At 40.0% G+C, this 115,343-nt stretch carries 98 protein-coding genes (2 of these 98 only partly in view); 35 read left to right on the top strand and 63 right to left on the bottom strand.

Annotated elements, in window-relative coordinates:
- The 10 genes from PTRA_RS07635 to thrS all read right to left on the bottom strand — a co-directional run.
- Positions 1–44, bottom strand: partial view of a LytR/AlgR family response regulator transcription factor gene (locus PTRA_RS07635; protein ID WP_058373312.1) — the 5' portion only. Its footprint begins 781 nt before the window's first position; only the first 44 of its 825 coding nucleotides appear in the window; the start codon lies at positions 42–44; its stop codon lies beyond the left edge, outside the window.
- Positions 44–1,114 (bottom strand): sensor histidine kinase, encoded by a 1,071-nt coding sequence (locus PTRA_RS07630; RefSeq protein ID WP_058373311.1) that lies wholly within the window; start codon positions 1,112–1,114, stop codon positions 44–46. Before PTRA_RS07630 ends, PTRA_RS07635 begins: the two co-directional genes overlap by 1 nt.
- A gap of 195 nt (positions 1,115–1,309) precedes the next feature.
- Positions 1,310–2,866 (bottom strand): SulP family inorganic anion transporter, encoded by a 1,557-nt coding sequence (locus tag PTRA_RS07625; RefSeq protein ID WP_058373310.1) that lies wholly within the window; start codon positions 2,864–2,866, stop codon positions 1,310–1,312.
- A gap of 131 nt (positions 2,867–2,997) precedes the next feature.
- The gene (locus PTRA_RS07620; RefSeq protein WP_011328082.1) at positions 2,998–3,456 is read right to left on the bottom strand and encodes an Lrp/AsnC family transcriptional regulator; all 459 of its coding nucleotides are present in this window, start codon (positions 3,454–3,456) and stop codon (positions 2,998–3,000) included.
- A 94-nt stretch (positions 3,457–3,550) separates the two neighbouring features.
- Complete coding sequence (locus tag PTRA_RS07615) at positions 3,551–4,192, bottom strand: MBL fold metallo-hydrolase (protein ID WP_058373309.1); 642 nt, start codon at positions 4,190–4,192, stop codon at positions 3,551–3,553.
- A 1-nt stretch (position 4,193) separates the two neighbouring features.
- Positions 4,194–6,011 carry a M14 family metallopeptidase gene (locus tag PTRA_RS07610; protein WP_058373308.1) on the bottom strand — a complete coding sequence of 606 codons (1,818 nt, stop codon included), beginning with the start codon at positions 6,009–6,011 and terminating at the stop codon, positions 4,194–4,196.
- A 272-nt stretch (positions 6,012–6,283) separates the two neighbouring features.
- Positions 6,284–6,646 carry a 50S ribosomal protein L20 gene (rplT, locus tag PTRA_RS07605; RefSeq protein WP_011328079.1) on the bottom strand — a complete coding sequence of 121 codons (363 nt, stop codon included), beginning with the start codon at positions 6,644–6,646 and terminating at the stop codon, positions 6,284–6,286.
- Between the two features lie 15 nt (positions 6,647–6,661).
- Positions 6,662–6,862 (bottom strand): 50S ribosomal protein L35, encoded by a 201-nt coding sequence (gene rpmI, locus PTRA_RS07600; RefSeq protein ID WP_004587840.1) that lies wholly within the window; start codon positions 6,860–6,862, stop codon positions 6,662–6,664.
- Positions 6,863–7,074: 212 nt separating this feature from the next.
- Positions 7,075–7,635, bottom strand: coding sequence for a translation initiation factor IF-3 (infC, locus tag PTRA_RS07595; protein ID WP_080516827.1), 561 nt, complete (start codon positions 7,633–7,635; stop codon positions 7,075–7,077).
- Positions 7,636–7,696: 61 nt separating this feature from the next.
- On the bottom strand, positions 7,697–9,607 hold the full coding sequence (thrS, locus tag PTRA_RS07590) for a threonine--tRNA ligase (RefSeq protein WP_058373307.1): 1,911 nt from the start codon (positions 9,605–9,607) through the stop codon (positions 7,697–7,699).
- 382 nt (positions 9,608–9,989) lie between these two features.
- Between thrS and PTRA_RS07585 the strand changes: the two genes are divergently transcribed.
- On the top strand, positions 9,990–10,436 hold the full coding sequence (locus PTRA_RS07585; protein WP_011328076.1) for a DUF3010 family protein: 447 nt from the start codon (positions 9,990–9,992) through the stop codon (positions 10,434–10,436).
- A gap of 183 nt (positions 10,437–10,619) precedes the next feature.
- Positions 10,620–12,353 carry an AMP-binding protein gene (locus PTRA_RS07580; protein WP_058373306.1) on the top strand — a complete coding sequence of 578 codons (1,734 nt, stop codon included), beginning with the start codon at positions 10,620–10,622 and terminating at the stop codon, positions 12,351–12,353.
- A 65-nt stretch (positions 12,354–12,418) separates the two neighbouring features.
- Here PTRA_RS07580 and hflX read toward each other — a convergent pair whose 3' ends face one another.
- The 7 genes from hflX to PTRA_RS07545 form a co-directional block, all read right to left on the bottom strand.
- The gene (gene hflX / locus PTRA_RS07575; protein WP_058373305.1) at positions 12,419–13,765 is read right to left on the bottom strand and encodes a GTPase HflX; all 1,347 of its coding nucleotides are present in this window, start codon (positions 13,763–13,765) and stop codon (positions 12,419–12,421) included.
- Positions 13,766–13,973: 208 nt separating this feature from the next.
- Positions 13,974–15,326, bottom strand: a complete 1,353-nt coding sequence (gene gdhA / locus PTRA_RS07570) for an NADP-specific glutamate dehydrogenase (protein ID WP_058373304.1) — start codon at positions 15,324–15,326, stop codon at positions 13,974–13,976.
- Positions 15,327–15,759: 433 nt separating this feature from the next.
- On the bottom strand, positions 15,760–16,233 hold the full coding sequence (locus tag PTRA_RS07565) for a YehS family protein (protein ID WP_058373303.1): 474 nt from the start codon (positions 16,231–16,233) through the stop codon (positions 15,760–15,762).
- 134 nt (positions 16,234–16,367) lie between these two features.
- Complete coding sequence (locus PTRA_RS07560) at positions 16,368–17,612, bottom strand: lipoprotein-releasing ABC transporter permease subunit (RefSeq protein ID WP_058374560.1); 1,245 nt, start codon at positions 17,610–17,612, stop codon at positions 16,368–16,370.
- Complete coding sequence (gene lolD / locus PTRA_RS07555; RefSeq protein ID WP_058373302.1) at positions 17,602–18,300, bottom strand: lipoprotein-releasing ABC transporter ATP-binding protein LolD; 699 nt, start codon at positions 18,298–18,300, stop codon at positions 17,602–17,604. Before lolD ends, PTRA_RS07560 begins: the two co-directional genes overlap by 11 nt.
- Positions 18,293–19,510, bottom strand: a complete 1,218-nt coding sequence (locus PTRA_RS07550) for a lipoprotein-releasing ABC transporter permease subunit (RefSeq protein WP_058374559.1) — start codon at positions 19,508–19,510, stop codon at positions 18,293–18,295. The genes lolD and PTRA_RS07550 overlap by 8 nt, the downstream gene beginning before the upstream one ends.
- A 138-nt stretch (positions 19,511–19,648) precedes the next feature.
- Positions 19,649–20,521 carry a LysR family transcriptional regulator gene (locus PTRA_RS07545; protein ID WP_197182014.1) on the bottom strand — a complete coding sequence of 291 codons (873 nt, stop codon included), beginning with the start codon at positions 20,519–20,521 and terminating at the stop codon, positions 19,649–19,651.
- 129 nt (positions 20,522–20,650) lie between these two features.
- Here PTRA_RS07545 and PTRA_RS07540 point away from each other — a divergent pair, with 129 nt between their 5' ends.
- Complete coding sequence (locus tag PTRA_RS07540; protein ID WP_058373300.1) at positions 20,651–21,772, top strand: S-(hydroxymethyl)glutathione dehydrogenase/class III alcohol dehydrogenase; 1,122 nt, start codon at positions 20,651–20,653, stop codon at positions 21,770–21,772.
- A 58-nt stretch (positions 21,773–21,830) separates the two neighbouring features.
- Complete coding sequence (gene fghA, locus PTRA_RS07535; protein ID WP_058373299.1) at positions 21,831–22,673, top strand: S-formylglutathione hydrolase; 843 nt, start codon at positions 21,831–21,833, stop codon at positions 22,671–22,673.
- A 216-nt stretch (positions 22,674–22,889) separates the two neighbouring features.
- Here the strand turns inward: fghA and PTRA_RS07530 are convergent, their stop codons facing one another.
- Positions 22,890–24,410 (bottom strand): BCCT family transporter, encoded by a 1,521-nt coding sequence (locus tag PTRA_RS07530; RefSeq protein WP_237113481.1) that lies wholly within the window; start codon positions 24,408–24,410, stop codon positions 22,890–22,892.
- Between the two features lie 211 nt (positions 24,411–24,621).
- Between PTRA_RS07530 and PTRA_RS07525 the strand changes: the two genes are divergently transcribed.
- Entirely contained in the window at positions 24,622–25,038 is a 417-nt protein-coding gene (locus PTRA_RS07525) for an MgtC/SapB family protein (protein WP_011328064.1), read from the top strand.
- Positions 25,039–25,110: 72 nt separating this feature from the next.
- On the opposite strand, the gene PTRA_RS07520 is transcribed toward PTRA_RS07525, so the two are convergent.
- Positions 25,111–27,018 carry a beta-ketoacyl synthase gene (locus tag PTRA_RS07520; protein WP_058373298.1) on the bottom strand — a complete coding sequence of 636 codons (1,908 nt, stop codon included), beginning with the start codon at positions 27,016–27,018 and terminating at the stop codon, positions 25,111–25,113.
- Between the two features lie 128 nt (positions 27,019–27,146).
- Between PTRA_RS07520 and PTRA_RS07515 the strand changes: the two genes are divergently transcribed.
- Positions 27,147–28,157, top strand: coding sequence for a GlxA family transcriptional regulator (locus PTRA_RS07515; protein WP_058373297.1), 1,011 nt, complete (start codon positions 27,147–27,149; stop codon positions 28,155–28,157).
- 69 nt (positions 28,158–28,226) lie between these two features.
- The gene (locus tag PTRA_RS07510) at positions 28,227–29,462 is read left to right on the top strand and encodes a sensor domain-containing phosphodiesterase (RefSeq protein ID WP_058373296.1); all 1,236 of its coding nucleotides are present in this window, start codon (positions 28,227–28,229) and stop codon (positions 29,460–29,462) included.
- Between the two features lie 28 nt (positions 29,463–29,490).
- Here PTRA_RS07510 and PTRA_RS07505 read toward each other — a convergent pair whose 3' ends face one another.
- The 8 genes from PTRA_RS07505 to PTRA_RS07465 all read right to left on the bottom strand — a co-directional run bounded on the left by PTRA_RS07505 (position 29,491) and on the right by PTRA_RS07465 (position 39,457).
- On the bottom strand, positions 29,491–30,006 hold the full coding sequence (locus PTRA_RS07505; protein WP_011328060.1) for an MgtC/SapB family protein: 516 nt from the start codon (positions 30,004–30,006) through the stop codon (positions 29,491–29,493).
- Between the two features lie 42 nt (positions 30,007–30,048).
- Positions 30,049–31,206 carry a GNAT family N-acetyltransferase/peptidase C39 family protein gene (locus PTRA_RS07500; RefSeq protein ID WP_058373295.1) on the bottom strand — a complete coding sequence of 386 codons (1,158 nt, stop codon included), beginning with the start codon at positions 31,204–31,206 and terminating at the stop codon, positions 30,049–30,051.
- On the bottom strand, positions 31,206–32,600 hold the full coding sequence (locus tag PTRA_RS07495) for a RimK family protein (RefSeq protein ID WP_058373294.1): 1,395 nt from the start codon (positions 32,598–32,600) through the stop codon (positions 31,206–31,208). Before PTRA_RS07495 ends, PTRA_RS07500 begins: the two co-directional genes overlap by 1 nt.
- Positions 32,601–34,467: 1,867 nt before the next feature.
- Entirely contained in the window at positions 34,468–34,908 is a 441-nt protein-coding gene (locus PTRA_RS07485) for a GFA family protein (protein ID WP_058373293.1), read from the bottom strand.
- A gap of 576 nt (positions 34,909–35,484) precedes the next feature.
- A complete protein-coding gene (locus PTRA_RS07480; RefSeq protein WP_058373292.1) occupies positions 35,485–35,961 on the bottom strand; it encodes a transcription elongation factor GreAB in 477 nt (158 codons plus the stop codon).
- 107 nt (positions 35,962–36,068) lie between these two features.
- Positions 36,069–37,010: a protein translocase subunit SecF gene (gene secF / locus PTRA_RS07475; protein ID WP_058373291.1), complete on the bottom strand. Its 942-nt coding sequence runs from the start codon at positions 37,008–37,010 to the stop codon at positions 36,069–36,071.
- Positions 37,003–38,841 (bottom strand): protein translocase subunit SecD, encoded by a 1,839-nt coding sequence (gene secD, locus PTRA_RS07470; RefSeq protein WP_058373290.1) that lies wholly within the window; start codon positions 38,839–38,841, stop codon positions 37,003–37,005. The genes secF and secD overlap by 8 nt, the downstream gene beginning before the upstream one ends.
- 109 nt (positions 38,842–38,950) lie before the next feature.
- On the bottom strand, positions 38,951–39,457 hold the full coding sequence (locus PTRA_RS07465) for a hypothetical protein (protein ID WP_058373289.1): 507 nt from the start codon (positions 39,455–39,457) through the stop codon (positions 38,951–38,953).
- Between the two features lie 137 nt (positions 39,458–39,594).
- On the opposite strand from PTRA_RS07465, the gene PTRA_RS07460 reads away from it, so the two are divergent.
- The 4 genes from PTRA_RS07460 to PTRA_RS07445 all read left to right on the top strand — a co-directional run bounded on the left by PTRA_RS07460 (position 39,595) and on the right by PTRA_RS07445 (position 45,917).
- Positions 39,595–41,385, top strand: coding sequence for an ABCB family ABC transporter ATP-binding protein/permease (locus tag PTRA_RS07460; protein ID WP_058373288.1), 1,791 nt, complete (start codon positions 39,595–39,597; stop codon positions 41,383–41,385).
- 188 nt (positions 41,386–41,573) lie between these two features.
- Positions 41,574–43,652 carry a M13 family metallopeptidase gene (locus PTRA_RS07455; RefSeq protein ID WP_058373287.1) on the top strand — a complete coding sequence of 693 codons (2,079 nt, stop codon included), beginning with the start codon at positions 41,574–41,576 and terminating at the stop codon, positions 43,650–43,652.
- 190 nt (positions 43,653–43,842) lie between these two features.
- Positions 43,843–44,556 (top strand): YebC/PmpR family DNA-binding transcriptional regulator, encoded by a 714-nt coding sequence (locus PTRA_RS07450; RefSeq protein ID WP_011328051.1) that lies wholly within the window; start codon positions 43,843–43,845, stop codon positions 44,554–44,556.
- A gap of 74 nt (positions 44,557–44,630) precedes the next feature.
- Positions 44,631–45,917: a leucine-rich repeat-containing protein kinase family protein gene (locus PTRA_RS07445; RefSeq protein ID WP_058373286.1), complete on the top strand. Its 1,287-nt coding sequence runs from the start codon at positions 44,631–44,633 to the stop codon at positions 45,915–45,917.
- A gap of 80 nt (positions 45,918–45,997) precedes the next feature.
- On the opposite strand, the gene gap is transcribed toward PTRA_RS07445, so the two are convergent.
- From gap to glk, 5 genes are all read right to left on the bottom strand, one after another.
- On the bottom strand, positions 45,998–47,002 hold the full coding sequence (gap, locus tag PTRA_RS07440) for a type I glyceraldehyde-3-phosphate dehydrogenase (protein WP_058373285.1): 1,005 nt from the start codon (positions 47,000–47,002) through the stop codon (positions 45,998–46,000).
- Positions 46,999–47,631, bottom strand: coding sequence for a bifunctional 4-hydroxy-2-oxoglutarate aldolase/2-dehydro-3-deoxy-phosphogluconate aldolase (gene eda, locus PTRA_RS07435; protein WP_058373284.1), 633 nt, complete (start codon positions 47,629–47,631; stop codon positions 46,999–47,001). The genes gap and eda overlap by 4 nt, the downstream gene beginning before the upstream one ends.
- 30 nt (positions 47,632–47,661) lie before the next feature.
- A complete protein-coding gene (gene edd, locus PTRA_RS07430) occupies positions 47,662–49,515 on the bottom strand; it encodes a phosphogluconate dehydratase (protein WP_058373283.1) in 1,854 nt (617 codons plus the stop codon).
- 348 nt (positions 49,516–49,863) lie between these two features.
- Positions 49,864–50,877 carry a LacI family DNA-binding transcriptional regulator gene (locus tag PTRA_RS07425; protein WP_058373282.1) on the bottom strand — a complete coding sequence of 338 codons (1,014 nt, stop codon included), beginning with the start codon at positions 50,875–50,877 and terminating at the stop codon, positions 49,864–49,866.
- A 26-nt stretch (positions 50,878–50,903) separates the two neighbouring features.
- Positions 50,904–51,902: a glucokinase gene (gene glk, locus PTRA_RS07420; protein ID WP_058373281.1), complete on the bottom strand. Its 999-nt coding sequence runs from the start codon at positions 51,900–51,902 to the stop codon at positions 50,904–50,906.
- Between the two features lie 468 nt (positions 51,903–52,370).
- Here glk and PTRA_RS07415 point away from each other — a divergent pair, with 468 nt between their 5' ends.
- Together PTRA_RS07415 and PTRA_RS07410 are read left to right on the top strand one after the other, a co-directional pair.
- Positions 52,371–53,387 carry a LacI family DNA-binding transcriptional regulator gene (locus PTRA_RS07415; protein ID WP_058373280.1) on the top strand — a complete coding sequence of 339 codons (1,017 nt, stop codon included), beginning with the start codon at positions 52,371–52,373 and terminating at the stop codon, positions 53,385–53,387.
- A gap of 293 nt (positions 53,388–53,680) precedes the next feature.
- Entirely contained in the window at positions 53,681–54,298 is a 618-nt protein-coding gene (locus PTRA_RS07410; protein WP_058373279.1) for a trimeric intracellular cation channel family protein, read from the top strand.
- Between the two features lie 16 nt (positions 54,299–54,314).
- On the opposite strand, the gene PTRA_RS07405 is transcribed toward PTRA_RS07410, so the two are convergent.
- On the bottom strand, positions 54,315–54,611 hold the full coding sequence (locus tag PTRA_RS07405; protein WP_058373278.1) for a hypothetical protein: 297 nt from the start codon (positions 54,609–54,611) through the stop codon (positions 54,315–54,317).
- Positions 54,612–55,277: 666 nt separating this feature from the next.
- On the opposite strand from PTRA_RS07405, the gene PTRA_RS07395 reads away from it, so the two are divergent.
- Positions 55,278–56,458 (top strand): IS3 family transposase gene (locus PTRA_RS07395; protein ID WP_470381981.1). Its coding sequence is split into 2 segments (ribosomal slippage): positions 55,278–55,545 and positions 55,545–56,458, totalling 1,182 coding nucleotides; the frame shifts between segments, so codons are not numbered across the junction.
- A gap of 3 nt (positions 56,459–56,461) precedes the next feature.
- Here PTRA_RS07395 and PTRA_RS07390 read toward each other — a convergent pair.
- The 7 genes from PTRA_RS07390 to PTRA_RS07360 all read right to left on the bottom strand — a co-directional run bounded on the left by PTRA_RS07390 (position 56,462) and on the right by PTRA_RS07360 (position 68,796).
- Positions 56,462–56,839, bottom strand: coding sequence for a hypothetical protein (locus tag PTRA_RS07390; protein ID WP_058373276.1), 378 nt, complete (start codon positions 56,837–56,839; stop codon positions 56,462–56,464).
- A 375-nt stretch (positions 56,840–57,214) separates the two neighbouring features.
- Positions 57,215–58,930: an alpha-amylase family glycosyl hydrolase gene (locus PTRA_RS07385; RefSeq protein WP_058373275.1), complete on the bottom strand. Its 1,716-nt coding sequence runs from the start codon at positions 58,928–58,930 to the stop codon at positions 57,215–57,217.
- 170 nt (positions 58,931–59,100) lie between these two features.
- Positions 59,101–60,591, bottom strand: coding sequence for an MFS transporter (locus PTRA_RS07380; RefSeq protein ID WP_058373274.1), 1,491 nt, complete (start codon positions 60,589–60,591; stop codon positions 59,101–59,103).
- Complete coding sequence (locus tag PTRA_RS07375) at positions 60,581–62,461, bottom strand: alpha-amylase family glycosyl hydrolase (protein ID WP_418055003.1); 1,881 nt, start codon at positions 62,459–62,461, stop codon at positions 60,581–60,583. The genes PTRA_RS07380 and PTRA_RS07375 overlap by 11 nt, the downstream gene beginning before the upstream one ends.
- A gap of 98 nt (positions 62,462–62,559) precedes the next feature.
- Entirely contained in the window at positions 62,560–64,416 is a 1,857-nt protein-coding gene (locus PTRA_RS07370) for a glycoside hydrolase family 13 protein (RefSeq protein ID WP_099046589.1), read from the bottom strand.
- Positions 64,417–65,913, bottom strand: a complete 1,497-nt coding sequence (locus PTRA_RS07365; protein WP_058373273.1) for a tryptophan halogenase family protein — start codon at positions 65,911–65,913, stop codon at positions 64,417–64,419.
- 96 nt (positions 65,914–66,009) lie between these two features.
- A complete protein-coding gene (locus PTRA_RS07360; protein WP_058374554.1) occupies positions 66,010–68,796 on the bottom strand; it encodes a TonB-dependent receptor in 2,787 nt (928 codons plus the stop codon).
- 662 nt (positions 68,797–69,458) lie between these two features.
- Between PTRA_RS07360 and PTRA_RS07355 the strand changes: the two genes are divergently transcribed.
- Together PTRA_RS07355 and PTRA_RS07350 are read left to right on the top strand one after the other, a co-directional pair.
- A complete protein-coding gene (locus PTRA_RS07355) occupies positions 69,459–71,084 on the top strand; it encodes an alpha-glucosidase family protein (RefSeq protein WP_058373272.1) in 1,626 nt (541 codons plus the stop codon).
- 306 nt (positions 71,085–71,390) lie between these two features.
- A complete protein-coding gene (locus tag PTRA_RS07350; RefSeq protein WP_011328030.1) occupies positions 71,391–71,633 on the top strand; it encodes a hypothetical protein in 243 nt (80 codons plus the stop codon).
- Between the two features lie 152 nt (positions 71,634–71,785).
- On the opposite strand, the gene topA is transcribed toward PTRA_RS07350, so the two are convergent.
- Positions 71,786–74,503, bottom strand: coding sequence for a type I DNA topoisomerase (gene topA, locus PTRA_RS07345; RefSeq protein ID WP_058373271.1), 2,718 nt, complete (start codon positions 74,501–74,503; stop codon positions 71,786–71,788).
- Between the two features lie 255 nt (positions 74,504–74,758).
- Positions 74,759–79,747: a beta strand repeat-containing protein gene (locus PTRA_RS19240; RefSeq protein ID WP_237113480.1), complete on the bottom strand. Its 4,989-nt coding sequence runs from the start codon at positions 79,745–79,747 to the stop codon at positions 74,759–74,761.
- A gap of 188 nt (positions 79,748–79,935) precedes the next feature.
- Here PTRA_RS19240 and PTRA_RS07335 point away from each other — a divergent pair, with 188 nt between their 5' ends.
- The gene (locus PTRA_RS07335) at positions 79,936–81,267 is read left to right on the top strand and encodes a dicarboxylate/amino acid:cation symporter (RefSeq protein ID WP_058373270.1); all 1,332 of its coding nucleotides are present in this window, start codon (positions 79,936–79,938) and stop codon (positions 81,265–81,267) included.
- 86 nt (positions 81,268–81,353) lie between these two features.
- Here PTRA_RS07335 and sohB read toward each other — a convergent pair whose 3' ends face one another.
- Positions 81,354–82,370, bottom strand: a complete 1,017-nt coding sequence (sohB, locus tag PTRA_RS07330; protein WP_058374553.1) for a protease SohB — start codon at positions 82,368–82,370, stop codon at positions 81,354–81,356.
- Between the two features lie 100 nt (positions 82,371–82,470).
- Entirely contained in the window at positions 82,471–84,900 is a 2,430-nt protein-coding gene (locus PTRA_RS07325) for a VolA/Pla-1 family phospholipase (protein ID WP_058373269.1), read from the bottom strand.
- 206 nt (positions 84,901–85,106) lie between these two features.
- On the opposite strand from PTRA_RS07325, the gene PTRA_RS07320 reads away from it, so the two are divergent.
- Positions 85,107–85,853, top strand: coding sequence for a YciK family oxidoreductase (locus tag PTRA_RS07320; protein ID WP_058373268.1), 747 nt, complete (start codon positions 85,107–85,109; stop codon positions 85,851–85,853).
- A gap of 90 nt (positions 85,854–85,943) precedes the next feature.
- Here the strand turns inward: PTRA_RS07320 and rluB are convergent, their stop codons facing one another.
- The 3 genes from rluB to PTRA_RS07305 form a co-directional block, all read right to left on the bottom strand.
- A complete protein-coding gene (gene rluB / locus PTRA_RS07315; RefSeq protein ID WP_011328023.1) occupies positions 85,944–86,816 on the bottom strand; it encodes a 23S rRNA pseudouridine(2605) synthase RluB in 873 nt (290 codons plus the stop codon).
- Entirely contained in the window at positions 86,813–87,403 is a 591-nt protein-coding gene (gene scpB, locus PTRA_RS07310) for an SMC-Scp complex subunit ScpB (RefSeq protein ID WP_058373267.1), read from the bottom strand. The genes rluB and scpB overlap by 4 nt, the downstream gene beginning before the upstream one ends.
- Before the next feature lie 152 nt (positions 87,404–87,555).
- Entirely contained in the window at positions 87,556–88,077 is a 522-nt protein-coding gene (locus PTRA_RS07305; RefSeq protein ID WP_058373266.1) for an EF-hand domain-containing protein, read from the bottom strand.
- A gap of 315 nt (positions 88,078–88,392) precedes the next feature.
- On the opposite strand from PTRA_RS07305, the gene xthA reads away from it, so the two are divergent.
- The 3 genes from xthA to PTRA_RS07290 are packed head-to-tail and all read left to right on the top strand — an operon-like array spanning position 88,393 to position 90,669.
- Complete coding sequence (gene xthA / locus PTRA_RS07300) at positions 88,393–89,199, top strand: exodeoxyribonuclease III (RefSeq protein ID WP_058373265.1); 807 nt, start codon at positions 88,393–88,395, stop codon at positions 89,197–89,199.
- A gap of 4 nt (positions 89,200–89,203) precedes the next feature.
- On the top strand, positions 89,204–89,851 hold the full coding sequence (locus tag PTRA_RS07295; protein ID WP_058373264.1) for an energy-coupling factor ABC transporter permease: 648 nt from the start codon (positions 89,204–89,206) through the stop codon (positions 89,849–89,851).
- Entirely contained in the window at positions 89,848–90,669 is an 822-nt protein-coding gene (locus PTRA_RS07290; protein WP_058373263.1) for a putative RNA methyltransferase, read from the top strand. The genes PTRA_RS07295 and PTRA_RS07290 overlap by 4 nt, the downstream gene beginning before the upstream one ends.
- Positions 90,670–90,682: 13 nt before the next feature.
- Here the strand turns inward: PTRA_RS07290 and yfbV are convergent, their stop codons facing one another.
- On the bottom strand, positions 90,683–91,129 hold the full coding sequence (yfbV, locus tag PTRA_RS07285; protein ID WP_011328017.1) for a terminus macrodomain insulation protein YfbV: 447 nt from the start codon (positions 91,127–91,129) through the stop codon (positions 90,683–90,685).
- Between the two features lie 410 nt (positions 91,130–91,539).
- Here yfbV and PTRA_RS07280 point away from each other — a divergent pair, with 410 nt between their 5' ends.
- From PTRA_RS07280 to PTRA_RS07260, 5 genes are read left to right on the top strand one after another with little or no spacing between them, the layout of a single operon-like run.
- On the top strand, positions 91,540–91,926 hold the full coding sequence (locus tag PTRA_RS07280) for an ACT domain-containing protein (protein WP_058373262.1): 387 nt from the start codon (positions 91,540–91,542) through the stop codon (positions 91,924–91,926).
- Positions 91,927–91,929: 3 nt separating this feature from the next.
- Positions 91,930–92,427: a PTS glucose transporter subunit IIA gene (locus tag PTRA_RS07275; protein WP_058373261.1), complete on the top strand. Its 498-nt coding sequence runs from the start codon at positions 91,930–91,932 to the stop codon at positions 92,425–92,427.
- A 4-nt stretch (positions 92,428–92,431) separates the two neighbouring features.
- Positions 92,432–92,776: an ArsC family reductase gene (locus PTRA_RS07270; RefSeq protein WP_058373260.1), complete on the top strand. Its 345-nt coding sequence runs from the start codon at positions 92,432–92,434 to the stop codon at positions 92,774–92,776.
- Positions 92,776–93,906, top strand: coding sequence for a succinyl-diaminopimelate desuccinylase (gene dapE, locus PTRA_RS07265; protein ID WP_058373259.1), 1,131 nt, complete (start codon positions 92,776–92,778; stop codon positions 93,904–93,906). The genes PTRA_RS07270 and dapE overlap by 1 nt, the downstream gene beginning before the upstream one ends.
- Positions 93,906–94,589: a M15 family metallopeptidase gene (locus PTRA_RS07260; RefSeq protein WP_058373258.1), complete on the top strand. Its 684-nt coding sequence runs from the start codon at positions 93,906–93,908 to the stop codon at positions 94,587–94,589. The genes dapE and PTRA_RS07260 overlap by 1 nt, the downstream gene beginning before the upstream one ends.
- Here PTRA_RS07260 and PTRA_RS07255 read toward each other — a convergent pair.
- Positions 94,576–95,457 (bottom strand): DMT family transporter, encoded by an 882-nt coding sequence (locus PTRA_RS07255; protein WP_058373257.1) that lies wholly within the window; start codon positions 95,455–95,457, stop codon positions 94,576–94,578. The genes PTRA_RS07260 and PTRA_RS07255 overlap by 14 nt on opposite strands.
- Positions 95,458–95,662: 205 nt before the next feature.
- On the opposite strand from PTRA_RS07255, the gene PTRA_RS07250 reads away from it, so the two are divergent.
- The 4 genes from PTRA_RS07250 to PTRA_RS07235 are packed head-to-tail and all read left to right on the top strand — an operon-like array spanning position 95,663 to position 98,577.
- Positions 95,663–97,027 (top strand): COG3014 family protein, encoded by a 1,365-nt coding sequence (locus PTRA_RS07250; protein ID WP_058373256.1) that lies wholly within the window; start codon positions 95,663–95,665, stop codon positions 97,025–97,027.
- Between the two features lie 8 nt (positions 97,028–97,035).
- Positions 97,036–97,461 (top strand): YcfL family putative periplasmic lipoprotein, encoded by a 426-nt coding sequence (locus PTRA_RS07245; protein ID WP_058373255.1) that lies wholly within the window; start codon positions 97,036–97,038, stop codon positions 97,459–97,461.
- Positions 97,462–97,472: 11 nt separating this feature from the next.
- Complete coding sequence (gene lpoB, locus PTRA_RS07240; protein WP_058373254.1) at positions 97,473–98,093, top strand: penicillin-binding protein activator LpoB; 621 nt, start codon at positions 97,473–97,475, stop codon at positions 98,091–98,093.
- Between the two features lie 16 nt (positions 98,094–98,109).
- The gene (locus PTRA_RS07235) at positions 98,110–98,577 is read left to right on the top strand and encodes an outer membrane lipoprotein (protein ID WP_058373253.1); all 468 of its coding nucleotides are present in this window, start codon (positions 98,110–98,112) and stop codon (positions 98,575–98,577) included.
- 73 nt (positions 98,578–98,650) lie between these two features.
- Here the strand turns inward: PTRA_RS07235 and PTRA_RS07230 are convergent, their stop codons facing one another.
- Together PTRA_RS07230 and PTRA_RS07225 are read right to left on the bottom strand one after the other, a co-directional pair.
- Entirely contained in the window at positions 98,651–99,868 is a 1,218-nt protein-coding gene (locus PTRA_RS07230) for a pyridoxal phosphate-dependent aminotransferase (protein ID WP_058373252.1), read from the bottom strand.
- 129 nt (positions 99,869–99,997) lie between these two features.
- Positions 99,998–100,342: an Hpt domain-containing protein gene (locus PTRA_RS07225; RefSeq protein ID WP_058373251.1), complete on the bottom strand. Its 345-nt coding sequence runs from the start codon at positions 100,340–100,342 to the stop codon at positions 99,998–100,000.
- Positions 100,343–100,479: 137 nt separating this feature from the next.
- Here PTRA_RS07225 and PTRA_RS07220 point away from each other — a divergent pair, with 137 nt between their 5' ends.
- Both PTRA_RS07220 and PTRA_RS07215 read left to right on the top strand, forming a co-directional pair.
- Complete coding sequence (locus PTRA_RS07220) at positions 100,480–101,073, top strand: tRNA-uridine aminocarboxypropyltransferase (RefSeq protein WP_058373250.1); 594 nt, start codon at positions 100,480–100,482, stop codon at positions 101,071–101,073.
- 33 nt (positions 101,074–101,106) lie between these two features.
- Positions 101,107–101,892, top strand: coding sequence for a CLCA_X family protein (locus tag PTRA_RS07215; RefSeq protein WP_058374552.1), 786 nt, complete (start codon positions 101,107–101,109; stop codon positions 101,890–101,892).
- 17 nt (positions 101,893–101,909) lie between these two features.
- Here the strand turns inward: PTRA_RS07215 and dcd are convergent, their stop codons facing one another.
- Both dcd and apbC read right to left on the bottom strand, forming a co-directional pair.
- The gene (gene dcd / locus PTRA_RS07210) at positions 101,910–102,494 is read right to left on the bottom strand and encodes a dCTP deaminase (RefSeq protein ID WP_011328000.1); all 585 of its coding nucleotides are present in this window, start codon (positions 102,492–102,494) and stop codon (positions 101,910–101,912) included.
- A gap of 6 nt (positions 102,495–102,500) precedes the next feature.
- Complete coding sequence (apbC, locus tag PTRA_RS07205; protein WP_058373249.1) at positions 102,501–103,577, bottom strand: iron-sulfur cluster carrier protein ApbC; 1,077 nt, start codon at positions 103,575–103,577, stop codon at positions 102,501–102,503.
- A 176-nt stretch (positions 103,578–103,753) separates the two neighbouring features.
- Here apbC and metG point away from each other — a divergent pair, with 176 nt between their 5' ends.
- On the top strand, positions 103,754–105,775 hold the full coding sequence (gene metG, locus PTRA_RS07200) for a methionine--tRNA ligase (protein WP_058374551.1): 2,022 nt from the start codon (positions 103,754–103,756) through the stop codon (positions 105,773–105,775).
- A gap of 65 nt (positions 105,776–105,840) precedes the next feature.
- Here the strand turns inward: metG and PTRA_RS07195 are convergent, their stop codons facing one another.
- Both PTRA_RS07195 and PTRA_RS07190 read right to left on the bottom strand, forming a co-directional pair.
- The gene (locus PTRA_RS07195) at positions 105,841–106,629 is read right to left on the bottom strand and encodes a hypothetical protein (RefSeq protein ID WP_069188188.1); all 789 of its coding nucleotides are present in this window, start codon (positions 106,627–106,629) and stop codon (positions 105,841–105,843) included.
- 28 nt (positions 106,630–106,657) lie between these two features.
- Entirely contained in the window at positions 106,658–106,840 is a 183-nt protein-coding gene (locus tag PTRA_RS07190) for a hypothetical protein (RefSeq protein WP_058373248.1), read from the bottom strand.
- Between the two features lie 180 nt (positions 106,841–107,020).
- Here PTRA_RS07190 and PTRA_RS07185 point away from each other — a divergent pair, with 180 nt between their 5' ends.
- The gene (locus PTRA_RS07185) at positions 107,021–107,557 is read left to right on the top strand and encodes a Tll0287-like domain-containing protein (RefSeq protein WP_058373247.1); all 537 of its coding nucleotides are present in this window, start codon (positions 107,021–107,023) and stop codon (positions 107,555–107,557) included.
- An 89-nt stretch (positions 107,558–107,646) separates the two neighbouring features.
- Here the strand turns inward: PTRA_RS07185 and PTRA_RS07180 are convergent, their stop codons facing one another.
- The 8 genes from PTRA_RS07180 to aceK form a co-directional block, all read right to left on the bottom strand.
- Positions 107,647–109,197, bottom strand: a complete 1,551-nt coding sequence (locus tag PTRA_RS07180; protein WP_058373246.1) for a phospholipase D family protein — start codon at positions 109,195–109,197, stop codon at positions 107,647–107,649.
- A 111-nt stretch (positions 109,198–109,308) separates the two neighbouring features.
- Positions 109,309–109,833 carry a DUF2937 family protein gene (locus PTRA_RS07175; protein WP_058373245.1) on the bottom strand — a complete coding sequence of 175 codons (525 nt, stop codon included), beginning with the start codon at positions 109,831–109,833 and terminating at the stop codon, positions 109,309–109,311.
- A gap of 52 nt (positions 109,834–109,885) precedes the next feature.
- Positions 109,886–110,302 (bottom strand): thiol-disulfide oxidoreductase DCC family protein, encoded by a 417-nt coding sequence (locus PTRA_RS07170; protein WP_058373244.1) that lies wholly within the window; start codon positions 110,300–110,302, stop codon positions 109,886–109,888.
- A gap of 91 nt (positions 110,303–110,393) precedes the next feature.
- Positions 110,394–110,891, bottom strand: coding sequence for a nucleoside deaminase (locus PTRA_RS07165; RefSeq protein WP_058373243.1), 498 nt, complete (start codon positions 110,889–110,891; stop codon positions 110,394–110,396).
- A gap of 27 nt (positions 110,892–110,918) precedes the next feature.
- Positions 110,919–111,569: a signal peptidase I gene (gene lepB / locus PTRA_RS07160; RefSeq protein ID WP_083497507.1), complete on the bottom strand. Its 651-nt coding sequence runs from the start codon at positions 111,567–111,569 to the stop codon at positions 110,919–110,921.
- Between the two features lie 141 nt (positions 111,570–111,710).
- Positions 111,711–111,962, bottom strand: coding sequence for a DUF2999 domain-containing protein (locus PTRA_RS07155; RefSeq protein ID WP_058373242.1), 252 nt, complete (start codon positions 111,960–111,962; stop codon positions 111,711–111,713).
- 83 nt (positions 111,963–112,045) lie between these two features.
- The gene (locus PTRA_RS07150) at positions 112,046–113,008 is read right to left on the bottom strand and encodes a zinc-binding dehydrogenase (RefSeq protein WP_058373241.1); all 963 of its coding nucleotides are present in this window, start codon (positions 113,006–113,008) and stop codon (positions 112,046–112,048) included.
- Positions 113,009–113,097: 89 nt separating this feature from the next.
- Positions 113,098–114,876: a bifunctional isocitrate dehydrogenase kinase/phosphatase gene (aceK, locus tag PTRA_RS07145; protein WP_058373240.1), complete on the bottom strand. Its 1,779-nt coding sequence runs from the start codon at positions 114,874–114,876 to the stop codon at positions 113,098–113,100.
- Positions 114,877–114,978: 102 nt separating this feature from the next.
- Between aceK and PTRA_RS07140 the strand changes: the two genes are divergently transcribed.
- A protein-coding gene (locus tag PTRA_RS07140) for a LysR family transcriptional regulator (RefSeq protein ID WP_058373239.1) crosses the window boundary here: on the top strand, positions 114,979–115,343 show its start. Its footprint extends 583 nt past the window's final position; only the first 365 of its 948 coding nucleotides appear in the window; its start codon is at positions 114,979–114,981; its stop codon lies off the right edge, out of view.

Genomic DNA, 115,343 nt, shown 5'->3' with positions numbered 1-115,343 from the left:
GCTAACGGCTCATCATCAACTATAAGTGTTTTTATTTTTATCATTACTTTACTGCCTTCTCAAACGGTACTCGCAGATTAACTTTTAATCCACTTGGCGTATTATGCGATAATACAAACGAATAATTATTTTCGTAGAGCGTTTTTAATCTATCCTTGGTATTTGCAACGCCTACACCTTGAGCATTTACCAACTGACCATTAACTAGTTCTGTTCCTGGTCCATTATCACCTACTTCAAGTAATAATTCATTAGCAAACACTTGCGCCTTAATATCTATTACACCGCCCTCTACTAAGTGTGCAATTGCATACTTAATCGCATTTTCTATAATAGGTTGTAAAATCAAGCTCGGCACTAATGCCTGCTTTGCTTGCTCACTAATTTCTACATTTACTTTTAAGCGTTCATCAAACCGCACTCGCTCTATTTCTAAGTAAAGCATTAAGGCATGTAACTCTTGCTCTAGCGGCACTTTTTTAATTGGATCTGTGTTAAGTGTATAACGTAAAAAGTCACTTAATTTTGACACCATTAAATTAGCATCTTTGTTCTCTTTTACCAAAATTAATGTAGAAATAGCATTGAGGGTATTAAATAAAAAGTGGGGATTTAACTGATACCTAAGCATTTTCAATTGTGCTTCGTGCGCCATAGTAGTGGCTTTTAGTGCTTTTTGACGCTCACTTTGTAATAGCTGGTAATACTTAACGCCAAAGTATAAACCACTCCAACATAAAATTATGTATACCGAATCTAAGCCTTGCTGCAGGTAGTAAAACCACTCTTCTGGCCGATAGCCATGGCGGTATATTTCCCATAAATTAAATTTTTGTACCACAGCCCATAAGGTGCCCGTAATATACGACGCACTAAATACAACCAGCATTAACACCCAGGGTGAGGCATGCCAAATTTTTCGGTAAATATAGCGCAGTGGCACTGTCATTAAACAGCCTGCGTAGGCATTTAATAAAATAACAAATACGTAAATATCGCGCATCTCAAATACTTTAGAGCCGATATAATTTACCAAGGCGTAACCAATCCAGCCTGCTACTTGCAAGAGCCAAAAAAAACGCTGTCTGTTATCAATCAAAGATTGCCAATTCAAAATAAATTATTACCCTGTGTATTTGTCACTATTATATCGAGTTATATAAACGCTTAGCACTACCAACTGTCTTGCTTTTTAAGAGCCTTACCGCAAACAGGTATTGATCGCATCGATTGGTACGCATAAAAAAGCGAAAGGAATAAACCTTTCGCTTTTAACGTATTTATTTACTAAATTATTGTTTAATTTAAATTAAGCAAGCTTATCAGATACTACTTTATAGGTTGGATCTTCAATTACATTAACTTGAACTAAATCGCGTGCTTTATGTAGCAATTGCGTACAGTCTTTACTTAAGTGTCGTAGGTGTAATTTTTTGCCTGCTTTTTTATATTTATCAGCTAAGCTATCAATTGCCTCAATGGCACTGTGATCGGCCACACGACTATATTTAAATTCGATAATAATATCGTCAGGGTCGCTTTTTACATCGAATAATTCAACAAAGTTTTTAACCGAACCAAAAAACAGCGGCCCATGTAACTCATATACTTTAGCACCTTGTTCATCAATATAGTTGGTTGTGTATATATGCTTTGCATGCTGCCAAGCAAATACCAATGCCGATACAATCACACCCACACACACTGCAATGGCTAAGTCGGTAATAACGGTAACACCCGACACTAATACAATTACAAATGCATCAGACAGTGGTACACGCTTCATCATTTTAAAGCTTGCCCATTCAAAAGTACCCAACACCACCATAAACATCACACCAACCAAAGCAGCCAGTGGGATCATTTCAATTAAACCTGAGGCAAAAATAATAAACGCGAGTAATATTAGCGCAGCACTAATGCCCGATAAACGCGAACGCCCACCTGAGTTAATATTGATCATTGACTGACCTATCATGGCACAACCACCCATAGCACCAAACATGCCACAAGTAATATTTGCAGCGCCTTGGCCTATACACTCTTTGTTACTATGCCCACGCGTTTCTGTAATTTCGTCAATTAGGCTAAGCGTTAATAAAGATTCAATTAAACCAATCGCTGCTAAAATAAGTGCATAAGGGAAAATAATAATAAAAGTATCTAAGGTAAATGGCACCATAGGAATATGAAATTCTGGTAAACCGCCAGCAATCGTTACCGCTTCATCGCCTGTCATCCCTTTTAGGAAATCAAGTACGGTGTGCGCTTGCAAATCAAAGCCAATTACAATGGCTGTAACCGTTACTATCGCAACTAATGACGATGGAATTGCTGTAGTTAATTTAGGTAAAAAGTGAATAATAGCCATGGTTAGTGCTACTAACCCCAACATAATAAACAATGGATTACCTGTCATCCATTGTTGACCACCCATGCCATCGGGAACTTTAAATTGCCCCAGCTGAGCTAAAAATATCACTATGGCTAAGCCGTTAACAAAGCCGAGCATTACTGGGTGCGGCACCATACGAATAAACTTTCCGAGCTTAAAAACTCCAGCAAGTATTTGCAGTATGCCCATTAGCAGCACAGTGGCAAATAAATATTCAACCCCATGATCAAACACTAAACTTACCATAACAACAGCTAAGGCACCGGTTGCGCCAGAAATCATACCAGGGCGACCACCGAAAATAGCCGTAATTAAACCAACGATAAACGCGGCATAGAGTCCAACTAAAGGTTCTACATTTGCAACAAAGGCAAACGCAACAGCTTCTGGGACCAAGGCTAATGCCACGGTTAATCCAGATAGGATATCGTTTTTAGCAGAGCTTGGCGCTTTGCTGAGTAAGTTAAACATTGAGTTCCTCAAGTGTTTTCATAGACGGGTAACAAAAAAGCGCTGAATTCTATCAAAAAAGCACCCAGTTAACAATTGTCAATACTGCATTAACGCTAAGCAATAAGTACCTAGCGTTAATAGATATTTGGTTACAGAGGTAGAGCAGTACTGCGTTTAACGCAAGTCATGGTCACATTAGAATGTACTTCTTGAACGTACTCTAAGCTAAGCAAGTTATCACGTACAAAGTGCTCGTAGCCCTCAATACCTTGTGAAATAATACGCAGCATAAAGTCCATGGTGCCGGCCATAGTGTAACATTCCGTTACTTGATCGTAACTCAATATTAGTTTTTCAAATTCAGCAAGGTTCTTTTTACCGTGGTTCGATAAACGCACATGAGCATAAACCAGCATATCAAAGCCCAGTTTTTTCTCATCTAAGAGTGCAACTTTACTTTTTATGTAACCATCTTGCTCTAGCTTAGCAATACGGCGCCAACAAGGAGATTGCGACAAACCTACTTTATCTGCTATTTCAGCGGTTGATAAACTAGCATCTTGCTGCAAAAGTGCCAAAATTTGGCGATCTACGTGATTTAGAGACATTTTATTTCTTATTTATCAGATAAACTGGCTAAATTATACATGCGTTTTAAAAAACAGTCTGCTTGTTTTTGGCAAAAAAATTATTTACTCAGCATTAACCAAACTGCCCACTTATAAAAGGATTGTTTTGTTTTTCGTAGCCTACGTTCGTGTCGCTGCCATGCCCTGCAAGTATGTGGGTATTATCGGGGAGCGTCATTATTTGCGTTTTAATTGAGGTAATTAACTGCTGAGCATCCCCTTTGGGGAAATCCGTGCGCCCTACTGAGCCTTTAAATATTACATCACCCACAATAACACACTGCTGTTGCGGATGATAAAACACCACATGACCTGGAGTATGCCCAGGACAATGCTTTACGGTAAAGCTCAACTCCCCAACGCGTATTATATCGTCGTGTACTAGCCACTCATCTGGATAAAAAGCAGTAACCGCTGCAAAACCAAACATGTGTGCTTGCATTGGTAAGTTTTCAAACCAAAAGTGCTCATCTTTATGTGGCCCAATTATTTTCACATTATAGGTACTACGCAAGGCATCAGCGGCGCCAACATGATCTAAATGGCCATGCGTTAACCAAATTGCTGTTAACGTTAAATCGTGCTGTTTTAATGCCGCCACAATTTTGTTGCAATCGCCACCTGGGTCTACTACCACAGCTTGTTTGCTTTGCGAGCATGCAATAATGCGACAGTTTTGTGAAAAAGCAGTAACGGGTATTGTAATTATATGCATCTTAAATTTCTTTATCTTTTTGCTCAGCAAGTACAATGTCTTCTTCAAAAGACATTAATATTGGATATTTTAAATAAGCTTGATCGTAAAATGGGCTCTGCTCATACAACCAATTTAAACGCGCATCGGCATCTTTGGCAAATACCTTATCTTCATTAATCTTCTTATCGAATGCGAGCGCTAATTTAGGATTATTTTTGAGCATTTGGCGAGCATAAGGAATTAATGCATAGTTTTCCATGTACTCAGTACGCTGAAAAATAGTATTAAATTCGCCCCACGCAAAAAATGAGTCAGGCGCTTCGGGGTGTAATAAATGCACCGCCAGCTCGCCTGCTTTTTGCTGCGTGTTCACTTGATACCAGCCATTTAAATCAACATTAATTGCGGCAACATAATCAAAGTTTGCCGAGACTCTAAATCGCCCTTCAAAGGGGGCTTTATCAAAAGTGTAATCTTTTACTTTGGCAACTTTTAATGGTTGAGTATTTACCCCTTCAAGCTGAGTAAGCTCCACACCATGCAATTTAAGTTTTGCTACAAGGTCGCTATACACTGGCGGAATAAAGAATGCTTTAGGTACTTCAACTGTATGCAACACCTCTTTTTGCCAATAAATAGGAAGGTTAGTGTAGTCTTGCTTGCTACCTAAATATTTAACTTCTACTTGCCCAGAAAGTGCATTTTGTTCTCGCGCGTAACTTATGCCTTTAAATTCTATTTCGTTTGCTTGTTCAGCATAACCGCGCCTAACACTAAGTTGTTTAGGAATAAATGCTTGCTCTTTTTTTACCGCAGCTACTAATTCATTACTATGCTCTGCAAGCGCATTTATTGCGCCATCTAAAAACACATACGTCCCCAAAACACGTTGTTTATAAGGTTTTAATGAATGGTTTTCAACGAGAATCGTCGGTAATGACTTTAAATCTCCCCAGCCGTTAGAGTATCTGGGCGTAGCTACCCAACCCGCTAGGCCACTTTTAAATTCGCGCTTGTCCATAACAAATACCAGTGGTCCTGGTATATGCCCTTGCGATACCAGCTTTTCATCTATTAAAGGTTTAAAAAGCTGATTGAGTGTATCTGATACCGCCGGCGACTCGCTAGCAAACACCGGATTGTAGCCATAGGTTACATCGTATTGATAATCTGCACCGTCGGTTACATGTACATCAATATACAAATTAGGGTTGTAGTCGTTAATTACTTTTAAAACACTTTTAATTTCTGGTGTATCGAGTTTAGTAAAATCACGATTTAAATTTAGATTATTGCCATTGGTTCTAAAACCCATTTTTACCGGGCCGCGCTGATTAATACGATTAAATGCACTGCTACGCTCGTGGCCATCTACGTTTAAAATAGGAATAAATAAAATATTAACGTTTTTTAAAATATCGCGGCGCTTACCTGTTGCTATATCTCTGAGCAACATAAACATGGCATCTTTACCGTCAATTTCTCCGCCATGAATACCCGCTTGAACAAAAATGGTCGGTTTAGTATCGTTTGCTATTTGACTGGCTTGAAAATACCCTTGCTCGCTGGCGATCAACATTTTTATAGCCCGTTTGCTATTGCTGTAACCAATTGTTTGAGCTTTAAATTGCGTTGGGTTCGCAGCAACCAGTCTGTCTACAAAGGCCATCGTATCGGCATAACTTGGTGAGGCTTCACCAGAGGATAGTTCAAAGTCAGTGGTCAGCGGACCTGCTTTTTGCATTAGGGATATGCTTTGCCCTTGCCATGGCAACAAAGGAGGTAAATGGCTGTCATACGCCACACTAGCTGATAAAACTAATAAACTTACAAACATAATATTCTCTAACAAACGCCTTAATTAAGTAAATTATATCAATTAAACATTTTTATATGATGAAAGTGCGGTGATTCAACAAAAAAAAGCAGCCAATAACATTTAGCACTTTGTTTGTGTTTGCTAATTCTTAAGGGGAACAATAAATTTACTAAAATTCAATCTACTATGCAGTTTATACTAATGATAAAAGCAAGTTGCATAATAATGACTATATGCCAGACACAAAAAAAGGAGCCATAGGCTCCTTTTTAATACTTATATAAAAAAGCTTAAGCGGCCGCTAGGCCTTCTTTTGCTTTTTCAACAAGCGCTGCGAATGCAACTTGGTCGTAAACAGCGATATCTGCAAGGATCTTACGATCGATTTCTACAGATGTCTTTTTAAGACCACTGATAAAACGGCTGTAAGACAGACCATTTTGACGTGAAGCAGCATTGATACGTGCAATCCATAATTGACGGAAAGTACGTTTCTTCGCACGACGGTCACGGTAAGCGTATTGACCCGCTTTAGTAACAGCCTGGAAAGCTACACGGTAAACACGTGAACGTGCTCCGTAATAACCTTTTGCTTGTTTTAAAACTTTTTTGTGACGTGCACGTGCGACAACGCCGCGTTTAACTCTTGCCATTTCTAAAAACCCCTATTAAGCGAACGGTAACATACGTGAAACTAGACCATGGTCATTTTTATGAACCATCATCTTAGGACGTAGGTGTAACTTACGCTTAGAAGTTTTCTTAGTCAGAATGTGACGAAGATGCGCTTGTTTACGCTTGAAACCGCCAGAAGCAGTCTTTTTGAAACGCTTAGCTGCGCCTCTGTGACTTTTTAGCTTATAAGCCATTGCAATAACTCCAAATTGTATTGCATTTAAATTAGTAAGCAGGCGTGAGATATATTGCTATAGCTCCACTTTCAGGCCTAACTTACTGCCATGTTCCGGTGAAAACCCAGCATAAATGCTGCAATCTTACTTTAAAACCGGTTAACTCAGGTGAATATTTACATATTACTTGCAGACCTGAGCTATTTTCGGTGCGTATTATCGCTTAAAAATTATTTTTTAGCAACAGGCGCCATCATCATAACCATTTGGCGACCTTCAACGCGATTAGGGAAAGACTCAACAACTGCAAGCTCCTCCAAATCGCCTTTGATACGGTTTAATAATTCTATACCAATTTCTTGGTGAGCCATTTCACGACCACGGAAGCGAATCGTAATTTTAGCTTTATCGCCAGCTTCTAAGAACTTACGTAAGTTGCGCAGCTTAACCTGATAATCGCCTTCATCCGTACCAGGACGGAATTTGATTTCTTTTATCTGGATTTGCTTTTGCTTCTTCTTCTGCTCTTTTAGTTCTTTGCTTTTTTCAAAGATGAACTTACCGTAGTCCATGATTCTACAAACAGGCGGCTCAGCGTTCGGGCTAATCTCTACAAGATCAACACCTGCTGCATCAGCCATAGTTTGCGCGTCTTTTAATGACTGAATTCCAGCTTGCTCGCCGTCAATGTCAATTAAGCGAACTTCTTGAGCTGTAATTTCTTCGTTAATACGATTTTTTTGGGCTGTTTGTTGCCCTTTCTTGCCGCCTCTAATAGTACGTTCCTCCAAGAATATCAATAATAGTAAGCGTGTAACTGGCTGTTTGTAAATGCCTTACACGCTCGATTTTTTATTGTCGACTTTTTATCTCTTCGCTAATTTTAGCTACAAAGTCATCAACATTAAATTTGCCAAGGTCTTCACCTGTGCGAGTACGTACTGCTACTTCTTGTTGTTCAACTTCTTTATCGCCAACAACAAGTAAGTAAGGAATACGCTTAAGTGTATGCTCTCGGATTTTAAAGCCAATCTTCTCATTTCTCAAGTCAGCAGTGGCTCTAATTCCAAGTTTATTTAATTTTTGTACAACTTCTTTAACATAATCGGCTTGTTTATCGGTAATATTCATAATTACCACTTGCTTTGGCGCAAGCCACGTAGGGAATAAACCAGCGTATTCTTCAGTTAAAATACCAATAAAGCGTTCTATCGAACCTAAAATAGCACGATGTATCATAACTGGGGTACGGCGTTCGTTATTTTCAGCAACATAAGTTGCGCCTAAACGACCCGGTAATGCAAAGTCTAGTTGCACTGTACCACATTGCCACGCTCTGTCTAAACAATCGTACAAAGTAAATTCAATTTTAGGGCCGTAAAATGCGCCTTCACCTGGTAGGTAATCAAATTCAATCTCGTTTAGTTTAAGCGCTTCGGCTAATGCAAGCTCTGCTTTATCCCACATATGGTCTTCACCAATACGTTGCTCTGGACGTGTTGAGAGCTTAACCACGATTTTTTCAAAACCGAATGTCTCATATGTATCATAAACCATCTTAATACACGCTGAAACCTCGTCCATTATCTGCTCTTCGGTACAGAAAATGTGCGCATCATCTTGGGTAAAGCCACGTACACGCATTAAGCCATGTAGTGCACCCGATGGCTCGTTACGATGGCAACAACCAAATTCAGCCATACGTAGTGGTAAATCGCGGTACGATTTTAAACCTTGATTAAATATTTGTACGTGGCCTGGGCAGTTCATTGGTTTAATCGCGTATTCGCGCTTTTCAGATACTGTGGTAAACATAGCATCTGCATATTTTTCCCAGTGACCTGATTTTTCCCATAACGAACGGTCCATCATCATTGGACCTTTTACTTCTTCGTAATCATATTCACGTAGCTTTTCACGTACAAACTCTTCAAGCTCACGGTAAATGCTCCAACCATCGTTGTGCCAAAATACCATGCCTGGCGCTTCTTCTTGCCAATGCCATAAATCAAGTGCTTTACCAATACGGCGGTGATCACGCTTTTCAGCTTCTTCAAGGCGTTTTAAATACGCTTTAAGTTGCTTTTTATCGCCCCACGCTGTGCCGTAAATGCGTTGTAGCATTTTGTTTTCTGAATCACCACGCCAATATGCACCCGCTACTTTCATTATTTTGAAGTTTTGGCAAAATTTCATGTTAGGTACGTGAGGGCCACGACACATGTCTACATATTCTTCGTGATGATATAACCCTGGACGGTCATCTTTAGCGATGTTTTCATCCAAAATTTCTATTTTGTATGTTTCGCCACGCGCTGCAAATACATCGCGTGCTTCTTGCCAGTTTACGGTTTTTTTAACTACATCGTAGTTTGTTTTAGCAAGTTGCAACATACGCTTTTCAATCGCGTCAAGATCATCTTGAGATAACGATTGTTCCATATCAATATCGTAATAAAAGCCGTTATCAATAGTAGGACCAATTGCCATTTTTGCATCTGGGAAAAGCTGTTTAACCGCATGCCCAATTAAGTGTGCACACGAGTGACGAATGATTTCTAAGCCGTCGTCGTCTTTTGCAGTGATGATTTCAAGGCGCGAATCTTCACTTATTAGGTCACATGCATCAACACGCTCGCCATTAACACGGCCTGCAATGGTCGCTTTAGCGAGCCCTGGGCCAATATCGTTGGCAACATCTAGCGTACTTACTGGGTTTTCAAAACTACGTTGACTTCCGTCAGGGAGAGTAATAACTGGCATTATAAATCCTTGCTACAGTGGTGACACCTACAATGTATCACGTGTATTTTTTAAATTAATTAAATGAGAATGACTCGACAACGCTCTTACGAATAAGCATTGACTATTTTTCGCCAAATTTAGCTAATGTAGATGCTGAGTCTGCTCAACTACAAAAAAGATATTGTCGCGTGCAACGCTACTAATTACAAGTTTAAAGCGGCTAAAACACCTGCTATTTTGTTATAAAGGCTAAATTAATAATGTTTTAGCGCCGATTTTATAACATCAATATAATAAATCTAATCGCCGTTAAATTTACAACAGACTTAAGTGCTTACTCTCGCAATTTAATAGATGTTGCGTATAATACTGGGTAATTAAGTTATATTAGAGAATAGACATGAGAACATGTGGTGTAGATATTACCGGTAGTGATGTACTACTTTGTATTTTAAGTAAAGATAATGACGTATTTGATATTCGCGACGTGCGCCAAACACGCTTTACCTTAGGTAACGGTAACGACACAGAAGTAATGCGCAAGTTTCAGTTTGATTTTGCCAAGCTAATGCAAGATTACCAAATTGATTCTGTAGCAATACGTCAACGTGCTCCAAAAGGTAAGTTTGCTGGTAGTGCTAATGGTTTTAAAATGGAAACCGCGATTCAGCTAATCGAAAACCTTGATGTAAAATTATTTACAACAACCGAAATTAAAGAGCAAGTTAAGCGCAACCCTATCCCTATTGATTTTGAGGATACCGGTCTTAAAAAGTATCAAGAAAATGCTTTTGTAAACGCTTACGTTTATATTATGAAAAAAACTTACCGCAGCGACGAAATGTAACCTCATTTAGTAATTGCTAAAAGCGCGTACTTACAGTGTAAGGCGCGTTTTTTTTTGCTTTATTTTTACTTATTTCATTTTCAGCAACAAACCTAAGACATTAGTCTACCCCTCTTCCCTTTGTCGACAATATGTGTTTATTTATCATTCAAGCTATTCATATCTACTGATACGGAGAATGACATGAATGTAACAACAAAAGCGGTTAAAGAAATAGAAAAAATAAACCATATGCCGCTATTGCAGAGTTATTTTAAAGGAATACAAAGCACCCCATTAACCAAGCAAACCATAGGTGACTACTTCGACAGCATTGTCGACAATGCCCCCGACGCATTAGCCGTGGTTGTACACCATCAAAATATACGCTTGAGCTATAAAGAGTTTCAACATCAAGTAAACCAATTAGCAATGGGCTTACTAGCACTGGGTATTAAGCCAGGTGAAAGAGTGGGCATTTGGTCGCCAAATAACATTCAATGGTGTTTAACTCAGTTCGCTACCGCTAAAATTGGCGCAATTATGGTATGTGTAAATCCAGCTTATCGCCCCAGCGAATTGCAGTACGCTTTAAACAGCGTTGAGTGCACTACCTTAATTACCGCTTCAGAATTTAAAGGCAGTAACTATCTGAAAATGCTACAAAGTTTAGCGCCAGAGCTAGCAGAGTGCGAAAAAGGGCAGCTTAATGCCGCTGCTCTTCCCACGCTTAAAAACGTGATTAGAATTGGTGATGAAGCAAGCCCTGGTATGTTTTCATTCGCTGAAGTAACCGCACTTGCAACTCAAGAGCATAAACAGCAGTTAGATTCAGTAGCCGCTACCCTTAATTGCAATCAAGATATCAATATTCAATTTACGTCTGGCACCACTGGCAACCCCAAAGGGGCAACGCTTACTCACAAAAACATTTTAAATAATGCATTATTTGTTGGTGAAGCCATGCACATTACCAATAAAGATAAAATATGCATACCTGTGCCACTTTATCATTGCTTTGGTATGGTACTTGGCAGTTTAGTGTCTATGAGCAAAGGCGCTACAGCCGTTTATCCTGGGGATGCATTTGATCCGAAAACAACTCTCGAAGTAGTACAAAATGAGGGCTGTACAGCACTGCATGGTGTACCGACCATGTTTATTAGTGAGCTTGAATTAAGTAACTTTAATGATTACGACTTAAGTACATTACGCACTGGTGTAATGGCCGGCTCTACCTGCCCCGAGCAAGTAATGCGCAAAGTACAAACTTTAATGAATATGCACGAAGTAGTTATTGCATATGGCCAAACTGAATGCAGCCCTATTAATAATATTACTGAAACCGACTCATCTATTGAGCGCCAAGTAACGACAGTAGGCCGTGCATTAGCGCATACCGAAGTTAAAATAATTGATGAGCTAGGTAACATTCAACCCGTGGGGCTATCGGGTGAGGTATGTAGTCGCGGCGCAGGAATTATGCGTTGCTACTGGAACGATGAAGAAAAAACCAAAGCGACCATAGATCAAGATGGTTGGCTGCATTCTGGCGACTTAGGGGTAATGGATAGCGAAGGCTTTGTTAGTATTGTTGGCCGCATTAAAGACATGATAATTCGCGGCGGTGAAAATATTTATCCCCGCGAAATAGAAGAAGTGCTTTATACCTACCCAGGTGTTCAAGATGCCGCTATATTTGGTATTAGCGACGAAAAATACGGTGAAGAAGTATGCGCCTGGATCCAACCCAAAGAAGATGCACAACTAGACGAAGCACAAATACGGTTGTTTTTAAAAGACAAACTAGCTTATTTTAAAGTACCGCGCCATATTCGTTTTGTTGAAAATTACCCTATGACGGTAACCGGTAAACTGCAAAAGTTTAAAATGCGAGAACAAATGCAAGAAGAGTTAGCAGAAAAAGCGTTTTCATAATTATCAGTTTTAAAAAAGCACAGCCTGTTTTGGGCTGTGCTTTTATTATAGCAAACGTGCACTAACTATAAATTAAGCATACGCTTTTTTAGCCTTTCTAAGTCAATCGCGTTGGAGCGCACGGTGAGCTTAATATGGCTATATTCATATTCTTCTTTAATGACACTCATGCTCGAGCGAATTTCACCCACTATACCTTTGGCGGTATAAGGAATAATAACCTCTTCTTCAATCATGTCGCTTTGTGCTGTATCAACAATGTATTTATGTAATTTAGCTATATCAGCTGGGTTACGTGTTGATGTCATCATAGCATCAGGAAATTCAGCCATTAATGCTTGTTGTTGCTCATCGCTAAGTTGGTCTGACTTGTTAAGTACTAACAACTTTTTACTACCTTGTACGCCCACTTCTGCCAATACATTATGCACTACATCTAGTTGTGAGCGAAAAGACGCATCCGAGGCATCAACTACATATAACAATAACGACGCATCATGTGCCTCGGCTAAAGTTGAATGAAATGAAGCAACTAAGTCATGCGGTAATTTTTTAATAAAGCCAACTGTATCTGATATCAATATACGTGGTTGCGTTATTGGATACAAAGCACGAACTGTGGTGTCCAGCGTAGCAAAAAGTTTGTTTTCGCCCTCTACATCACTGCCCGTAATTGCGCGCATCATCGACGACTTGCCCGCATTGGTATAACCAATCAAAGCAACCGAAAATAGCTCTGAGCGCTGCTCTCGTCTGTCCATCATTACATCTTGAACATTTACCAGTTCACGCTTTAACTCGGCTAATTGGTCGCGTACTTTACGACGGTTAAGTTCAAGCGTTGTCTCACCTGCGCCCTTACCCATTTGGCGTTCTTTATCGCCGGTAGATGTTTCACGCAGACGCGGCGCTACATAGTTAAGGCGAGCAATTTCAACTTGTAATTTTGCTGTTTTAGTACGCGCATGGCGGCTAAATATTTCAATAATTATGCCGGTGCGGTCAAATACTTCCACACCTAACTGGTTCTCAACATTACGTAGTTGAGAAGGCGTTAAATCGCAGTCAAAAACGACAACATCGGCACAAGCAAAATCTAAACCGTCTGATGGAATTTCTGACGGCATGTCGGATAATGGATCGTCATCAAGAAAGTTTTCATCCTCATCTGCAGCAGAACCTTTATTACCAGTAAGGTGCGCTATTTCAGCCAGTTTGCCTGAGCCAAGTACATTTACTTTTTGGGTAGAACTTTGCTTTTGTGATTGTGTGCCAACTACTTTAAAGCCAAGAGTGGTAACTAGGCGTGCCAACTCTGCAAGCGACTCAGTTGCTTCATCGCCTTTAAAGTGAGGTGTACTAATAGAAATAAGTAATGCGTTAGGAAGTGATGCTTTTGCAGTTAGTTGCATAGTTTTTTATGTTAATGCACCGCGAAGTGCAAACCTATTTTCATTCGAAAGTGGCCTGATCCTACGCTGTTATAGCTTGGCTTTATAGCGTTATAACTAACTTAAGCGGTTATTTAAATAAAACACCCCATAAATAGCTAAATTTATGGGGTGTTTTTAAGTACAGACTCTCACAGCAATGAGCTGCAATTGCTCTAAACTATTTAAATTAAACCACGCCTTGCTCTATCATTGCATCGGCAACACGGCGAAAACCAGCAATATTAGCGCCAAGTAACAGGTTAGTAGGTTGGCCAAACTCTGCTGCGGTTTCGTTCGCAATATTAAAAATGTTTTTCATTATGTGTTGTAATTTTGCATCCACTTCTTCAAAAGTCCAGCTTTGCATACTGGCATTTTGCGCCATTTCTAATTGGCTGGTTGCAACACCGCCCGCATTAGCGGCTTTACCTGGGCCGTAAGCTATTTTGGCTTTAATAAAGCAGTCAATCGCGTCTTTGGTCGAAGGCATGTTTGCGCCTTCACTCACCAAAATACAGCCATTGCTTAACAGCACTTTTGCATCGGCTTGAGTTAACTCATTTTGAGTGGCACACGGGAACGCAGCATCGGCTTTAAAGCGCCACACTGCATGCCCATCTTCTGGATAATCTGCACGAGCAATATAAGTGGCTTCTGGGTAGCTTTCTTTATATTTACTTAAACAACCACGTTGCTGCTCTTTTAACTCTTTAATAAGTGTTAAATCAATACCCGCGTCATGAAATAACGTACCGCGAGAATCACTACAGGTAATTGGTTTTGCATTTAATTGATACAGTTTTTCCATCGCATAAATAGCAACATTACCCGAGCCCGAAATTAAACAACGTTTTCCTGCTAAGCTATCATCGCGGTTTTGCAGCATGTAGTTTGCAAAGTACACTGCGCCATAGCCAGTTGCTTCTTTACGAACTAACGAGCCACCCCACATTAAGCTTTTACCGGTTAATACACCATCGTAACGCCCTGTTAAACGCTTGTATTGGCCAAATAAATAACCAATTTCGCGTGCACCAACACCAATATCCCCTGCAGGTACATCGGTAGTTGGGCCAATGTGGCGGTATAACTCGTTCATAAATGATTGGCAAAAACGCATTATTTCACCGTCTGAGCGCCCTTTTGGATCAAAGTTAGCACCGCCTTTACCACCACCAATAGGTAGGCCGGTTAATGAGTTTTTAAACACTTGCTCAAAGCCCAAAAACTTAATAATGCTGGCATTAACACTCGGGTGAAAACGCAAGCCCCCCTTATATGGGCCCAAGGTTGAGCTAAATTCAATGCGATAGCCTTTATTTACTTGAATATTACCTTCGTCATCAACCCAAGGTACACGAAACATTAATTGACGCTCTGGCTCTACCATTCTTTCTATAATGGCTTCTTTTTGATAATTTGTAGTTTTTGCAAAAAGAGGCTCTAACGATTCTAGTACTTCTTCAACAGCTTGATAAAACTCACTTTGCGCAGGGCTCGTTTGCTTTAATTGAGCTATCGTACTATGTATATAATTCATAATTATTCTTCCGTGTAAGCTATTTTTAAAATTTGAGAATTCGGGTAAGTATGATTGAGTTTGTTTTTTGAATATAAATCTATTTTAAAATCATAATTTTCATATACCTTACCATTAGAAAGAGTCGTGTTGCACGTCATTCATGTTGAATTATTTTACTGTTGTTTAAAAATAAAACAGCGATGCGGCGCATTTTTATTCACTTTAACAATATAAAAATACAGTGCGCAGTTGCTAAAACTAAACAAATAACTAAAGAAGGAGGTAATTGCTTGATATTTAAATGATCTCATTCAATTGCTAGTTTATTAAGCGGTATTGAACAATTTTAAAGTCGGTGTGCAATAAGTTGAAAAATATTTAACTTAAAAACAACAAAACGCTAAAACAAGGGCTGTTTTAGCGTTTTGAAAGAGTAATAGTTTTACTTTGCTTACTCAGCAGGGCTTTCTGGACGAACCTGCTGTTGTACACCCGTTAAAAATAAACGAAGTACCTGATTATTACATACACGGTAGTGCTTGTTATCTACTTTACGAGAAAATGCGCTTAGTTCATGTTTACTCAAATTAAAGTCAACGAGTGCCAGCGTCGCAATTACATCTTCCGCTTTCATATTTAAGGCAATACGCAGCTTCATAAAAATAATATTGTTATTTAGTTTGCTCTCAGGAACAGGTTGCTCGCCTTCGCGCTTACCACGTTGAGTATTAATAAAACCATTTAAAAAAGTTGCAAACTCTGTATCACTTATTTCAGTGTAAGCTTCTTCGCCTTCTTTAGTTAACCAAGCAATTACTTGCTCTGTAGTAACCGTATGCTCAGCTGCAGCAAAAACATTTACCATAGCGGTGTCGGTTAAATTAAAAGTGTAGCGAATGCGGCGTAAAATATCGTTATTTGTCAAAGTAAATCCCAGAGTAGTAAATGCTAACCCAATGGTTAGTTATTGTTAGCTTGTAAATAAGCGCCCTAGTTTAACAGACTTGCCAATACTGCCCTATTAGTTTTTATTTGGTAGCACACACGCTACCAATGCCGTTAATTACCCAACACCTTTGCAGGGTCAACTCTTGTTGCTTGCCACGCAGGGTAAATAGTAGCTAACGCCGCTAAAATAAAAGTAACAGCAACTGTTACCACAATATCTTGCCACACTAACTTACTGGGTAAAAACTCTATAAAATAAACCCCTTGGAGTGGGTTTGCGCCAAACAGCTGGCTGAGCCAAGTAAATAATTCGCTAATATTGATTGCCAGTACTACGCCAATTAAGCTGCCTAATACCACACCCACAAAAGCTTGCGTTAAACCCTGCATTACAAAGGTAGCTAAAATGGTACTGTCTTTTGCGCCCATGGTTTTTAAAATAGCAATATTGCCTTGTTTTTCGCGTACTTCCATTACCAAAGACGACACAATATTAAAACTCGCCACTGCTATAATTAAAAACACCACAATATAAACTATGGTACGCACCATTTGTATATCTTGGTATAAGCTGCCTTGCGTTCTAAACCAGCTAGAAATGTATACATAGTCGTCTAGGGTTTGCCCCACCCGTAGCGCTATTTGGTGCGCGGTAAATACGTCATCAACGCTTAAGCGAAGCCCCGTTACTTGGCTTTCATCGTAACCTAATGTTTGCTGCGCTTTATTAAGGTGGATAAATGCAGCTGTGCTGTCTATTGGTCCACCCATTTCAACAATACCTGCAAGTAACAGCGTTACTCGCTTAGGCGCTAATAACGACTGCCCTTGCTGAGCTATTTGAGGAATAAGTAAGGTAATACTATCGCCCACGCTGGCATCGAGCTGGTTTACTATTTGTTTGCCTAAAATAACTTCATCAATACCAAGCTGGCTCACCAACTTGCCTTTGGTAAATTGATTAATAGCCGACACGCTCCCCTCCAATGAAGGCTCAACTCCGCGTATTTCTACTGCTTTTAATTGGCTTTTAAATTGCGCCATACCGTTAACGGCAATAAATGGCGCAGCGCCGGTTACATGATCTTGCTGTTGCAGCTGCTCAACTTTTTGTGGCCAATTAGCAATTGGCCTATTAGGCGCTACATATTCAACCTGTGGTACTACGCTTAATAGGCGATGCACTAATTGCTGCTCAAAGCCATTTATTACCGACAGCGCAACGATTAAAACCGCAACGCCCAATAAAATACCCACAGTAGATGCTTTAGCTATAAAGCTTACAAAACCATTTTTTTCATCTTTATGACCAGAATACGCTCTAAAGCGTTTACTTATAAACGCACTAAGCAACATGTTGCGACTCTTTAATTGTAAGTTTGCCATCATCTAAATAAGCTATTTTACCGAGCTTGTCGGCCAGCTCTAAATCGTGAGTTACCACCACAAAGCTAGTATTTAAACTTTTATTAAGCTCATTTATTAAGTCGTATATTTTAATCGCGTTTTGTTTATCTAAATTACCGGTTGGCTCATCAGCAAGCACTAATGCCGGTTTAGTAACGAGCGCGCGCGCAATTGCCACTCGTTGGCGCTCACCGCCAGACAGTGCCGACGGCTTATGAGAGCTGCGATGCGCTAGGCCCACTTTTTCAAGCATTTCTAATGCAGCTACTTTCGCAGCTTTAGCACTTAGTCCTTTAATTAAAAGCGGCATGGCTACATTTTCTACCGCACTAAACTCCATAAGTAAATGATGAAATTGATAAATAAAGCCTAAGTTTTTATTTCTAAATGCCGCTTGCTCTGTACGAGAGAGCTTAGCCACTTCTTGATTTTTAATTTTAGCACTGCCAGAGGTTGCAGTATCGAGCGTACCGAGTATATGCAATAAGGTACTTTTACCCGAACCAGAGCTGCCCACTATCGCCAGCATTTCACCTTGTTGCAGGGCTAAATTAACCCCTTTTAATACTGCAACTTGGTTACTACCATCTTGATAAACTTTGTTTAAATTTTCACAACTAATAACTAAATCATTCATAACGCAATACCTCGGCTGGTTTTACTTTTGCGGCTTTGCGCGCAGGGTAAACAGTGGCTAAAAAGCTCATAGCAATACTCGAACAAGCGATAACAATTAGGCTTGGTACATCAAATTTTACTGGCAGCTCTATACCTGCCATCAAATTTAATCCTACTAATGCTAATAACTCATTAATATATAAACTAAGTAATACACCTAAAAATGCCCCTACTGCGGTGCCAATCACGCCATTATAAAGCCCTTGCACCATAAACACTTTTTGTACTTGCGATGGTGTTAAACCCAAAGTTTGTAAAATAGCGACTTCGCCTTGTTTTTCACTTACCATCATAGTTAGCGCAGACACAATATTAAATACCGCAACCAACACAATAAGCCCTAATAACATCGACATAATCCGTTTTTCCATTGCTACAGCAGCAAATAATGTGCCTTGGCTGCTGCGCCAATCTGTATAGGTATGATCTTTTAATATAAGTGTGCTGGCCTGTATAAATTCATCCAATGCAAAGGGTTCATACAAAGAAATACTTAAATTAGGTGCGGTGTTTTGATCCAGCTTTAATACGCGTTGCAACGACGTACCACTGGTAAAAGCCAGTCCCATGTCAATTTCAGAGCCGGTTTCGTAAATGGCCGCTATTTTAAACAAACGTTGGCTAGGCATACGTCCAAGCGGTGTATAGGTAGAAGCATTTGGCATAATAACCCGCAGCTTATCTCCCAAGCCAACACCTAATTTACGGCTCAGGTAGCGGCTAATGGCAATGCTATAGTTTTTATTAAGCACCGTTTGCCAATTCCCTTGTACTATTTTATCGGTAATTTTATAAAGTGAGCCGTCATCGCCATACAAGCCTTGCAGCAACACACCGTGTAAATCTTTATTGGTTTGTAATATGGCTTCACCATGCTGATAAAGGCTTACAGTACTTACATAAGGAGATTGTTCAAGATCTGCTTTTAAACTACTCATTTGCGCTGCAGTACGCTTATTTGCTTGTACTTCAACGTGCGGAATAAGCCCAAGCATATTGGTTTTTAAGCTACTTTCAAAGCCATTCATTACTGAGCTGACAGTAAATAATGCCATTAAGCCAATCGCAATACCGGCAATAGAAAAAAACGAGATAAATGAAATAAACGCATTCCCTTTTGAGGAGCGACTATATCTAAGTCCAATAAACAAACTAACCGGTTGAAACATATTGTTTTTAAACACTTATCCTAAAAATAGTAATTTATAATAACACGAATAATCCGTACTTGGGTATGCCACTAAATGTAATAAACATTTAAAAATCTGATACTTGGCTAAAATAAAAATTAAGTTATTAACTCGCTATTAAGTTTTTAGCCCTGCGACTAAATAATCAAGTAGCACCCTTACATTGGTTGCCACAAACTGGCGAGGCGGATACACCCCCCATACGCCTTCTTGCAGCGGCTGATAGGATGTTAAAATAGGCACTAGTTGCCCTGTTTTTAACTCGTTTTCAATGTAGTAATTGGGAAGCTGAATAATCCCTAAGCCTTTTTTAGCGCCATCTACCAACGCCCAGCCACTATTACAATGCAGTCGCCCAGCTATTTTAATATGTTTTTCGCGCCCGCCTTCGTTTACCCGCCAATAACGACTATTACCCACTAAACATTGATGATTTGTAAGTTCGCCTAATGTGTGTGGCTCGCCAAATCGGGTTAAATAGTCTGGGGCACAACACATAATAAAGCGTCGTGCACTTAAGCGCCGTGCTTTTAAGCTCGAGTCTTTTAAATGCCCCAGCCTAATAGCCAGATCAAAACCACCTTCTAATAAGTTCTCTTGCTCATTACTGAGCGTAGCAACAACTTCTACATCGGGGTGATCGTGCATAAAATTATGCACTATTGGCATAATAAAGCTCTCGCCATACATTACCGGGGCTGTTAGGTTAATTTTACCTTTTGGCGTACTTTGCTGTTGCGCTAAACTTTGCGTGGCATCATCCATTGCATGTTGTAAATGCTTTATTTGGTGTAAAAACACCTCACCTTCTTTGGTCAAAACCACTTTACGCGTTGTGCGTGTTAGTAACTGTGTATTTAAGCGTTGTTCAAGCGCACTAACATGGCGGCTAATATGCGCAACCGACAACCCAATTGCTTTGCCTGCGGCGGTAAAACTACCCTCTTCACCTACCGCAATAAACTCGTCTATTCCATCCCATCGTGCCATTGTTACAGTTCTGAAAAAGTGTTTTAATAAAATTGAGATTATCATTATTTGAGAAACAAATACAATAGCTACATCACCCAAGCAAATTGGGTCTACAATTATTATCTACCCACTATAAAGGATAAGCACATGTCAGAATTTATTAAATCAAAAGCAGCTATTGCTTGGGGTCCTAATCAGCCACTTAGCGTTGAAGAAGTTGATGTGATGATGCCTAAAAAAGGCGAAGTAATGGTAAAAATTACCGCTACTGGTGTATGTCATACCGATGCATTTACATTATCGGGTGAAGATCCTGAAGGTATATTCCCTGCAATTTTAGGCCACGAAGGCGCTGGTGTTGTATATGCAATCGGCGAAGGCGTAACCAGCGTAGAAATTGGCGACCATGTTATACCTTTATACACTGCTGAATGTGGTGAATGTAAAATGTGTACCTCAGGCAAAACTAATCTATGTTCTGCTGTGCGCGAAACCCAAGGTAAAGGCTTAATGCCAGACGGTACAACACGTTTTTATAAAGACGGTCAGCCAATTTACCACTACATGGGTTGCTCAACTTTCTCGGAGTACACAGTACTGCCAGAAATCTCTTTAGCTAAAGTAAACAAAGAAGCGTCTTTAGAAGAAATATGCTTACTAGGCTGTGGCGTAACAACGGGTATGGGCGCAGTAACAAACACAGCTAAAGTAAAAGCGGGCGACACTGTGGCTATTTTCGGTTTAGGTGGCATAGGTTTATCGGCTATTATTGGCGCAAAAATGGCCGGTGCGAGTCGTATTATCGGTATCGATATAAACAACTCTAAATACGAGTTAGCTACCAAGCTTGGCGCAACCGATTTAATTAATCCAAAAGACTTCGATAAGCCAATTCAAGACGTAATTGTTGAAATGACCGATGGCGGCGTTGACTACTCGTTTGAATGTATTGGTAATGTTGATGTTATGCGCTCAGCACTTGAGTGTTGTCATAAAGGTTGGGGTGAGTCGGTAATTATTGGTGTAGCAGGCGCTGGCCAAGAAATCTCTACTCGTCCATTCCAATTGGTTACTGGGCGTGTATGGCGTGGTAGCGCATTTGGTGGCGTTAAAGGCCGCTCACAACTACCTGAAATTGTAGAACGTTACATGGCTGGCGAGTTTGCACTAAATGACTTTATTACCCACACAATGGGTCTTGAAGACATTAATGAAGCATTTGATTTAATGCACCAAGGCAAAAGCATTCGTACCGTTATTCATTACTAAGTAATAAACCAATCGCTTGTATTCACTGTGTGGATATAAGCGGCTTTTGAGGATTATCATGTTAGAAAATATCTCAAGTGTAAAAGTAGCCGGTGGTTGGCATAAACAATATACGCACAGCGCTGTAAGCACTCATTGTACTATGCGTTTTGCCGTTTTTTTACCACCCGGCGCTAGCGAAAGCAATAAAGTACCAGTACTCTATTGGCTTTCAGGTTTAACCTGCACCGACGAAAACTTTATGCAAAAAGCAGGCGCATTCAAAAAAGCAGCTGAACTAGGTATTGCTATTGTGGCACCCGACACTAGCCCTCGTGGAGATAATGTTCCTAACGAAGACAGCTACGATTTTGCTCAAGGCGCTGGGTTTTATGTTAACGCGACACAAGCCCCTTACAACACTCACTTTAATATGTACGACTACGTAGTGAATGAATTACCCGCGCTTATAGAGCAGCACTTTCCAGTGACTAGCAAAAAAGCAATTAGTGGTCATTCAATGGGCGGCCATGGTGCGTTGATGATCGCTCTTAAAAACCCACAGGATTATGTTAGTGCTTCGGCATTTAGCCCTATAGTAAACCCTATTAATTGCCCATGGGGCGTTAAAGCGTTTACGGGTTATTTAGGAGCCGATAAAACTACGTGGGCACAATACGACACCTGCAAATTAATGGCTAAAGCTGAGCAAAATAATTACTTGCCAATGTTAGTGAGCCAAGGCGATGCCGATAACTTTTTAGACGAGCAATTAAAGCCACAAAATTTAGTGGCTGTTGCAAAGCAAAAAGATTACCCACTGACCCTAGAAATGCAAACCGGGTATGATCATAGTTACTTCTTTATCAGTAGCTTTATTGATCAGCACTTGGTATTTCATCATCAGTATTTGTCTGCATAATAATATTATTGTTTGCAGTAATAATGTGTAGAGCTATAACCCTCTACACATTATTTTAAACTATTAAAAAAACGTCCTTACTTGTATCAGTACTCACTCGCCTTTTATTACCCTACTTGCTGTGGCTATACTCATAAGCTTATTTAGAGCATGCTGGCCTTGTAAAATAAAATCAAAGTTTAAATTTTAACGTTATACGGCGTTAAACAAAGCACATTACTCATGCACTTCCTCTTTTATAAACTCCTTAACAAAACCAATTAATTGCAGTAAAAATATAATCAAAAAAGGTAATGCACCAATAATCGCAACACTGCGGTTTAAAGGCTCGTTATTTTGAACCAATAATACGTAAGCACACAATCCCAATGCAAACGACCAAGCGTATAAACTCCAAGTATATGTTTTATTTGCGCCGCTTAATTGGCGTATAACCAAAACGGCAGAATCAGCAGAGGTTGCTACAAAAATAAGTAACAGTAATAAGCTAGACCAAATAAGTACGGCACCTTGGCAACCTAATTGCTCAAAAAATACAAATAAGCCTTGGGTATAATCTGCTTTTATTGCCTGTAAAATACCACTTTGGTGCGCTTCATCCCAGGCTATAGCAGAGCCAGAAAACACGCTAAACCATACAATAGTAACCAGTGTAGGTACTAAAACAACACCTAAAATATATTGCCACACCGGGCGACCCTGACTTATTTTGGCTAAAAACACGCCCACAAATGGACCCCAAGCCAACCACCAAAAATAATAATTATAGGTCCAGCCATTCGCCCACTTTGGATCGTTTAGCTGGCTGGCAAGTTGCCATGTTCCTATAGTAATAAGCTGTAAATAATCCCAGGTGCCACCAATAGCTATATTTATAATGGGCTCAATAGGCACAAAAAACAGCAGCCAAACCATAAGTGCTAATGCTAAAAGCATATTAAACTTACTGAGTGTTTGAATCCCTTTTTTAAGCCCCAAAGTTGCCGATAACGTATATAAAGCTACAATTAAACTAATAATTATAAACCCCGACAACAAAGCCGATTCAACACCTAACTTTAACGCCAAGCCTTTACGCAGTAATAAAGTAGAGTTTGCGATAGTGCCAACCACCCCAAAAAATATCGAGAATATAGCAATTAACTTAATGCCAAAGCCCAGCTTAATTTGCCAGTCTTTATTTATAACACCTTTAAACACACTTATAACCGGCGCGCTAATATCGCCTACTTTGCCGCTATTACTGCTAAGCCCGCCAAGTACCAAACCAAATACCGCGTAAAGTGCCCAAGCATGCGCCCCCCAATTAACTAAAGTTAATGCCAAGCCACTGGTGTGTGGATTAGGGTATAAACCCTGTTTTAAAGGTGAGTTTATAGTGTGTAGTGCAGGCTCTGCTACTCCCCAAAAAACGAGGCCCGAGCCCATACCTGCAGCAAAAAGCATAGAGAGCCAGCCAAATAAAGCAAATTCAACCTTTGCTTGCTCTCCACCTATTTTACGCCGCCCTAACGGGCTTATAGCAACGGCAATTACAATAAAGAGTAATAGGTTAACCAAAATAAAAAATGGCGAGCCCAAGTAGCTTAAAAGTTGGCTAATAACAGGCTGCAAATGAGCCGTAAGTAATGCCGGAAATAAAAATGCCACAACTGATAAGCTAACGCACAGTAGTAACGCGGTTTTTTCAAGTTTAGTGGCTGTATTAATTACTTTGTTTAAAGGCAAGTGGTTCACATAATCATCTTTTACTATAAGTAAAAGAATACGGATATTTAAAAGCGATATCAAACTAACTTTTTGGTAAAAAAGTAAAATAGTAGTGTAACTATTACCAAGCCTCACAGAATAAAAGTTAAGATTAATCTAAATTACTGAATTTAAAATATTAAATAAATGGCTTACAGATTGCTAGCTAGTTATTAAGATTAACTAAAAAGGCAAGATCATGGAAATTGATTTACAGTGGCACGAAATCGTTGATAACCTGATTCACTTAGGCATAGCTTATTTACTTGCTTTGCCAATGGCCTACGACAGAGAGCGCAGCCAAGATGGGGCGGGGCTGCGTACCTTTCCGCTAGTAGCGGTGGCATCGTGTGGTTATGCGTTAATTGCGTTGTCTGTACTTGACTCCTCTGAAGCACAATCAAAAATGTTGCAGGGGATCATTACCGGTATCGGCTTTATTGGCGGTGGCGCAATTTTAAAAAATAACCAATCTACCTCAGGTACCGCCACCGCGGCGAGCATTTGGAATATGGGTTTAATTGGTATTGCGGTGGCCTACAGCCGCTACGAAATAGCTATTTTACTAGCCATTATTAACTTTATAACATTGCGCTATATTAAAAAGTTTAAATAAGTTTTCAATTTTATATCTTCATAAAAACAAAAAAGGCGCTATAAAAGCGCCTTACCAAACAAGAATGTGTGCTTAAAACATGTCTTGATAGGGATTTTTTGTATTAAAAGCAATCGCTTTTTCAAAGCCAGGAAGGTGTATGCTTTGCTCATCTATTACAATGTCGTTATCATCGATTAAGCCATCACCAAAACGATAAATTAGTTGGTATTGACCTAAATCAGCTTGTGATTGATAGCTTTGCTGCGCTGCTTTTACAGCCACATTTTTATTAGCATAATCATTCATAACGCTTTTGCCATGGCGCTTGGCAAGCATTTGCAGTGTTATTTTTGCAGACAATACTGTAGCGGTAGCGTTGTTACCGCCAAAGCCTTTTGAGTTAATAAATGCAATATCCATATCACCGCAATCATAGTGGCTGTTTCTAATGTCTAAATGATCAGCGTAAACATCGTCGGCTATTTTATCTATAGTCGTAATACCAGGCATAATATTGTGGCTAAATACACCTAGTGCTATAGCTAACTGATCGCCACTTGCAGGGGCAATAGTATGGCCAACATACGCTTTTGGCGCAGTTACTTTCCAGTTATCAATAGCAAAGGTTTGTGCCACTTTATGATAAATTAATGACTCGGTTACACGGTTTAATGGCGTGCTTGAACCATGGGCTAATATAAAGCTGCGCTGTTGCAGTGCTTCTTTACCTAATAAGCTACTTGCCAGTGCCGCCGATTTTGCCATAGTAATGTAGTTACCAGGCCCTGGTGAGGTAATCGACTTTTTAATGCCGTCGGCATTTACAAATACATCTGGCACACACCCCATAATGTCGGCGCCTAACTCTAGTGCTAGAGCATCATCCATTAAAATAGCCACTTGTGCACCTTCACCTAACGTAAAGCCACAGTTTTCGCCAAATGGGCGGCTACTTTTACGATAGTCAGGCTCATCTGTATTACTTAGGTTATCTAAACGGCGCAAACCTTCAACGTTTGCCAGTGCGCTCATGTTACCAAAGCCTTCTATAACCTCTGGCGTAATAGCACATTCAACACTTGCTACCACAGCAACGCGGGTGCGCCCTGCTTGTATATCGTTAACCGCTGCGCGTAAGTTATATAAAAACGTAGCACATGCGCCCGATGTTGAAAACGTAGTACCTACGTTGCCCGTTACATACGCATTAATAAAGTCGGTCGACATAGTATTTAAACCCAGCGCTAATTGCTTAGTGCTTACGCGGTCGCCTTGCTGGCGAGCTTTAACTAAGCCGCCTAAACCTTTGTCATCCATTTGGCCAATAACCGACGCCGAATAAGTACCAATTTTGTCTGGCTCTACGCTATTCATTATATGTTGCCAATCAAGCCCGGTTGATTTTATTGCATCGGTAGCAGCAAAAATAGTCGCTTGCAGACCACGTGGCTGATAGCGGCTGTTATACATTACTGACGGATCAAACCCTGTAGGAAACTGCCCTGCCGATTTAATCGGGTTGTCACGAGTTGAAGCGTGTTTAACATCTATATCTGCGGCAATAGTAACTTTAACTTTTTTACCTTCCAGCTGCTCTACCTGCCAGCTTGCAGGTACCGGTTGTGGTAAATCGCGAGCACGGGTTTCAAACACAATAGCGTTTTCGGCTGATGCATTAAGCGTCATTTTTTGCTGCCATGGTGTGGCGTCTGGATCAAAATGTTCGTTTTCAATTTTACGAATAAGCGTACCGGCAATTATTTGTTCACCAAAACGTGCTTCTATGTCGCTTTGCTCAACATTGTTACCTTGAGTGTCTTGTAGTTGATTATCAACAACACTAACTAAATTCATTAAGGTGGCGAGGCCTAAAAACGTTTCTTGGCGAGCTTGTGCATTTAAACTGTCTAACACAATACGGCGGTAACCTTGGTGAAAAGAAGTACGGCCAGCGGCATTAATGCCTCCCATGCCTACAATTACGGGTAATGCGGTCATAATTTACCTTTTAAAAAACGTGTTATAAGAATATGACACTAGTTTAAATGGATTACGCACCACGCTTTGTGCTTTAATAGCCAAATATTAAGCATAAAAGGCCAACCCTAACTGGTCGGAGCATCTATATGACTGATAAACAGAGTAACCCCCCATTAAATATAGCTATTGCTGTTTACCAACACTTATTAATAACGAGTTTAACCCTTCCTATAGAAATGTTGAGAGCGGGCGAAGCTTTTGCAAAAGGCCATATTAATAAACAAAACTTTAGGCCACTCGCTATTCATTTAGTTGCTAAAAACCATGAACCAATAAGTAATCGTACCGGCTTGGCAATCCTTCCCGATTGCGCCACCAGCAATACCCCCAATTGCGATTTAGTAATAGTGCCCGGTATTTGGCGAAACCCGCGCCCAGTTGTACGCACTAATCAAAATATAGTTACTTGGCTGGGGCAAAGTTTTACAAATGGCAGCCATATTATAGGCGTAGGCACTGGCAATTGTTTACTAGCAGAGGCTGGGTTACTTGACGGGCACCCTGCAACTACTCATTGGCATTACGCTAAACAATTTAGTCATGACTACCCCAAGGTACTGTTAAAGCCTGACTTTTTTATTACTCAATCCGAGCGACTCTATACCGTAGCCAGCCTAAACGCCCTAGCCGATGTAATGGTGCATATTATTAGCCAGTATTATGGCAAAGCTGCAGCGCAGCATGTTGAGCGCAATTTTTCCCACGAAATACGCAAACCCTACGAAGATCAGCGCTATCTTGAAGGCGCGGTTGACCGCCATCCCGATGAGTTAATTGCCCAAATTCAATTTTGGTTAAAAACCAACTTAGCAACAGAGCTTAATTTACAAGATGTGGCCGCGCAGTTTAATTTAAGCTATCGCTCTTTTACACGGCGCTTTAAAGCAGCTACCAACCAAAGCCCTATTGAGTATTGGCAACAGTTACGAGTAGAAGGCGCAAAAGAGCTGCTCGCTTCGTCAAATTTATCAATTCAAGAAGTAGCGTTAGAAGTTGGCTATAACGATCAAGGTCATTTAACGCGAATATTTAGAAAAATACTGAACCAAACACCCAGTGAGTATCGTAAAGTAGTGAGAAAAAAATTGTTTGGCTAATACTTTAAAAACAAGCCAGCCTACTATAATAATATAAACCATTAACTAAAACACAAGGAAGTTGGAAATATGCATGTAAATTTTAGTGAAAATTTACTATTAGATCTTGAAACAGAGACTGATCTCAACACTAGACTAACTCGGTTGCTAGCACTTATTCGTAAGCACCTTGATATGGACGTTGCTTTTATTTCTGAGTTTACAGACTCTAAACGTATATTTAAATTAGTTGATACCAAACGCCCTAACGATATTGTAAAAGTAGGTAATTTTGATCCCATAAATGAAACCTACTGTAATAAATTAGCCAATAATGAACTAGATAATATAATACCTGACACCAGTAAAAATAGTATAACCCGCGATATGCCGGTTACTAAAAAGCTTAATATTGGTGCTTATATTGGGGTGCCAATTACCTTATCCAACGGCGATATTTACGGCACATTTTGTTGCTACAACGAACAAAAAGACGACACATTAAACAAACGTGATCTGGCATTTTTAAATTTAATTTCAGATCTGGCTTCGCAGCTTATTGATACGCAAATACAAAACAACGAAGCAAAGCAACGTATTAAATCTAACGTACTTAATATTATAAACACAAACAATATTGAAATTTACTACCAGCCTATATATAGCTTAAGCACAAATAAAATTTCGGGTTACGAATCCTTGTCTCGCTTTTTTGTTGAGCCCTACAGAACACCTAACATTTGGTTTGATGAAGCTGCACAGTTTGGTTTAGGTGAAGCCCTAGAAATGTTGGCAATTAACAATGTTTTAGGCAATATGAGTCATTTTAATAAAGATGTGTATGTGTCAATTAACACCTCACCAGAGCATATACTAAGTGGTGCCGTTGCTAATGCATTAGCTGCTATTTCTGATTGCAGTAATATAGTACTGGAGATAACCGAACACTCTCCTATTGCCAACTACCATGAAATGTTAACGGCACTCGCGCCGCTGCGTAAAAAAGGCATACGCTTAGCTATAGATGATGTTGGTGCGGGGTATTCTTCTTTTCAGCATATTTTGGAGCTACAAGCAGATATTATTAAACTTGATATTAGCCTTACCCGAAACATTAATAGCGATCGTCGAAAATATTTATTAGCTAAAGCATTATGCGGATTTGCTAAAGATATTGGCTGTAATATTATTGCCGAAGGCATAGAAACACTAGAAGAAATAAACACCCTACGCACACTAAATGTCGACAAGGTTCAGGGCTATTATTTAGGCCGCCCACAAGCACTTTGCGATGCTTTAGTGCATCAAAAATTAGTTTTAAGTTAGTTATAAACTTAATTATAAAAACGCCACTTTATAAGTGGCGCTCTGTTTCATTTTCGCTTTTGCGATAATAGCGTTTTGAATAAATTTTAACTTTAGTGTGCACGCCTTTACTTAAGCTTTTAAACTTAGCTTCAAGCACATCAACACCGTATAAAATACCGACCACCAGCACAGAAAGCTTAATAGCTGCGCCCAAGTTTTCGGTGGCTATCATTACACCAATAGATGCCAACACCCAAATGGTTGCTGCCGATGTTACTCCTACCACTGCGCCGTCTTTAGCTAGCATTACGCCTGCGCCCAAAAAACCAATACCAGTAATTATTTGCCCCACTACGCGAGAGTGGTCAATTACATCGCCTTGTAAATTAAACGCAGTCGATAAAAATAAATAGGTACCTAAAGTAATTAACGCAGAAGTACGAATACCCACAGGTTTGCCACGTAATTGGCGCTCAATACCAATAATAGCGCCACAAAATGCCGCCGTACCAATTGCAGCCCATGAGTACGGAGCTACATCAAATAAATCAGGTAAAAACACGTAATTTCCTCGTTATTCATATATGAATAATTTTATTTTATATTAACAATCTTTTGATTTAGCAATAGCCACTGCTGTTCTTAAGCGTTGGCTACCAAACGCCGACATTTTACTAAAGTCGCTGCGAGCAATAGGCACATATTGGCAATCTATAGCCAATTGACTATCACTTCCTGGCTCACAAAACGGGTCATGAACATACACACAGTGCTCATCTAAATGCGTAACGCACACCCAATGCGGCGATTTTTTACCATCAAACCGATAAGTACTGATTAAGAGCAACACGCTAAAATTTTGCTTCAGCCAACGCTCAATGTCTTCAAGCTCAACATCTTTATTACTAAGCGGTATATTGGCAGCGGTTATGCCATTTACAAACTGCTGATGTACCGTTGCTAATACTACTTTTTTATTTTCACTGCGCACGCCATCTAAAAACAACGGCTCTAGGGTATTAACAATTACCTCGCTGTTAAAACCACGTTTATGTGCCGCCAGTGCTAAACCAAATGGATGACAGCCGCCATGCCCTGAGGTCATAAAAATAGTAGTGCCCTCTCGCCATAACGACAACTCATGCGATTGAGTCAGCTCAGTGCTAGCATCTAAGCTCCCCATTGCCATTAGCAACGCCGCAGGACCACAGGTAAACTCAGTAGTTTGCTGATACCAGGGTGTTAACCGTGCTAACTTCAGCTCACTGGTTTTACGAATGTTTTTTTGCATCCGTAGCGCATCGCTGTGATCGTCGTAATAATCGCTATACTGACCAAACACTCGATAACCTAAGCTTTTATACAAACCAATTGCGCTGTCGTTATTTACTGCGACTTCTAAACGCAGGTAAATTCGCCCACGCTCTGCGGTGGCTTTTTCAAGTGCTGTAAGTAGCATTTTAGCAATGCCTTTGCCTTGCATGGTAGGTAACACCGCAAGCGAATAAAGACGCGCTAAGCGAGTGCCTTTATGGCACCAAATTAGGCCATAACCGCATAACGCATTATTTTGCTCGGCAACTAATAAAATACCGTGCTTAGCACTTAGCCAGCGCTTTAAACTGCGCGGGCTAAGCTTGTCGTTACTGAAGCAGGCATTTTCAAGTGCAGTGAGCGCAGTTAAATCACTGATAAGCGCTTGGCGAATAACCACTTGCTCAACCTGTTCATTAACCACACTCTCAACCATGGCTTTTGCCATTAACCACGACCCCTCGCTTCAAGGCGTTGTTTAAATTCATCCATAATGATCATATAAAGCTCGTCGCCTAAATAGCCGTCTTCTACTTTATGATCAATACTAGGGTTATCGTTTACTTCAAGTACGTAAGCACGCCCTTGATGTTCTTTTACATCAACGCCATATAAACCCTTACCCACTGTTTTGCATGCTTTTAATGCTGCATCTAATACCGCTTTTGGTAATTCGAATGTAGGCAATGTTTCAAAGCCACCCGAAAAAAATCGTTTTGCATCGTGGTTATAAATTTGCCAATGGTTACGCGCCATTAAGTAACGACACGCGTAAATTGCACGGCCATTTAATACCCCTACTCGCCAATCGTATTCGGTGTACATATACTCTTGTGCAAGTACTAAAGCGCTAAATTCAAATAGCTCAGTTAACTTAGCTTCCAGCTCAGCACGGTTTGTTACTTTATATACCCCTTTTGAAAACGAGCCTTCTGGCATTTTCAATACTAACGGGTAGGTAAACGCGACTTCTAACTGCTCAAGGGTGTCGCTTGACTGATCAGCCACAACCACTGTTTTTAAACTTGGTACTTTTTGATAGTTAAACGCATCGTGTAAATACACTTTATTACAACAACGTAAAATAGACTCCGCATCGTCAATAACCACTAAGCCTAAGCTTTGTGCTTTGCTAGCAAGGCGATATGTTGGATGATCAATTGCTGTAGTTTGACGAATAAATAACGCATCAAACTGGGCTATATTATCTATTTCGTCAAAGCTTAATGCTTGGGCATTAATACCATGTTTAGCCGCTGCTTTAATAAACTTTGCTATTGCGTCTTTATCACTTGGTGGCACCTTTTCATTGTGATCAACAAGTATTGCCATATCCCATCGAAAACGACGTCGCTCTGCAGTAATACGCCATTGCGTTTGGGTAAAGTTATTCAACTTAGCTACAAAATCGCTGTACTGTTGCTCATCTAATGACGATAGCGACCCTTGTTGTAATAAGCCTTGGTTATCAACAAATAAAATAGGCGCTGGGTATTGTTTAAATACCGATTTAGCCGCTTTTGTTTGCTCATCGTTAGTGGCATTACCAAAGTATAGAGCGCCATCTATTTGGCCAACATTGTGCATAGGTGCTTGGCCGCTACGTAGCGCATTTATTGTTTTTACACTTGGTAATACTTGGTGCTTACGCGCCTCAGCGAGTAGCGAGCAATAGTAACCTTTGCTCAAGTATTGGCTTGAGTCACATAAGTTAATAATGCGAGTTTTAGGCTCATCACGTTTTGGATAGTCACGTAGGTAAGTATTAAACGTAATAACATTTTCGAATGATTGAGCAAGAGTTTGCTCGTTGTTATCAACCACAATTAAGGTTTTAAACACGACTTTTCCTAGTTAAGTCTAATTATAAAAGCATGCTTAATTTTTTATAATTAAGCATTAAAAATAGAAACACCCATCGTACTAAGTGGTGCATTGCGCGTGTCACTTAATAAGATGGGTGCTTTAGTTTAGGTAATCCTAAACCACATCTGCTTTATAAGGCCTTTTTGATAAACTAACAAACGAGATATTTTTAGCGTGAAGATGAAAATTATTGATGCAGGTCGGATAAGTGACGAAGCCACGCCATCCGACACATAATTTATGGGTACGGTAAGAGTTTATAACCTTAACTTGGCTCTTCGGATGGCGCTTCGCTTATCCGACCTACATTTAAACGATTCAGATAATCGCGGTGTGTAAATTTAAAGGATGTTTATGAAGCGATTGAACCTAAGCCCTGAAAATTTCGAAAATTAACAAAAACCAAAGGCGGGCGGGTTTCCAAATGAAAACAACCTGCTAAAATTTTATAATAATATATTAAAGGCTACAAAAAACTAGACAATGCCTATACATAATTGGTTCCAGACATTGACGCGGTTAATCATCTATTTTGAAGAGTAATTAGACTGTGTTTTAGATATTTAATTTTTAGCTTAACACAAAAATTATGACCGAGTTCCAATATAACAAAGTTTCACTCTAGCAAATCTCTCGTTTCTTAGTTTCTATTATACAGGCAAAGAGAACATTGAGCGCTTATGTATACAGACTATTCCGTCTAGTGCTGTGACAGCCAATAAACTATCATCTTCAAAAACTACACATCCAGGTCGCGGTGTCTGCTTTTCATTTATGAACTCCAGATGAGATGCAACCCATAATACTTGATCTAATTTTATAATTAAGCCTAGATGCCCAAAGCACCGTTTCTATATCTTGATCTCATTTATTGATGTATTCCAATCTAAAACGCTCTCTGACATTTTAATTTTTGACCAATAAGAGTAGGAATGTAAAATGCGCTATTAGAGTTCGCTGCCTTAAACGTTTCTCATAGATAAGATAAAGTCTGTGTGCTTTCAACACTCTAATTTACAAAAGTTAAATATTTATAACCATATAGAAAGCTCCTAGTGTTTTTCAATACAGTTGTGTTGAGCAAAACATAAACAGTATATCGAGGAGCTTAGTATGAAGCTATATGGTGGAATTGACTTACATTCAAATAATAATGTTATTGCTATCATTAATGAGCAACGCGTTTAAATAATGACGTGTCTGTCATTTTGTCTTTTTTATCCCCTATAAAGACAAGCTAACAGAAATTGTTGTTGAATCAACATTTAATTGGTATAGGCTCGTTGATGCATTAATGGATGCAAAGTTTAAAATATATTTAGCGAATCTCGCTGCAATCCAACAATATTCAGGCTTAAAACATGCTGACGATCATAGTGATGTCCGCTGGTTGGGTGAAATGTTACGCTTAAATATACTCCCTGAAAATTACATATATCCACGCAAGCTTAGAGCTGTTAGTGACTTAATGCGTAAACGGATGGATATTGTCCAACAGCCCACTAAAAACTTATTATTACTGAACGCACAGTCATATTTAAATTGAGTTTAAAAAGTAAGAACTCTTAGCTTTTAAATAAAAGTTCAAGAAAACGCAGCTGCCTGCTTGACCGGAACTTTCTAATGGGTGGCCCCCCTTTTTCGGTTATTTAAAGAGATCGCGTATATCCCTGATGTAATACCTACCAAATCAGTTACTGCAAAAAACGGGCACCACTACCTTCATGTATCGAAAACTGTAATACCAAGCCGTGAAATTGTTATACGGTTCGCTATAATGATGCCAAGGTCAATAGTAGGGTTGATTGGTTAACCTCTCCTGTTCGAGTATAAAAGCATCCGATTAAGCAGGTTCAGGCCAAGCGAATTCAGGACGCAACCCTTCATAAACCGGACGACCGTCGGATGGTTTGGGGTAGCCCTTTGATGTGTCGTAGAATGCGTGATATGTGGCCTTAGGAAACGTTGCTTCTTTGTAACCCATAACATTTGGCACGGCAACACGAATGCGTTTCTGTTTATCATCAAGCATTAGTGCAGCGCCACAATCAGTACAGCTACAAAGCTCAAGTGGTCCTTCTGGGTTGTCCTTATTGAACGGCTGACGCTTTATTTTTTCAGGGTGATCGGCAGACAGATCTGTGTATTTGAAGAACGCCACATGCGTACTCTGCTGGCCTGTCACGCCCTTACAAACATTACAGTGACAAACATGATTATCGATTGGCTCAGCTTTAGCTTTAATATGAACGTGTTCGCAGCCACCTGTATAAGAACTGGTCATAATCTCTTTCCTTTTATGCGTACCTGGTTGGACGCATCTTCAGTAAAATAAATAACGACAGAGTCTTAATGTAAGCCTCTACCGATGATAGTTACAACTTAACATCAGTCACATTCTGAACCGCCGATGTACGTCGATGTAAACCAGAGTTGCTCCCTGTATGTATTGATGCTTTCGATTGATAAGTGTAGTAGGTATAGCGTGTAATACAACTTATCGGTAGTAGAGTCGATGATGATAAATGTTTTATTAAAGATTTAATGTGGGATTTAAATATTTAACATAATCTTTAACATGACATCCACTTCATGTTTGAACCCGGCATGCTGAAATTGCAAATATTAAGATGGGTGTCTGCTTAATTATCCTGCAAAATATTATCGTGATGGTGCTTTTTGTCGGATGGCGCTTCGCTTATCCGACCTACGTTTAAATAATTCCATGCTTTTATAGCAATCACAATAAAACATTGAAGTAGGTCGGATAAGTGACGAAGCCACGCCATCCGACAATAAAATGAGGGGGAATAAATAAGTTTTGTGGTTTTTTAAATGAGCTTTGCTTACAACCAATATTTTATAAAATTTCTACAATGTCATAATCGTGCTTTACATCGGCAATGGTTAAACTTATGCCATCATCGAGTTGTTTATTTAATAACAGCTTACCTAGGGGGGCGCCGGGGGTTACAACGGCAATCGTTAAACCTTTAACCTCTACGGTTAATCCGCCTGCGCTTGGGCCTAAATAAAACCATTTTTGCTGCTCATTTGTATCCTCTAGACACACTAGCGAGCCAATGGCTATTTTACTACTGGCTGGCTGATTAAATATTGGCTTAAATAATTCCATGCTTTTATAGCAATCGTTTACGCGCTGCGCTTGGCCTTGGGCTAAATAAGCGGCCTCTAACCCTAGAGTATCGTATTTATTTTCTGCTATGTTTTCTTCGTGCGTGGCGGTGTCGTGTGCTGTTTTAGCGGCCACTTTTGCGGTGGTAAGCTGCGCCTCTAGGGCAAACTTAAGGTGTTCAATAACGTGGGCTTTGTTCATGAGGTTTACACATACAGTAAAAATATTGCGAGCAGTTTAACATTGCTACGAGGGCTAAACACAATAGTTTAGCCCCTAAGCTTTGTTTATTTGTATGCTTTGAGCCTTTATGGCATATCCATGAGCGCTTGGCTTTGGCTATCTATTTTCACTTCGTAGTTTTTAGCACTTAATCCCATTAGCTCGGGCAAGGTGGCTGCAATGCAAATAGATGAAAATGTACCCACAACAATGCCACTAAATAACGCAATAGCAAAGCCTTGTAGCGGTGAACCAGCTAATAGCCACACACTTGCTACTGTGGCTAAGGTAGTGCCTGAGGTAATTATGGTACGCGTTAGGGTGCTTTTAATCGCACTATTTATAATGCTAGATACGCTAATACTGGCATTTAATTTAACTCTTAATAACTCACGTACTCTGTCGCCAACAATTATGGAGTCATTAAGTGAGTAGCCTATAATTGCTAGTAAACTGGCTAAAACGGTTAAGTTAAACTCAAGCTGTAATAGCGAAAACAAACCCAGCACCAATATTAGGTCGTGTGTTAAGGCAACCACAGAGCCTACTGCTAAACGCCATTCAAACCTTATCGCTAAATACAGCATTACTGCAACCATAGCAGCTAATAATGCCAAACAGCCTTGCTCAAATAGCTCATCACCCACCTGCGAGCCAATGTAAGCCGATGATAATACCGTGGCGTTTATATCGGTGCTTTGTGTTACCGCACTTTGCCAATCGTTGCTGTTATTATTCGCAGATTGGTTAATAGCCGGCGCTTCTCTTAATTGAAAATGGTTATTCCCTTGTGCTGTTAGTTCAAACTCACCGTTGTGGTTTTTAGCTATAAAAGTTTTAAGCTGCTCTAGCTCAATACTTTGGCTAGTCGTAAATTCTGTTAAGTAACCACCGGTAAAATCTAGGCCAAAATTAAGCCCTTTTTGCGCCAATGTTACTACCGATAGCAATACTAATACTGTACTTAAAACCAAGCCCATAAAACGCATGCGTGTGCCGGTTTCGCCTTTTAAAAAATAATTAAGCATCTGTACTTACTCCGCTTTTTTTATCCAATTTTAAATACAAACTCTGGCTCAACACTTTCGATACATACACGCCAGTAAACATACTGGTTACTAAACCCAGCGCCAAAGTAATTGCAAAGCCTTTCACGGGCCCATAACCTATACCGTATAAAATAAGTGCAGTGATCATAGTGGTAATATTGGCATCAAAAATAGTGCCAAATGCTTGCTTATATCCTTGCTCAATAGCTTGATAAGGCGCGCGGCCTTTACGGCGCTCTTCTTTTATACGTTCAAATATTATTACGTTGGTATCTACTGCCATACCTATGGTTAGCACCAATCCGGCAATACCGGGAAGCGTAAGCACTACCCCTGGCAATAACGACATTAAGCCCACTAACGAGGTTAAATTTAAAATAAGTGCTACGTTTGCAATTAAGCCTAACCGTCTGTACCACATAGCCATAAATGCCAAAGTAATACCCATACCTAACATTAGGGCGGCTAAGCCGTTATTTATATTCTCGCTGCCTAAGCTTGGCCCTATGGTTTGTTCGTGCACTATAGTAACCGGCGCACTTAACGAGCCTGCACGTAGCAGTAGCGCTAAGTCGGCCGCGGCTTGTGGGCTTTGCATATTGGTTATGCTAAAACGCGAACTTAAGTGTTGAGCAATATTGGCTACATTAATAACTTCGCTCTTTTTTACTACCTCTCCTTTTGCATTTTGAGAATACTCTGAATAAACCGTTGCCATAGGTTTACCTATATTAGCTTTAGAAAATGCCGACATAGCATCGCCGCCTTGGCTATCAAGGCTTAACTGCACTAGTGGTTTGCTCCAATCGTCTCGCCCAGCATGAGCGTTATTAATATGCTCACCAGTAAAAATTGGCACTGGGTCAAGTTTTATAGTACCCCCCGACTGTAAATTAAAGGTTTGCCCACCCACAGCTTTTAATTGGTAAAACCCCAGTGATGCCGTTGCGCCAATAATGCGTTTCGCCTCGGTAGGATCTTGCACTCCGGGTAATTCTATACGAATGCGCTGCTTACCTTGGCGCTGCGTTACCGCTTCGGTTATGCCCAGCTCTTCAATTCGCGAACGTAGCGTTGTGAGGGTTTGGCTCATTACTTCTTTATCAAACGCGCTACGCCCTTGCTCTGAGTAACTAAATTGCGCCGTTTTAACTGTGCCATTATTGTTTGTTACTACGGCTAAGTTAGCAAAGCGGCTTTGTAGTTCTTTAATAACAGAGGGTAATTTATCAGCTGCATTAGGTAGAGCATTTATTACAAATCCGGTTTGAGTTTGCAGCGCTTTTACCCCATGTACCTTTTGCTTAATTATGATTGATTTAGCTTGCTGATACGCACTCACTAATTGCTCATCAATGGCTTTATCTAAATCTACATCGAGTACAAATAGCACCCCACCGTTTAAATCTAGGCCTAATTTTATTGGCGAAAGTCCAAAGCTTTGTAACCAGTTTGGGCTGGTAGCTCGCTCCACAATTTTGGTCTGAGTATTTGCATATTGCGCTTTTATAGCCGCTTGTGCCTGGGCACTTTTTGTGGGCTCGTTAAGCAGCACATTTATTGTTGCTTGCGACTCATACGCTTGCGCCACATTTAAGCCTTGCTCATTTAAAAATGTAACTAGGGTATTGGTGCTCGGGGGTGTTTGTATTTCGCTGTGTGGGGCTGCGCTAACATACAACCATGACTGGTTTGGATATAAATTAGGTAACGCACTTATTGCCAATAGCAGTAATACCACCAACATAGCAAAGGTGCTTAATTTAAACTTAGCCATAAACGGCTTTTTATTTTTTTTAAAACTCAACATTGTTATTCCTTACTATCAGCAACTAGCTGATAAGCGCTTTTAAAAAGCACAATTAATCTGCAAGTTAAAACTTTAAAAGTTAAAACCTATTAATTATTAAATAAGGAAATTAAGCGTGGTGAGTGTTGGTAGCCCTGTAAAGTAAATTAGCTTCTTTCCAGCCACTAATACGAGACTTTTTACTATTAGAAACAACCGTGTACCAAGGTAGTGCTGTGTTTATAGCTTTAGGTTGTAAATAAAACTGCCTTGCAAGCGTATGAATAAAAAACTCATAAATAACATCGTATTCAGGCTCGGTTTGCGCACTAAATAAAAACAACGATGAATTACTGGCAGTTAGCCTAGATTGCAGTGCCGCAAACGCTGTTTTATCAGGCTTAGTTTGTTGTTTAGCATGCAATACTTTAACTAATATGGAGGGATGACTTATGTCTAATGAAACATTACCTAATGAAGTAGCATCTAATAAGAAATTTTCTGCTGAAAAAGCAGTAGATATTAAAGTGGAATTTGCAGTGTTTAAATCTTGTTTAACTGGCGCGGCTTCGCTACATGCACTAAAAAGTGCAGTAATAAGCAAAAATGCAGTTAAAAACAAACGAAATTTAAACATTAATTTTCAAACTTTAATTAAGGGTTACTAGTATATAAGGGCAGCTATTTAAAATACAATAGTCAAATTAAGTATTTAGTTTTACGCAAAATTAAATTCACAGCAATTTATACCCACTATAAAAACCGAGATCACTCATGCGCTCTAAACAAAGCTCAGTAAAACGCCCCGACGCAATGAACCTGCGCCAAAGTATAAAAACACTTTGGCCGTATATAACACAATTTAAAGGGCGAGTTTTTATTGCAGCTATGGCGTTGGTAGGCGCTAAAGGCGCTACTTTACTTATGCCGTGGGCACTAAAAGAAATTATTGATAGCGTTGATAAGTCTATTCACCCTGTGCTTTTTATACCTACCCTACTGCTTATTATGTACGGTGCGCTGCGCTTTGCCAGTGTATTTTTAGGTGAAATACGCGATGCGGTTTTTTCGCGAGTTACCGAGCATGCCATGCGCGATATAGGCCTAAAAGTGTTTAAGCATTTGCATTCGCTTGAACTGGCTTTTCATTTAGATAGGCAAACCGGTGGCATAAGCCGCGACATAGAGCGTGGCACCAGCGGTTTGAGCTTTTTAATGCGATTTTTAATGTTTAACATTGTCCCTACTCTATTTGAAATTCTTACCGTGGCATTAATTTTTGGCACTTTGTTTTCTATCTGGTTTGCGCTTATAACCCTACTTGCCGTTGCCATATATATTACCTTTACAGTAACCGTAACTCAGTGGCGAAATCGCTTTATTCGCGAAGCTAACACCGCCGACAACTTAAGTAATACCCGCGCTATCGACAGCTTATTAAACTACGAAACAGTAAAATACTTTAACAATGAAGAGTTTGAAGCCAGCACCTACGACACCTTTTTAGCGCGCTGGGAAAAAGCCCGATTAAAAAACCGCATGTCGTTATTGGCACTAAACTCCGGGCAGGCGTTAATTATAGCCAGCGCCATTACCGCACTTATGTGGCTAGGCTCAAGCGAAGTAGTAACCGGTACACTTAGCATTGGTGAACTCGTAATGATAAACGCGTATATGATCCAACTGTTTTTACCGCTTAACTTTTTAGGCTTTGTATATCGCGAAATAAGACGCGCCCTTACCGACCTTGAAAACATGCTTGGGCTGCTCAACAAAAAACCACAAATTACCGACACCCCTGCATCACAGCTACTTACCCTCACTAAAGGTGAAGTGAGCTTTAACAATGTAAGCTTTAGTTACGATGCTAACCGCCCTATTCTTAACAATGTTAGCTTTAGCGTAAAACCCGGTACTAAAGTAGCAATAGTCGGAGCAAGTGGCGCAGGGAAAAGCTCATTAGCTAGGCTCTTGTATCGTTTTTATGAGGTGTCGTCAGGTAATATCACTATAGATAAGCAACCTATAAACACCGTAACTTTGCACAGTTTACGCCAAGCTATAGCCATAGTGCCGCAAGATACCGTGCTATTTAATACCTCAATACGCGAAAACATTGCTTATGGCAGGCCAACAGCCAGCGAGGCCGAAATAGATCAAGCCATTGCTATGGCGCATTTAACAGCGTTTATAAACAGCCTTGATAAAGGCGATAAAACCTTAGTAGGCGAGCGTGGTTTAAAAGTGTCGGGCGGCGAAAAACAACGCATAGCCATTGCCCGCGCAATCTTAAAAAAATCGCCTATTTTAATTTTTGACGAAGCCACCTCAGCCCTTGACTCGCATGCCGAGCAAGCTATTTTAACGGCTATGCGCGCTGTCACACAAAACCATACCAGCATAGTGATTGCCCATCGCTTATCAACCATAATTGATGCCGATAATATTTTAGTATTGCATAAAGGTGAGCTACTTGAGCAAGGCACACATTCTGAGTTGCTAGCCCTTAACGGCCAATATGCACAAATGTGGCAATTGCAGCAAGAACAAGCAAAAAACACATAAACCATTAAAATTGCTCGTATAAAGGCTTTATTTGCTATTTTATCGACCTCTAGGGTGATTCACCTCAAAAGGTTTGTTTAGCAGCCTCTTATAAACAACAATTACTAAAATAACCTGAACCTAGGTTAAGATAATATTTACAATAACAAAAATATTAATTAAACAGAGTGAAAGCTCAGGGGAACATAATGAAAAAGAGTTTAATTGCAGCTGCATTAGCAGCCACATTTATTACCGGCTGCTCAGAGCCACAAACAACAAAAACACAAGTACAACCAGCACCTACTGCACCAATAGCCGCAACAACAAAAGCAGAGCTGGGTAGTTTTGGTGTTGATTTAGCTGCACGTAACGAAGCGGTTAAACCAGGCGACGATTTTTTTATGTACGCCAGTGGCACTTGGTATGACAATTACAGCATGCCTGCTGATAAAACCCGCTATGGCGCATTTTCGGCATTGGCCGAGCGCAGCGAAGACCGCGTTAAAGTAATTATTGAAGAAATTGCCGCGCGTAAAGATTTAGATGCTGATGAAAAACTAGTAGCCGACTTTTACAACGCCTACATGAACACCGCAGCACTTAATAAGCTAGGCGTAACACCAATTAAGCCGCTTTTAACACAAATAAGTGAAATATCATCAACCGACGATTTAGCCAAAATGTTTGGTCAGTCTTGGTTAACCGGTGTTAAAGCCCCGCTTGGTGGTGGCATGTGGTTTAACCGCTTAGATCCTAATAAATACGAAATGTCGTTAGGTGCTGGCGGTTTAGGCTTACCAGATCGTTCATACTACCTTGAAGACTCTGAGCGTTTTGTTAATACGCGTAGCGCCTATGTGGCACATATTGCCGACATGCTTAAATTTACCAATGCAGATAACGCCAATGAGCGCGCACAGGCAATTTTAGATCTAGAAACCAAAATTGCACAAGGCCATTGGCCACGCGAAAAGCGCCGTAACCGCGACCTTACATTAAATCAAATTAAACGCGACGAGCTAAGCACTGCCTACCCAGACTTTAATTGGGATGCATATTTTGCTCAAACAGGCTACAAAGTACCGCAGTTAAATGTATCGCAGCCCGAGCCAATAAAAGCCATGATTGAATTAATCAATCAAGAAGACTTAGCGGTATGGAAAGATTATTTAACCTACCACGCAATAAGTGGTAACGCTAACTTACTATCTGAAGATATTTTTAATACCAATTTTGCATTTTTTGGTAAAGAGTTAAATGGTCAGCAAGAGCCGCGTCCACGTTGGAAACGCGCTATAGATGAAATGTCGAGCACCAATTCACTTGGTTTTGCTATTGGTAAAATATACGTAGCACGTTATTTTCCTGAGTCGTCAAAACAACAAATGTCTGAACTGGTCGAAAACTTGCGTACCGCATTGGGTGAACGTATTGATAACCTAGAGTGGATGGGCGCAGAAACCAAAGTAAATGCGCGCGCTAAACTGGCTGCATTTGTACCAAAAATTGGTTACCCCGATGTATGGCAGTCGTACGAGGGTTTAACCATTAGCAACAACGACTTAATCGGCAACGTAAAAAATATGCGTGAGTTTTTTCAAGCCGAAAGCGTTGCAAAAGAGCTGCAAAAAACAGATCGTAACCGTTGGGGTATGACACCACAACGCGTTAACGCTTACTACAACAGTTCATTTAACGAAATTGTATTTCCGGCGGCAATTTTACAACCACCATTTTTCGATCCAAATGCCGACGCAGCAGTAAACTACGGCGGCATTGGCGCAGTAATTGGCCACGAAATGGGCCATGGTTTTGACGACCAAGGTTCTAAGTCAGATGAAAACGGGATCCAACGTAACTGGTGGACTGATGCTGATCGCGCCGCTTTTGACGCAAAAGCCGACCAGTTAGCAGCGCAGTACAATAAGTATGAGCCAATCGAAGGTAACTTTGTTAACGGGCGTAATAGCCTAGGTGAAAACATTGGTGATGTGGGTGGTTTAGCCATGGCTTATCATGCCTACAAACTGAGCCTAAACGGTAAAGAAGCACCGGTTATTGACGGTGTTACTGGCGATCAGCGTTTCTTTCTTGCTTGGGCACAAGTATGGAAAGAAAAACGCACCGAGCAAAGCATGTTAAATCAGCTGCGCGGTGGCACGCATGCGCCGGGTCGCTTTAGAGCACAAGCCCCGCGTAACCACGACGCATGGTACAAAGCATTTGATGTAAAACCAGGGGATGAGCTGTATCTTCCTGAAGAGCAACGCGTACGCATTTGGTAATAGAGCGCTAAATTGCAATTAAATATAACCCGCCATTGCGGGTTATATTTTTTCTGCTCAGTTATTTTTATAGCCCTTAGTATAAAACTCAACTCATCCTATTTAATAGTTACTAGCCCTACCCCACTTTTACCTTTAAACTATGCCCCTGAAAATTATTTTAATACTTATATTTAAAGGCGAAACGCAGATGGGAAGAGCTTACCAAAACAAAAAAGATTCAATGGCTAAAACTGCGGGTGCTAAAACTAAAGTTTATTCTAAGTACGGTAAAGAAATTTATATTTGTGCTAAAAATGGCGGTACCGATCCAGACGGTAACTTATCGCTACGTCGTTTAATTGAGCGCGCTAAAAAAGACCAAGTTCCGGCGCACGTTATTGACCGCGCAATAGACAAAGCAAAAGGCGGCGGCGGTGAAGACTACGTAGCCACACGTTACGAAGGTTACGGCCCGGGTAACTGTATGATTATTGTTGACTGTTTAACCGACAACAATAAACGTACCTTTGCTGATGTACGTGTTTGCTTTACTAAAGCTAACGCTAAAATTGGTGCACAGAACTCGGTTTCGCATTTATTTGATCACCTTGCAATTTTTGTATTTGACGGTGATGACGACGAAACAGTACTTGAAGCACTAATGATGGCTGATGTTGATGTAACCGACGTAGAAGTTGAAAACGGCAAGGTAACTGTATTTGCACCACATACTGAGTACAACAATACTCGCACAGCACTTGAAGAAATGGGCGTTACTGAATTTGACGAAGATTTAATTTCGTTTGTACCACAAATAGCAGCGCCTATTGAAGGCGAAGATGTTGAGGTTATGGAGCGCTTTTTAGCTATGCTAGAAGATTGCGACGACGTACAAAACGTTTACCACAACGCAGAGTTTTAAGCGTTAAAAATAAAACGTGATCAAAGGCCAACTTAGTTTGGCCTTTTTGTTTTTGTAAAATGGATTAGTTAATTTTGAATACCCTTGAACAACTACGCAGCGGTGCTTTAAGTGGCGCTCGCCGCTTACAATTGGTGGAAGACCTCACTGATTTCCCAAAAGAAATTTTTACCCTTGCCGACACCCTAGAAGTACTCGACTTATCTAATAATAACCTGAGTGATTTACCCGCAGAGTTTGCCAGTTTAACCCGCCTTAAACGGGTGTTTTTATCGTTTAATCAGTTTAAGCATATACCTGCTGTTTTAGCGCAATGCCCAGCACTTATTATGATCGCTTTTAAAGGCAATCAAATTAGTGAGTTTGCCCAGCATAGCCTGCCGCTTACAACACAGTGGTTAATATTAACCGACAACCGTATTGAGCAATTACCCGAGTCATTCGGCGAGCTTAAACAGCTGCGCAAACTTGCTTTAGCGGGTAACCGGTTACACACTTTGCCAAGCAGTATGCAGCAGTGTACAAACTTAGAATTAGTGCGCTTATCTGCCAATAACTTAACGCACCTAGATAACTGGTTATTTGAATTACCAAAACTTACTTGGCTCGCCTTTGCTGGTAACACCTTTAATAAAGCGCAGTGCCTAACCAAAAGTAGTTTAGAGAATAAGCCACTTAGTGATTACACATTACAGCAGGTTATTGGCCAAGGCGCCTCTGGCGTTATTCACCTTGCAAAAGCAGCAGATAAAGCGGTAGCTATTAAGTTGTTTAAAGGCGCAATAACCAGCGATGGTTATCCGCTTGATGAAGTTAATTGCTGCTTACAGGCAAATGAACATGCCAATTTAATTAAGGTACTTGCCTATATAGAGCAAGACAAGCAACTTGGTTTAGTAATGGAGCTAATAGATAATAGCTTTAGCAATTTAGGATTACCGCCAAGTTTACAAACGTGCACTCGCGACACCTTCGCAGATGGCTGTAATTATAGTAGCCAAGCTATTTATAAAATTGTGCAACAAATGGCCAGTACCCTACAGCATTTGCATGCAAATAAAGTAAGCCATGGCGATGTGTATGCGCATAACACTATGGTAAACCAAGACGCAAATGTGTTATTTGGCGATTTTGGTGCAGCAACTAATTTAGCTATGTTGAGTGAATATCAGCGCCAGCAAATGCAATTAATTGAAGTACGCGCGCTAGGTTGTTTAATTGATGATTTACTGAGTGTTTGCAGCGACAATAATGCAATAGCCGTGAAGCTTGCGCAACTAGCTAAGCAATGCATGACAACTGATATTATACAGCGCCCCACACTTTCGCAGTTAAGCACACAGCTAACTACACAGTTATAAAACGTCGTAAATTTATAAATGGCACAAAAAAACCACGCAATGCGTGGTTTTTAACGTAAATAATGTTATTTACTCACAGATTAAAAAAACTTACCTAACGCTTTAACTTGATCTAACATGCGGTTTGAAAAACCCCATTCGTTATCGTACCAAGCCATTACTTTAACCAATTTACCATTCGCTCTGGTTTGCGTTGAATCAAACACACAAGACGCTGGGTTATGGTTAAAATCAATAGAAACAAGTGGCAGCTCATTATATTGTAAAATGTCTTTCATTGAGCCCGTTGACGCTTCTTTCATAATTGCATTAATTTCTTCAATGCTGGTATCGCGCTTAGCAATAAACGTAAAATCAACCAAAGATACGTTAATTGTAGGCACACGTACCGACATACCATCTAACTTGCCTGCAAGTTCTGGTAGCACTAAACCAACAGCTGCAGCTGCACCGGTTTTAGTTGGGATCATCGACTGCGTTGCACTACGTGCACGGTATAGATCAGGATGATATACATCCGATAAGTTTTGATCGTTGGTATATGCATGAATAGTGGTCATGCTACCTTGCTCAATGCCTACCGTGTCGTTAATTGCTTTAGCAATCGGTGCTAAACAGTTAGTAGTACACGAAGCGTTTGAAATAATTTGGCTTTGTGCATTAAGTACTTCGCTGTTAACGCCATGCACTACGGTTGCATCCATATCTTTGCCCGGCGCCGAAACAATTACTTTTTTAGCGCCAGCAGTAATATGCTTAGCGGCTGCTTCGCGCGTAGTAAACAAACCGGTACACTCTAAAACAATATCAACATCGAGTGCTTTCCACGGTAAATTTGCTGGGTCGCGCTCTTGCGTTAAAGTAATAACATCGTCGCCAATTAGCATAGTGTTATCGGCTAGCGTTACTTTATGAGAAAATTGTCCATGTACTGAGTCAAATTGCGTAAGATGAGCATTAACATTAGCTGGGGCTAAATCGTTAATTGCAACAATTTTAATCTCATTATTTTGTGCCGACTCGTAAAGTGCACGCAATACATTGCGACCTATACGGCCATAGCCATTAATTGCTACGTTAATCATTTTTGACTCCTATTTACTTCACAAGCTTGTCGAGCAAGCGCTTCAATAGCTTGCCAGTCTTTATTTTCAATTAGTTGTTTATCTAACATCCACGTACCACCAACACAAATAACATTATTTAGTGCTAAGTAGTTAGGTGCAGTAGCGAGCGTTATGCCGCCCGTTGGGCAAAAAGTAATATCGGGTAATGGCCCACCGATTGATTTAAGCATGGCGGTTCCGCCTGCTGCTTCTGCCGGAAAAAACTTTAAATACTTAAAACCGTGCGACGCTAGTTTCATAACTTCGCTTGGCGTAGCAGCGCCTGGTAAAAACGGAATGTCGCTGGTTTTTATCAGTTCAAGTAGCTCGTCACTAACCCCTGGGCTTACCATAAAGTCAGCGCCTGCAGCTAGTGAAGCATCAAAGCTGGCTTTATCAACTACCGTGCCTGTGCCTACATAGGCCTCAGGTACGGCTGCTTTCATTAGTTTTACTGCTTCTGCCGCAATGGGCGTGCGCAAAGTAATTTCCAGCGCTTTTAAGCCACCGTTATATAAGGCTCTAGCAAGTGGCGCTGCATCTTCTAATTTTTCGATTACCACTACTGGCACAACTGGCGCCGATGCTAATATTTTTTCAATACTCATTACGTGTTCCTCATTACCCACAATGGCTGACTATTCTTCAATTCCGAAAGCACTCGCACCTAAATCGGCGCTACTTACGATATTTCTAAATCCGGTAAATAACTCTCGGCCTGTACCAAAGGTTAAGCTTGGTAGGCTTAATTGCAGTTCACGTTTAGCAAGCTCTTCATCGCTAACATGTACTTTTAATATGCCGTTTGGCGCATCTAAAGTAACTAAATCACCTTCATGAATTTTAGCAATTATGCCGCCTTCAACTGCCTCTGGCGCTAAGTGAATCGCCGCAGGTACTTTACCCGATGCGCCCGACATACGACCGTCAGTTACAATAGCCACTTTAAAGCCTTGATCTTGTAGCGTTGCCATTACAGGCGTTAATTTATGTAGCTCTGGCATACCTTTAGCTTTAGGGCCTTGCTCTTTTAGCACTGCAATAAAGTCTTGGTTTAGTTCGCCGCGGCTATAAGCATCTTGTAATTCACCTTGCGAGCTAAATACTTTAGCTGGGGCGGTAACTACTTGGTGTTCAATTGCTACTGCCGATACTTTAATAACCGCTTTGCCTAAGTTACCTGTAAGCAGTTGTAAACCACCTTGCTTACTAAACGGATTACTCACTGGGCGAAGTACATCTTCATCGTGTGAGTTATCAGGGCAAGCTACCCATTTAATTTTGCTCGGGCCGGTTGCATCACTCATTATTAAGCTATTGTCTTTATCAAGACGAGGCTCGGTCATGTAGGGTGCTAAACCATCGCCTAGCATAGTTTTAACGTCGATATGTAAGTAGCCTGCGCTGGCAAGTTCACGCATTAAAAAGCCCATACCACCGGCTGCTTGAAAATGATTTACATCAGCAGAACCATTAGGGTAAATACGCGTTAATAGTGGAACCTCAGCTGATAAATCAGACATATCTTTCCACGTTATTTGAATACCTGCCGCTTTGGCAATAGCCACAATGTGGATGGCGTGGTTAGTAGAGCCACCGGTAGATAGCAAACCAACTAAACCATTTACTATGGTTTTTTCGCTGATCACGTCTGCCAAACACGGGCTGTCTTTATCGTCGGTTAATTGCTTAAGCATGGTTTCTACCGCATTACCGGTTAAACCATCGCGAAGCTCTGTATATGGGTTAATAAACGAGCTACCCGGAAGGTGCAAGCCCATTATTTCCATTAACATTTGATTAGAGTTAGCAGTACCGTAAAAAGTACAGGTACCAGCACTGTGGTAAGACGCGCTTTCGGCTTCTAGCAAGTCTTCGCGGCTTACTAAACCTTGCGCAAACTTTTGACGAATACGGGCTTTTTCTTTATTTGGAATGCCTGACTGCATTGGTCCTGCCGGTAAAAAGAACACCGGTAAATGGCCAAACGACAGTGCGCCAATTAATAACCCTGGGACTATTTTGTCGCATACGCCTAAACAAAAAACGCCATCAAACACATCGTGCGATAACGATATTGCCGTAGACATAGCAATTACATCGCGTGAAAAAAGTGATAATTCCATGCCATCACGCCCTTGCGTAACGCCATCACACATTGCTGGTACGCCGCCTGCCACTTGGGCTGTAGCGTCGTATTTAGTAGCAATGCTTTTAATTAAATCTGGGTAATCTTTATAAGGCACATGTGCCGAAAGCATATCGTTATATGAATTGATAATTGCAAGGTTTGGTTGCTCATCGGCTTTTAAACGCGCTTTATCATCGGTGCTACACGCAGCCATAACGTGGGCAATATTACCGCAACCTAATCCAGCACGAACTCTTGTTTGTTTTTTTGCGTGCGAAATGCGATCTAAATAAGCTTGGCGGGTTGCTTTACTGCGCGTAATGATACGTTCGGTGACTTCTTGAATTCGTGGATGCAACATAATTAAACTCAGCTCTATTCGTTAGAGGATAAAGGCTCAGTGGCAATTAAAGACTCCACGTAATTAATTGCACTGAGCATCTTTGGCTTACCCGTTCAAAGGTACCTTATCAGAGGGCCTCTCACAACCACCCTGACACCGGTGTCACTGTATTAACGCACGACCATGACACCGGTGTCAACCCTGTCTAATAAAAATAGTCACTTTTTTTAACATAGCCAACTATTTTTTATAAATAGTCATTTAATAATGTTGTACGGCATCGTTATATTTAACAACAGCCAACAAAAAGCCCGAATATGCTTTGTGCACATTCGGGCTACTGTAAACATTTGTTTTAAATTGAGTTTATTTAACCTGCGCCGTCGACTCGCGAGTAATTAAACGCGCCTCTAAGGTCACCTGATACGCAACCTCTTGTGGCTGAATAATATGAGCAATAAGCTGAGTAACTGCTTGTTTGGTCATTTCTTCAACTGGCTGCGCTATGGTGGTTAGCCCAGGCCAAATGTGGCGTGCTATAGGCGCGTTATCAAAACCAGCAATTGAAATATCATCGGGCACACGTAAGCTGCGTTGAGTTGCTAATTTAAGTGCGGCGGCTGCCATGTAATCGTTTGAAGCAAATACTGCGGTTGGCCGTGGCGATAAATCTAAAATACTACGGGCGCTGTCTACCCCTGAATGATAACTAAAGTTACCCTCTTCTACTAAACGCTCTTCAAATTCAATACCATGGCTTGCTAACGCACGTCGGTAGCCTTTAAAACGCTGCTCAGTAGCACTGTGATCGGGATGACCTTTAATAAAAGCAATTGATTTATGACCCAGTGTAATTAAATGCTCGGTTATTTCAAATGCTCCTTGCTCGTCATTGCTACGCACCGAAATAGAATCATCTTCAAGTACTGCAGAGGCAACGCGCGCATAAGGTATTTGTTTCGATTTTAAAAAATCAACTAGTTCAGCAAAGTCCGAAAAAGGCGGCGTTAATACAATGCCATCTAAGCGTGATGACTGCAGTAACTGATCAATATTATTAATTAGTGCTTCGCCGCGCAGCTCACAAGGATGTATTAATAAATTGTAATTGTTTTCTTGGCAGGCAGCTAATGCGCCTGTTTGCACGCGGGTAATATAACTTTTACTTGGATTATCGTAAATACAACCAATAATAAAACTGCGATTTTGAGCAAGACCACGGGCAATAGGATTAGGCGTATAATCAAGCTCTTTAAATACTTTAAGTACCTTTTCGCGGGTAGCTGCACTTACATTTGGCTCGTTATTTAACACCCGAGAGACTGTTTTTTTAGAAACCCCCGCATAACTCGCTACACTATTTATGGTGACTTTTTTCATCTATTTACTTCCAAATACCAGCAGCATTATTCCTGCTTACTATTATGCAAACACGCCGCAGCGCCAATCAAAGGTATATTATCTTGGGTTACTAGCGTAACAGGAACTTGCCCGTTATATTGCGACATAATACCTTTTTGTGAAAAACGTTCAACAAAACGACTCTCTAACAAGCGCGATTGCATGCGTGGCAATATACCACCGCCAATAAATAAACCGCCCAACGCACCATAAGCTAATGCTAAATCGCCTGCGGCACTACCAAGCCAGTCACAAAACTGGTTTAGCGTTGCATCACACACTTCACACTCGCCGGTATTGGCTAAATTACTAATTTGCGCGGCATCCAAATGCTTAGCAGTAATACCATTAACCGCCGCCATCGCTTTATACAAATGGGCAATACCCGGGCCTGAAAAAACAGTTTCTAAAGACACATGTGGATGGTCTTTGCGTAATTCTATAAGTAACTTTGCATCTAAATCGGTAACGGCAGCCAGTGAAATATGCCCGCCTTCAGAGCTAAGCACCGCACTAGACTGCGCTGTTCTAACTAGGCAAGCTGCACCAAATCCGGTACCTGGCCCCATAACAGCAATGTTAGAGTTTTCATCGGCTTGGCCTGCTTTAATAACCACATTTTGCTTGCTATCTAAATAAGGGGCTGCGTAGGCAAATGCAGCAAAGTCGTTAATAATTTCAAGCTGCGAAAAAGAAAAAGCCTGTTTAAACTCACTAACGCTAAAATGCCAACCTAAATTAGTAAGATGAACCTGCCCTGCTTTTATAGGGCCTGCCACCGCCAAACACGCGCGCACAGGTTTAATATGAGGCACAGTTGATAAATAATGGCGTGTTGCATTTTGTAACGAGCCAAAATCGGCGCTAGGAAAGGTATGATTATATTCTATAACAAATTCGTTTTTTACTGCATCGAAGGCAGTAATTAGTGCAAAACGCGCATTGGTACCACCAATGTCGGCAACTAAAATAGGATCAAATTGGGCAGAAGAGTGTAAGCTCATAGTGTTATCTCTTTTGTATAATACTAACCTTATTAAAAACACGAACATTTTAGCTAAAAATATTTACTCACTGCGTTAAAAACAATTCATATAAAGCAACTTATATAATTACTTTCGCCTTGTGATTAAATCATTTTTTGGCGCTATTTTTTTGCGCTTATAATAGTCCACTCTTTAATACAATTAGTATAAGCGATTCATGCTTATTATTTTACAACGGTTAACCCATTGTTCTTTTTTATTACTTTAGGCTATCACCCCAAAGCAGCTATCACAGTAAAAAAATGCTGCCTATAAAAATATAGGCAGCCAATACGTTTTGACAACAAAATGATAAAACGCCCACATTATGACACCGGTGTCATGGGTAGATCAACTAAAAAAGTGCTTTATTGATAAATTAGCTTGAAATAAATCATTAATAAACGAGAATGGCTGTATTATTCTCTTTGTAATTAAGTAGTGCTCATGAAAGGTAAAGCCACGTCATTTGATATAGCCCATTATGCTGGAGTGTCGCAATCAACTGTGTCTCGTGCTTTACGTAACAGCCCCTTGGTAAACGAAGAAACCCGTAAGCGCGTTTTCGATATAGCTAAAAAGCTCAACTATAAAGTCGACAAAAACGCCAGTAATTTACGTACCCAACAAAGTAGCACCTTAGCGCTATTATTGTTTGAAGATCCAACCTCTGATGAATCGCAAATAAACCCGTTTTTTTTAGCCATGCTAGGCAGTATTACCCGCGCTTGTGCTAAAGAAGGTTACGATTTACTGGTGTCGTTTCAATCGGCCAGTGCCGATTGGCAAGCCGACTACGAAGATAGCCATCGCGCCGATGGGATTATTTTACTCGGTTATGGTGATTACTTAGATTACCAGCCTAAATTTAACACCCTGCTTGAACAAAACACCAAGTTTGTTTGTTGGGGGGCAACGGTCGACAATCGCCCCGACCTGACTGTGTGCTGCGACAATTATGGTGGCGGAAAACTAGCTGCAGCGCATTTAATTGCACGCAACAGAACCGACTGCGCGTTTATAGGCGACGCATCGGATCATAGCCCTGAGTTTTTTGCCCGATTTCAAGGTTTTAAAGATGAACTAAGCGCCAATAACGTAACCTTAAACAAACGTAAAACAGCAAATGCAATATCGACTGAAGAGTCGGGGTATCATGCCACTCGCTCACTAATAGCCAATAACATAAAATTTAATGCACTCTTTGCAGCCAGCGATTTAATTGCCATTGGTGCAATACGCGCACTCAAAGAAGCCGGTATTAGCGTACCGAAAGATGTTGCCGTAATAGGTTTCGATAACATCGCCATTGCCAGCTATACCAACCCACCTTTAACCACAGTAGAGCAAAACACCACTATAGCCGGACAAATGCTGGTAGAAAACCTATTAAAACTAATTCGAGGCGAAGCAGTACAAAGCACCCTACTCCCTCCAATATTAATTGCCCGAGGCTCAAGTTAACAGCCTGCATTACATTGCTTTTAAATAACTCCCTACTATATAAAGTGGTTATAGGACAAAAACGGCTTAAAATTCAAAGTAACTTATTTTATTATTTCCGGCCTATTGTCCTTCACCTTTTACATCCAACCCAAAGGTTCACCCCAATTTAACAGCCTATTTACGCACAAGTTTCGTATTAGTTTTTCTTATCTGAAGTAAGCGTTTTTAGCGTGATTTCTCACTCGTTATTTTACTGTTTTATCTATACAATCACGCCTTTATTATATGTGTAAATTTCAAGTGACTATCTCATGCTATTAACTATTGTTTATATTATTGGTATTACAGCAGAAGCCATGACCGGAGCGCTAAGTGCTGGCCGAATGAAAATGGACTGGTTTGGCGTTAGCTTGGTAGCCAGTGCCACCGCCATAGGTGGTGGTAGCGTTCGAGATATTTTACTAGGTAATTACCCACTTACGTGGGTACAACATCCAGAATATTTATTAATTACCTGTATGGCCGGCATTATCACCACTTGGTTGGCTAAATGGGTAGTTAAGTTTAAAGGCATATTTATGCGCTTAGATGCCCTTGGCCTAGCTGCTTTTAGTATTATTGGCTGCCAAGTTGGGCTAAACATGGGTTTACACTATGGCATTTGCGTAGTTGCAGCCATAGTTACTGGCGTATTTGGTGGCTTGTTACGTGATTTAATATGTCGTCAAGCGCCATTGGTATTACACCACGAGCTGTATGCCAGCGTTTCACTTATCGTGGCGTGTTTATACCTAGCACTACATCACTATAATATTGATGACAATATAAGCATTATTGTTAGCTTAGTTACAGGGTACTTAATACGTATGGCATCGGTACGCTTTAAATGGCGCTTACCTGTGTTTAGTTTATTAGAACCCGCTAAGTAACTAATATTGCATGTTGTTATGTGAAAGCTAACTTAATAATGGCACCACTATAAAGTAAGGTGATTAGCAGCCCAATTACTAAAGTAACTTTAGCTTTCATTGTTTGTTTTGGCTTTTGTGTAAATACAAAAACAGTTCTATACAGCGTACTAGGCACTATAAGCAACATGCTAAGTAACGCAGGAAATACCCCCATAATAAAACCAAAACCGAATCCTGAATTCTCTACTTGGGAATATAAAGCTACAAACCCAAACCAAGCTATAGCAATTAAAAAGAAAACGGCTCCGAGTGAAATATAAAAAAGTGCCATTATTAAAAATCCCTTTTCACATAACGAGCCTGTAAATAAACTCGTTTTTTATTTGTTTTTATTAATAAACAAACCATAGCCGAGTTCCTATTTTGGTTCAATTTATTACTGTATTTTATGCAAAATATAAAGTGAGAGTTTGCTGTTGTTTTAATTGGTTTTTTTAAAGTCCCCCCTCATTTTCATGAGGCTAGCTGTTGAGAGGACTGGCTTTTTTATTGGTCATTCGTTTTGGGCAAAGCGTATTATGAACAAGAAAAGCTAAGGGCAAGCCACGTAATAGCATTATTAAATCGCTGTCATTTTAATGGATAAGGTTTGTAGTTGGGTGTTGTAAAACGAATACACCCAACGATGAATTAACTTACCTAACGGCATTAAAAAGTAAGGAGTTACCACTGTTAAAATTTGCGATGGAAAGTGAGCTTTGGTGCTTGCTGCCCACCTCAGGGCGTGTTGTTAACCTGCTTCTCAAAATACTCTTTAAAAGATAGTATTTCTTTATCACAATATTTCATCGAGAGTTCAAATAGTTTTTTTGATACATTACTTGAGTCATTTCCCATTGTATTTTCGATAACACTAGGAATGTAGTGGTACAGTGATTTTGGCCACCCATTAAGAAAGAAATGTTATGCTAATAAGCATACAAATTTGGGTGAAAAAATGAAGAAATTAAAACGTGCAACATATTCTGCGGCAATCAAATTAGAAACAGCTCAGCTTGTAGTCGACCAAGGTTACACGCAAGAAGATGCAGCCAAGGCTATGGGTGTTGGTAAATCAACTGTAAGTAAGTGGGTTACTCAATTAAAGCAAGAACGGAATGGCCAAGCACCATCCGCTTCACCAATGACGCCCGAACAGATTGAAATTCGTGAACTTAAAAAGCAAATCCAACGCATTGAATTAGAAAAGGATATATTAAAAAAGGCTACCGCTCTCTTGATGTCCGACTCCCTGAACAATTCTCGTTAATCGAGAAATTAAATCAACGAGAGCGCTACCCTATTAGCGTGTTATGCAACGTATTCAATGTGCATCGCAGCAGCTATAAATATTGGGCTATACGGGATACAACGCCTACACCTGAGCAAGTAAGGTTAGAAGCAGAGGTTAAAGCCATACATAGAATGAGTGGAGGCTCGGCAGGTGCAAGGACAATCGCTACAATAGCAACGAATAATGACTTTGAATTAAGCCGTTATCGTGCCGCTAAGCTGATGGTTAAACTAAAATTAGAGAGCTGCCAAGTACCACAACATCAATATAAACGTGGTGGTAATGAGCATCTTGAAATCCCAAATTTGCTAGATAGGCAGTTTGATGTTGTTGAACCGAATACTGTGTGGTGTGGTGATGTGACGTATCTTTGGACAGGCAATCGCTGGGCTTATTTAGCGGTCGTTATCGATTTATTTGCGCGTAAAGTCGTTGGTTGGGCAATGTCGTTGTCGCCAGATACTAATTTAACGCTAAAAGCGCTTGAACTCGCGTATGAAAGCAGAGGAAAACCGACAGGACTGATGTTCCATTCAGACCAAGGTAGTCATTATACAAGCTTAAAATTTCGCCAACGTTTATGGCGCTATAAAATTACGCAAAGCATGAGTAGGCGTGGAAACTGTTGGGATAATGCGCCAATGGAGCGATTTTTTAGAAGCTTTAAGACGGAATGGATGCCAAAGGTTGGATATGGAAATTTTATAGATGCTAAATATAGCGTTAGTGATTATATCAACGGATATTACAACAACGTTAGGCCGCATCATTATAATGCAGGTTTAGCACCAAATGAATCTGAGATTAGATACAAAGATTCTAAAACTGTGGCCAAATTTTATTGACCACTACAAAGTAATCGCAGCTATAAACATATTCTTTCTATGAGCTTCCGAAGAGAATATCGAAGGTAACATTTCTATGGGTTGCTCAAAATCTTGAAACCAAAAATCGAAAGCCCCCTTATCAATGTCACTTTCTAGATACTTACAAAAAGCCTCAGTATCCCTATATAATTGGCGTACAAGCTCAAAATGAATACATATTTTATGTATAGGAGGCTCATCAACAGATCCCTGAGATTTAGCCCAAGCGTTCACGGTTTGAACCTCACTCCATACTAAAGATAGTTTGCCGTTAAGATCTGAATAAATACTTTCATTTAGGTCACTAGTTATAGAAGAAAGAACATCTCCTGCTAATTGGTATATTTCTAGATCTTCCAAGTTCACGTCCAATATATTGAATTTTACGACAAAGGGTATAACAGCTTACTGAACAACACTATGGGGGTTTATAACCCCCCAAAACGGCGTATATCACATAGATCAATAATTCCACTAAATAACTACAATGTAAACAAGTAATTACGTGTGCTATAAAATTGCCTTTGTTAAAATATCCCAAAACGACTTTTAATAATGTTATAGGGCAAAATGCAAGTAAGTGCTTATATGCACAGCTTTACTTTAATGTGATCTGATGTGTGACTTTGTGAAACTTCCCTTTAAATCGTGTTTTTACAAAGGGCGAACGGAGGGGACTGTGCGTAGTAACAAATAGGGGGTAACGTATGTTACCCCCTATAATAAGTATGCTATTTACAGTGTGTTATTTAGTAACAATAAACCGTAAGCGGCAAGTTGATCGCCATTGAGATCGTGCTGCCAACTGGCTGTTAAACCGTCGCGTGCAATACTGCTGATGCTTTGAGCTTTATCGGTTAGGTTAAGTACAAAAATACTTTTACTGCCGTTTAACTCTCGCGTTATTTCTACTATGCCATTGTCGTGCTGCGTTAGCTGATAACTGCCGTTAATAGTAAATTCTGGGCGCTGCTTTTTCATTGCGATTAAGTGCTGATATAAACGCCAAACAGAATTTGGTTGTGCTTGCTGCGCTGCAACACTACGATCGCCTGCTGCTAGTTGCTTAGCAAGAAACTCTGGCCACCAGTTTGCAAAGTCATCACCAAATAATGCCGTTTCTTCAACCCAACTATTGTCACTTTGCGTAAAGCCCGCTTGATGACTATTGTCCCACTGCATGGGCGCACGTTTATACACATCGTCACCGATGCGCTGCTGCGTTAAGCCTATTTCTTCACCGTAATAAATGTACGGTGTGCCTGGCGAGCTAAATAACATGGCCGCTGCTAGTTTTGCTTTACCATCGTGCTCTTTAAGTTGATAAGCAACTCGTTCTTGATCGTGATTAGTTAAAAACGGTGTAAAAAAGTGCAGTGGTGCTTGCGAGTCTTTACGTTGTTGTAAGTTTTCATCAAGGATGAGTGCATTTTTAGCTTTGTGCTGCTCATTAGATGGCATAGTACCAAACAGCACATCTGTGTCGGTATCGGTTTTAAGTAAGCTCAAAATTTTATAGCCTACTTCAAAGTCAAAGCCTTGATCTAGCCCCTTACCTTCGCCATAGTACTTTGCCGCAATAGGAAGATCGGCCCATGCTTCTCCTACCAGGTAAGCTTGTGGATTTACACTTTTTATATATTGATTAAAGTCTTGCCAATATTCTATCGTTTCTTGGGTGTCGGCTTGTGCATTTGCACCGCCTTCCATAGCAAAGCGTACTGCATCAAGCCTAAAACCTGCTACGCCTTTGTCGAGCCAAAACTTTGCCATTTTTTTCATTTCATTAGCCACATCTGGGTGGCGTAAATTTAAATCGGGTTGGCTTGCACCAAATGCACCATAATAATATTGCTTGCGCGTTTCACTCCAATGCCATACGGCTTCTGGCTTGTCGTTATCGCTCCAAGCATGCCCCCAGCCACTGCCCGCTTTAGGCATATCGTCACGCCATACAAAATAGTCGCTAAATGGCGCTTGTTGTTTTTCAGATTGTTGAAACCAGTCATGCTGACTAGAGATATGATTGATCACTAAATCTAGTATAACTTTCATACCTTTGTCATCAGCGGCTTTTATAAACGCTTCAAACTCAGCCATACTGCCATAGTCACTTTCAACTTTATAAAACTCTGTAAAGTCATAGCCATGATAAGAAGGCGCTTCGAAAATAGGCGTTAACCACAGTGCATTTACACCTAACTCTTCTAAGTATGGGAGTTTTGCTGTCATGCCATTAAAGTCGCCATGACCATCGTTATCGCTGTCGTAAAAGCTGCGCGGCCAAATTTGATAAAATATGGCACTTTGCCACCAGTCTGCTGGCTGTTCTACTGTTTTAGTTTGCGCATTAGTCACAGCGTTATTAGTGTTAGTATTTGTTGATGGCGCTGGCTTACAACCGGTTAATGCAAGTGCCAGTGCTAATGCACTCAAAGTAAAGGTTTTCATTTTATCCCCTTTGTTTTTGTTGTTTATGCTAATTGCTGTATACCATTCAATTAAAGTGCAACTGTAATATATTGCGAATGGTTTTAGGCTAATGGTTAATTATTTTGCTGCCTCTACCCTTGCCTTAAAATGCAATGGTCGAGGCAGTAATTTGCTGTTATTTATAAAAATTAAGATTGTTTAACGCGTAATACTGCAACAGCTGCCAGTAAAAACGACACCGCGCCTATTAACAAAGCGTAAATTGGTTGATTCTCAAAAAAGTGGCGTAATATAAGCCCTAAAATGCTGGCGGCTAATAGCTGGGGGATAACAATAAAAAAGTTAAATATGCCCATATAAACACCCATTTTACTGCTTGGCACCGAGGTACTTAACATGGCGTATGGCAGCGATAAAATAGACGCCCACGCAAAGCCAATGCCTATCATTGGCCAAATAAGTAAGGTGGGATCTTTAATAACAATAAAGCTGGCTAAGCCCAGCGCGCCTAAAACCAGATTAAAGCAATGAGCGAGCTTTAAACCAACGCGCTTAACTATTATCGGAATACAAATTGCGGCAAGTGCTGCAAAGCCGTTATACGCGGCAAATAATATACCTACCCAGTCAGCGCCGTTGTTATAAGCTGGGGAACTGGTATCGCTGCTGCCGTAATGAAACCCCGTTACCGCTGAAGTGGTATAAATCCACATTGCAAATAACGAAAACCAGCTAAAAAACTGCACCCACGCCAGCTGTTTCATGGCTTCGGGCATAGTAAATACGTCGTTTAATACCTGATAAAAACCACCCGATGTAAGTTGTTTAGCTTGCAAGGCTGCCGCTATAAACTGAACAACCCCAAAACTCACTAAACCGCCAGCCAATAAATACAGTTCTTTTTCTAAATTTAAGGCGCTTACCAAGGCTAAAACGGCTAAGCCTAAAACACTAAATATTATGCCCCCTTTGCTAAAGTTAATATTAGCGGTTGGTTGGCTTTGAGAAGCAGGCTCTTCTTGGTGATTAAATGCAGCGAGTTGCTCTGGCGAGTATTCTTTGGTGGTTAGAATACTCCAACCTACAGCAACCAGTAAAATTACCGCGCCAAAGTAAAACGAATACTTTACTGAATCAGGAATTTGCCCAGCCGGCGCGGTATTAGCAATACCAAACCAGTTAGCCATCATCCATGGTAGTGCTGATGCAACTACAGCGCCAATGCCTATAAAAAAGCTTTGCATGGCATAACCTGTTGCACGCTGTTTTTTAGGCAGGTTGTCGCCAACTAAAGCACGAAACGGTTCCATAGTAACGTTAATTGACGCATCCATAATCCACAGCATACCGGCTGCAATCCACAGCGTTGGTGAGTTAGGCATTATAAATAACGACAGTGTAGTTAAAATTGCACCATATAAAAAAAACGGACGGCGACGACCTAACTTACCCCAGGTTTTATCACTCCAGTAACCAATAATAGGTTGTACAATTAACCCCGTTAGCGGAGCGGCTACCCATAAAATAGGTATATCATCAATGTCGGCACCAAGCGTTTGAAATATACGGCTAACGTTACCGTTTTGCAGGGCAAACCCAAATTGAATCCCTAAAAAACCAAAACACATGTTCCATATTTGCCAAAAGCTTAGGTCGGGTTTATTGCTATTATTGTTCATTATTTACCTTATTGGTTAATACCGCGCTACTTAGTGCATTAAGGGTAAGTGTAAAACTTGCACCTTGGTCGTTATTACTCACTAACACACCGTTATGTGTTTCGAGTAAATCGTGTAACGCTGAATTTGCACCTATATTTGCAGTTGTTTGGCTATTTAAGTTAATAGTGATTGTTTGTTGTTGCTCGCTAAAGTTGCTTAGTACCAAAATCACTTGGCGACCTAAACTACGTGAAAACGCAACAACCCTGTCGCTACCCTTTACGTTTAAAGCGTGCATGTCGCCGCCCACTACCGCAGGTAAGTTATTTAACGCCATAATGGCTTTGTAGTATTCTCGTAAGCTAGCTTGCTCAGGTGTTAAATTAGCACCATCGAACTGGCCGTTATTCATCCACGCTTGATGCGCAGGAACGCCAATATAATCAAAAATACTGGTACGGGTTGGCGTGCCAAACCCGGCGTTTTCAGAGCCATCTTCGCCTACATCTTGGCCAAAATATAACAAGCTAGGCGAGCGGCTAATTAACGTAGATACCACCATGGCTGGTTTGCCCCATAGCGCGTTACCTGCAAAATCGGGGCTGGCAATACGTTGCTCGTCGTGGTTTTCTAAAAAGTGCAGCATGTGCTGTTCTATATCGGCAACTTGCTGTTGTGCATCAAAAATAGTGCTCGCAGCTTGCTTATTTTGCATAATAGCTTTTAGCGTGTCGTAAAAACCCACCTTGTCGTATAAGTAATCCATTTTGCCCTGATGAATATAACCTCGGTACATTTTTGGGTTATATACTTCGGCAAGTAAAAAGGCATTAGGGTTTTGCATTTTGATTGCCGAATTTAAAAAGCTCCAAAATTCAACTGGCACCATTTCGGCCATGTCATAGCGAAAGCCATCTACGCCTTTATCTAACCAAAATAGTGCAATATCGCGAAATTTATACCAGCTATTAGGTAGGTTTTTGTCTTGCCAAAATTCATAGTGCGCTCGGGCATCTTTCGTTGCAAAGCTTGCTGGTAGGGTTGGAAAGTCATAACTGCCATCGGGTTTAACCCCGTAGTTTACTTTTACAGTTTCGTACCAGTCGTTTATATCGGGCTTAGCTGCACGCGCGCCATTACCTGTCCATTTAGCAGGACTTTCGTTAAACAAGCCATCGGCTAATGGGTGTGCATCTCCCCCTAAAACTTGATATTGCTCAGAGCTAGGTACTTGAAACGACTGCCCTGGTACATAATAAAAGTTATTATTACGCGCATATTCTTTACTGGTATCGTCTTGCTCGCCAAAGTCTTTTACACCAGCAGGCCTAGCAATTGAATGATAGTTACGCGCCACGTGGTTTGGCACAATATCAATAACCACTTTCATACCATGTTGATGAGTGCGCTCAATAAGTGCAGAAAACTCTGCTAAGCGGCGCTCTGGGTTTACTGCAAGATCTGGGTTTACATCGTAGTAATCTTTTATTGCATAAGGCGAACCCGCACGGCCTTTAACTACATCGGGGTCGTCTTGTTTTATCCCGTATTGGCTATAATTGCCCACCAGCGCATGATGCAACACGCCGGTATACCAAACATGGGTGGTGCCTAATTCTTTAATACCTTGCAATGCGGCGTCATTAAAGTCGGCAAATTTGCCAACCCCATTTTGCTCTTTAGTGCCCCAAGGTACATTCGCCGTTTGAGTGTTACCAAACAAACGAGTGAATACTTGGTATACAACAGGTTTGCTGATCTCATCTGGAGATTTAGTTAATTGCTCATTAATTTGATTAGCTTGTATTTCGCTATCTGAGCAGCCTGTTAGGTAAATGCTGCTGGCTAAAAGCAAAGGGCTATATTTAATTATCTTCATTATTGTCATAGTGCTACTTTACTACTTTGTCGTTTTTGTTATGAATTTAATACTAGTGTGAAGCGCGACTGACTGACAGTCGCTGCATACGTATTCAGTTAAGCAATTTACTCAATCACTAATACTGTGGCGCTCATGGGTGTTAATGTTATTGCATCAGTTAAATTAATTTGCTGCTCAGTAAACAGGTTTGTTGCTGTTGTATGCTGCTTAACCACCTCTTGCATATACCCTAACGACCAATTTTTTGCCTGCTTATTTTTATTCAAAAATACCAACACTATTTGTTCATCAGCTATACGTGCATAACTGTAAATACCTTGCTGTGGACTAAAATGCGTTAGCTTGCCATAACCTAATGCAGGGCTTTGTTTTCTAAAATTAAGTAACGTACGTAGGGTTTGGTGCATCTCGCGCTGTGCATTAGTGAGCCCTTTACCAGTGAAGGCATTAACTGTTTGACCAGCAAAACCGCCCGGAAAATCAATACGAATATCGCCGTGATCGTTACTGCCTGTGTTATCGAGTAATACTTCGGTGCCATAATACATTTGTGCAATACCACGGGTGGTAAGTAGCATGGTCATCGCCATTTTGGTTTTATTTAGGTTTTGCTTTAGCTCAGTATAAACACGGCTCATATCGTGGTTATCGGCAAATACTAAAAGGTTATTTGGGTTGGGGTACAAAAAATCATTGGCAAGGGATTGGTATACTTTAACCCAACCTGTGTTCCAGCTTTCATCTTCATTTAAAGCTTGAATGAGCGCCTCTTGCAGCGAAAAATCCATTATACTGGGTAAACTTGAGCTATAACCGTCACTGTTATTTTTGCCCGCTTGCCAATACGATGCAATTGCTGGGTTAGTAGTCCACTCTTCACCAACAATATTAAACGCTGGGTATTCACTCATAATTGCTTTGGTCCAATTGGCTAAAAAAGCTTTGTCTGAGTATGAATATGTATCTACTCGAATACCGCTTAAATTTGCATACTCAATCCACCAAATGGTGTTTTGAATTAGGTAGGTTGCCAACAAAGGTTGACGCTGGTTTAGATCGGGCATGGTTTCTACAAACCAGCCATCGCTAAATTGGCGTTTATCGAACTGGCTGGCGTGAGGGTCTTGAATGGTTTGCCTTGCATGACTAGTGGCATGCTTACCATTGGCAAACTCACCATTAAAATTAATCCAATCAGACGTTGGCTTGTCACTCATCCACACATGCTCAGAGCCAAAGTGATTAAGTACAAAGTCCATCACTAACCCAATACCCTGCTGCTGCGCTTTATTTGACAGCTCTTGGTACAGCTCATTACTGCCCATGCGGGGATCTATATTATAAAAGTCAGTAATAGCATAACCATGATAAGAGTAGCTTGGCATATTGTTTTCAAGCGCTGGGGTTAACCACAATTGAGTTACCCCTAAATCATTTAAATATGGAAGTGCATTGATCACCCCTTGTAAGTCGCCACCGTGACGCCCACCTTTACTTTTTGGAGCAGCTGCCTCTAACATGCCTGCTAGGGTGTCGTTACTGCTATCGCCATTTACAAAACGGTCTGGGTTAATTAAATAAAGGGTATCTTGGCTGTTAAAGCCTTTACGCTTGGCACTATTGCTACTGCGAGTATGCAGCGGGTATTCAAAACGCTCACCCGCTGGACTGGTAAACACTAAATTACCAGGCTTTGCTTGCGACGTTATTTTTAGGTTTAAAAACGCATAATTAGGATTATCTGTTTTGCCAATACTGATTAACTTAACCCCATTGTAGGGGGTTAATTGCCACTGTTGTTTAGCAATGTTTGGCTCATGCAACATAACTTGCAGTGCCTCATTTTGCATGCCAATCCACCAATTTTGTGGCGATACAGACATGGCCTGTGCCTTTATTGCAGTAAGCGGTATTGCAGTAAACAATGTTGTAGCAAACAGTGCTTTAATTAGCTTTTTCATTTAATTATTTTTCATCCTAGATAAAAATTCACTATGGGAAGGGAGTTGTTCAACCGTGTGGTTAATCAAAGCTTTTAAATCAGAAAATAATGCGAGCAGCTGCTCATCAGTTAGGGCGTTGGCTAACGGGTGATAATCATCTGCTGCAAGCCCCTGTCCTATCATTACTTGCTGCCACGCTGGCTCGGCAAAAAGCTCGTCGTCTTCTCGAATGATCTTGCCTGTTTGTTTGAACAAGGTTATTTTTTGTTGCAGCGTTTCGGGAATACTCATTTGCTGACATTGACGCCAAAATGCGCTATCTGTGCGGGTGGTAAGCTTATAATGTAAAATTATAAAGTCGCGTATGCGTTCTATTTCGGTTTTACTTTGCAGGTTATATGTAGTTACTTGCGAGTGTTTAATCCCATTATGCGGAAACATCTTAATTAACCGAATAGCCGCTGTTTGAATTAAATGAATACTGGTTGACTCTAACGGCTCTAAAAACCCACTTGAGAGTCCAATAGCAACCACATTTTTATGCCATTGTAAGCGACGACGCCCCGTTTTAAAACGGATCACCCGCGGCTCTGTTATTGCTTTGCCGGGCAAATTAGCGAGTAATTGCTGCTTTGCTTCGTCATCTGTTAAATGGCGGCTCGAGAACACTAAGCCGTTACCAACTCTGTGCTGTAAAGGTATTTGCCATTGCCAACCAGCATTTTGGGCAATAGAGCGAGTATACGGTACTGGCTCATTCGCTGATTCACTTTGCACTGCTACTGCCCTGTCGCAAGGCAGCCAATGCGACCAGTCTTCAAAGCCTGTATTTAAGGTTTTTTCAATTAATAATGCACTTAGCCCGGTACAGTCAATAAATAAGTCGCCCTTAATTACTGAACCACTCTCTAGTGTTAATGCTTGTATATCACCTGACTGCTGACACTGCTGCACGCTTTTTATTTTACCTTCAACACGTTTAACACCGCGCTGCTGCGCAAGTTTTTTTAACAGTTTGGCATATAAGGTTGCGTCAAAATGATAAGCATAATGTAACCCTAGTAATTGGGTATTAGGCAAATTACGTAAATGGGCGAATTTACCTGCTTTTGCCGCTTGGTAGTTAACAGAAAAATCCCACAGATCGGGAGCGCGGTTTTGCTGTTTTGCTTTTAGCCAAAAGTGGTGAAACTCACAAAACGGAAAATCTTTACCTATGCTACCAAAGGCATGCATGTATTTATGATTTTGCTCGCGCCAATTTTCAAACTCAATACCTAATTTAATCGTTGCTTGAGTGGCATTAATAAACTCTTGTTCATTTATGCCTAACGCGCCATTTAAATGCAAAATTGGCGGAATACTCGCCTCTCCTACACCAATAGTCCCTATTTGATCAGACTCAACTAAGGTGATGTTGATCACGTTACCCAATACTTTATTTAATAAGGCTGCCGTGATCCAGCCTGCTGTGCCTCCGCCGGCGATTACCACATTTGTTATTTTATTATTCATTTACTTTTTCACCATGGTTGAGTAAACCAGTATTGAATGTGATATAAAAAAGCCCTTGTAAAGCAAATCACAAGGGCCTTTCAACGCTAAAGAAAACTATAGTTTATAGCTAAAACCTAGTAAAAATGTACGGCCATAATCTTGGTAGTCACGTATTTGTAGGTCGTTATCGCCTTGCAGCGATACAAAAGGTTCTTCGGTAATGTTTTGCACTTGGAAGGTAACACTTAAGCCAGCTAAGCTATCAAAACCGCCTTCGCTAAAGTCATAACCTAATTGTGCATCCCAAATTGTTTCGCCTTTGATGTCAACTTGAGTGGTTTCAAAGCCTAAACCATATACGTCACCTTTAAAGTCACTACGTTTGCGCATACTGGTACGTGCTTGAAAACCGCTGTGCTCATAATAAAAGGTTAAGCTATCGATTTGGTCTGATAAGCCTGGCAACTCATATTCATTACCATTTTGATCACTCAGGTCTTGCTCTACGCCTGTATGGCTAGCAATTAAACCAAAACCTTCTAGGCTTGGGTGAAATACGCTAAATGGTAATGATAAAGATAGCTCATAACCCCAAAGGTCGCCTTCACCGCCATTTACTTTACCCGAACCAGTGCCGGTAGACGTAGCTGGAATTTCACCTGTAGATGGGTCTGCAACACCTGTCATATCTACATCATATGTACCATCAAAAATCCATTGCGTAATGTCTTTGTAGAAAAATGCGGCAGCAAAGTAACCTTCTGCATCAAAGTAGTTTTCGTAGCTTAGGTCGAAGCCTGTTGCTTCTTTAGGCTCAAGCTTTGGATTACCACCCGAAATGCTCCAAAAATTACCGTTATCGTCTGGTTGTGTTTGGCTGTAAGTGGCATTTATTGATGCATTCATTTCATCAAGACGTGCGCGTGAAATTGTTTTTGCTGCACCAAAACGTATTGTTTGCTCTTCATCAATTGCAAACGATAAGTTTATGCTTGGTAAAAAGTGGCTATAGTCATGGCTAACATCGGTAGGCGTTACAACCACTAAGCCATTAACTGTATTAGCAGCAGAGCCTTGTGATGATTGATCTGTTTGTACATAGCGCGCACCAATATTACCCGTTACCGGAATTGAGCCAATTTCTGCGTTAATATCTAGCTGTGCAAATACTGCAATTACTTCTTCTTGAACAGTCCAAGATTGTGTTTTGTGCTTTTGGTTTGTAAGGCTTTCTTGTAATAGGTCGTAGTAGCCATCGTTTACTAAGCCGTTTGTATCGTAGGCAACCATGTTACCCATACCAATAAAGTCTAAGCTAGCAGACCCTTCACGATATTGCTCAGGAATAGCCAACATACCTGGATTTGCAAGCGAGAAGTCTTTTAAGGTCATGTAATACCCTTCAGACACTTTACTTTTTTCGCGATCGCGATATGAAATACCAAAGCTTACTTTACTAAAATACTCATTTTCGAGTGCTTTGCTTGCAGCAAGCTTTAATGTTTGTAATTCATCGTTAATTTCTGGGGCATTAATAAAGCCGTCTTGTGCTGTATTTTCGTAGGCAGTGCCCGTTAAACCATATTTATCGTTAAGGGCAGAACTTGCTCCCCAAGATAATGGACCGCCTAATTGAATAAGATCATAATCACTGTAATCTAATTCATGGCTAAATTGCGCGCCAGTATTGCCACCATCAAAGGCATAACCTATGTTATCTGCAATGCCATTTGCATCGCCACGCCCTGTACCAGAGTAACTTTCGATACTCCATATTTGACGTTTTACTTCAGATACACTGGCATCAAACTCTAACGACCATGAATCATTAATGTCGTATTTAGTGTTAAAACCAAATTGCGTTAGCTCAGCATTACGTTCTTCATAATCGTTACGAACGACAACTCGTTGCCCTTGTGTAACTGCACTGGTGATAAAACCAGATGACTCATCTATTTCAGCGCTTGAAGCGTCTATTGTGCCTTGGCCCCATGCAAAAGGTACTTCTATACCACGTAATATCTTCTCATCTGAAAAATCAACATAAAGCGCATCAAACGTCATGTTTAAACGATCAGTTGGTGCGGCTTCAAGTACAAACATTGCTGAATCACGCTCAAGTGTTGATGAACGCACATAAGGTTTTGCACCGCCTAATATAGAATATTGCTCGCCAGCAGCTTCAAATTCAGGGTAGCCCCATGAGTTCCATCGTTTTTCTTGGTTTGGTGAACTCATTTTATTATAGGCAAACGCAACACCTATAGTGTCATCTGCAAACTGGTCAATGTACGAAATCGTGCCGCGGTAACCACTGTCGTTGCCATCTGGGTTTAATTTATCAAAACCTGTTTGTTCTAATTGGCCATTAAACATGATCACACGCTCACCTTTACTTAAAGGCTTAACGGTTTGCATGTCGATTACACCAGCAATACCTTCTGCATCAAGACTTGCATTAGGCGTTTTATAAACGGTTACACCGCTCATTATTTCTGATGGGTACAGGTCAAATTCAACACCACGGTTGTCACCAATAGAAACTTGCTCGCGACCATTAAAGGTAGTGGCACTTTCATTTTCGCTAAAGCCACGCACACTTACACGACTTGCTCGGCCATCAAGACGCTGTGCGGTTAAACCCGGTAAACGTGCAATAGATTCTGCAATAGATGAGTCTGGTAATTTACCAATATCTTCAGCAGAAATTGACTCTACAACCTGTGTAGAAAAACGTTTGGTGTTTATTGACTCAACTAAACTGCCACGAAAACCTTTAACTTCGATGACTTCAACGTCTTCTTTTTTTATTGTATTTTCTTGCGCGGCCGCAGTAGCAAAGCTTGATAAACCAGCAGCTGTTAATGCCAACGTTAATATACTTGGTTTGAACATAGACATGATGTTTTTCCCGTTACCCATAGTGTGATCCTCGCTTTGTTTGAGTGATAGTCAAACAAAGTGAGCTAATTTTGTTGTCAGGATTAATGTTAACGCTCTCTTCATTTTATTAACAACTTTATGCATACGTATTCAATACTTGCACATTGACAATATATTAACATAAAAGCCACTCACAATAGCACAAACGATTGTTTTTAATAGACTTTCATAAATTCGCATTAATTACTTAATAAATTTAGTTAAATAATTATATTTATCAATAAATGGCGGATGTTGTTAAATGTAAACTGCATAAAAATAACCATATTTAAGCTGATCCCTGCTCTGTATACGCTTATTTTTGAGTGTGTAATTGGTAAGACCAAAGCAACCTTGAAGCTATACACTCAAGCCATTGTTAATATTAAATTAAAATAAAAAAATACCGATAAATCAATTTAAAAACTTAATTGGTAAGGTTGTTTTGTTGGCAATTTAAAATATTTAATTGGTTTTTTGTGATTTTTTTGATACTTAAAAAATGTGTATTTTACTGCATACGTATGCAGTATTTTTACAGAATCACGGGCTTCACGTATGCTTTTTAGAAATATTATATGGTGAGTTAACAAACCATATTTAGCGTAATCGAAATACGGTGTGCAATGACGGAGAAAAGCATGGCCCAACAGCAGTGGTACAAAGGTGCGGTAATTTATCAGGTTTATCCGCGTAGCTTTCAAGATAGCAACAATGATGGTATTGGTGACTTAAAGGGGATAATTAATCGCATTGATTATATTAAAAGCTTAGGCGTTGATGCTATTTGGATTTCACCATTTTTTAAATCGCCAATGAAAGACTTTGGTTACGATATTAGCGACTACCGAGATATTGACCCAATATTTGGTGATTTAAACGATTTTGATGCGCTAATTGAACAAGCGCATGCCCGCGATATAAAAATTATTATTGACCAAGTGCTTAGCCATACCTCTGATCAACACCAATGGTTTTTAGATAGCCGCGAAAACACCACTAACGATAAGTCTGATTGGTATGTTTGGGCTGAGTCAAAAGAAGATGGTACAGCACCTAATAATTGGTTATCTATTTTTGGCGGCCCAGCATGGCAGTGGGAGCCACGCCGAGGTCAGTATTATTTACATAACTTTTTAACCGAGCAGCCCGATTTAAACTTTCATAATCCAGATGTTAGACAAGCGGTGCTTGATAACGTGGAATTTTGGCTGAAAAAAGGTGTAGATGGCTTTAGGCTCGATGCAATTAACTTTTGCTACCACGATGCGCAATTACGCGACAATCCTGCAAAACCAAAAGATAAGCGCCAAGGCCGTGGTTTTAGTGAAGACAATCCGTACGCATTTCAGTATCACTATTACAACAACACCCAACCAGAAAACATCGAATTTATGCAAGACATTCGTGCCTTACTTAATAAGTACCCAGGTGCGGTTTCATTGGGTGAAATATCGTCTGAAGATTCACTCGCTACCATGGCGCAGTATACGCAAGGTGGCGATAAGCTACACATGGGTTACAGTTTTGAATTACTCACTGATGACTACTCTAGTGAATACATTAGAACAACAGTACAAACCCTTGAACAGCAAATGACTGAAGGCTGGCCTTGCTGGGCGTTTAGTAACCATGATGTAGAGCGTGTTGCGAGCCGTTGGAGCGATAATGGCGAAATTAACCCTGCTCAATGTAAAATGCTTACAGCCCTACTCGCTTCACTGCGTGGTAGTGTATGTATGTATCAAGGCGAAGAGCTAGGCTTGGGCGAGGCAAACGTGGCCTTTGAAGACTTACAAGACCCATACGGAATTACATTTTGGCCTAACTTTAAAGGACGTGATGGCTGTAGAACTCCAATTCCTTGGGAAAATGAGCAAGTAGATTATGCTGGATTTAGTGAAAATAAGCCTTGGTTACCTGTAGATGCTGCACATAAGTCGCAATCGGTAGCAGAGCAAAATGACGACAAAAACTCTATTTTAAACGCATATCGTGAATTTATGGCTTGGCGTAAAACGCAAGCGGTAATGATTACAGGTGATATTGAGTTTATCCAAACGGCTGAACCCATTCTGGCATTTTATAGAACACTTAATAATGAAAAAATGCTATGTGTATTTAATTTAAGTGCGCAACAAGCAACATTAAATTTGCCGGTGGCTATAACTAAAGCGTATGACACGCTTTCGCATCACAATGCTACTTTGAGTGATAACCAGCTAACAATGAATGGATTTAGCTGCTATTACGCCCAATGTAGCTAGAAGTCATTTAATATAAAAACAACAGCCTGAGTACGCTCAGGCTTTTTTATAGCTAACAACTATAAAACACTCCAATACCGATTCTATTTTATTTGTTTTGGTTAGCTTAGATCTTGAAGATTCGTCCATGTATGCTCCTAATTACCATTAAAATTTAACACTCAACTTACTTATCCTGACGATAAAAATATTTCGTTATCTTTTATTTCAAATTCGATTAAAAATCAGCATACCAACAGAGTTGTTCTGGCTTGGGTACACTTGTTTTAAACAACAATTGTCATAACATTTTTTAGGAATAAACAAATGAACAAAGCATTGCTAGCATTAATCGTAGCACCTCTATTTGCACTGTCTGCACTTAATGTGGTTGCAGAAGATGCGGCGGACGCTTCAGCTGAAACAGTTAAAGAATACACAGAAATGTGTGTTAACTGGGCTAAAGATGACGACGTAAGCAATGAAGAGCTTTATGGCTATGTATTAAAGTGCGTGAATGATGAGCTTGTATCAGAAGGCTACAAAAAAGTCTCTGCTGTAAAAATTTAATTCAATTTATTGTCTAATTAAGTCTATTGCTAATACAGCCGTTGCGAACACTTTTAATTAGATATAAAAAAACCGGAATCGACACTCAAAGTGTATTCCGGTTTTTTATTGCTTTCAAAAAGAGAAAAATTAAATACTTATATTAGTATTATTTATTCAGCATCTTTTTTAGTTTTTGCTTTAGCCTTAGTTTTAGCAGGCGCTTTTTTAGCAGCTGCTTTCTTTTTGGGTGCTGCTTTTTTCTTCGCTTCTTCAACCCACTTACCCGCAACATAATGCGCAGTCCAACCGGTCGCTTTACCGTCGACTTCGGTCATTACATACTGCTCTTTATTTTTACGGCTGTAGCGTACAACAGCTAAGTTTCCATCTGGATCTTGTGCTGGTGCATCGGCTAAGTAATAAAACTTAGGTGAAATACGGTCTCTAAAGCGTTGTAACTCTTCAACCTTAGGCGCACGTGTTTCGCGCGATTTAGGGAAGGTATTTGCAGCCAAGAAAATACCTGCAGCGCCATCACGTAAAACAAAATACGCATCTGACTTTTCACATTCTAATTCGGTAATGTGAACAGGGTCTTCTTTTGGCGGCGCAGCTTCGCCATTTTTAAGTAACTTACGGGTGTTTTTACATTCGTCGTTATTACAACCAAAGTATTTACCAAAACGTCCCGATTTTAATTCCATATCAGCGCCACACTTATCACACTCAATAAGTGGCCCGTCATAGCCTTTAATTTTAAACGTGCCTTGCTCAACTACATGGCCACTACATGCTGGGTTATTACCACACACATGTAATTTACGGGTTTCGTCGATTAGGTATGAATCCATTGCCGTTTCACAAATTGGGCAACGTTTCATTTGCATTAAAGTTTCGGTTTCAAGATCTTCTGCATCGGCACTGTCTGTGGCAACGGCTTCATCGCCCGATACTAAGTTCATCGTTGTTGTACAGCGCTCTTTTGGTGGCAAGTTATAACCAGTACACCCTAAGAACACGCCAGTAGATGCGGTACGAATACCCATTTTACGGCTACAAGTCGGACATTCAATATCAGTTTCGACCATTTCATTAAGACGCATTCCGCCATTTTCAGGCTCGTCTTTCGCAACAGTTAATTGCGTTGAAAAGTCGGCATAAAACTTATCGAGTACTTCAGTCCAAATGCGCTCGCCTTCGGCGATATCATCTAAACGACCTTCCATTTTGGCGGTAAAGTCAAAGTTCATTAAGTCTTCAAAATTTTCTACTAAGCGGTCGGTAACTATTTCACCCATTTTTTCAGCGAAGAAACGACGGTTTTCAACCCGTACATAACCACGATCTTGAATAGTAGAAATAATAGATGCATAAGTAGATGGGCGGCCAATACCGCGTTTTTCAAGCTCTTTTACTAAACTCGCTTCGCTAAAACGCGCTGGCGGTTTAGTGAAGTGTTGCTTAGGATCAAGCTCGATTAACGTTAATGTTTCGCCTACTGTTACTGCAGGTAATGACTGATCTTCTTCGTTCTTTTTACGAATAGCAGGCTGTACTTTAGTCCAACCATCAAAGCGTAGCACACGGCCTTTGGCTTTTAGTTGGAAGTCGTTCGCTGCTACCGTTAATGTCGTTAGGTCGTATTCTGCAGGTACCATTTGGCACGCTACAAATTGACGCCAAATTAGCTCATATAGTTTTTTAGCATCGGCATCAACCCCTTCAATATGCCCCGAAAGCACAGTTACACTTGATGGACGAATTGCTTCATGCGCCTCTTGTGCATTGCCTTTTGAGCTATAATTAATAGGATCTTTAGGTAAGTATTTTTCACCAAATTGCTCTGTTACATATTCGCGACACATAGCAACCGCATCTTTTGACAGATTAGTTGAGTCGGTACGCATATAGGTAATGTAACCGCCTTCGTACAAGCGCTGCGCTAGCATCATGGTTTTTTTAACGCCATAGCCTAAACGTGTACTGGCTGCTTGTTGCATAGTTGAAGTGATTAAAGGCGCACTTGGGCGACTTTTACTTGGTTTTTCGTCAACGCTTATAACTTTGTATTCTGCATTCTCAAGGCTTTTAACTGCTGCGCTAGCCTGAGCTTCATTTACAGGCTTAAATGGCTTGCCTGCTTGTTTGGCTACTTCTAAGCGTAACTCTGACTCTGCATTTTTAACATCAGCATGAATATCCCAAAATTCTTCAGGTATAAACGCTTTAATTTCGCGTTCACGCTCAACGAGTAAGCGCACTGCTACCGATTGTACGCGTCCAGCCGAAAGTCCACGTGCCACTTTTGCCCACAGTAAGGGCGATACCATAAAACCAACAACACGGTCTAAAAAGCGACGTGTTTGCTGTGCATATACCATATCGGTATTAAGCTCACCGGGTGTTTCGAATGCTTGCTGAATTGCGTTTTTTGTAATTTCGTTAAAAACCACACGCTTATATTTTGCAGGTTCACCGCCAATAATTTCTTGAAGGTGCCAAGCAATTGCTTCCCCTTCTCTATCCAAATCCGTTGCGAGGTATATTTGGTCAGCGTTTTCGGCAAGCTTTTTAAGCTCTTGTACTACCTTTTCTTTTCCTGGCAGTATTTCGTAATGTGGTTCCCAGCCTTTATCAGGGTCAATACCCATACGCGCGACTAAGTTAGAATAGTCTCGTTGCTTTTTATACGCTGCTTTCTCTTCAGGCGGTAATTTACGCACTTCAGCCGGCGTTTTAGTCGCTGGCACTTTGTTTTTTCCAGAACCTGAAGTAGGTAAATCTCGCACATGTCCAATACTGGACTTTACGATGAAGTCATTACCTAAATATTTATTAATTGTTTTAGCCTTAGCAGGTGACTCTACAATTACTAGCGATTTGCCCATAGTTGCCTATTTCTAACCAAGTTTTTTAAAATGTGTTTAGCCGACATAAGCGGCACGAATATTTATAGGTATATCTACAAACACTAATTGTTACAAGCTTTTAATACAAACTTTTCAGTTTTAAGCGAATAAACGAACAATTTCTGCGTTTAATTTAAACAAACAGGTGTTTTTAGAGTAATTGATGGGGAATATATAGAATAGAAACAAAAAATGCCAACCTTATGGTTGGCATTTTTTTAAAACAGCATCAAATTACAGTTTTTTGTCATGTAATATTGTTATTGAAGTAGAGGTAATTAATCCAGATGTTGCTGTTGCAGTAATAGTTAAATTACCACTTACAACACTATTTTTGTCCTCTACTAACACTCTTGAGATGCCAAACGACAGGTTAATAGGTCTGATACTTGTCGTATTAGGGAACACGTAATCAGTTGTACCTGATAATTTCCCTTCTTCTGAAGTGATTTTTACAGTTGTTTCTGCTGGTAATGGATTGTTATAAATATCAGCTATATAAACTGTCGCGCCAGCACTTGTAACACCGGTTGCTTCGGTCAAATCTATTTGTGAAATTTGACACATTTTAGCGCTTGTTAAATCATTCTGTACTCTTCGAATCACCGGGCTTGCAGGGTCACTATTCACATGCACTTCAGACGCTGCTACTCCCGGTATTGCAGCGCAATCGTTGGCAAAAGTAACAACTCTGAAAAACGCGGCATCACCAGACATAACAATTTCTTGGTTTTGAAATACATTAACTAGGTCGCGACTACACAAATTAATAGCAACATCATCCGGCCTACATAATAAGCCATTGTACATACTATTACCTGTTGTCCACTGCCCATCATTGTCAAAGTCTATAAACTCTTCAAATTCATCACCTTTAGAGTTATTTGCCGAACAATGTTCTGCTGGAGCATTACAATCTTTACCGCCATAAGTGCCGTCTTCATTATTATCAATAAACGCTTCTGGAATATCAAACAGCTCACTAAAAAAGTCTTGACTATCGAAGTACCCATTACCATTTAGATCTGAGAATGTTTCTTCACCTATAGCATAAGCAAGCACTGTTGCTCTGCCGCCTAAAGGAAGATCAACACTGTAGTCATTATTCAAAATACCTAATGGACACGGCAAGCCTCTATCACACTTCTGTGCAATTGTATTTTCATACATAGTTTCAGTGAATGGACGAGGGTTACTACTACGCCATGTTACTGAGCAAGCGCCATTTAAAGTCGTACAACTTGGTTCTATAACACCACCTTCTGTAATAAAGCTCACTGCGGTACCATCGGGCACAGGATTATTGAAATGATCTGCTAGCCTTGCATTAACGGTAACCTCGCTGCCATCAACGTTAAGCCCATGTACGTTGAAAATTGAGCGTGATAACGAAAAGCTATTTTGATCTGCAATACCCGTACTAATTACTAACACGTCTGATGGCGCAGATACCGTTACTGTGTCACCATCAATATCTTCTTCTATTGATGCAATTACACGTACGGGAGTTGCAACAACACCAGATTGCACTGTTGTTCTAATTTCACCTAGTGCATTGGTTATTGCTGAATCGGCTCCTAATGTTATACCACCCACAGCCGTTGATAACGTAAAGTCAACCGTTCTTGAAGCTAGATCGTTACCATTAGCATCAACAAGCTTAAATACCACTTCTGATATTTCACTTCGATTTGCTCCGCCCGTACCTTTAAGTGATATTACCGGTTCAGTAACCTCAACAAATTGAATAAAGCCAATATTTGCCGGTGATACATTAATCGTTGTGTTAGCTGAAACAGTATCACCACCAGTTATTACACTGGCTGTTATTATATCTCCGCCTACACACGTTAAAGGTCGATAAGTAGAACGCGCAAAACCACCAATACTCGTCACTTTCTCATCAATTACAGCTAAGGCAGAGTCGACACATCCAGATGAAAACTCAACATTTAAAGGCGCTGTATACAAGCTACCGTCTTTAGTGATTTCTACTGAAACGAGTGCGGTTGAACCTGCAGTTAAAGATTGCCCACTTGCTACAGAGCTAGATATAGCAATATCAATATCAACTGCTGCAATTTGAAATGCTTTAGTAAGGCTGCTGTTTAAAACAGATACGGTAATTTCACCAGCACCAACATCTCGCCCAGGGATTATATCTAGCAAAGCGATACCGTTTTCATCAGTGATCGCGGTACCTGTACTTGGTGATATAGAGCCAATCGTAGTAGTTGCAGTAACTAACGTTTGTGCTAGCGCTGTAGTCGAGTCTTTCTTATTTACCTGTATATAAAGAATCCCTGCAGAATCGCCGGAGATACTGGCAGTTTCTTCACACGAGCTTACATTTCTGATTGTTTTAAAGTCTGAGGGGCAATTTTTTAATATGCTAAAACTTATATCTGCACTGCTTTGATTAGGATCGATAGCATCGCCACGAGTATAAAAACCTAATTTAGCTTCAACAGCCTCAAACTGCGCTGTAACAATGCCTGCACCTTCAACAGTCCCAGAAGTAAGATTTAGTTTTGCAACTCCCTCTGCATCAGTTAAGGCAGTACCAGAGCTCGGTAATAAGCTCCCTAAAGTTGAGCTAAATGTTACAACTTTACCTACAGCAGGCATACCGTTTACATCTAAAATAGTCGCCACAACCAAGCCACTATCAGTTGCGCTAATTTCACTTATTTGTGTTCTTCTTGTAGAAGATAGTAAACTTAAATCTATAGTAAAATCATTAGATGTGCCAGGTGGTGGCGCATCACCTTTAGATGTATAAGTGAAAGAATTTGAATCAAATGCAGTATTTTCGTCAAGCTTATAAGTAGCAGAAATTATACCAGCACCTGCCTCAATGCCTGTTAGCAAGTCTACTTTTGCGATGCCTTCAGCATCTGTCATTGCGGTACCGTTTGATGGGTTTATTTTACCAAAACCCGACAAATCAAATTGAATTAATTGATATGCACTTGGTTGTCCATCTACTAATAACTTTGCTTGTACTACTGCTGGATGTTCAAAATCAACCATTCTTGTTTCTGTACCATCTGAAGCTATTAAGTTAACTGTCAGCTGTGCTTTTTCAACAATAACAGCTTCAAAGTCAAATGGTTCAGATGAGTAAGTTTGTCCTTGATTTATGTAGCGAACAACTACATTTGAAGCACCGGCTATATTACCAGAGGTTAACTCAATTTGAGCTACACCTGAATTATCTGTTAACACACTTCCTGATTCTGGGTTCAAAGCCCCTATATTTCCATCAAGAGCAAATGTCACGCTTTTACCTGTTACAGGAGCACCAATATCATCAAGTACAGTGGCTTTTAAATCTAGTGCTTCTAAACTGGTTACAGTATTTGATTGAACACCTGTTTCTTTTGAATAACCTTGAATACTCAACGTATAAGCAACTTGATCGCCACTTGATTGAAATGAAAATGTATCTTTATAACTCACACCATTGATTGTATACGATGCAGTAACTTCACCTGCTCCGGCTTTTTCTCCTGCTGTAAGCTTTATTACTGCAATACCTGTATTGTCTGTAATAGCTGTTCCTGATGTAGGATTTAGCTTGCCAATATCATCCACTAAGCTAAACACGACGCGCTCACCAGTAACTGCCTTACCTTCTTTAGTCAGTAACGCATGCAAATCTAATGGCTGCTCAGCGGTTACACTATTAGATTCACTACCATCTAATTTAGAGTACCCTTTTAAAAGCAATTGATAAGCTTCTTGGCCACCAGTAGATTGAAATGAAAATGTATCACTATACGTTACACCATTTATTGTATAACTGGCAGTGACTCCACCCGCTCCGGCTTCCTCTCCTGCACCAAGTTCTATCTTAGCAATACCAGTGTTATCTGTGATAGCTGTTCCTGATGTAGGATTTAGCTTGCCGATACTGTCTGCTAAAGTGAAAGTAATACGCTCTCCTGTAACAGCAATACCTTCTTTAGTTAACGTTGCATGTAAATTTAAAGGCGAACCTGCAGAAACAGTGTTTGATCTACTACCATCTGCTTGTGAAAACCCTTCTAAAGATAAAATAAATAAACTTGTATCATTACCCCCTGCATCTCCTGCAGACTCGAATGCAAATTGACTAGTATACGTTTCGCCATCAACTGTATAGCTTGCAGTAACAACACCAGCCCCTTTTACTGTACCCGCGGTAAGGTCTAATGTTGCAATACCATCGCCTTTTGTTAATGCACTACCAGAGCTAGGGTTCAATACACCTACTTCATCTGCAAGCGTAAAAATAACTCTTGCACCATTCACTGCAGAGCCATCTTTTTCAAGCTTGGCTTTGAGCTCTATAGCTGAGTTTGCAGACACTCTATTTGATTTACTACCATCAGATTTTGAGAAGCCCTCTAATGATAAAGTAAATAAATTTGAACCACTGCCATCCGCATCCCCTGCAGACTCGAATGAAAACTGGCTAGAATACGTAGCGCCGTTAACTGTATAACTAGCAGTAACAACACCAGCTCCTTTTACTGTACCCGCGGTAAGATCTAATGTTGCAATACCGTCGTCTTTTGTTAACGCACTACCAGAGAGCGGGGTTAATACACCAACTTCATCTGCCAATGTAAAAGTAACTCTTGCGCCAGTTACTGCAGCCCCATCTTTTTCAAGCTTGGCTTTGAGTTCAATTACTGAACTTGCAGACACTCTATTTGATTTACTACCATCTGACTTTGAATAGCCTTCTAATGCTAAAGAAAATAAGCTTGGATCATTAATATCAGCATCCCCTGCTGACTCGAAATCAAACTGACTAGTATATGTTTCGCCATCAACCGTATAACTAGCAGTAACAGCTCCAGCTCCTTTTACGGTGCCTGCGGTTAATTCTATCTTCGCAACACCATCATCTTTTGTTAAAGCGCTGCCAGAGTTTGGGTTCAATACCCCTACATCATCTGATAAAGTAAAAGTAATTCTTGCGCCACTAACTGGTACGCCATCTTTAACAAGTTTAGCCCGTAAATCTAGCGCAGAGGCCGCTGTAACAGTATTCGATGCACTGCCATCCTCTTGGGAGTAGCCTTGAAGCGTAACGGCGTAGGTGGGTACATCAGGTGTTGTTCCTCCGTTACCATCACCTATACTGCCCTCCTTTTCAAGTGAGCCACCACCACCACAAGCTGTGATAAAAAAGCTGAGCATCATAATGCTTAGCAGTCGTGTTAAAGGCATAAACCTCTCCCTAGCGTTATTATTATTAACTTTATATTGTTTACCTCATGTTAACCTATAACCTAGTCTAAAATCACAGTTTTTTGATACTTTCTTTGATAAAAAATTTAAATTATTAATAAATTTTTCTGTATAAATATTTACATGCTGGTAGGCTGTGCCAAATTTATAAAAAATAGATTGGGAATATGTCGAAAATACGTTCAATGAGCTTAACAACTCGCATAATGATAGGCATGGCACTAGGTATTGCCGTAGGCTTTTTATTTCAAGCTATATTAGCTGGTGAAGACGATTACCTAATACCACTTGGGTTATTCTCTTTGCCAATTAAAGCTTTTTTTGTTGATGGAATTTTTCACATTGGTGGGCAAATATTTATTGCCAGCTTAAAAATGCTGGTTGTTCCTTTAGTATTTGTATCTTTAGTGTGTGGCACATGTAGCTTAAGCGATCCTAAAAAATTAGGCAGTTTGGGTGGTAAATCAATTGGTTTATATTTAATTACCACAGCCTTAGCTATTACTCTGGCTATTACTTTGGCTTTACTGTTTAGCCCTGGCGTGGGTATTGATTTGCCAACAGATGCAAGTTACGACGTATCTGAGGCACCTACCTTAGCGCGCGTTATTATAGATATGTTTCCAACCAACCCTTTTGAAGCTATGGCAAAAGGTAATATGCTACAAGTTATTGTTTTCGCATTACTGTTTGGTATTGCTATGGCACTTAGTGGTAATGCAGGAAAACGCGTAGCCGTTGTTTTTGAAGACCTAAATACGGTAATTTTAAAACTAGTTACTTTGTTAATGAACGTTGCGCCTTACGGGGTGTTTTTCTTAATGGCAAAGTTATTTACCACCATAGAGTTAAACTTAATTGTTAGCTTGGCTAAGTACTTTTTTGTAGTGGTTGCCGCTTTATTATTACATGCGTTTGTAAATTACAGTTTGTTATTAAAACTATTGACGGGTTTAAACCCTGTAACTTTTTTAAAGAAAATGAAACACGCTTGTTTATTTGGTTTTAGTACTTCAAGCTCAAGTGCAACTATGCCAATTACTCTTGAAACAGCCACTAAAAAACTCGGGGTTAATAACTCTGTCGCTTCATTTACTATTCCACTAGGTGCAACCATAAACATGGATGGCACTGCCATTATGCAAGGGGTTGCCACTGTATTTATTGCACAAGTGTTTAGTGTTGATTTAACCATTTCTGATTACTTAATGGTAATTTTAACGGCTACGCTAGCGTCTGTTGGCACAGCCGGCGTACCGGGTGTTGGCTTAATTATGTTAGCTATGGTACTTAATCAAGTTGGCCTACCAGTAGAGGGGATTGCAATAATTATTGGTGTAGATAGATTACTAGATATGACCCGCACTGCAGTTAATATTACGGGTGACTGTATGGTTACCTGTGTGGTTGCTAAGTCTGAAGGTCAGTTAGATGAGTCTATTTATAATGACCCTAATGCAGCGAAAGATTTAGAAAACATAAGTAAACCTATGAGTTAATAAATAACTTCGCATTAAAAAAACCCTTGATTAGTTCAAGGGTTTTTTATTGGCCAAAGCTAATTAAGCTTAAAGTAATCCACTATTTATGGGTTTAATGATTTAAACTTAGAAACTAAATTAACCCCGGCCTTATTAACTGCACTACTAAAACCAAGTGCTAACTTGTCACTTAAACCTTTTTTAATCTTATATTTAATCTTATAAATTTGGCGCTCATCTTGTTGTTCAAGCAAGGCATCATCACTGGTTTTTATAACATCCACTAAGCCTTTCTCAATTGCTTGAGTTGCAAACCAATGCTCACCTGTAGCCACTGAGCTTATATCTAAACTTGGGCGCTGTGTGCTTACGAAAGTTTTGAATAAACCATGAGTTTGCTCAATTTCTTCACGAAATTTTTCACGCGCTTTATCAGTATTTTCGCCAAATAAAGTAAGGGTGCGTTTAAACTCCCCTGCGGTTATTTGCTCAAATTCCACATCGTTTTTCTTTAATATTTTATTAAAGTTAGGTATCTGCGCTATTACGCCAATCGAGCCTACAATAGCAAATGGCGCTGCAATAATTTCATCAGCAACACAAGCCATCATATAACCACCACTTGCTGCCACTTTATCTATAGCAACACTCAAAGGTATACCTGCATTTTTAATGCGCTGTAACTGTGAAGCTGCCAGCCCATAACCATGAACTACCCCACCACCACTTTCTAAACGAATCAGTACTTTATCTTTGCTCGCATCAGCAATAGAAATAATAGCGGTTATTTCCTCTCTTAAACTCTCTACTTCATGTGCATCCATACTGCCTATAAAATCAACCACATATAATCGCGGTTTTGGCTCTTTACTGTCATTTTTTTTATTGTCTGCCTTAAGCTTTTTTTGATGTGCTTTAAGTTCTTTTTTACCTAAAGTATTGTGTAAAAAGCTTTGTTTAATATTATCTAGTTGCTCAGATATATTATCTATTTGTATTTCACCTTTTTTAGCTTTTGGCTTAACTGCCGCACCAACTATCAGCATTAAAATAATGGCTATAGCAATAACAAAAGTAACCGTTTTAGCGAAAAACAAACCGTATTCGTATAAAAATTCCAACACTTTTCTCCATTTATAAATTTCAGCTAATTTAGCATGCTTTTTAACAAAAAAAAGCCACTAAACAGTGGCTTTGGTTACTTAATTGCGTTGTAAGCTATTAATCGGTCACAACATCACTATTTGTAATTAACAACAAACGACCACGAGCGGCTAAGTAAGTTGCAATTTGCAATTGCATTTCAGAGTTGGCAGCTAAGCTACCTGCAGCATCCGAACCCGCCTCTTCACTAGGCGCTGGTGTTAATACTGAACCATGATGCCCTTTAGTAAATTTAACTAAATAGCTAGACGGCGTGGCACTAGGTGCTTGTGATGTGCTCACTGTTTCTAAGCCCATAAAGTTGGCCAGTGGTAAACTACCTGCAAGCGGATTGCTAGCAACACTTGGAGGAATAACTTGATCTGACTTATTGCCTGCGCCATCACCCACTACCACGTTCATATATACAGGCGTTTCGAGTGCTTTAACGGTTGCGGCATAATTAGTTGGGTCGCCACTATCTAGTGCAGTTTGCGCTGCAAAAGCAAATTGAGTCATTACGCCTTTAATATTTGCCAGCTTACCCGTTTCGCCAGCCATAGTTAAAGCCGTTGCATATTCGGTGTAACCACATGATAGGAAGTCTTGCATATTTGGCAGTAACACACCGCAGTTAGAAATTGCATCACCTTGTAAAAATGCATTAAATTCAGTGGCTTCGGTTGTACCTGCTTGTGATAATACCGAGCCTTGAATAAATGGGCCAAACGCAGGTGATTCTAGTAAGAAACTGGCAATACCACCGCCGCCACTTGCAAGCGCAACTGTATTAACGTTAAACAGTGGGTCAAGTGTTTCAGCCATTGGGCTATTTGCTTGGGCAATAAACGCCGGCGCTACAATTGAACCCAGTGAGTGACCAACATAAGTCACATCTTTACTGTTTATAGTTGTATCATTAATAAAGTTTAGACCAAGACGCAAGCCTAATAAGTCGGCGCTTGATTGGCGTAAACTATCACGGGCAACAAGCAATGAGCTTAGGTTCATATAACTAAGTACCGAACCTGTGGTTGCATTAAAATCATCGATACCGTCAGCATCTACGTCGATTCCTCGCTCGCCATGGCGCGGGTGATCAATTGCAATTGTGGCAAAACCCTGAATAGAAAGCTGCGCCGTTAATGTCAACATAGTTTCTTTATTAGTAGTAATACCGTGCTGCATAATAACTACAGGCCAGCCACTTTCAGGCATAGTAATAGGTGCTAATTCTAAACTTGCACGTACACCATTAATTATAGGCAAAATAGGTTTAGTTACTTGCACTGGCACATTGGCCATACTTTGCACTTTAGGAATAGAGTTATATTTGGTTAAATGACGCGTGCTATCTAACCCTAAATCACGTAATTTCCCATCGCTTAATGCGGCACATGCGCCGTCATTTTCACTAATTGGATCAGTAGGAAATGCAGCACCTGCTTGTGCTTTATAACCCAATACAGCAACTGCGTTATCACACATGCCTTGCCAATAAGTGTCGTTTAAATCGCTAATTTCTTTACCTGTAGGCGTACCTAAATACATAGGCAACATAATGCTACCTTTTTGGTATTGCACACCTTTAAAGGCATCACTCACAGCAACACCTTGTGATTGAAATACTTGCTGCACATTTACCATTGGCTGATTAGGTACAGTAATTGCTGGTGTCGGTAAATTTGGATTTTGTAGGCTCGCTGCTAATAACTTTTTAATTGTACCAAGCACTGGGCCTGCCGATTGCATGGTCATTGCAGCAGAAAAAATAATCTCATCTTTAGTAATATTGCCTGAACTAACCACTACATTTTCGTAGCTATTAACAGCCCCCTGTAGCGCTAGTTGCGATGGCGTAATTAATGGCGCTTCTTGTTTTACTGTAGCGTAAGTAGATGACGGCTCAATAGCACGCCCCTGTGAGTCTTTAAGCTCTGTGGTTAATACATTAATATAAGAGCTGCCGGCTTTAAATGGCTTAAGTGGAATAACCGCCACCGCATCACCAGATGCTTGGGTGATAAAGTCAACACCAAATTGCAACTCACCCACTAGTTTACAGGCAGCACCTGCAGGTGCTTGTGAGCATTGTTCATCGGTTAAACTTGCTCCCATTATTACTTCAAAAATACGTACTGAACCTGGTGTACCTGCAGAGGTGGCATCTAGGCTTACATTTGGTGGGAAAGTTAAATCTATTTTAAAAGGAACTTGAGTAGACCAGCCATCAAGCGCACCCAGTGCAAGTTGAGGGTTAGCATAAGCAGCACGAGGAATAGACACATTAGCGTCATTTAACTCCCCAGGAATATTTAAAGTACCATCTTGGGTACCGCTCATTAATAAATCATTGGGTACAGATATAACCCCATTAGCGGGATCAAACTTTACCGTCGCCTTTGGGATAACTGTAACCGAATCGTTTTTAACATCTTCTAGCGTTTCTCCGCCGCCACAACCTGCAAGAGCAGCTGTAACCGAGAGTGAGAGTAGCATTTTTTTCATATTGTTGGCTCCGCACATATCTTATTTTTATAGTGTGTTTATTAAGTATATTAAGTTAAAACAATGTAATCAGTTTATTAATGAGACATTAGACCAGTTAAACTTAACGTAAACTTTCTACTTTCGCCACCTAAATTTACAATAAATTCGATTACTTAATGTTTTGCTATGTTAAAATCAAAAAAAATTCATCCATGGGTACATTTATGAACACCTATCAAGCTGCTGAAAATGCACTTAAAGATAAAGTTATTTTAATCACTGGCGCAGGTGATGGAATTGGCCGAGTAGCTGCAATTACATACGCTAAATACGGCGCAACTGTTATTTTATTAGGCAAAACAACTAATAAACTAGAATGTGTTTATGATGAGATTGTTAAAGCAGGTTATCCACAACCGGCAATAGTCCCTATGGATTTAAAAGGCGCAACTAAGCAAAACTACCGCGATCTGGCTGCCACGATAGAGTCTCAATTTGGCTGCCTTGATGGCTTATTAAATAACGCGGGCATTTTAGGCACGTTAGGGCCACTTGAGCACTTTTGCTCATCAACCTTTGAAAACATAATGAAGGTTAATGTCACCGCGCAAGCTATGATCACTAAAGCGCTGTTTCCGGTACTGCGCAAATCTAAAAATGCATCTGTAGTATTTACATCATCTGGCGTGGGCCGTAAAGGTCGCGAGTTTTGGGGCCCTTATGCTATTTCGAAATTTGCTGTAGAGGGCATGATGCAAACATGGGCATGTGAAGTAGGTAAAACCAATATACGTATTAATTGTATTAACCCTGGTGCTACACGTACTTCAATGCGCGCTAGTGCTTTTCCTGGTGAAGACCGAGATAAACTCGCAACACCTGAAGATTTAATGCCTACTTACTTATATTTAATGAGTGATGATTCGAGTAATGTAAATGGCGAGTCGCTTGACGCTCAAGTAAAGAAATAGCTATTACTCTAATGTAGATACGAAAAAGCCGCTCAAAATTTTGAGCGGCTTTTTTAATGTCTAACTAATTTAATTTAACTAAATAGCAGGTTACTTACGTTTAGTTGGTTTTACACGTTGATTGTGCTTTTTAACTGCTTTACGTATTTGGTTTATTTTGGCACGCTTATCTTTGCGTTTTTCAGGCATTACTGAAAGCTTAGTTTGTGTTTCACGTCCTAACTTAACTGTTTTACGTAAATAGTTTACTGTGTCTAGGTCGTATTCAATCCAGCCACCTTGTGGTACGCGCTTATCAAGCTCTAATTTACCGTAACGAATACGAATTAAGCGAGAAACTTCCACCTCTTGTGATTGCCATAAACGACGAACTTCTCGGTTACGTCCTTCATTAAGCGTTACATTGTACCAACGGTTTATACCTTCGCCGCCCATAGGGTTAACCGTAAGAAATTTTGCTGGGCCATCTTCAAGTTCAACACCACGGGTTAAATTTTTAATGGTTTCTTTGGTTACTTCACCAAATACACGGGCTGAGTATTCACGTTCAACTTCGTAACTGGGGTGCATAAGTCGGTTTGCTAATTCACCATCGTTAGTAAACAGCATCAAGCCTGCGGTATTTATATCTAATCGGCCAACCGCAATCCAGCGCTCGCCATCAATACGAGGGAGGCGGTCAAATACAGTACGACGACCTTCAGGATCTTTACGCGTGCTTAACTCACCTTCAGGCTTGTTATACATTATTACGCGACAAATTCTATCGGCTTTTTCTTCAATTTTTACCGTATGGCCATCAACACGAATTGAATCTGTTTCTTCAACACGATCGCCTAATTTAGCCACTTTTCCGTTAACGCTAACGCGGTTTGCGTCAATGTATTTTTCCATTTCACGGCGTGAGCCTACGCCAGCACGGGCTAGGACTTTTTGTAACTTTTCACCTTGTATAACACTCATTCGGATGGTTCTCTCACAGAAGGATCACTTAATAACTGGTTAATTTTACTTTGCTGTTGCTCTGGCAAGGCAGGTAAATTATCTAAACCTGTTATCGAAAAATAATCTAAAAATTGTTTAGTAGTCGCATATAGCGCCGGCTTACCCGGCACTTCTTTGTGACCTACCACTTTAATCCACTCTCTTTCGAGTAGTGTTTTAATAATATTTGAACCCGTAGTAACACCACGCACTTGTTCTATTTCGGCGCGTGTAATTGGTTGCCTATAAGCAATTAGCGATAACGTTTCGAGCAAAGCACGCGAATATTTGGGCGCGCGTTCTTGCCATAAATTACTTAGCCAAGGGCTTAAGCTACTACATGCCTGAAAACGATAACCACTGCCTACTTCTACCAAACGAATACCACGGGTCTGAAAATGTGTTTGTATTGCTGTTATTGCATCGTTTATATGCGCCATAGATATTGCTAAATCGGCTAAAACAACATCCTTTAGATGACGTTTACTTAACGGTTTGTCAGCAACAAAAATCGCCGCTTCAATGATCTCAATTAATTGCTCATCACTAACTCGCCGACCCACCATAAACGCTCTTAAACTAATAAACACACACAGCCAACTATTATGCCAGAACTACAGCAAAGTAGGAAAACATATCGAGCAATTTAGTAAATCAAAGCCACAAAAAAAGCCAGTGCTCAGCACTGGCTCCTTTCTCACACTTTAAAATAGTGTGCTTAGCTGTTATTGGCGCTTTTAAGTGCGTCGTCTTCAGCGACTGCATTGCCATATTTTTTTATGTAAGTAACAAATTCACGTTTGCTAACACGTTTGTCTTTATTTACATCCATGTAGCCAAAGTGATTTGAAATATCATCATCGTCTGCTTCTTCAACCGAAATATAGCCACTTTTATCGTTATCTAAACTCGAGAAGCTGCTTTGTATTTTATCAAATTTAGTAATATCCGCTTTAAATGCTGATTCGCTTACTTCACTGTCTGTGGCAACTTTCCCGGTATTTAATTGCATGTACGCATTAAATTCATTGCGACTTATTTGATTATCCATATTAGTATCAATATTTGAAAAGTGTTGCCAAATATTATCGTCATCAGCTTCAACTTTCGAAATAAAACCATCACTATCGTTATCTAAACTTGCAAAGTCACTATCAATTTTATCTAACCCTTGGTTAGATGCACAAGCTGCTAAGCTTAACGTTGCTAAAATAGTAGATGCTAATGTTAACTTTTTCATAAGACGTATCCTTGTAGTTAATTAATGTCACTTTAACTAATACAAGTTAAATGCCAAAAACATCAACCTTTTAAAATCAATTAGTTACAATAAAAATACAAGTAAAAAAACTAACGTAGCGCATTATAGTAATGAAAGCTTTGCTTCATGCCTTGTAATTTTTGCAAAAAGCCTTGGTGTAATACCGGACATAACAACGGGTGTTTTTACACTTAAAAGTTCAGCCAATAACTTCCTCGTTTCGGGCGTGTTATGTAAGTGTATTTACTGATATAATTTAACGCATTATATAGAACCAATTTTAAGGTATATGCTATGAAAGTGATTTCTTTCAATATCAATGGTCTGCGTGCGCGTCTTCATCAATTACAAGCTATTATCGACAAACATCAACCCGATATTATTGGCCTACAAGAAATTAAAGTTCATGACGAAGCGTTCCCACTAGAAGATGTACAAAAAATGGGATATCACGTTTATTATCATGGCCAAAAAGCCCATTACGGCGTAGCTATGTTATGCAAAAAAGAACCTAAATCGGTATTTAAAGGTTTTGCCACTGATACTGAAGAATCACAAAAACGCATGATCAGTGTTACCGTAGAGCAAGACAATGGCCGTGATTTAACGGTAATGAATGGTTACTTCCCGCAAGGTGAAAACATTAATCACGAAACCAAGTTCCCATATAAACGTCAGTTTTATAAAGATTTAATGACTCACCTGCAAACAAATCATACTCCCGATGAAGACGTGATTGTAATGGGCGATATTAATATTTCACCTACCAGCCTAGATATAGGTATTGGCGAAGTAAATGCTAAACGTTGGTTAAAAACCGGTAAATGTTCTTTTCAACCAATAGAGCGTGAATGGCTGGCAACATTACTTAACTGGGGTTTTAAAGACACCTTTAGAGAGCAAAACCCAGAAACCAGCGATCAATACTCGTGGTTTGACTACCGCTCAAAAGGGTTTTTAGATAACCGAGGCCTGCGAATTGATGTTGTACTTGCAACACATGAGCTAGCCGCGCGTTGTATAGACACAGGTATAGATTACGAATTACGTGGCATCGAAAAGCCATCGGATCACGCCCCTATTTGGTCTGAATTTAAATAACCTAATGCTTAGCCTCCCAATGCAAGGGCTACTTTGGGCCCTTGTAATCGCTATAAGCTTATTTAGTATTGATAAAGCGACCTATAAAGCACTCTACAAAGTACCCATACGCCAAACTGGGGTACTTGCATGTGCGCTGGTGTTTGCTGTTTTATGGCGCATTAAAGCAGGCATTTTAACGGGCCTTGATTTACATATTTTAGGTATTACTGCAGCTACACTTATTCTCGGTTGGCGTTTAACTATTTTAAGTAGTGTTCTGGCAACGGCGCTATTAGCCGCATTTGGTTTAATTGAGTTTGAGTTACTGCCAGTGCAATTGCTTATTGGCGCATTTATCCCTATTTTATTGAGCTACTTGGCTTTTATTGTTAGTTATCAGTATTTACCGCGCCACTTTTTTGTTTATATATTTGTATGTGCGTTTATTACGGCTGGGTTTATCGCCTGTATAAAAATAGCTTTAGGGGCATTATTTTATCTTGCTATTGGTCAGTATAGCTGGCAACAATTAGCAGATAATTACGTTTACTTAAGCGCTATTATTTGGCTGCCAGAGGCCATGTTAAACGGTATGGCTATTACAATTATGATCACTTATCGCCCACATTGGGTAAAAACTTTTTACGATAAGGACTACCTAGGCTCATGAGTCTTGAATATAGCTGCCCACTGTGTAGCAACTCACTAATAAAAACAGCTAATATGCTTCGCTGTGAAAACAACCATAGTTTTGACTTTGCAAAAGAAGGCTATGTAAATTTATTGCCTGTACAGCAAAAAAACTCAAAACAACCTGGTGACTCATTAGAAATGGTGCAAGCTAGGCGCGCTTTTTTAGAGCGCAACTATTATGCTTTTTTACAGCACGAACTTGGCCAAATTATTAGTAATATAGCAGCTAATAATATTATTGATTTAGGGTGTGGTGAAGGGTTTTACACCCAAGCTTTAGCTAATAATACTCAAGCCACTGTGTACGGAGTTGATATATCGAAGGCGGCGGTAAAATATGCGGCAAAACGCTATAGCAATTGCCACTTTAGCGTGGCATCCATTAGCCAAGCACCTTTTAAAAGCTACTTTGCCGATGTATTGGTCAGTGTATTCGCACCATTATTTACTCAAGAACTAGCAAGACTTGCTAAACCCGGTTCAACTCTCGTAGTGGCAAGCCCCGGACCTCAGCATTTAAAAGAGTTAAAAGAGTATATTTACTCAAGTGTTAATGAACATACACACATAGAAGTACCTGCAATGTTTACACAAACGTCGCAAACACTCATCACAGAGCAAGTAACCTTGAACTTTAGTGACGTTAAAAACTTAATAATGATGACACCATTCGCGTGGAAGTTCAGACCCGAGCACTGGCTAGCGCTCGAAGGAAAAGGTGAGCACAGTGTCACCTTATCGTTTTATATTACACAATTTACAAGAGACAAAAGCGTAGCTGTTGCGCATATATAAAGGCAACAGGCGCTTAAAATTGCTCTTTAGTGAACGTTTTGTCCATTTTATCAAACATATCGTTAAGTAATTCTTCAAGCTCCAAGTAACGGGGCTTTTTTTCGCTGCGCTGTGCTTGATAGCCATTAGCCACCATTTTAGCATAAAGCTCGTTATACCAACGTTGCATAGCAGGCTCTAACTCGGTTTGCGCTCGTTTTCCTAACCATAACAAACCTTGTAAAGGGAGCGATATAAAAAAAAGCGCGCTTGCAATTGCTTGCGGTAAAAAGTCAGAGCCAAGATAATTTAACTGAAAAAATAACGTTAGCATGGCTAATATTGGCATTACCGTAATCGCCAACTCTGTCGCCTTTATTACTTTAAACTCAGCAAACAAAGGGGCTAATTCTTTTCGCATTGGCCATTTTTTAGCGTACACACGCCCTATTTGTACTTGCGACATCACACTTTTTTGCATCATGACTCCTCATACATAATATCAACACTACCAATAATATTGGTTGTTATCATGATAGTGTAACACAAATTATTTTATATGGAATTTTCATAAAAACGCACTGAATGAGTAAAAAATCACTCATGCTTTAAGGCCTTTTAGTATGAACAGGTTTCACCTCAATATTAATACATACGCTATTAAGTGCTAAATGGATCTTTTCTAAACTAATAATTTTAGACATTATAATCAGTATGTTAAACCACTTATACGCCACAATTCCCACAGTTATCCACAGAAAATGTGGACAACATAATTACCCTTACTTATGCTAACGTAACCACAACTAGCTTAGTTACTGTTACTGCTTTAATTTAGGGTTAATAATCTATACTATAACCTTATAGTTATTGCTGTTCGTCGGGCTTTTAATGTCAAAACAAACATTACAATTGCATAGCACTGTTTTATCAATCCACAGTTTAGCGGTTGATGCCGACATACCTGTGGCGTTGTTTAAACAGGCATTGTTTTTTATTTCAAAAACCCACGATGAGCTATCAATTGTATGCCCCAGTAGCTTTACTATTGATAGCTTAGATTGTGAGCAGCACTGGCAAGCGCTTGAAGTTGTTGGCCCACTTGGTTTTTCGTTAACAGGAATTATGGCTAATATATCGGGAGTACTGGCGCGAGCTAAGGTATCTATATTTTCAATTTCGACCTACGATACCGATTATATCTTAGTAAAAAAACACACCGTAGACTTAGCTATTACCGCTTTAAAAAAAGATGGCTATAACATAATTTTTGAGTGACTTATGAAACCGCAAACAATAGATTATTTAGCTCAAAATAAATTACCTCGTCATGCCATTAATATTACTAGCCCATTTTCAGGAAAAGTAATAGCACTTAACGAACACCCCGAACCTCTTTTTCGCTTTGGCACATTAGGGCCAGGCATTATGGTACAGCTAAGCAACCATAAAATTTTAGCCCCATTTGATGGCACTTTACTGCAAGTAAAAAATGCCGGCACCGAGTTTATTTTACAAGCTAAAAACGGCCTTAAAGTACTAATTAATTTAACTATTTTGAGTTCGCAACACATTACCCATACCCACATAGCTCAGTTATATGGTAGCAAAATATGTAAAGGCCAGCGCCTTGCTTATTTTGATTTACGCGAACTTGACACACCTATGCTAGCAAGCTTAATTTTGCTCAATGGCCACAGCCTAGGTACATTTCACTTTTCACACTCGCAGGTAAATGCGGGTGTCGATACTTTATTAACTATTATTAAAAAGAAGTAGATTTATGATCACCCTTTACGGCATAAGCAATTGCGACACTATAAAAAAAGCTAAAAAACACTTAACCGATAACAACATTGAGTTTACTTTTCATGACTATCGCAAAGATGGCGTAAACGAGAGCATGATTAGTAACTTTGCTGATAAACTTGATTGGGAGCAGCTTGTAAACAAGCGTGGCACCACTTATCGCGCTTTAAGCGATGATGAAAAACAAAGCTTAACTAAAGAAAAAGCGATACCGTTATTAGTTGAGCAACCTGCAATGATAAAACGCCCTGTATTGGTTAATAACAACGAGTACCACTTAGGTTTTAAAGCAGCACAATACGATGAGATTTTTAAATAATGACAGATGACGTAATCGCTCTAGCGCAAGCCTTAATACAACGCGAGTCGGTAACACCTGAAGATGCTGGCTGCCAAAAAATGATGAACGATAGATTGCAAGCAGTTGGCTTTAACATCGAATCGTTATTTTTTACTGATACCTTAAATACTTGGGCACGCAAAGGGACGCAATCGCCACATTTTTGCTTTGCAGGGCACACCGACGTAGTTCCCACTGGTCCTGAAAAAAACTGGCAGTACCCGCCATTTTCTGGCCTAGTTGAAAATGGTTTATTACACGGGCGCGGTGCAGCCGATATGAAAGGCTCATTGGCTGCTATGCTGGTTGCTACTGAGCGTTTTGTAACAAAGCACCCTGACCATAAAGGCTCTATTTCTTTTTTAATTACTTCAGATGAAGAAGGCCCATTTATAAACGGCACTACTCGGGTAATTGACACCTTAGAAGCGCGCGGTGAAAAGATAGATATGTGTTTAGTTGGCGAGCCTTCATCTCGTGATGTATTAGGCGATGTAGTTAAAAATGGACGCCGAGGCTCACTTACTGGTTTTTTAACGGTGAAAGGTATACAAGGGCATGTGGCATACCCGCAGTTAGCGCAAAACCCTATTCATTTAACTACGCCTGCTCTCACTGAGCTAAGCCAAACAGTATGGGATCACGGAAACGAGTACTTCCCCGCCACAAGTTTTCAAATTTCAAATATAAATGCCGGCACCGGGGCCGGTAATGTGATCCCCGGCGAGTTAGAAGTACAGTTTAATTTTAGGTTTAGTACTGAAGTTACTCATGCGCAATTACAACAACGCGTTAACGCTATTTTACAACAGCATAATTTAAATTATGAATTAAGCTGGATTGTAAACGGCCAACCGTTTTTAACAGAGCACGGCCCACTGGTTGACGCCACAGTAAAGGCAATCAAATCGGTAACCGGTTTAACAACAAACCTAGAAACAACGGGCGGTACATCTGACGGGCGTTTTATTGCTCAAACCGGCGCTAAAGTAATTGAGCTTGGCCCGCGCAATGCCACTATTCATAAAGTAGATGAATGTGTAAGTACCGATGACTTAATTGCACTGTGCGATATTTACGAGCAAATTTTAGAAAACCTACTAACGTAATGAACTCAAAAAAAATAACCACAATGTGTATTACAGGACAAAGTGATACACATTTAACCCAAATTCAAAATCATCGTTTGCACTGCAATATCGTTAATGATTTTTTAGCACTGCAAAGTGCCGCAAAAGCAGCAGGGTTTGAGCTTACAATCGCCTCCAGCTTTCGTGACTTTAACCGCCAAGCGGCTATTTTCAATGCTAAATTTTCAGGTGCACGCCCTGTTTATAATAAACAACAGCAAGTTGTTGAGTTAGATGGCTTAAGCGATATAGATAAATGTATTGCCATTATGCTCTACTCTGCACTACCTGGCGCAAGTAGACATCATTTAGGAACAGATTTAGATGTGTTTGATAAAGCGGCAGTGAGTGATGATTACCAGTTGCAACTCACGCCCGATGAATATCAACAAAGTGGCCCATTTGCACCACTGAGCGACTGGCTAGATGCTAACTTAGCAATGTTTGGATTTTATCGGCCTTATCAGCATGACTTAGGTGGTGTAGCCCCCGAGCTTTGGCATATTAGCCATATTAAGCAGTCGCAATTACTGGTTAATATGCTTAGTCTGCCAGTGCTGTATGAGTGTATAAGTCATAGTGACTTATTAGCTAAAGAGGCTATTTTAGCCAACTTACCCATGCTTTATGAGCGCTTTATAATTAACGTTAGCCCTGTTTAGCAAACTGTTTTTTATTGAGCGTAAATACCAGTACTGCCCCTAAAATAACACTGCTGGCAACTATAAATTGCACAGTTAACTGCTCAGATAAAAACACCACGCCTGCAATGGCAGCAAGCACAGGTACACATAGCTGCACCACTGCTGCTTGGGTGCTTTTTAATCTTGGCATTGCCGTATACCAAATACTGTAACCAATACCTGAAGCTATTGCGCCACTGGCACATGCAAGTAACACCCCTTCTATGCGGATACTTTTTATATACCCCATGCCTATTATTAGCAATATAGGCAAAGCAACTAAGCTGCGAATAAAGTTAAATGCAGAGGTTCTCAGTGGTGATACACAAGCTTTGCCTCGTATACTATACACACCCCACGCTATGCCACTAATGGCCATAAGGGTCGCTCCAAATAATGAAGGTATTGCAGCAGAGGGCAACATTAAATAAACAAAGCCGGCAAAAGCGCTTATAAATGCCAACCATTGTAATAGGCTTAATTGCTCTTTATTATAAATTCCCCAGCCAATCATAGTAAGTTGTACCGCGGAAAATAAAATAAGTGCACCAGTACCGGTATCAAGCTCTATATACGCGATGGAAAAACACAATGCATAAACCAGCAAACTAATACTGCTTCGCCAGCTTCCTGTATCTTTTAATATTTCGCTATTAAACGTGCCGTTACGTTTTGTAGTATTAGTATAAAGCAGCATAATAATGGCTAAACATACAGCCCCGCTAAGTAAGCGAATAATAGTAAAGTTCCATGCATCTATATACCCTTGTGCTAACGCCATTCTGCATAATAAAGAGTTAGCGGCAAACGCAATTAAAGCACTTAAAGTGTACAACGTTGTTTTCAAAAACAATCCTTAGCTAAAATAAATACAGTTTAACACTGTCAATTCAGTGGTTTTTAGATTTAGTTATTATAATAACAGTGCAATATTAATACGATTAACGCTTCGTTCACTGCTCGGCAGTTATGCTACGCTTTTTTACAATATTTCACATATTTTTTTAATGGGTGTATGTTAATCTTATTAAGTAAATTTAAAGGAGTGCTCAGTGCGCCGTAGCTTAATATTTAGTTTTTGTTTTATTTTAAGTGGTTGTAGTACCATAGGATTTAGCGATCTATTTAATGACTATGCGACTCAAGTAACCCCTGTAAGACAAGCAATAGAGAGTAACAACATAGCACAAGCGCAGTCGCTTATTGCTAAAAATAGTAGTATGCACAGTAGCTACTTACTTAATCAGTTAGAGCAAGCGCGCCTAGCCGACTTAGCTAATATGCAAGCCGATGCACAAAGCCAATTTGAAAACGTTTATCAACAAGTACAAAACAAGCGCGAGGCTGCCAAAGTTCAGCTCAGTAGCGGGCTTGAACAAAGTAATGCTTTATTTACCAACGACTCGGCCATTACTTATATACCTGCCCCCTATGAAATGAGCATGCTGCATAGTTATAAAGCGCTTAATTACGTATATAAAAATGATGTTGAAGGTGCATTAGTTGAAGTTAGACGGGCTAATAAAGTACAAGTAGACGCACTTATTCAAAATCAGGCAGCGCTAGATTCCGCAACAAAAGAAGCGCAGCAGCATTATCCTAGTATGAGCAAGGTTACCCGAGACGTTAAAAATGGCTTTCAAAATGCTTATACTTTTTATTTATCCGCTTTATTGTACCAAAGCAGTAAACAGTATGATGATGCTTACATTGACTATAAAAAAGCACTCGAAATACAACCCAACAATATTTATTTGCAACGTGATGTACTTCGCCTTGCTAAAAAACAAGGCTTTGATCAAGACTTAAGCGACTTTAAAAAGCGCTTTGGTGAAGCAGCAAATATACCGTCTGAACAAGGCGAAGTCGTTATATTATTTGAACAAGGCTTAGTGCCTAAGCAGCACGAGTTTAAATTACGTTTACCTATTTTTACCTCTGGTGGTAATGCACGTTTTTATAGCTTAGCCATGCCAGTTTATAAAGACAACGCCTATGTTCGCAGCATTAATAACATCAGTATTAATGCCCAAAACTTAGTATTAAGCCCGCTAGTGCACATAGAGTCACTGGCTGCTAAAACGTTAGAAGATCAAATACCTGCCAAAATAGCGCGGCAAATACTGCGTTTAGTTGCCAAAGAAAAAGTACGAGCCGAACTGGCGCGTAGCACCGGAGACGTAGGTAATATAATTGCGAACATTTATAACTTAGCCTCTGAGCAGGCCGATACACGCAGTTGGCTCACGCTACCAAATCAAATAAGTGTGGCGCGAAGTAGCTTAAACAGCGGCGCGCATTCATTAACCATAGGCACGCAAGCGCCAATAAATTTTACCGTTAGTAAGCAAAGGTTAACCTTAATTTATCTAACCTCTATAAATAACTACTTTAATTATCATGTAGTACAACTCTAGGAGCGATTATGAGATACATAATGCCATTATTTGCGGTTTTAATACTCAGTGCCTGTGCTGGCAAACCAGACACATCGGGTATAGCAATTGAGCAAGGTAATAAAACATTTAATCAGCAACTACGTGTTGATAACCCAGAGCTTGGTGAAAAACTGGCTATTAGCGACGTAAAAACACGTCAAACAAACCAATTAACTGACGTGGTAGTTACCTTAGCAAGCCAATATAAAAAGTCGCAATACTTACAGTATCAATTTAACTGGTACGACAAAGACGGCTTTGTTATTAAGGGTAATCACTCCCCTTGGCAAGCAATTACCTTATTTGGCTTTGCACAAACACAATTACCAGGCTTAGCACCCAGCCCAGATGCAGTTACCTTCTCATTAGCAGTAAGAGAAGTGTCTACCGATGCGCAAGAATTTAAAGAATAAAGGAAATAACAATGATCATATGTAAAAAATTCAAAACAGCTTCAACTTACGCGCTTATTAGTTTAAGTGCATTAGTATTAAGTGGTTGTGCAAATAAAGCAGTAGTTAGTTATGGCGACGCACAAGCCGTAGAAACCACTGACATTAACTTTGGCTCTACCGATTTACAAAAAGTAGCCAGCCAAATGACCGATTCACTATTAAGCTCTGCGGTAGTTGGCACTATGACCGCCAATAAACGCCCTGTAGTATTTGTTGAAAGAATTAAAAACAAAACCAGCGAGCACATTGATACCGAATCAATCACCGACTCTATTTCAACTCAGTTACTGCGTAGCGGAAAATTTAGATTTGTTGATATGACCCGAGTTGAAGCTATACGTGAGCAACTTAAATTTCAAAACGAAGATGCATTAGTTAACCCCACGACGGCTGTGGCATTTGGTAAACAAATTGGTGCGCAGTATATGCTGTACGGCAACTTATCAAGCATAGTTAAATCCAATGCTGACAAATCAGACGTATACTATAAATTTACCATGCGTTTAATGGATATGGAAAGTGGCTTAGTTGAATGGGCTGACGAAACAGAAATTCGTAAAACGAAAGAAAAATCAACCTTTGGCTGGTAGTCAATAGGAGTTAATTATGAAAGCGATTACTGTATTAATGTGTGCATTACTTACAATTAGTGCACCTGCATTGGCTAATTACGAGCGTAATAAAGCAGTAGCAGTACAACAAGTGCTATTTGGCGATGTGCAATCAGTACGTAATATTACTGAGCAAGAGCTAGTACAAGATCAAAGTAGTGGTTGGAAAACATTTGGCGGCGCTTTGCTTGGCGGTGTTGTTGGTAATCAGTTTGGCGGTGGTAGCGGGCGTACCGTTGCTACTATTTTGGGCTCAGTGATTGGCGGCAATGTAGCGCATAATCAACAGCAAAAAAGCCATTACCAACAAACTCATTTGGTAGAGTTATTAATACAAGTTGAAAATGGCGACCAATTTATGGTGGTTCAAAATCAAGACCAATCAATGCGCTTTAGCAAAGGCGATAGTGTAAGGCTGGTGTATTTAAACGATAACAACGTACGTGTTGATAAAGCCTATTAGTAGCAATTATATTAACTTTAGCATAAGTAAAAACGAGCCTAAATTGGCTCGTTTTTTTGTGTGTTTCAAAAAGTTAGGCTTGGCGGTAATCTTTAAAAAAGCGCTGCATTTTACTCATCGCATCCGTTAGGTCATCTTTGTTGGGTAAAAACACCAATCTAAAATGATCAGGCTCAGGCCAGTTAAATGCACGGCCATGTACTAGTAATATTTTTTCGGCTTTGAGTAAATCAAACATCATTTGCTCATCGCTTTTAATATTAAAGCGCGCGGTATCTACTTTAGCAAAAGCATATAAGGCACCTTTTGGTTTTACGCAGCTAATACCCTCTATTGCATTGAGCCCGCGCCACGCTATATCACGCTGTACATACAAACGCCCGCCTGGATTAATTAGGTTGTCGATTGATTGTACTCCGCCCAATGCTTGTTGAATGGCATATTGAGCAGGCACATTAGCGCACAAACGCATAGATGATAAAATTTCTAGGCCTTTGCGTAAGTCACTCATAACCGACGTACGCCCACTTAACACCATCCAACCCATTCTTAGGCCCGCAGCACGGTACGTTTTTGCTAAACCGTTAAAGGTAATAATAGGCACATCGTCGCACAGTGCACCAATCGAGCTATGCGTAATGCCGTCGTATAAAATCTTTTCGTAAATTTCATCACTTAACAGTAGTAACTTATGCTCACGCGCTATATCGATTAACTGCTGCAGTAAATCATCGCTATATACAGCCCCTGTAGGGTTATTTGGGTTGATCAATACTAATGCTTTAGTTTTAGAAGTGATTTTACTTTTTATATCCGCAATATCCGGAAACCAATCTTGCTCTTCGTCACATAAATAATGCACCGGATTACCACCAGAGAGCTTAACTGCAGCGGTCCACAGAGGATAATCGGGAGCGGGGATCAGCACTTCATCGTCATTATTTAACAATGCCTGCGTAACCATTTGAATCAGCTCGCTAACGCCATTGCCAATATAAATATTATCTACATCTAAATTATATAAACCACGTTGTTGATAATGCTGATAAATAGCCACCCGCGCCGAATAAAGCCCTTTAGAATCACAATAACCTTGGGCTGAATATAAATTGCGAATAATATCGCGGTGCATATCTTCTGGCATATCAAAGCCAAACGCAGCCGGATTACCAATGTTTAGCTTTAAAACTTTTTGGCCTTCGTCTTCCATTTTTTTAGCTTGGACTAAAACAGGGCCGCGAATGTCATAACAGACACCGTCTAATTTATGACTCTTTTTAATTTCTGACATTACTACCTCTAAAGGGCACGAATACCCTTAGAATAACTTAGTAAAGACGTAAAACACTAGTCAATTTAGTAACTTAATACTGAAATAAATTCATGTTTAATGCCTAAACCTACGCCTTTACTTATCTGTTTAACGTGATGCCAACCAGTTATTTAATAGCGTTTGAGATTGCGTTACTTGCGTCATTAACTGCGCTGATGCAGCAGTGGCTTGAGCTAAGTTATCGTTATTTAAACTTTGTTCAATTTCACCCGCTACTGCGGCTAAGCTATCGGCACCAAACTGAGCCGCATTCGACTTTAAACTATGGGCGTGGCGCACCGATGCTTCTTTGTCTTGCCCAATTGTGGCCAACACTTCTGAGCCTAAACGCTCAAATTCTACACAACAAAAGTCGAGAGTAGCTGCAAATTGCTCACCTAATAACGATTCCATACTCTCTAATGCTGCTTCGTTAATACTTACTTCTGTCATATTTTAACCCTTAAAAACAATCTATACTTAATTAACTTTAATCTACAACACTCTATAGCTAAGCGTAAAAAAATCCAACTTAATTACCTTATAAATGTATAATTACTCATAATATACCTTTACCAAAAGTAGTTTAAATGGCTCGCCCACTGTGTAATTTTTGTTTGTTCGCACTTAATACTTGTATTTGCAGTGCTGTAACCTCTATTAACAATAAAGTAAAAGTGATTATTTTACAGCACCCTAGTGAAGAAAAGGTAACAAAAAACACCGCTAAACTATTAAATTTATGCCTAACTGATTGCCAAATAATCAAAGGCGAAAGTAATAACGACTTTGCGCAGCTTAGCGCCCTACCTGCCAGTTCAACCGTTTTACTTTACCCTAACGAGCAAGCTATAAATTTAGATAATAACGGCGCGCTAAACACACTACAGCCTATTACGCACTTAATTGTTATTGATGGTACGTGGAAAAAAGCCTATAAAATTTTACAGCTAAGCTCGCTACTGCAACGATTTAAAACTGTAAGCTTTGCTAATTTACCTAAAAATCGTTACACAATACGTAAAGCTCCCCGCGCAGATAGTTTGTCAACGCTTGAGGCCGTTGCACATAGTTTACAGCTTATTGAACAGTTAAACCCTGTCCCACTTTATAATTTACTTGATGAATTAATACAAAAACAAACCCAGCACATGCCTGCTCACGTAAAAGCACGTTACTTATAATGTATGATTAGTTTTTTATAAATGATATTAGCAATGCGTAATTATCAAAATAGATTAAAACGCGGTTTTAGCCGTCAAGGTCCCGATTATCGTTTTGACGATCAAGTTGATTTTAGCGATATAAGAGACACTTTTGGTTTTAGATCTATGGTGGTAGGTAAATGGGTAAACAAAGAAGAGCGCTATATTAGTGCAAATTTAATTTATGATGCGCTTGCCGACTTAGCACAAATACTGCACTTACCACCTAAAGCAATTGGCCTGCGCGGTAAACTCAATTTTGCTTTTGGTGCTGGCGGGCAAAAACATGTACAAGCGCATTATAATGCAGCAAGCCAAACACTTGCCCTTGCAAAAAATGCCGGCGGGGGGGCGCTCGCCCATGAATGGTTTCATGCTTTTGACCATCATATAAGTGAGCATTTATTTGCAGCTAAACCACGCTTTGGTTTTGCATCTAAACTGTGGTTATCAAACACGCCTAATTTATCGCACCCGCTCAATAATACACTTAATAATTTTTATAAAAACGTATTTTTAGATGCACAGGGCCTTGCTGCAAACCGCTTTGTACAAACGTGCATTGAATACGATAAAGCAAACAATATGAATTACATGAGTATGCCCGAAGAGCTTGCAGCGCGTTGCTTTGAAGCCTGTATAGCCTGCCACCCGCATATAAAAAACAGCTTTTTAGTCAGTGGGCTAAAAAGTAGTGATTTAATATACCCAGATGATGAGCACATTAACACTGCAAATAAAGCGCTTAACCAGTATTTTGAACTACTAGGTTATGCGCTTCATAAGTTAGATGAGTAAAGTGCTTTATTTAATCATTACCTATCGTCGCTAATACGACTTGCTACGGCACTATTTTGATCTTTGTACTTAGCATCTTTACGCGTATTGTAAGGATTAGCACAAGGGCCTGTAAGTGTTTCAAAACTCATAGCACCAATTTTCATCATAGGTCTTAGTGCTAGAGGGAGTTTACCTGAGTTATAAAACTCTAAAACAATATTACCACTCCAACCGGGATCAATACGATGCGCGGTTACATGCACCATTAAACCTAATCGTGCCAGCGATGAACGTCCATCTAGCCAGCCTACAATATCTGCTGGCAGTGTTACTTTTTCATAGGTAATAGCCAGTGCAAGCTCGCCTGGGTGTAAAAAAAATGCTTCGCCTTCATCAAGCACAATTTCGTCGCTCATGATTGACTCCATGGCTTTATTGAGCTGATCTTTAGGGCCACTTAAATCTACATATGCTGCTGTATGTGCATGAAAAGTTCTAAATTTATTACCTAAGCGTAAGTCGGCAGTTACACCCGAAATCATCTCATCTGTGGGTGCAGGCTCAATAACAATACGGCCATCGTTTAAGTATTCTTTAATATGTGTATCTGAAAGTCTCATGGTGTATTAATCATCCGTAATCACAATCTCTACCGAGTTGTGATGCTGTTGATAGTAAAGCGTGCTGGCTATTAGCCGCGCTGCTGCGCTGTAAGTTTTGCTTATTGCTGCCGTGTTATCGCAAGCAATAAGTTTGCCCTGCTCAGAGTATTCTCGAATATCTATTGCAAGCGGAATGTGTGATAGCACAGGCACACCGTGTTTGTGTGCTAGTTTTTGTGCGCCATCTTTACCAAATACGTGGTTTGCCTCGCCGCAGTGGCTGCAAATGTAATGGCTCATATTTTCAATTAAGCCCAGCACTGGCACGTTTACTTTATTAAACATGGCTATGCCTTTTTGCGCATCGGCTAAGGCTAAATCTTGGGGTGTGGTAACAATTACTGTGCCACTTGCCGGTACTTTTTGGCTCATGGTAAGTTGAATATCACCCGTACCTGGTGGCATATCAACAATAAGGTAGTCAAGCTCGCCCCAATCGGTTTCATTAAGCAGCTGGCTAAGCGCTCCCGATGCCATTGGCCCACGCCATACAGTGGCGTCATCGCTGGGTACTAAAAAGCCGATTGATTGTGCTTTAATGCCGTTTGCATCAAAAGGCTGTAACTGTTTGTTATCTTTAGTGATGGGCTCTGCGCCTACCAAGCCTAAAAGCATAGGGATTGACGGGCCATAAATGTCGGCATCTAAAATGCCAACTTTTGCGCCTTCGCTGTGCAGCGCGCCTGCTAAATTAACGGCCGTAGTCGATTTACCCACACCGCCTTTACCTGAGGCAATAAGCACAATATGTTTAATTGTTTTAAATTTTGCAGGCTCTTTAAGCTCTACCGTGGCCGACACGGTTACTGCCACCTTGAGAGCGTTAGTGACATGCTCTGCCACCATTGGCATTTCTGATTGTGCCGCAAATGGCAAAATTAAAGTAATAGCGAGCGATTTGTCGTCGTTTTGGGTGATATTCTTAATGAAGCTTTCATCAATACCCACAGCAAAAGCGGCACTACGATACGCGGCTAAAGCAGCAAAGATCGGTTGTTTTTGCACCGATTTAGAAGAGAATAGTTTCGACAGTCCAAACATAGTAATTAAATAACGTTTCTTTGATGAAAAGTGCCTCGGAATTATGTAACATTCAGGGCATTAACACCAGTCAATTAATACAAATCCACAAGCTGTTGCGTTGTTAGCGCTTAGCTTGTAAATAAATTAATGATTTTCATCCGTTCCTTAATAGGAACCGTCAATTCGGAATGATTATGGCACAGCGAAAGATCCTGATTACCAGCGCATTACCTTATGCAAATGGCCCTACTCACTTAGGTCATTTATTGGAATATATTCAAACTGATATTTGGTCACGTTTTCAAAAACTCCAAGGCCACGAAGCCTATTATGTTTGCGCCGACGATGCCCATGGCACGCCTATTATGCTTAACGCGCAAAAGCAAGGGATCACGCCTGAAGAAGCGGTAGAAAAAGTAAGTATTGAGCGTCAACGCGACTTTGCCGACTTTAATATTAAGTTTGATAATTATCACAGTACCCACAGCCAAGAAAATAAAGAGCTGAGTGAGCTTATTTATAATCGCCTAAACGATGCAGGGCATATTAAAAGACACACTATTTCGCAGTTGTTCGACCCAGAAAAAGGCATATTTTTACCCGATCGCTTTGTAACCGGTACGTGCCCAACTTGTAAGTCTGAAAATCAAAATGGCGACAACTGCGACTCATGTGGCGCAACATACAGCCCTACAGATTTAATTAACCCGCGCTCGGTTATGTCTGGTGCTGAGCCTATTTTAAAAGATTCTGAGCATTACTTTTTTGATCTGCCAGCATTTGAAGGCATGTTAAAAGAGTGGTTACACTCGGGTACTATTCAGCAAGAAATGGCTAACAAGCTTGATGAGTGGTTTACTGATGGCCTGCAACAGTGGGATATTAGCCGTGATGCGCCTTACTTTGGTTTTGAAATACCAAACGCACCAGGTAAATACTTCTACGTTTGGTTAGATGCGCCTATTGGTTATATGGCCAGCTTTAAAAACCTGTGTGATAAAAAAGGTATCGACTTTGATGCTTTTTGGGCTGCAGATTCAGACGCTGAGCTTTACCACTTTATTGGTAAAGACATTATTTATTTTCATAGTTTATTTTGGCCAGCAATGTTAGAAGGCGCTAATTTTAGAAAGCCAACTAACGTATTTGCCCACGGTTTTGTTACCGTAAATGGCGAAAAAATGTCTAAATCTAAAGGCACGTTTATTAAAGCACGTACTTATTTAGATAATTTAAACCCTGAATATTTACGTTACTATTACGCGGCAAAATTAAGCGGTGGCATTGTTGATCTTGATTTGAACCTAGAGGACTTTGCGCAACGCGTAAACTCAGATCTAGTAGGTAAAGTAGTAAACATAGCAAGCCGTTGTGCGGGCTTTATTACTAAAAAGTTTGATGGCAAGCTAAGCGCAACCATTATGCAACCACAGTTGCTTAAAGAATTTCAAGCAGCGGCACCAAGCATTACAGCCCATTACGAAAACCGTGAGTTTAGCCGTGCAATTCGCGAAATAATGGCGCTTGCCGACAAAGCAAACCAATTTATAGATGCCGCAGCACCTTGGGTACTCATTAAAGACGAAACTAAGCAACAAGAAGCACACGAAGTTTGCTCATTGGGGCTTAATTTATTCCGCGTGTTAATTACCTACTTAAAGCCTGTACTTCCTGAAATGGCCGATAACGTAGAAGCATTCTTAAACGACGACCTTGCATGGGACGGCGTGCAAAATGCATTAGTAAGCCACCCTATCAATAAATTTAAACCGTTAATGCAACGTGTAGAAATGGACAAAGTAAATAAAATGGTTGAAGAGTCAAAAGAAAGCTTAGAATCAAAAGTGACTATTGACCCTAATAGCCCACTGGCTAAAGAGCCAATTAGTGATGAAATTGAATTTGACGACTTTGCAAAAGTAGACTTACGCGTAGCAAAAATTGCTAAAGCTGAGCACGTAGAAGGCGCCGATAAACTACTTAAGCTAACGCTTGATTTAGGCGGCGAAACGCGCCAAGTGTTTGCGGGTATCAAATCAGCTTACGCTCCAGAGGATATAGAAGGTAAGCTTACTGTTATGGTTGCTAACCTTAAACCACGAAAAATGCGTTTTGGCATGTCAGAAGGCATGGTATTAGCTGCAGGCCCTGGCGGTAAAGAGATTTACATTCTTAACCCAGACGACGGCTCAGAGCCTGGCATGCGTGTAATGTAAAATGTAAGCTTTCTTATATATTAAAAGCCGCTGAATTTATTAGCGGCTTTTTTGTAAGTAAATTATTAACCTAATTTATAGGTTATATTTATTTTAGCTAAATGAATAACTAAGCATTGCGAGCTAATATAAATTACCCAATTAATATACCTAATTTGCGGAAAGTACCCTTCACCACTATTACCATAAATCCAATATAAACCAATTAATGCATCGGCAATTGCCGCTAATACTAACCCTAAACTAACCAGCCATACTCCCAAAGGCGCGTTTAACCTGCGATATGTATTAAGCAGTACTAAACTCATTAATCCCACACTGGTTATAACAAAACTATGAACCCCAGTTAATAGCAGTACATAATAACCAGCCTCAGGAATATACATAAAGTAAAAACAAAGCAGCGATATTAATAGCGTGCCCCCTAAATAAGCAACCACATAATACAATGGATACATAACTAAACTACGGCTCGCCAGTAGTACAGCAATAAAGAGTAAGCTGTATCCGGGTACAAAAAACCACACAGAGTCAGCTAAATAGTCGTGCTTAATTACCTCGTTATAACGGTAATATTGATTGCTTAAATTAAAGTTTACCACGTCTCCACAAATGCATAATACTAAGGAGGCCATGCATAATAGGGCAATATAACGTTGTTGTTTGTTTTTCGTGTGTTTATATACCCAGCGGGTAATACTGGCGCTATTAAATAACAAAATAATTAAGGTTATTATTTCAATAGCTAAAAGCAATTTACTCTGTGGTGAAGGCCATAAACCATATATACCCGCAGCCCCTACAAAAATAGCCGCTAACCAAGCTAAAAACGAAAGCGTAATATGTTTATTCATAAAAACAACTCCAGTAAGCTGCTTTACGTTATTGTTTATTTTTGTCAGGGGTAGATTCTGCTTTCATAGTTTGCATCTCTTTATCGGCTTTTAGCTTACATACGGCCAACTGCTCTAAACGCATGTTTTTAATTGCTTCTAGCGGATCGTCAAGCGCCCTACTTTGCTGCGATAATGCATATTCAGCGCTGTCATCATTTTTAATTGTCATTATTAGCTACCTTTTATGTAATTTATATTTTGGGTTTACCGTCATTTAGTTAAGCTCTTTACAGCTATAATTTATACAGTACTTTAATTAACCTGAGCTTCGGATGATTAGCGATAAAAACGCTTGAACAAATTATTGCACAGCTTTACATTAGAACACTCTAATATATGAAGGTTTATTATGCGCTCTATTTTATTATTTACCTGCTTGTTTGTTTCATCAAGCGTATCAGCTAATAGCGACGATGCATACTTTGCTCGCAGCACTGTCAAAGCATTTTCAACTGATTTAAAAAATGTTTTAGTAAGTACCATGAAAGCGAAAGGCCCTGTTGCAGCAATTGAAGTATGCAATATCAGTGCGCCGTCTATTGCACTACAACACAGTGCTAAGGAGTGGGAAATTAGTCGTACATCATTAAAAGTGCGTAATCCTAATAACCAAGCTAACGACTGGTTAAATTCAATACTGCTCGATTTTGAGCAGCGTAAAGAAAATGGCGAACCTGTAGCAAATATTGAACATCAAGAGCAAAAAGCCGATGCTTGGTATTTAGTTAAAGCAATTCCTACTGGGCAAGCTTGCTTAGCCTGCCATGGTAGTGAATTAAAGCCTGAAGTAAAAAATAAATTAACTGAGCTTTATCCAAGTGATAAAGCAACTGGTTTTAATTTGGGAGATATACGAGGCGCTTTTGTTGTAAAAAAACACCCTTAAATACCATTATTATTCAAACTGTTAAACCTCTTACCCTGAGTGCTGGTTAAGTATTAATATTGGGGTTACTCTGCCTTATTTAACACATATTAAAGTAAGTGTTCCACAGGCAGATAGCCAAATAACCAAGCCTGAAAACGTACCCAGGTGCTGGCCTCTGGCTCAGCGTTTTTACTTACCACTTTAGTGGGTGTAATTGATTCATCTAACCACAGTAAGTCGTGATTAAAACCCCACCAATTTTCAGTTTTAGTGACATCTAACCGCCATGCATGGCGAGGTAACTCTTCTAAAAATATATCTGCTGCTGTGCTTGCCATTTTGTCACTATAAATTACAACACCTATTTCGGTATTTAAATTAATTGAACGTGGATCTAAGTTCATTGAGCCAACAAAAAGTGTATTACGATCAAAAATCATTGTTTTGGCGTGTAAGCTCGCTTTTGATGAACCAGCTAAATCGGTGATTTTTTTATGTTTTGCTTTATCTTTAGATTTACTCTTAGGCTTAGGTTTTACTGTAGCGCGTAATTCCCATAATTTAACGCCCGCCTCTATAAGTGGCTCACGATAGTTTGCATAGCCGGCGTGCACAACGGGTACGTCGTTGGCCGAGAGTGAATTAGTTAAAATGGTCACATTAGCACCGGTATTAATCCAACGCTTTAAGCTTGCAACGCCTGCATCACCGGGAATAAAATAAGGTGAAACAATTAATGCTTCACTGTGTGCATCATTTAGTAAGTTACTTAATGCTGGGGCCATATAACCGGTATTATCATCACTCACATTCATTATTTTATCAGGATGATCGTATACTAGTTCAGAGTTTGCCCAGTAAAGTGCTAGCTGTCCGCGTAGCAAATTATCAATAATATCCAGCGACTCTAAACGCCGTAAATAAGCTATACTTTGCTCACTAGTGTATGTTTTAGCGAGTTGTTTTCGTACTTGTTCTAGTTTAGCGGCACTCGATGCAGGCGCTATATATTTAATCGCTACCGAGAGTGAATGATTCCAATATAAATCAAATGCAGTGGCCACTCGTGCTGCAAATTCTCCCACGCCAAGTACATCTAAATCAGAAAAATTTGTGTAAATATTAGCAGAAAAATAAGTATCTCCAATATTACGGCCACCAATAATAGCTGCCTGATTATCAACAATAAAAGACTTGTTGTGCATGCGCCTATTGATCTGTTTAAAATTAGTTAAAAAATCAACATAAGGTAAAGTACGATTTGAAAACGGATTAAATAACCGTACTGACACATTAGGATGCTGCACCAACGCACTAAATAAAGTATCTTGGCTTTCGTGGCCAAAGTCATCTAGTAACATGCGTACCCGCACGCCTCTGTCGGCTGCACGAAGTAAGTAATGGGTGAATATTTTGGCCGTAGTATCGTTATGAAATAGATAGTACTGCACATCAATAGACATTTCGGCTTTTTCTATTAATAACAGCCTAGTTGCAAATGCATCTAGGCCATCACCAAGTAGATAAAACCCCGAACTCTCAGGGTGTTTACTTGCCTCTAATGCAATGCCTTTAGCTAAGCTAGTATTTTGCGTTTTGCTAAATGCATTGCTAGGTTCGGCTTGAACCTTAGGATAACTAGCGCAGCCAAAAAGCATGCTTATAACCATAAATAAACAAAGGGAAATTGCCGGAAAATATCGCATAAATACTATCAGTTCTCATAATATGTGAGCCTAGTTATATAGGTGATTTAAATGATTATACTATTATTGGGCTGGTTTCTCGATAGTGCTAACTTTAGTTGCCCTTTTTTTAACCGAGTAAATTGTAAAAGGTAGCATAATTAATTGATTTAATAAAAAACCAAATACTAGGCCAAACGCAATGCCGGTAAAAGTAAGCGGTATGCCTAATTTAAAGTTATTAATAGTGTTTTTTAATGTATCAAAACGGGTAGGAGTAAACATATAAATTAGTTTTTCAAAAAAGTTACCCTGTTTAAATATAGCCATACCACCTTCTAAATCTGCAAATAAATCAAGAGTTAACAGCTTTTGTTGTGCATCAGTTTTAACACTTGGCTCGCTATTGCGTAGGTGCCTATCAATCATTGCTTTAACACTCGGAAACGCGTGCATTTTAGCGGTGGCTTTATAGCCATCAACTTGCCATTTTGTGGCTTGGTACAAGCCTGCTAAATGTTGCTGATAATGATCCGTAAGTTGCGGTACTTGCAACGCTATAATTAATGCAACGGCAAAGGTTAGCTTATCAAATATTCTTACAATCATGAGCAATTCCCCTTAGCATTTACGTATTAAAGTTAAAAATCTATTTATAAATTTAATCTAAAAAGCGATCACTTATATCCTCTGCTGGCAACCAACAGGCATTTGTACGCCCAAACCATTTATAACGTCTAGCACCAATAAAGTCATAGCCCCAATCTCGTAATGGCTGAGGTATTATAAGTAACACTTGCAACAACGGCCACAAACCCGATAACTGCCCAGCAGTACGAAGTGCCGCTGTTGACTTAAACCAAATACCACTATCGTCAATAAGCACCACAGAGCCCAACTTGCTTGTCACTTCACTTCCCCGCTGCTTGAGTAAGCTTTTTGCCACCGCTGACTGCAATGACGCAAAGCGAAACTTTTTATTAGCATCATGTTCAATCACAAAGCGTACCGACCCTGTGCATAAATTGCATACGCCATCGAACAGTAATATAGGAGGTTGCTTAGCAACTATGGTCATATCTGCGCCTGCGCTTTGAAGAGACGCACTAAACGGAACGTTCAGTCTACGTCGTTGTTATTAATTTAGTTTAGTTGAGTCACTTTATATTTTAACTGTTTTTTGTACGAAAACGACGATGTAGGTCATGTACTTGCTCATCAAGTCCACTTACGGGTCCTTGCGTTACTAAATTAGGCACCACATCTAAAATAGACAATGCTTTAACGGGAGAAGCTGGCACACCTAAATCGGCTAACCAAGTGGCTAATTGCGCTGCAGAACTCACATAAACAATTCGCCCTAAGCCTACCCAACCATGAGCGGCAGCGCACATAGGGCAATGCTCGCCGGAGGTATAAACAGTTGCAGCAGCTCTTTGCTCTACGCTCATGTTATTTGCCGCCCAACGGGCAATTTCAAACTCAGGGTGACGCGTGTGATCGCCTCCAGCAACCCGATTACGGTCCTCAAAACGCACAACTCCATCAGCATCTACCAATACTGAGCCAAATGGCTCATCCCCAGCTTCAAGTGCTTCTAATGCCAGCTCAACGCTGCGATTTAAGTGTTGCAGATCTGATTCATGCAAAACTAATACATCTTCCATTTATAATTCCTTAAATATTAAACAAGCTTATTCGAGCACTTTTAATAATCTATCTGTTCGCGGTAAATAGTAGTTATCGTAATCAAGCGATACTATTACTCGCTCTGCTTTACCTAGCATTTCGCTACGCGGGATCAAGCCAATTACACGAGAGTCGGCACTCTTATCGCGGTTATCCCCCATGGCTAAATAGTAATTATTCGGGATTGTGATTTTATCAAACCCAGCTAATCGCGACGCTCTATTGGCTACTCTTATTGAGTGTTTATGACCGTTTAAATTTTCAATTTTATCAAGTGAGCCCAAATTACTGTGCAAACTAGCATAGTTAAGTTTTTTACCATTAATAATAAGCTCATTATGCTCAAGCGACACAGTATCGCCAGGTACGCCTATTACCCGCTTTATTAAGCGGTTATCAGCTTTTTTTGAATCAAATACTATGATATCACCTGCTTGTGGGTCGTCTAACTTCATTAGTGGTATATGCGTAAAGGGTAAGCGTAAATCGTAAGCCATTTTATTTGTTAAAACTCTGTCGCCTACTTCAATAGTGGGCCGCATAGAGCCTGTAGGTACTTCGTACCAATCGGCAACTGCACTTCTAAATACGCTCATTAACGCAATAAATATGATTAATGAACGGTTATTTTTCCAAAACTTAATCAGTGTTTTCATACAATATTACCACTATTTTATCGACTAAAACTAAGACGCTAAAAATCAATAGCAGTTCAATTGCTAATGTAACAAAACATGTTTAAGGTGAGCTAAAGTACCAAGGTATAAGGTTATACCTTGGTTAAAAGTGCGGAGGGATTACTGATTTAACTTATCTTTTGCGGCTTGTACTTTCGAAAAATCTAAACCTAACTCGTCTGTCGCTTCTTTAATTAAGTGCGGTTGAGTCATCACTACTGCCATTAGTTGCTGTAGTTTTTCAGGTGGTATACCAAGTTGTTGCACCATGGCCATTGCCATCATTGGGTTTTGCGTTAATGCTTCAAATAGCTCGGCTATTTGCTCGTCGCTAACATTATGCTCTTTTAAAGTGGCGATAATTGGATTCATTATTAACCTTATTCTGTGTGTTATAACTAAATTATATTGACTACCAAAGACATAAACAATGCCTATACATTACACGTACTTGCTTATTCTACACTTAGCACTACTTTACCGGCGTTTTCATTACGCTCTAAAATAGCATGAGCCTCACTTGCTTGGCTCCAAGGTAGCACTTTATATAAATTAAAATCGTAGCTTTTACTTGCAATATCGCTATAAAAACGCGCTACAAAATCATCTCTTAATGCGCGTTTAAACTCTATACTACGGTTTCTAAGTGTTGATGCATGAAACGAGATACGTTTTTGCAGTAAACGGGCAAAATCAACTTCAGCAAAGCGACCATCTAAAAATGCCAGCATTACAATTTGGCAATCCATAGCCGCAACAGCCGCATTTTTGTTTAAATAACTACCCGAAACAGGATCTACAATTGTGTTAGCCGTTAGGTTATTAGCCTTCATATATTCTACAAAATCAGTGGTTTTATAGTTTATTGCATGATCGGCACCCAGTGCTTTGGCATGTGCACATTTTTCATCTGAACCTGCGGTTATAACCACGGTTGCTCCTGCACTTTTAGCCATTTGGATTGCAGCACCACCCACACCACTTGCACCTGCATGAATTAACGCCGTTTGCCCAGCTTGTAATTTACCTAATTCAAACAAAGCACTAAATGCTGTTAAATATACTTCACTTATTGCAGCGCCCTCTCTCATAGATACATCATCAGGTAATTCCATTAGCTGTTTGGCATCAACCGCAACATATTCACTGTAAGCACCACCAGCACATAAAGCAAAAACGCGTTTATTTAGCCAAATTTTGTCAACTTTACCACCAATATCGCAAACGGTGCCTGCACACTCTAATCCTAATATTTGGCTGTCGTCTTTTGGCGCCGGATACTTACCTTGGCGTTGCATACAATCGGCGCGATTTACACCAATGGCGGCTACTTTTACCAGTACTTCATGGCTCTTTAAAACCGGTTTATTGGTTTCATTAAATGCAAGTATGCCATCTTCATGAGAAATGTATTTCATTGCCACTCCTAAGCTTTATATAACTAAACGCTAATACTAAACGTTGCATAACTAAATTAATGTAATTTATATATGGGGATCAACACACCTTATTTAAAGCGCCAACTTTGTTTATATGGATACACGTCGGGTAAATAGCCTTGTTGTACCTGTTGTTGGCACGTTTGCCAAAACTGGGCGTTAAATAAATCACTGTGATGACTATTAAAAGCATTAAATGCCAATTCATTAGCACTAAAAAACACTTTAAATTGACTCGGAAAAATATCATTTGGCTCTATGTCAAAATACGAGTCTGAGCTTAGCTCTTCTAGCGCATTTTGCGTTTGCGGCACTTCTCTAAAGTTGCAATCGGTAAGTGGGCAAATTTCGTCATAATCATAAAACACCACCCGCCCCCAGCGCGTAACACCAAAGTTTTTCATTAGCATATCGCCAGGGAAAATATTAGCACCTGCTAAGTCTTTAATTGCTCTACCGTAATCTAGCATCACTTGTGCAAGTGCTTTGCTGTCGCAATCATTTATGTATAAATTAAGCGGCGTCATTTTTCGCTCAACATAAACATGTTTTAAAATAAGCGCCTTGCCCGAAATAATTAAACTAGACCCAATGTTCTCTTTCATTTGTTGCAGTAACTGCTCGCTAAAGCGGCTTAAATCAAATGCTAAATACCTAAACTCATGCGTATCCACCAGTCGCCCTACTCTATCGGCTTGTTTTACAAAGTTGTATTTTTCTTTTACTTGCGCTTTAGTGGCGGTTTTTGGCGCGCTAAATTTATCTTTAATCACTTTATAAACATGGTCGGAGCCAGCAATAGTAAACACTAGCATTACCATGCCCGGCGTACCTGGCGCAGCTACATATTTAAAACTCGCGGAGCTATTTTTAGTGGTATCTACTTTATAACGATAAAACTCTGTTTTGGCATGTTTTATAAAGCCAATCGCATTAAATAGCTCAAAGCGCTGTTTATGCGGCATAAGTACACTTAAGTAATCTACATAACGCGCAGGTTGGTCGGTATCGACCATAAAATACGTGCGCGCAAAACCAAATAGTAAACTTAGCTGATCGGCGCCCATCATTACCGCATCAATTTTAAGCCCGTTAGGGGTATTTAAAATGGCAATAGCAAAGGGCATATTACCGCCATTTTTAGCAATGCATCGGCCTATTAAGTAACAGGCTTTGTTTCTATAAAAATGTGAATATGCGTATTCTATATAGCCGTCGTTTAAATTTATTAACTCATAGACTTGTCGGCATTGCTGCTTAGCACCTTGCGTTAAAGTAGCTTGTAAGGTGGCAACATCTTGGTTTAAGTTACTAAATGGCACTCTAAATACCTGATTAGTGATCAGCGTTTTTATTGCGCTATTAAAGCCATGCTGTAATGAAATACGTTTAACTAAGCTGTCGTATGGTCGTGGTTGGGTACGATATTTAGCTTTTAATACAAATAAATGCACAGTACGTATTTTTTTATCGTCCCAAATGGCACCAAAGGTAGAATTAAAAAAAGTATGCGCTATTGGCTCGTTTTCATGGTTTTTTACCATATCGCCATAAATATTTTTAGCTAATTGCCAGGTCTGTGGACAGCTTAACTCCGCGTAGGCAATAACCTTTACCGCTTCACTTACACTTTTAACTTGGCGCTCATACACTTGTAAACGCTCGCGCATAGCACTTTGTACCTCGTGATATTGTCGCTGTTCAAAGCGGCTTTGTGCGCCCAAGGTTATATTTAAAAAGGTGGCAAACATAGCTTCAAACCCAGCAAATACGGCGCGCGCTAACTTAGTCGCAATCACATCTTGCACTGTACTATTTTGCAGTTTATTCGTTATTATATCTGGCATATTTACTAGGCTTATTACGGCTATTATTTTTTAGTTGTTTACACCTTAGCAAGCAGGCTTTAATTTAGATAATTAATACAGTAAATAAATAAGATTGATTAAATGAATATAAGAAATGTCGATCTCAACTTGCTTGTGTACCTAAACGTACTAATAGACGAAAAAAGTGTTTCTAAAGCGGCTAATAAACTCGCACTCACTCAACCTGCTATGAGTAATGCGTTAAAGCGGCTGCGCGACTTATTTGACGACCCGCTTTTGGTGCGGGCTTCAGGCTCTATGGCGCCCACAGCAAAAGCGCTGGTACTAAAGCCCGAAATAGAGTTATTGCTTAAAATGGCTGAAGAAATCACTCAGCCCACTGAGCTATTTGATCCTACAAGTGCCAAAGTAACGTTTAGAATTATGGCAAACGATTATTTAGAGTCGACGTTAATAGCCCCTTTTATAACCGAACAGCTGGGTAA

Origin of the sequence: Pseudoalteromonas translucida KMM 520 (genome assembly GCF_001465295.1) — a bacterium.
Lineage (GTDB): Bacteria > Pseudomonadota > Gammaproteobacteria > Enterobacterales > Alteromonadaceae > Pseudoalteromonas > Pseudoalteromonas translucida.
This window is presented reverse-complemented; position numbering and strand designations above follow the sequence as displayed.

Excerpts from the sequence above, each read along its gene's own strand:
- PTRA_RS07625 (WP_058373310.1), bottom strand. The coding sequence starts at position 2,866 with ATGTTTAACTTACTCAGCAAAGCGCCAAGCTCTGCTAAAAACGATATC.
- PTRA_RS07620 (WP_011328082.1), bottom strand. The coding sequence starts at position 3,456 with ATGTCTCTAAATCACGTAGATCGCCAAATTTTGGCACTTTTGCAGCAA.
- PTRA_RS07615 (WP_058373309.1), bottom strand. The coding sequence starts at position 4,192 with ATGCATATAATTACAATACCCGTTACTGCTTTTTCACAAAACTGTCGC.
- PTRA_RS07610 (WP_058373308.1), bottom strand. The coding sequence starts at position 6,011 with ATGTTTGTAAGTTTATTAGTTTTATCAGCTAGTGTGGCGTATGACAGC.
- rplT (WP_011328079.1), bottom strand. The coding sequence starts at position 6,646 with ATGGCAAGAGTTAAACGCGGCGTTGTCGCACGTGCACGTCACAAAAAA.
- rpmI (WP_004587840.1), bottom strand. The coding sequence starts at position 6,862 with ATGGCTTATAAGCTAAAAAGTCACAGAGGCGCAGCTAAGCGTTTCAAA.
- thrS (WP_058373307.1), bottom strand. The coding sequence starts at position 9,607 with ATGCCAGTTATTACTCTCCCTGACGGAAGTCAACGTAGTTTTGAAAAC.
- PTRA_RS07585 (WP_011328076.1), top strand. The coding sequence starts at position 9,990 with ATGAGAACATGTGGTGTAGATATTACCGGTAGTGATGTACTACTTTGT.
- PTRA_RS07580 (WP_058373306.1), top strand. The coding sequence starts at position 10,620 with ATGAATGTAACAACAAAAGCGGTTAAAGAAATAGAAAAAATAAACCAT.
- hflX (WP_058373305.1), bottom strand. The coding sequence starts at position 13,765 with ATGCAACTAACTGCAAAAGCATCACTTCCTAACGCATTACTTATTTCT.
- gdhA (WP_058373304.1), bottom strand. The coding sequence starts at position 15,326 with ATGAATTATATACATAGTACGATAGCTCAATTAAAGCAAACGAGCCCT.
- PTRA_RS07560 (WP_058374560.1), bottom strand. The coding sequence starts at position 17,612 with ATGTTGCTTAGTGCGTTTATAAGTAAACGCTTTAGAGCGTATTCTGGT.
- lolD (WP_058373302.1), bottom strand. The coding sequence starts at position 18,300 with ATGAATGATTTAGTTATTAGTTGTGAAAATTTAAACAAAGTTTATCAA.
- PTRA_RS07550 (WP_058374559.1), bottom strand. The coding sequence starts at position 19,510 with ATGTTTCAACCGGTTAGTTTGTTTATTGGACTTAGATATAGTCGCTCC.
- PTRA_RS07545 (WP_197182014.1), bottom strand. The coding sequence starts at position 20,521 with ATGGCACGATGGGATGGAATAGACGAGTTTATTGCGGTAGGTGAAGAG.
- PTRA_RS07540 (WP_058373300.1), top strand. The coding sequence starts at position 20,651 with ATGTCAGAATTTATTAAATCAAAAGCAGCTATTGCTTGGGGTCCTAAT.
- fghA (WP_058373299.1), top strand. The coding sequence starts at position 21,831 with ATGTTAGAAAATATCTCAAGTGTAAAAGTAGCCGGTGGTTGGCATAAA.
- PTRA_RS07525 (WP_011328064.1), top strand. The coding sequence starts at position 24,622 with ATGGAAATTGATTTACAGTGGCACGAAATCGTTGATAACCTGATTCAC.
- PTRA_RS07520 (WP_058373298.1), bottom strand. The coding sequence starts at position 27,018 with ATGACCGCATTACCCGTAATTGTAGGCATGGGAGGCATTAATGCCGCT.
- PTRA_RS07515 (WP_058373297.1), top strand. The coding sequence starts at position 27,147 with ATGACTGATAAACAGAGTAACCCCCCATTAAATATAGCTATTGCTGTT.
- PTRA_RS07510 (WP_058373296.1), top strand. The coding sequence starts at position 28,227 with ATGCATGTAAATTTTAGTGAAAATTTACTATTAGATCTTGAAACAGAG.
- PTRA_RS07500 (WP_058373295.1), bottom strand. The coding sequence starts at position 31,206 with ATGGCAAAAGCCATGGTTGAGAGTGTGGTTAATGAACAGGTTGAGCAA.
- PTRA_RS07485 (WP_058373293.1), bottom strand. The coding sequence starts at position 34,908 with ATGACCAGTTCTTATACAGGTGGCTGCGAACACGTTCATATTAAAGCT.
- PTRA_RS07480 (WP_058373292.1), bottom strand. The coding sequence starts at position 35,961 with ATGAACAAAGCCCACGTTATTGAACACCTTAAGTTTGCCCTAGAGGCG.
- secF (WP_058373291.1), bottom strand. The coding sequence starts at position 37,010 with ATGCTTAATTATTTTTTAAAAGGCGAAACCGGCACACGCATGCGTTTT.
- secD (WP_058373290.1), bottom strand. The coding sequence starts at position 38,841 with ATGTTGAGTTTTAAAAAAAATAAAAAGCCGTTTATGGCTAAGTTTAAA.
- PTRA_RS07465 (WP_058373289.1), bottom strand. The coding sequence starts at position 39,457 with ATGTTTAAATTTCGTTTGTTTTTAACTGCATTTTTGCTTATTACTGCA.
- PTRA_RS07460 (WP_058373288.1), top strand. The coding sequence starts at position 39,595 with ATGCGCTCTAAACAAAGCTCAGTAAAACGCCCCGACGCAATGAACCTG.
- PTRA_RS07455 (WP_058373287.1), top strand. The coding sequence starts at position 41,574 with ATGAAAAAGAGTTTAATTGCAGCTGCATTAGCAGCCACATTTATTACC.
- PTRA_RS07450 (WP_011328051.1), top strand. The coding sequence starts at position 43,843 with ATGGGAAGAGCTTACCAAAACAAAAAAGATTCAATGGCTAAAACTGCG.
- gap (WP_058373285.1), bottom strand. The coding sequence starts at position 47,002 with ATGATTAACGTAGCAATTAATGGCTATGGCCGTATAGGTCGCAATGTA.
- eda (WP_058373284.1), bottom strand. The coding sequence starts at position 47,631 with ATGAGTATTGAAAAAATATTAGCATCGGCGCCAGTTGTGCCAGTAGTG.
- edd (WP_058373283.1), bottom strand. The coding sequence starts at position 49,515 with ATGTTGCATCCACGAATTCAAGAAGTCACCGAACGTATCATTACGCGC.
- PTRA_RS07425 (WP_058373282.1), bottom strand. The coding sequence starts at position 50,877 with ATGAAAAAAGTCACCATAAATAGTGTAGCGAGTTATGCGGGGGTTTCT.
- glk (WP_058373281.1), bottom strand. The coding sequence starts at position 51,902 with ATGAGCTTACACTCTTCTGCCCAATTTGATCCTATTTTAGTTGCCGAC.
- PTRA_RS07415 (WP_058373280.1), top strand. The coding sequence starts at position 52,371 with ATGAAAGGTAAAGCCACGTCATTTGATATAGCCCATTATGCTGGAGTG.
- PTRA_RS07410 (WP_058373279.1), top strand. The coding sequence starts at position 53,681 with ATGCTATTAACTATTGTTTATATTATTGGTATTACAGCAGAAGCCATG.
- PTRA_RS07405 (WP_058373278.1), bottom strand. The coding sequence starts at position 54,611 with ATGGCACTTTTTTATATTTCACTCGGAGCCGTTTTCTTTTTAATTGCT.
- PTRA_RS07385 (WP_058373275.1), bottom strand. The coding sequence starts at position 58,930 with ATGAAAACCTTTACTTTGAGTGCATTAGCACTGGCACTTGCATTAACC.
- PTRA_RS07380 (WP_058373274.1), bottom strand. The coding sequence starts at position 60,591 with ATGAACAATAATAGCAATAAACCCGACCTAAGCTTTTGGCAAATATGG.
- PTRA_RS07375 (WP_418055003.1), bottom strand. The coding sequence starts at position 62,461 with ATGACAATAATGAAGATAATTAAATATAGCCCTTTGCTTTTAGCCAGC.
- PTRA_RS07370 (WP_099046589.1), bottom strand. The coding sequence starts at position 64,416 with ATGAAAAAGCTAATTAAAGCACTGTTTGCTACAACATTGTTTACTGCA.
- PTRA_RS07365 (WP_058373273.1), bottom strand. The coding sequence starts at position 65,913 with ATGAATAATAAAATAACAAATGTGGTAATCGCCGGCGGAGGCACAGCA.
- PTRA_RS07360 (WP_058374554.1), bottom strand. The coding sequence starts at position 68,796 with ATGTCTATGTTCAAACCAAGTATATTAACGTTGGCATTAACAGCTGCT.
- PTRA_RS07355 (WP_058373272.1), top strand. The coding sequence starts at position 69,459 with ATGGCCCAACAGCAGTGGTACAAAGGTGCGGTAATTTATCAGGTTTAT.
- PTRA_RS07350 (WP_011328030.1), top strand. The coding sequence starts at position 71,391 with ATGAACAAAGCATTGCTAGCATTAATCGTAGCACCTCTATTTGCACTG.
- topA (WP_058373271.1), bottom strand. The coding sequence starts at position 74,503 with ATGGGCAAATCGCTAGTAATTGTAGAGTCACCTGCTAAGGCTAAAACA.
- PTRA_RS19240 (WP_237113480.1), bottom strand. The coding sequence starts at position 79,747 with ATGCCTTTAACACGACTGCTAAGCATTATGATGCTCAGCTTTTTTATC.
- PTRA_RS07335 (WP_058373270.1), top strand. The coding sequence starts at position 79,936 with ATGTCGAAAATACGTTCAATGAGCTTAACAACTCGCATAATGATAGGC.
- PTRA_RS07325 (WP_058373269.1), bottom strand. The coding sequence starts at position 84,900 with ATGAAAAAAATGCTACTCTCACTCTCGGTTACAGCTGCTCTTGCAGGT.
- PTRA_RS07320 (WP_058373268.1), top strand. The coding sequence starts at position 85,107 with ATGAACACCTATCAAGCTGCTGAAAATGCACTTAAAGATAAAGTTATT.
- rluB (WP_011328023.1), bottom strand. The coding sequence starts at position 86,816 with ATGAGTGTTATACAAGGTGAAAAGTTACAAAAAGTCCTAGCCCGTGCT.
- scpB (WP_058373267.1), bottom strand. The coding sequence starts at position 87,403 with ATGGTGGGTCGGCGAGTTAGTGATGAGCAATTAATTGAGATCATTGAA.
- PTRA_RS07305 (WP_058373266.1), bottom strand. The coding sequence starts at position 88,077 with ATGAAAAAGTTAACATTAGCATCTACTATTTTAGCAACGTTAAGCTTA.
- xthA (WP_058373265.1), top strand. The coding sequence starts at position 88,393 with ATGAAAGTGATTTCTTTCAATATCAATGGTCTGCGTGCGCGTCTTCAT.
- PTRA_RS07295 (WP_058373264.1), top strand. The coding sequence starts at position 89,204 with ATGCTTAGCCTCCCAATGCAAGGGCTACTTTGGGCCCTTGTAATCGCT.
- PTRA_RS07290 (WP_058373263.1), top strand. The coding sequence starts at position 89,848 with ATGAGTCTTGAATATAGCTGCCCACTGTGTAGCAACTCACTAATAAAA.
- yfbV (WP_011328017.1), bottom strand. The coding sequence starts at position 91,129 with ATGCAAAAAAGTGTGATGTCGCAAGTACAAATAGGGCGTGTGTACGCT.
- PTRA_RS07280 (WP_058373262.1), top strand. The coding sequence starts at position 91,540 with ATGTCAAAACAAACATTACAATTGCATAGCACTGTTTTATCAATCCAC.
- PTRA_RS07275 (WP_058373261.1), top strand. The coding sequence starts at position 91,930 with ATGAAACCGCAAACAATAGATTATTTAGCTCAAAATAAATTACCTCGT.
- PTRA_RS07270 (WP_058373260.1), top strand. The coding sequence starts at position 92,432 with ATGATCACCCTTTACGGCATAAGCAATTGCGACACTATAAAAAAAGCT.
- dapE (WP_058373259.1), top strand. The coding sequence starts at position 92,776 with ATGACAGATGACGTAATCGCTCTAGCGCAAGCCTTAATACAACGCGAG.
- PTRA_RS07260 (WP_058373258.1), top strand. The coding sequence starts at position 93,906 with ATGAACTCAAAAAAAATAACCACAATGTGTATTACAGGACAAAGTGAT.
- PTRA_RS07245 (WP_058373255.1), top strand. The coding sequence starts at position 97,036 with ATGAGATACATAATGCCATTATTTGCGGTTTTAATACTCAGTGCCTGT.
- lpoB (WP_058373254.1), top strand. The coding sequence starts at position 97,473 with ATGATCATATGTAAAAAATTCAAAACAGCTTCAACTTACGCGCTTATT.
- PTRA_RS07235 (WP_058373253.1), top strand. The coding sequence starts at position 98,110 with ATGAAAGCGATTACTGTATTAATGTGTGCATTACTTACAATTAGTGCA.
- PTRA_RS07230 (WP_058373252.1), bottom strand. The coding sequence starts at position 99,868 with ATGTCAGAAATTAAAAAGAGTCATAAATTAGACGGTGTCTGTTATGAC.
- PTRA_RS07225 (WP_058373251.1), bottom strand. The coding sequence starts at position 100,342 with ATGACAGAAGTAAGTATTAACGAAGCAGCATTAGAGAGTATGGAATCG.
- PTRA_RS07220 (WP_058373250.1), top strand. The coding sequence starts at position 100,480 with ATGGCTCGCCCACTGTGTAATTTTTGTTTGTTCGCACTTAATACTTGT.
- PTRA_RS07215 (WP_058374552.1), top strand. The coding sequence starts at position 101,107 with ATGCGTAATTATCAAAATAGATTAAAACGCGGTTTTAGCCGTCAAGGT.
- dcd (WP_011328000.1), bottom strand. The coding sequence starts at position 102,494 with ATGAGACTTTCAGATACACATATTAAAGAATACTTAAACGATGGCCGT.
- apbC (WP_058373249.1), bottom strand. The coding sequence starts at position 103,577 with ATGTTTGGACTGTCGAAACTATTCTCTTCTAAATCGGTGCAAAAACAA.
- metG (WP_058374551.1), top strand. The coding sequence starts at position 103,754 with ATGGCACAGCGAAAGATCCTGATTACCAGCGCATTACCTTATGCAAAT.
- PTRA_RS07195 (WP_069188188.1), bottom strand. The coding sequence starts at position 106,629 with ATGAATAAACATATTACGCTTTCGTTTTTAGCTTGGTTAGCGGCTATT.
- PTRA_RS07190 (WP_058373248.1), bottom strand. The coding sequence starts at position 106,840 with ATGACAATTAAAAATGATGACAGCGCTGAATATGCATTATCGCAGCAA.
- PTRA_RS07185 (WP_058373247.1), top strand. The coding sequence starts at position 107,021 with ATGCGCTCTATTTTATTATTTACCTGCTTGTTTGTTTCATCAAGCGTA.
- PTRA_RS07180 (WP_058373246.1), bottom strand. The coding sequence starts at position 109,197 with ATGCTTTTTGGCTGCGCTAGTTATCCTAAGGTTCAAGCCGAACCTAGC.
- PTRA_RS07175 (WP_058373245.1), bottom strand. The coding sequence starts at position 109,833 with ATGATTGTAAGAATATTTGATAAGCTAACCTTTGCCGTTGCATTAATT.
- PTRA_RS07170 (WP_058373244.1), bottom strand. The coding sequence starts at position 110,302 with ATGACCATAGTTGCTAAGCAACCTCCTATATTACTGTTCGATGGCGTA.
- PTRA_RS07165 (WP_058373243.1), bottom strand. The coding sequence starts at position 110,891 with ATGGAAGATGTATTAGTTTTGCATGAATCAGATCTGCAACACTTAAAT.
- lepB (WP_083497507.1), bottom strand. The coding sequence starts at position 111,569 with ATGAAAACACTGATTAAGTTTTGGAAAAATAACCGTTCATTAATCATA.
- PTRA_RS07155 (WP_058373242.1), bottom strand. The coding sequence starts at position 111,962 with ATGAATCCAATTATCGCCACTTTAAAAGAGCATAATGTTAGCGACGAG.
- PTRA_RS07150 (WP_058373241.1), bottom strand. The coding sequence starts at position 113,008 with ATGAAATACATTTCTCATGAAGATGGCATACTTGCATTTAATGAAACC.
- aceK (WP_058373240.1), bottom strand. The coding sequence starts at position 114,876 with ATGCCAGATATAATAACGAATAAACTGCAAAATAGTACAGTGCAAGAT.